Here is a 108,950-nt window from a genome sequence, read left to right as displayed (position 1 = left end):
CACTGCTGCAGCACCGCGAAGTTCGGACTGCCCGGCTGCCAATCCTTGCCCTTCTGCCAGCCATAACCGGCAAGATAGTTCGCGGTGGAGGCGAGCACGTCGGGGGCGTTGTGCAGGAGATCGCGCTTGCCATTGCCGTCGAAATCGACGGCGTATTTCATCCATGACGAAGGCATGAACTGGGTCTGGCCAAGCTCGCCGGCCCAGGCACCCTTCATGTCGGCCGGTGCGAGGTCGCCGCGCTGGACGATGCGGAGCGCATCCAACAGCTCGGCGCGAAATTGCTCGGAGCGCCGGCAGTCATAGGCCAGCGTCGCCAGCGAGCGGATGGTCGCGAACTTGCCGGTATTGACGCCGAAATCGGTCTCGAGACCCCAGATCGCGACCAGCACCTCGCCGGGCACGCCGTAGGTCTGCTCGATGCGCGACAGCACCGAGCCGTATTGCTTCATCATGTTGGAGCCGCGCGTCAGGCGCGGCGGCACCATGCGGCCGGAAAACTCCTCGAAGGTCTGGCTGAAGACCTTCTGCGAGCGGTCGCGGTTGAGCACGCTCTGATCGAGCGTCACACCGGCGAGCCCGGCGGAAATGGCCTGTTGCGAGACGCCTTTGGCCGCGGCGTCGGTTTTGAAGTCTGCAAGCCACGCGTCGAAATTGCCCGAGCCGCAGGCAACCGCGGCGAGCGCGGGCTGAGCGGATAGGATGGATGCGGTGATGGCTAAGGCTGCGAGGGCGAGACGAGAAATCGTCGGGGTCATTCGAGCAAATAAATTCCGTGAAGTGATCTGAACGGCGGGCGCAATCTCGATGGAAACCGCGGCCAAAGCAAGGCGTATGACAGTGCGCGATCCTGCCCGCTCCGGGGCAGGATCGCACGTCACGAAATCGTCAGGCGTCGTTCCGATTGCGCCAGGGGAAGAGGTTGGCGGGGAAGTCGGCGGCCGGCTTGCGTGGACGATGCGGCGGAGGCGGCACCGGACGCGCGCCCGGATCGGCGGCGATTACCTTGCGGTAGAGATGCCAGGTGGCATGGCCGAGCACGGGGACGACCACGGCAAGGCCGAGGAAGGCGGGAATCGTGCCCAGCGCCAGCAGGACGGCCACGATCAGGCCCCAGGCCGCCATCGGCACCGGGTTCTTCGCGACGACGCGCAGCGACGTCACCATGGCCTCGAACGCGCCGGCATGGCGGTCGAGCATCAGCGGGAACGACACGGCGCTGATGCAGAGCGCGGCAAGGGCGAACAGGAAGCCGGTGCCGCAGCCGACCACGATCAGCCACCAGCCTTGCCGGCTCGTGAGAACGCGCGTCAGAAAATCCGAGATCCCGGACGCGCCCTCATAGCCGAAAGCGGCGACGTAGATCGCCTGCGCGGTCGCAACCCAGGTCACGAACAGGGCCAGCAGCAGCGCGCCGAGACCGAGCATGGCGCCGAAGGAGGGCGAACGCAGCACCTCCATGGCATCCCAGGCGCTGGCCTCCTCATAGCGCTCGCGCCGGCTGGAGAGCTCGTAGAGACCGAGCGCCGCGAACGGGCCGATCAGCGCGAAGCCCGCGGCCAACGGAAACAACAACGGCAGCACTGAATAGCCCATCACCACGCGGGCGAGCACGAGGCCCAGCACAGGATAGATCACGCAGAGGATGATGGCGTGGCTCGGCACCGCCTTGAAATCGTCCCAGCCGCGCTTGAGCGCATCGTGCAGATCGGAGAGTTGGATGGTTCGGATCACCGGTCCAGCCGCTTCTGCGGTCTGGGCCACGGTGGGGACATTGCCCTGGTAGAGTGTGGCCATGGTCGCTAGCTCCCTTGCCATGCGGCCGCATCTGGCGCCAGCAAACGGCGCAAGCGGCCGCTATTCTGAGTTTCGCGATTCCCAACCAGACGCTCGAATTCCGGATGGCACGCGAACTGAATGTCGAGCGTACGCCCATTTGCGAGTCCTGTCCCTCACGCTTGGGTGAGATTCGATGCCGCAGCGCAACCTCGATGATGTCATTCGGTCGTCATTTCGCCGTAGATAAGCTGATGCTGCTTGCTGGTCCGCGGAACTTTGCGGGTGCAACGATGCAACTTGGTCTATAAGTGCCACTCAAGGCCCTCCAGCGGGTCCTTTTCGGGGAGCAGACATGAGCATTTTCGGGAAAATTATGGGCGCGATCTTCGGTAGCCAGCCAGCTTCCGCCGCGCCCGCAGGCAGCGCACCGTCGGGCAGTGCGCCCGCAGGGGCCGCGCCGAGCGGATCGGCGTCCGCGGCGACGGTGGACGTCGCCTCGATCGTCGATGCGGCGGCCGCCGCGCACAAGGGCGAGAAGCTGGAATGGCGCACCTCGATCGTCGACCTGATGAAGGCGCTCGACATCGATTCCAGCCTCGCTGCGCGCAAGGACCTGGCCAAGGAGCTCGGCTACAGCGGCGACACCAACGATTCCGCGAGCATGAACGTCTGGCTGCACAAGCAGGTGATGTCCAAGCTCGCCGCCAACGGCGGCAAGCTGCCGCCGGAGATCAAGCACTGACCGGTCGCCCGGTCGCAATCCAAGGGCCCGCGATCGCGCGGGCCCTTTTGCATTCAGGCGACGAGATCCGCATCTTCCGGATGCCTGTCGAGATAGTCGACGACGAAGCCGCAACCGGCGATCACCTTCCTGCCGTCGCGGCGGATTAATTCCAGCGCGCCCTTGACCAGCTCGGAGCCGATGCCGCGGCCGCGCAGCGCGTGCGGCGTCTCGGTGTGGGTGATGATCACTGCCGACGGGGTCAGCCGGTAATTGGCGAAGGCGATTTCGCTGCCGACATCGAGCTCGAAGCGGCTTCTGTCCTTGTTGTCCCGTACCGATGGCGCCATGCAAAATCCTTCCGACATGCTGCTTGCCTCTGATCTAGGCGCCTGAACCGGCCCTTGCCAAGGTGCGACCAAGAGTGGTTGCCGCAGGGGAGATATCCGGAAAATGCGTGTCCCGCTCAGCCTCATCGCGCTGCTCGCCGCGCTGATCTCGCCGGCGCCGGCTTCGGCGGCAGGCGGTCCGGCCTGGGAGGCTTGCGTCGGATTGACCAGCACGCCGGACCAGCGGATCAAGGCTTGCTCGACCGTGATCGAAACCAAGAGCGAGAGCGGACCCCGGCTCGCCGGCGCCTATTGCAATCGCGGTCATGGCCTCACGGAGAAGCGCGAGCTCGATGCGGCGCTGTCCGATCTCGACGAGGCGGTCAGGCTCGACCCCGGCTATGCCTGCGCCTACAACAATCGGGGCCGTGTCCACAGTTTCAAGCGCGACTATGATCGCGCCATCGCCGATTACGACCTGGCCATCAAGCTCGATCCGTCGCTGGCGCTGGCCTACTGCAATCGCGGCGAGTCGCGTTTCAACAAGGGCGACCTCGACGGCGCCTTCGCCGACTTCGACGCGGCGATCAAGCGCGACCCCAAATACGCCATGGCCTACGCCAATCGCGCGTTGGTGTATTACCGCAAGCAGGACATGGCGCACGCCATCGCCGACTACACCACGCGGATCAAGCTTGCGCCCGATCTGCTCGCCTATATCGACCGCGGCAACGTCTATCGCGACAGCGAGCAGCTTGATCGCGCCGCCGCCGATTATGGCGAGGCGATCCGTGTTGCGCCGACCGATGCGCGCGGCTGGCGCAATCGCGGCATGATCCGGCTCTATCAGGGCGACAGCAAGGGCGGCCTTTCCGACTACGACAAGGCGCTGCAATACGATCCCTCCGACGTGTTCTCGTGGAGCAACCGCGGACAAGCCAAGCTGCGGCTCGGCGACAAACAAGGCGCGATTGCCGATTTCAGGAAGGCGCTGGAATTGAAGCCTGGCCTGCCGACGGCGCAGGAGCAGCTCAGGAAGCTCGGAGCGTTGTAGCTCGCGGTCGCTTCTCGCGGCCACGGGGCTGGACTTCCACCAGGTCCTGATAGTCCGGATGCTTCAATCGGTCGCCTTGGCGAGCCTGGAATTCTCGGGCTGCGCCTGCGGCCGCAGGCATCCCTGGCAGATGACGAGGGAACGGTTGACCCTGGCGTCCTGTTCGGCCTCGATGCCGTCCTGCGCCTGCCACCATTCCTTCGAATAGGGCTGAAGCCCGGCTTGCGACCTGTTGCGCTCGGATCGCGCGACGGTCCGTGTTGATTCTGAGCCAGCGCGCGGGTGATTGGGATTGTCGCCGGCGCCATCCCAGGCATAGCGCGCAGACTTGAAGGCGGGATCGGAGGCGAGATGAGCTTGCGGGCCCACGGCACATCCGGCAAGCGCCAGCGACAACAGGAGGAGGGCGGGCGCTTTGACCATGATGCGGCACTCTGTACGCGAGAACTGACGAAGGTTGCGCCGATCATGTTTAAAATTTCCTGAACGATCGCGGCTGCGCTGACGACCAATGCCAATGCGATATCTGATCCTCCTGCTCGTCCTGTTCGCAACCGCTGCGCGCGCCGACGACGCAAAGCCGTTCAATCCTGCCGACTATCTCCCCGGCGTGCAGAAGGCTGTGCGCTACGCCAATGAGGAATGCGAGAGCCAAGGCGGCGGCGCGGTGACTTTTGCGCCGGATACGGTGCGCCGGATCGACCTGACCGGCGACGGCCGCGACGACTACCTCGTCGATTTCCGCGACACCAAATGCGGCGATCGCGAGACGACCTACTGCGGAACCGGCGGCTGCGTCATGAACATCCTGGTCACGTTGCCGGATGGCAGTGTGCAACCCGTCTTTGATGGCCGTGTCCGCAGCTACGAGATCAAGCCAAAACCAATGAAGCGGGGTGCGGCGCGCACCATCCGTTTTGATCTGCATGGAAGCTATTGCGGCGGCTTTGGCGCGCAGGCTTGCGTCAAGGAGAGGGCCATCTCGGTGGCGCCGTTCGCGTTCAAGCAGCCTTAAGGCAGGTTCGCGGCCAGTGGCCTTGCAGGGGCACTGGCTATGGCGATAAATGGGCTGCAATGAGCGGGCGGCTCGCGTGCCGTCCGCCGTCGAAGAGGAAGCCCGATGCAGCCCCTGCGCATGTCCCGCCGCGTCATGAATCTCGCTCACATGCTAACCCAGAATGCGCGGCGGCATGGGGCGCGTCCCGGTTTTGTCTGGGGCGAGAGATCCTGGACCTGGCGCGAGATCGATGCGCAGGTCTCGGCGCTGGCGGCAGCCCTCGCGGCGCGCGGCATCGCCAAGGGCGACCGTATCCTCGTCCATTCCAAGAACGGCGATGAGATGTTCTTCTCGATGTTCGCTGCGTTCCGGCTCGGCGCGGTCTGGGTACCCACCAATTTCCGACTGATGCCGGACGAGGTGACTTATCTTGCGCAGGCCTCCGGCGCGAAGGCGTTTCTGTGTCACGTCGATTTTCCCGAGCACGCCGCGGCGGTGAAGGGCGGAGCGCTGGAATTTACCTGGAGCATCGACGGTCGGGCGCCATTTGCCGAGACGTCGGTTGCGGATGCCGTCGCGTCGCGCGCCGGCACAATGGTCGAGAACGTCGCGGTCGAGCATGACGATCCCTGCTGGTTCTTCTTTACGTCGGGCACCACCGGCCGCTCCAAGGCGGCGGTGCTCACTCACGGTCAGATGGGTTTTGTCGTCACCAACCATCTCGCCGATCTCACCCCCGGCGTCACCGAAGCGGATGCCTCGCTGGTGGTGGCGCCGCTGTCGCATGGCGCCGGCGTGCATCAGCTGGTTCAGACCGCGCGCGGCGTGTGCACCGTGCTGCTGCCGACGGAGAAATTCGACATCGACGAGGCGTTCCGCCTGATCGAGGCGCATCGGGTCAGCAATCTCTTTGTGGTGCCGACCATTCTGAAGATGATGGTCGAGCATCCCGCCGCCGACAAATACGACCACTCCTCGCTGCGCCAGGTGATCTATGCGGGTGCGCCGATGTATCGCGAGGACCAGAAGGCTGCGCTGAGGAAGCTCGGCAAGGTCATCGTGCAGTATTTCGGTCTCGGCGAGGTGACCGGCAACATCACGGTGCTGCCGGCGGCGCTGCATGATCCCGAGGACGGACCGCACGCGAAGATCGGCACCTGTGGCTTCGAGCGTACCGGCATGCAGGTTTCGATCCAGGACGACGAGGGCCGCGAACTCAGCGCCAACCAGAGCGGCGAGATCTGCGTGATCGGCCCCGCGGTCCTTGCCGGCTACTACGACAATCCCGAGGCCAATGCGAAGGCGTTCCGCAACGGCTGGTTCCGCACTGGCGATCTCGGCCATTTGGACGAGGAGGGGTTCGTCTACATCACGGGACGAGCCTCCGACATGTACATCTCCGGCGGCTCCAACATCTATCCGCGCGAGATCGAGGAGAAGATCCTGACGCATCCTTGCGTCGGCGAGGTCGCGGTGCTCGGCGTGCCCGATGCGACCTGGGGCGAGGTCGGCGTTGCCGTCTGCGTCGCCCGCGAGGGCGCGAAGCCGGTGAGCGAAGCGGAGATGGCGGCATTCCTCGGCCCCAAGGTGCCGCGCTACAAGATGCCGAAGCGGTTCTTCTTCTGGGAGGCCTTGCCGAAATCCGGCTACGGCAAGATTCCCAAACGGATGGTTCGCGACGAACTCGAGGCGCGCGGGCTGCTCGATCTCGACAAGACACGGGCGGGCTGAGCGAAGGTCATGCGCAGCATCAAGCAGCCAGGCGCGCCGGTCGCCGAGCGTATCCAATGGGTGGAGGCGAGGGGGCGTCCCTTCTCCTTCACGCTTCAAGCAGGCCTGCCGCTGCTGGAAGCCGCGCGGCGCGGTTTTGCCGCGGAGGGATTTGCTGGCGGTGTGCTCAACTTCGGGCACGGCACGCTCGGGCCGTTCGGCTATGTCATGCCGGCGCTGTCGAAGACCAGCGAGAACGCCGCGTTCTATAGCGACACATTCCGGCCGGGCGGCGTGACGCGCACCAGGCTCGGCAGCATGACGCTGGGCATGCGCGATGGTGCGCCGTTCTTTCATTGCCACGGGCTGTGGACGGAGGCCGATGGCCGCGCCAGTGGCGGCCACATGCTGCCGGACGAGACTGATGTCGCCGAGCCCTTCCACGTCGAGGCCTTCGGTGTCGATGGCGCGATGTTCAGCGCCGAGCCCGATCCCGAGACCAATTTCAAGCTGTTCGGGCCGGTGGCGGCTGCGCGCACCGGCGCGCGCACGACCAGCCGGGCTTTCGCGCTGCGGTTGCGCCCCAATCAGGATTTTGCCGGCTGTCTCGAAGACTTCTGCCGCGCGCAGGGCATCGCGCGCGCCAGGATCCATGGCGGTGTTGGTTCGACCATTGGGGCGCGCTTCACCGATGGCGGCGTGACCGAGCCCTTCGCGACCGAGCTTGCGGTCACAGCCGGCACGATTGCGGCCGGCTCCTCCGGCGCGCTCGAAGCCGCGCTCGACGTCGCCCTGATCGACTACACCGGCGGCATAGCGGAGGGTCGTCTGATCCGTGGCGACAATCCCGTGCTGATGACCATGGAGCTGGCGCTCGAGGTCTTGGGCTAGTTCCGGAGAGCGATCATCAGTGGGCGCGCAGCTTGGCAATGGCCAAGTACGTGGCGTCACTGATCCCCGAACTCGATCCCTGAAACAGGTTGAGCAGAGGAGATTGACCCTGGCCGGTGCTCTGGCTGTTTCTGATGTCATACATGGCGGAGAAACGGCTCAGCAGCTTTGTAACCTTCGCGGGATCGGACAGATCCTTGACCTTCATGAATCTGTCCACGAATTTGGCCTGCTGATCGATCGGCATCGCCGCCATCGAGTCAGGCAGATCGAAAGTGGTCCTGAACACCTCTGAAAGAGCCTTGTCGGCAAGGATGTCATACGCGGACGTGATGTCCCCGGCCTTTCGCTGGAAATAGAGCGCCAGGCGGACGCCGGGATTCGCATCCCCTTGCTGCTGCTCGAGGCTTTGCTCGACATAGTTCGCTTGTGTTTCCCGAAACTGATCCCGCTTCTGCGGACCCATCATCGGAAGACGCGCGACGTTGCCTTGACTGTCGAAATTGAACGACGCCACGATTTCGGCGAAGCGAGGATCGCTTTGCGTGTTCGCCAAGCTCTTTGGATCGTTCAGATCGGAGGCGAAAATCTTCCTGAGAAATTCGGTGCTGACCTTCTTGGGATCCAGACCCTTGGCCAAAAGAATGAAATCGACCATCGGCCTGTTTGCGAGAAGATCGGAAACACTGTCGATGCCGGTGATGGCTTGCTGATATTCCGTCGCGTCCTTCGTGGCCTGTGCCCGAACTGCGGCCTGCTGCTGGGGAGTTGCCGTGCTTGCGCTCTTCACCGCTCCAATGACGTAGTCCTTCGCGGTCTGGAGGACTTCAGCCGAGTCCTGAGCCACCAAGGGGGTCGTCAGATTGCCTTTTGCGTCGAAGTTGAAGGCGCGTGCCAGCTCCAAATATCGATCGTCCTTGAGGGTATAGACGTAGCTCTTGGGGTCGTTGATATCGCTTTCGAGCACGGCCTTGACAGTCGCCGGCGAGACGTTTCGAGGGTCGAGGCCGACGGCTCCCAGGGCAAAATCATACACGCCCGGTGTCGATACGAACGCCTGGACTGAATTGATCTTGAGGATGGCAATTCGGAATTGCCTGATTGCAAAAGCTTCGTTCAACGGGCTCGCCGCCGAATAGACGGCGGACTTGCTGTCGTCGAACCTCTGCTTCGTGATCGTGACGTTTGCAGCAGTCTGCGCGGATACGCCCGACGGAAGCGACCCGTCGGAGGAAAACTCGAACGCGCCGGCCAGGTCGACGAACCCGCCAATCGTCCCTATCTGGTCGCTCAGGCTGGAAATGCTGTTCGTATATGACTCCAAATGATGCTTTTCGACCAGGATCTGGACGTTCAACTGGGTCACGTTCGCGCCCGGCTGCGATAGCTGGGTGGTGTAGTCGGCTATCCTTGAATTGGCCGCGGTGACATCCGATCGGGCTTGAGCAAGGTCGGCGTTGAGGCCACTCAGCTGAGAAGCGAAATTGGTGTTGACGTAGCTGTTTGGATCGGACGGATCGCTGCGCAAGACCTGGCTTATCGTGTCACGTGACCACTTGCTTTGATCGATCCCGTACGCCGAATAAACATAGTTGCGAAGACGGTCGTTGTTCAGGAGCTGGTCTGCACTGCTGATGTTGCCGATTTCGGCGCTGTAGTAATTGGAGTCGCTGGCAAGTGCATCGACCTCGCTCTTCCTGGTCGCCGTGTACAGACCGATCATCTCGTCGGTCTGGTTCTCCGATTGCGCAACCGGGGTTGCACTGCCATTGAAGGAAAATGCCGCGGCGAACTCGCGGTAACGCTTGTCGACCAGCTTGTTGACAAAGCTGTTTGCGTCAGCGAGGTCGCTCTCCAGCACCTTTTTCAAGAAGGCCTTGGCGTAGGCCATGTCTTCCAGGCCATATGCCTTCGTTGCATAGTGATAAAGGCGATAGTCTTTCATGAAGTCGTCGACGGACTTCACCTTGCCGATGTGGGCTTTGTAATACGCGGCCTCTCGCGCGACGTCCTGTTGCTGTTCGACCCGCGTCAGGGACTGCTTGAGATTGCGCGTGATGTAGCTGTAACTGAAATAGGTCGATACCATCGCGCACTCCTCGCGGCTTCTTACGGTCCCGGACGTCCGTCAATCATTGCGGGGTCGCGAGGTGGGGCCGGCCTCATGCCTGCCAACTGTCTCAGGACTGGGTTCTCGAGGGCGATTTCGGACCGCAATCTCAGATTCCAGTTTGCCCGCGTGACGCATGTCGGGTTTTGTTGCTGTATGTTTCTCAGATGCAGCTTTCGCGAGGGTTGCGTTCCGGATATGTCCCCACCCAGAGATCGATCAGAATGGCTCTCGTCCCGGACGGGACGCAGCGCTGAGGGGCGCTGCGCTACGTCCGGGGCACGAGAGCCCGAATTCATCTGGCATTGCGACCCACATCAGACACGCGGTTTCGCATTCTCGCGGCACATCGCGCCCGAGCTTTGCGGTAGCCATCGCCCTCAAAAATGCCGAGGGCGCAGGGAAGGCCGGGTGCCGGCTGGCACCCACGGTCCACTGTGCGAAGGTTGCGCTACAAGAGGCTGCACAGCGGCATACAGGTGAAGCCCAACACACGGCTTTCCCTGCGCAGTGGTTTTACGGCTTATGTCGTGATCTCTCCCGGGGAGCGATGCACTATTGCCCCCGTCGCCTTGCGGATGACTGATGGTGCGGACCCGGTCGGGCCGCCACATCACCGCAACACTTGGCGCACAGACCCCGGGCGCCAGGACCACACGATTTTGCCGTACGCAGGCTGCACCGGTCGTGTGCGCGCCGCCTTCGCTCACGGTTTCCCGCCCTGCAAAGCCCTTCGCGCCGACGCCGCCTGCGTCCACCACGTCCCATCCCGCGTTCGTGACGATCGCGATCCGCCCCTCGGCCCGGGTTGGGGTGGCTTTTTATACGGTAATCCGAAATACGGATAAAGAGAATTATTTTTGCTCCGTGTGATTGACCTTCCATTGGGGTTTTGCCCGCCGTCCGGCGCAAGGATTTGTGGACCTGCGAGCACCTGCCGTAACGGCGCCATGAACCGGTCTCCCCTCGGCCCCAAAATGCGCTAGGATGATCGCGGCGCGCCCCAAGTCGCGCACGACCAACGAGACGCATGAGGAAACGAGATGAGGGTGACGATTGGACGGCGCACGGTGCTGGCCGCGATGCTGACGACCGCGAGCGCGGCGGCCTTGACGGCGGCGTTTGGCCCGGCTTCGACATCGGCCTGGGCCCACGGTCCGACCCGGCAGAAGGTGCGCGAATCCATCGAGATCAGTGCTGCCCCGGCCAAGGTGTGGGCCGCGGTCGGCAATTTCCAGGACATGAGCTGGCTGCCGCCGGTCACCAAGACCGAGGGCGAGAAGGGCAACGAGATCGGCGCGACGCGGAAGCTGACGCTGACGGGAGGAGCGACCGTCGAGGAGGAGCTCTACAAGTTCGATGCCGCCGCCATGACCTATTCCTATCGGATCACCAATGTGGACGTGAAGGTGCTGCCAGTGACCAATTACTCCTCGACGTTGACGGTGACGCCGAGCGCTGACGGCAAGGCCTCGACCCTGGAATGGGCTGGCGCGTTCTACCGCGGCTTTCCCAACAACGATCCTCCGCCGGAGCTGAGCGACGAGGCCGCGGTCAAGGCGGTGAAGGGGCTGTACCAGGCGGGCCTCGAGGCACTCAAGAAGAAGATCGAGAGCGGAAGCTGACGGTGCGGGCGCTGGTCCTGGCGGCGCTCGCCGCCAGCCTTTGCCTTGCCGGCATCGCGCATGCGTCCGCCGAAGAGGCGTTCGTCACGAACCAGCTCAGCGACAATCTGATGGTCGTGGATCTCGCCACGGCACGCAGCGTCGCGACCATCCCGATCGGCGGCAAGCCCGCTGGCGTCGCCGTCAGCGCGGACGGGCGCTTTGCCTATGTGACGAGCCCGGATGCCAAGGCCGTGACCGTGGTGGACGCGGCAACGCGGCAGGTTGCGGGGCGGATCGGGGTCGGCGGCGGGCCGCTCGGCATTGCCGTCGCGCCTGATGGCCGCACCGTCTATGTCGCGGACTGGTATGCGGCGGCCGTGCGGGTGATCGACGCGGCGAGCCGCAGCGTCACGGCCAGCATCGCGGTCGGCGCCTCGCCGTCGGGCCTCGCGGTGACGCCGGATGGCAAGCTGCTACTCTCGGCCGACCGCGACGACGACAGCGTATCGGTGGTCGACACCGCGACGCGCCAGCGCAAGACGACCATCAAGGTCGGAACGCGTCCGTTCGGCGTCACCATCGATTCCGAGGGCAAGCGCGCCTACACCGCCAATGTCGGCTCCAACGACGTCTCCGCGATCGATATCGCCGCGGGTAACGAGATCGGCCGCGTGCCGGTCGGGATGCGGCCCTATGCGGTGGCGCTGGCGCAGGGCCGCGGCTTCGTCACCGACCAATATGGCGGCACTGTCAGCGTGTTCGATCTGGCGACGCTGAAGCCGATCAAGCGGATCAACGTTGGCGATTATCCCGAAGGCATTGCCGCGACCGCCGACGGCAAGCGCATCATCGTCGCCTGCTGGGAGAGCAACACGCTCGATATCATCGATGCGGTCGAGCTGAAGGTGATCGGCGAGGTCAAGACCGGCGACGGCCCGCGCGCGTTCGGGGCGTTTTTGCGAAGGACGGAGTAGGGTGGTTTCGGTGCGTAGGGCGGGTTAGCGAAGCGTAACCCGCCGTCTTTAAGTCGGGGCAGGATCGGCGGATTACGCTTCGCTAATCCGCCCTACAAAACGATGCGAGCACAACACGGGCGTGATGTCGTCGATGCGCGCGAACACATGATCTGGCGCCAGCGCCTGCAACGCCGCCGGTGCCGCATAGCCCCAACTGACCGCGCCACAAGCAATCCCAACGGTCCGCGCCGCCTCGATGTCGCGCACCTCGTCGCCGATCGCGATGACCTTGCCGGCTCCACGCCGGCGCGCCGCATGACGCGGCGAAATTTCGACGGCTTGCCGAACAACGACGCCGCGCAATCGAAATGGGCGAACAGCGCCGCGCAATCGCCGAGCTTCTCGCGCGCATTGGCCTCGCTGTCCGACGTCACCAGCGCGAGCTGTACGCCGCTCTCCGCCAGCGTCCGCAGCATCGTCTCGACGCCCGCGAACAGCGAAATCTCCGCCGCAGCCTCCGCCTTCAGCCGCCGCGCATGCCGCGCGATCGCCGGCAGCTTCCACAAAGGCACTTCGAGCCGGCTGAGGATCTCCCGCGTCGAAGCATGCCGCAGCCCCTCGACATCCTCGTCTCGTACGCGGCGAAAGCCGAAGCGATCGGCGACATCGTTGATGGTGCGCAGGAACCAAGGAAAGCTGTCGGCCAGGGTGCCGTCGAGATCGAAGATGGCGAGGGAGTAGGGCAAAGGGCGGGGTTCGCTAGCAGAAGAGATGTGGCGTGCTCTTATTCGCCTAAATGCGAGGAAAAGCCATGCGGTACGAACGGATTGAAATCAACGCGGCGATCATGGGCGACACCGGTGATCCGCTGGACGCGTGTGCTAGTCGCATTAGTATCGCGCGAGCTGGGCAGAGGATACGACGTTCGAGGTCATCGCCGAACAGTACCCGCCGCTCTCGCCCGATGATATCAGGGCGAGCCCCGCTTTTCCGGCCGATTTCAAGGGGTGACGTTGCTGCCCTGAGCGCTATTTGGTTTTTCCTGACTCGCGCATGAGTGCTCTTACGAGTCCCTCGGGAAAATCCTTCGGAAAATGCTCGCGATCGTGCATATCTTTTAGACGTGTCGCAGGTACTATAACATCCGGCCTAGCTTGCTCGGGTAACTCGGGTTCGTCGAAGTCGTAAAGAGGCAAAGAGAATTTGTAGAGATCGATCATTATTTCCGCGCCAGTAATCTCCCGTTCGGCGTCTTTGACTTGCCGTCTTCTCCATAGATTTGAGATAAATTGGAAAGCTTCGTGCTTCTTTTTGTTGGAGCGGAGCTTCCTTATGGACACATATTCAAGATACACCGCCGCGACGTGCTCCCAATGAGCGATCTCGTCAGAGGGGTGGCTATCCCTTCTGAACCCATCGAGCCAAAAATCCATCGAATGTGGATACACATCTAACAACGAAGCCCGAATTAGTCGTACTCGACCTACAAGAGCCGGCGGGAGACTCTCATGTCGAATCGGGGCGGTCTTCAATTTTGTCGTCGGAACGTCAGCGGGCGTTGCCGAATCCGCGGCTTGGTAATATGCGATGCGGCGCTGGATTCTGGTGAACAAATCCGGTCGAATAGCCTCAATGATTTTTATGGCCACCTGAAGCGGAGTTGACCCATCTGACTTAACGGCCAACTTGTCGGCCAGTGGAGGGCTGAATCGGAGAAGCTCTTGTTGGCTTACGTTGTGCCAAACAGGTAGAATGACTTTTTCGCCTGCAAGCTCGCGAGCAGTGAGGCCACGGAGCTCGTATTCGGGCCATCGCTTGGCGAGAAACGCGGGAGATAGGACGACCAAACCGAAGTTGGAGTTCGCCAGCCCTTTGTCGACGCTTCGGCTTAAGCTGTCGCCCAGGCTCAAAGCGTATTCATCGTACCACACCTTGACGCCAAATTGTTGCAAGGCCCCTGCCAAAGGCCTAACGAATTCCTCCTTATCTTCCGATGCGTGGGAAATGAACAAGTCCCACTCTAGCGAAACATCATCGGTCATTTGATGGTCCTATCTCACTCCGCTGCCTCGCTCGCCGCGCGCCGCCGCTTCGGCTTCCGCGCCTTCGCCAGCACCGGCGCCAAGAACTTGCCCGTATAGCTCCGCGGTGCCTTCGCGATGTCCTCCGGGGGGCCCCAAGCGACGATCTCGCCGCCGCCGTCGCCGCCTTCGGGGCCGAGGTCGATGACCCAGTCGGCGGTCTTGATGACTTCGAGATTGTGCTCGATGACGACGACCGTGTTGCCCTGTGCGACCAGCTCGTGCAGCACCTCCAGGAGTTTCTTGACGTCGTGGAAATGCAGGCCGGTGGTCGGCTCGTCCAGAATATAGAGCGTGCGGCCTGTGGCGCGCTTTGAGAGTTCCTTTGCGAGCTTGACGCGCTGGGCTTCGCCGCCCGAGAGCGTCGTGGCCTGCTGGCCGACATGGATGTAGTCGAGTCCGACGCGGTGCAGGGTCTGGAAAGTCTCGCGCACGCGCGGGACCGCCCTGAAGAACTCGGCGGCTTCCTCGACCGTCATGTCGAGCACGTCGGCGATGCTCTTGCCCTTGAACAGGACCTCCAGCGTCTCGCGGTTGTAGCGCTTGCCCTTGCAGACGTCGCAGGTGACGTAGACGTCGGGCAGAAAGTGCATCTCGATCTTGATGACGCCGTCGCCCTGGCAGGCCTCGCAGCGGCCGCCCTTGACGTTGAAGGAGAAGCGGCCGGGCTCGTAGCCGCGCGCCTTGGATTCGGGGAGGCCGGCGAACCATTCGCGGATCGGCGTGAAGGCGCCGGTATAGGTCGCGGGGTTGGAGCGTGGCGTGCGACCGATCGGCGACTGGTCGATGTCGATGATCTTGTCGATGTGCTCGAGGCCCTCGATGCGGTCGTGCGGTGCGGCGCCTTCGCTGGCATTGTTCAGCTTGCGGGCGATCGCCTTGTACAGCGTGTCGATCAGCAACGTCGACTTGCCGCCGCCGGAGACGCCGGTGACGCAGGTGAACAGGCCGAGCGGAATTTCGGCCGTGACGTTCTTGAGATTGTTGCCGCGCGCGTTGACCACCTTGATGGTGCGGCGATGGTTCGGCGGACGCCGTTCCGGCACCTCGACCTCGAGCTCGCCCGTGAGATATTTGCCGGTCAGCGAGTTGGGGTTGCGCATGATTTCGGCGGGCGTGCCTTCGGCGATGATGTTGCCGCCATGCATGCCGGCGCCGGGGCCGATGTCGAGCACGTGGTCGGCGAGCAGGATCGCGTCCTCGTCGTGCTCGACCACGATCACGGTGTTGCCGAGGTCACGAAGTCTCTTGAGGGTATCGAGCAGGCGCGCGTTGTCGCGCTGGTGCAGGCCGATCGAGGGCTCGTCGAGCACGTAGAGCACGCCTGTTAGCCCCGAGCCGATCTGCGAGGCCAGACGGATGCGCTGGCTCTCGCCGCCGGACAGCGTGCCGGAGGAGCGGGACAGCGTGAGGTAGTTGAGGCCGACGTCGAGCAGGAAGGTGAGGCGCTCGCGGATCTCCTTGAGGATGCGGCCGGCGATCTCGTTCTGCTGGGTGTTCAGCGCCTCCGGAACGGTCTCGAACCACGCGCCGGCGCCCTTCACCGACATCTCGGAGATGTCGCCGATATGCTTGCCGCCGATCTTGACGCAGAGCGCCTCGGGCTTGAGCCGAAAGCCGTGGCACGCCTCGCAGGGCACGTCGTGGAAATACTTCGCCAGCTCCTCGCGCGCCCACTCGCTCTCGGTCTCGCGATAGCGGCGGTTGATGTTGGTGATGACGCCTTCGAACGGCTTCTTGGTGTCGTAGGAGCGGACGCCGTCCTCGTAGGAGAACTTGATCTCGTCCTCGCCGGAGCCATGGAGGATCGCGTTCTGCGTCTTCTTGGGCAGATCCTTCCACTTGGTGGTCAGAGTGAACTTGTAGTGCTTGCCGAGCGCAGTCAGCGTCTGAATGTAATAGGGCGACGAGGACTTGGCCCAGGGCGCGATCGCGCCCTTGCCAATGGCGAGTTCCTTGTCGGGGATGACGAGGTCTTCGTCGACATGCTGCTCGACGCCGAGGCCGCCGCAGGCGGGGCAGGCGCCATAGGGATTGTTGAACGAGAACAGCCGGGGCTCGATCTCGGGAATCGTGAAGCCGGAGACCGGGCAGGCGAATTTTTCCGAGAACAGCATGCGCTCGGGTCCGCTCTTGTCGTGGATCTTTGCGGTCTTCTTTTTCTCCTCGGCAGGCGCGGCCGCAGCGGCCGGTGCGTCGGCATATTCGATGACGGCGAGGCCCTCGGCGAGCTTCAGTGCGGTCTCGAAGCTTTCGGCAAGGCGCTGGCCGATGTCGACGCGCACCACGATGCGATCGACGACGACGTCGATGTCGTGCGGGAATTTCTTGTCGAGCGTGGGCGCTTCCGCGAGTTCGTGGAAGGCGCCGTCGATCTTGACGCGCTGAAAGCCTTTCTTGAGCCATTCAGCGAGCTCTTTGCGGTACTCGCCCTTGCGGCCGCGCACGACCGGCGCGAGCAGATAGAGGCGCGAGCCCTCGGGCAGCGCCAGCACGCGATCGACCATCTGCGAGACAGTCTGGCTCTCGATCGGCAGGCCGGTGGCGGGCGAATAGGGCACGCCGACGCGCGCCCACAGCAGGCGCATATAGTCGTAGATTTCGGTCACCGTGCCGACGGTAGAGCGCGGGTTCTTCGACGTCGTCTTCTGCTCGATCGAGATCGCTGGCGACAGGCCGTCGATCTGGTCGACGTCGGGCTTCTGCATCATCTCGAGGAACTGGCGGGCATAGGCCGACAGCGATTCGACGTAGCGGCGCTGGCCCTCGGCGTAGATGGTGTCGAAGGCGAGCGAGGATTTGCCGGAGCCTGACAGCCCCGTGAACACCACCAGCTTATCGCGGGGAATCTCGACGTCGACGTTCTTGAGGTTGTGCTCGCGCGCGCCACGGATCGTTATTGCGCGCAGGTTTGATCCCGCGTTCTGTTGTTGGCGCTTCGCCTTGATCACTTCATCCATCCTGGTGGTCCTCAGGGAATCCAAAAGCGCGCGATCGCGCCAACTGAATAGGCGCGCTTCGCCCGGAACCGGGATCGGCGCCGATGGGTATGTGAGCGAACGTAGGAAGAACGGGGACGGATTTCCAGTGGCGTCTGCGAATCGTCAACCGATTGTTGGCACGCTGGCGGCATCTGGCAGGAGCAGGGCGGTGGAACTGCGCAGTAACGTGCCCGGCAAACAAAAAGGCCGGCGCGAGGCCGGCCTTTCGTAACACGATGGCGTCGATAGGAAGATCAGTACTTCGCGACGATCGGGCCCCCGAAGTGATAGTTCACGCCGACCTGCACGGTGTGAAACTCGAGCGTGCCGGTGGGCAGGGCGCCCGAGAAGTAGGTCTCGCCGCCGAGGCTGCGAAAGAGGTACTCGCCCTTGACCGACCACTGCGGAGCGAAGAACGCTTCGACGCCCGCACCGACGGTCCAGCCGGAGTGCCACTTGCTGTCGGAAACGGTCACGCCGAGCGCGCTGATGCTGAGCTTGTTGTCGATCCAGGCGTAACCACCGGTGCCGTAGAACAGGACGTTGTTGACGGCGTAGCCGATGCGGCCGCGCACGGTGCCCATCGCATCGGTCTTCGAACTGAGGGTGGTGCTGACGAGGCCGAAGCCGGGGACGGCAACGGGGCCGGTGACCGACGCGCTGACGTCAGCCCAGGCACCATCGGCCTCGATGCCGAACACGACATTGCCGGTCTGCCAGTTGTAGCCGGCCGTACCGCCGACGAAGCCGCCCTTCATCTTCGGGTCGGTCGAGGAATTTTCCCAGGCGCCGCCACCGACAACACCGAGGTAGAAGCCGGTCCAGTTGTAGACCGAAGCCATGGCCACCGGGGCCTTGGTGTAGGGACGCGCCGCCAGATCAGCGGCCGAGGCCGGGGCAGCGAGAGCGAACAAACAGGCCGAAGCCAACAAAACCTTTTTCATTTTCAACTAATCCCAGTCCCAGTTTCTGATTGTGCCTTCCAAGATAGGGAAGGGCATCGGACTCACTTGCCCAACTGAGGCCGTACTTACACCATTGAAGCCGCAAGTTGTGTCACTGGAAAGCCACAGCGGCCTGAAAATGGTGCAATTACTGACCTTTGGTTCCCCAACGGGAACAGCAATGAATAAAGGCCGGCGCGAGGCCGGCCTTGCTTTGATGGATGTCAGTTCGATCAGTACCTCGCGATCACCGGACCGCCCCAGCGATAGTTCAGGCGGACGAGGCCCATGTCGACGTCCTGCCGAATCCGGTCGCTGCCGAAGACCCCACCCGGGGGCGTTGTGAAGCCGATCGTGCGATCGCCAAGGAAAATGTGGTCGTACTCAAAGCCCAACGACCAGTTCGGGGCGAAGCCGAACTCCAGACCGGCCCCGACCGTACCACCCCAGCGAGTCTCCCGCGCCGAAGCCAGCAGCGCGCCCGCGCCGGGCGTACCTGTAGCAGCGTAGATGTCGTACTTGTCGCCGACGACGGCGGCGCCGCCCTTCACGTAGAACAGCACGTTGTTCCAGGCGTAACCGACCTGACCGGTGATGAGGCCGAAAGCGTCGATGCGGGAACGGTTGCGATCACCCGTCACCAAAGCGGTACCCGGGAAGAGGGTGCTCACATTGTCGCCCCGGAAGTCGGCCCAGTTGCCTTGGCCTTCGAGACCGAACACCCAATTGGCGGACTGCCAGCGATAGCCGATCTGGCCACCGACGGTGCCCCCCGTCGCATTGTGACAGCCTTCGCCGACCAAAACGCCGGTCGCGGGCGTGACGAAGTCCCAGCACGTGTGGCTTGAGCCACCGCCGCCGTTGATGCCGATATAGAAGCCGCTCCAATCGTAGATGGTGGCAATCGCCGGCGCGGGGGCCTTGGTGTAGGGACGCGGGGCCATATCCGCCGCGATCGCGGGAGCCGACAGGCCCATCGCCACTGCACCGATTGCACCAACAAGAAGCTTATTCATTGCCAGTCTCCCCAGGTTCGTCCGCTTCTTTCTTCCCCGAAGCGGCTGATCAGGCGCGAGGGCCCATATGAACTAAGTCCGAGGAAACCGTAGCTCTACGGGGCGGCAAAGTCCGTCTCCGAAATGCAACAAGAACGGGGCACTGCGAGTACCCATAACACACTGAATGTTAAGTTCTTTCTCTCGTTTTCAGGAACCTACAAAGGTTCCAACCGCTGCGCGCATTCCCGCACTACATTGGCCGATCGACGCCACATCGATGCGGTGGTTTCGCCAAGAACAAATCTGGAACGAACAGTAGGTCGATGCTATATGTGGGGATAACCGGAGGGGTGACGGACTGATCGTCGTCCGCAAGCGTTCGGCGAGCGTATAGGGTCGCCTCAACGGGCACGGCGGAACGCGCGGAGCGGACCGGCCTTCTTGAATTCAGTGGCATTCGGAGCGGAGAGCGGAGATGGCGGGAAGCGTCAACAAGGTCATTCTGGTTGGAAATCTCGGCAAGGATCCTGAAATCCGCCGCACCCAGGACGGGCGGCCGATCGCCAACCTGAGCGTCGCCACCTCGGAGACGTGGCGCGACAAGGCCACCGGCGAGCGCAAGGAAAAGACCGAGTGGCACCGCGTCGTGATCTTCAATGAAGGGCTCTGCAAGGTCGCCGAACAGTATCTGAAGAAGGGCGCCAAGATTTACGTCGAGGGTGCGCTCCAGACCCGCAAATGGACCGACCAGAGCGGCGTCGAGAAGTACTCGACCGAAGTCGTGCTGCAGGGCTTCAACTCGACCCTGACGATGCTGGACGGTCGTAGCGGCGGTGGGGGAGGCGGCAGCTTCGGCGACGAGCCGGGCGGCGATTTCGGCTCCTCCGGTCCGGTCAGCAGCGCACCGCGCCGTCCCGTTGCCGCTGGCGGCGGTGGCCGCAACAGCGACATGGACGACGATATCCCGTTCTGAGCGATCCCGCTCTGAGAACGCGGAGTCTCAATGCGACGCGCCGGCCGGATGGGCGGCGCTTCTCATCTCGTGTCAGAAAATCCCACTAATCGGCAGGACGGGCTCGGGATTTCCGGGCCCGCTTCATGTTTCGGGTGAGCTCGGATTGCGGCTTGGCAAGCGCGCTGACGGGGCAAGCTCGCCGCGCGATTTTCGACGCGTGATCGGCGATTTTGCAAGGTCGATACGGGGGCTGTCCAAGACACCGATCGCAAGGGCTTAAGTTGTTGGAAAAATAGGCGGAAAAAGCGCTTCCCAGATCGCCGCGAGGGTGGTTATCAGAGGCTCGATGCGCTATATGATTCCCAGATAAAACCTCACCGGATTTCCCCTTGGCTGACGACGACGACAAGCCCGGCGACCAGCCGGCGCAACCCTCGGATATTCGCCCCGTCTCCATCTTCGAGGAGATGAAGAAGTCCTATCTCGACTACGCCATGAGCGTGATCGTGGCGCGGGCGCTGCCTGACGCCCGCGACGGTCTGAAGCCGGTGCATCGCCGCATCCTGTACTCGATGAACGAGCAGGGGCACACGCCGGACAAGAAGTACGTCAAGTCCGCCCGCGTGGTCGGTGACGTCATCGGTAAATATCATCCGCATGGCGACCAGTCGATCTACGACGCCATGGTCCGGATGGCGCAGGACTTCTCCATGCGCGTGCCGCTGATCGACGGCCAAGGCAATTTCGGATCGGTCGACGGCGATCCCCCGGCTGCCTATCGTTATACCGAAGCCCGATTGACGAAGGTGGCGCTGGCTCTGCTGGCCGACATCGACAAGGACACGGTCGACTTCCAGCCGAACTACGACAACAACGAGACCGAACCGTCGGTCTTGCCGGCCAAGTTCCCCAACCTGCTCGTCAATGGCGCCGGCGGCATCGCGGTCGGCATGGCGACCAACATCCCGCCGCACAATCTGGGCGAGGTCATCGACGCCTGCGTCGCGCTGATCGACAACCCTGCGCTCACCATCGACGAGCTCATCAACATCGTGCCGGGACCGGATTTCCCGACCGGCGGCGTCATCCTCGGACGGCAAGGCATCCGCGCCGCCTATCACCTCGGCCGCGGCTCGGTCATGATGCGCGGCAAGGTCGCGATCGAGACCATCCGCAAGGAGCGCGAGGCGATCATCATCACCGAGATTCCCTACCAGGTGAACAAGGCGACGATGGTCGAGCGCATCGCCGAGCTGGTCAAGGAAAAGAAGATCGAGGGCATCGGCGACCTGCGCGATGAATCCGATCGCGACGGCTACCGCGTCGTCATCGAATTGAAGCGCGACGCCGTGCCGGATGTGGTGCTGAATCAGCTCTACAGGTTCACGCCGCTGCAGACGAGCTTCGGCGTCAACATGGTGGCGCTCGACAGCGGCCGTCCTCGGATCATGCATCTGAAGGACCTGCTGGCGATCTTCGTCGACTTCCGCGAGCGGGTCGTCACGCGGCGCACCAAGTTCCTGCTGGCCAAGGCCCGTGATCGCGCCCATATCCTGGTCGGTCTCGCCATCGCGGTCGCCAATATCGACGAGATGATCCGCGTCATCCGGACCTCGCCCGACCCGACGACCGCGCGCGACACCCTGATGTCACGCGACTGGCCCGCCCGGGACGTCGAGGACATGCTGACGCTGATCGACGATCCGCGCCACCGCATCAGCGAGAACGGCACGATCCGGCTGTCGATGGAGCAGGCGAGGGCCATTCTCGATTTGCGCCTGCAACGCCTCACCGCACTCGGCCGCGACGAAATCCGCGAGGAGCTCGACAAGCTCGCCGGCGAGATCGCCGACTATCTCGACATCCTGCGCTCGCGCGACCGCGTGCTTGAAATCATCAAGTCCGAACTCGCCGAAGTGAAGGCCGAGTTCGCCACCCCGCGCCGCACCGTCATCATCGAGCAGGAAGGCGAGGTCGAGGACGAGGACCTGATCCAGCGCGAGGACATGGTCGTCACCGTCTCTCACGCCGGCTACGTCAAGCGCGTGCCGCTGTCGGCCTATCGGGCCCAGCGCCGCGGCGGCAAGGGCCGGGCCGGCATGCAGACCCGCGACGAGGATTTTGTCAGCCGGCTGTTCGTGGCGTCCACGCATACTCCGATGCTGTTCTTCTCCTCGCGCGGCCAGGTCTATAAGATCAAGGTCTGGCGCCTGCCGATGGCCGCGCCGAATGCGCGCGGCAAGGCGCTGATCAACATCCTGCCGCTAGAGCAGGGCGAGCGCATCACCACCATCATGCCGCTGCCGGAGGACGAGTCCACCTGGGGCAATCTCGACGTGATGTTCGCCACGACAGGCGGCAACGTCCGGCGCAACAAGCTGTCCGACTTCGTCGATGTCCGCCGCTCCGGCATCATCGCGATGAAACTCGACGACAACGAAGCGATCGTCGACGTGCAGATATGCACCGAGCACGACGACGTGCTTTTGACCGGCGCCGGCGGCCAGTGCATCCGCTTCCCCGTCACCGACGTGCGCGTGTTCACCGGCCGCACCTCGATGGGCGTGCGCGGCATTGCGCTTGCCGAGGGCGACAAGGTGATCTCGCTGGCGATCCTGCGCCACGTCGAGACAACGTCCGACGAGCGCTCGGCGTATCTGAAGATGCGTCGTGCGGTCGCTGGCGAAGCTGCGGCCGAGGAGCCGGCGGCGGACGCCGAGGCCGAAGAGACCTCCGGCAGCTTCCAGCTCGCCCAGGAGCGCTACATCGAGATGTCGGCGGCCGAGCAGGTCGTGCTGACCGTCTCCGTCAACGGCTACGGCAAGCGGACCTCGTCCTACGAGTACCGCACCACGGGCCGGGGCGGCAAAGGCATCGTCGCCATGAGCGTCAACAACCGCAACGGCAATCTGGTCGCATCCTTCCCCGTGGAAGACGCTGATCAAATCATGCTGGTCACCGACAAGGGCCAGCTGATCCGCTGCCCGGTCGAAGGCATCCGCGTCGCCGGCCGCTCGACCCAGGGCGTGATCGTGTTCGACACCGCCGAGGACGAACACGTCGTCTCGGTCGAGCACATCACGGAAGAGGCCGAGAGCGGGAATGGTGCGAACGGAGACGCAAACGGGGAGTGATGCGTCACCCCCGTAGCCCGGATGGAGCACAAGCGAAATCCGGGTTTCTTGCGCCGCGCAGAGAGTCCCGGATTGCGCCTCCGCCTTCGCTCTCAGAGCTACGGCGGACAAGTCGCTCCATCCGGGCTACGAATTGCGCTAAATCTCCAGCTCCGTGCCGAACTCCACCACCTGCTTGGTCGGCACGCCGAAGAACGCGGCTGAGCGTTCGGCGTTGCGCTGCAGAAAGGCGAACATGGTTTCGCGCCAGACCCACATGCCCGGCACGTCCTCGCGCGGGATGATGGTCTCGCGGCCGACGTAATAGGTGATGTCGGAGAGGTCGATGCCGGGCAGCTTGCCGTGGCGGCAGGCCAGGGTCAGTCCTTCGTAGATCGTCGGGTTCTGCATGAAGCCGTAATGCAGGATGACGCGGGTAATGCCGGGAATGATCTCGATCACCTCGGTGCGGTCTTCGTCGGCGATGTGAGGAAGCTCCTCGATCAGCACGGTGACCAGGACGATGCGCTCGTGCAGCACGTGGTTGTGCTTGACGAACTGGGTCAGCGCCAGCGGCACGCCGCGCGGCGCCGACGCCAGGAATACGGCGGTGCCGGGGAGTCTGGCGCTGCACTTGTTGACTGCGGTCTCGATCAGATCCTCCTCGGGCTGGCGCAGCTTCGCGCGTGCCGCTTCGACGAGCTTCACGCCGCTGCGCCAGGTCAGCATCAGGAAGGCGACGAAGGCCGCGAGCATCAATGGAAACCAGCCGCCCTCGAACAGCTTGATCGAATTGGCCGAGAAGAAGATTACGTCGATTGCGAAGAAGAAGCCGTTCACGGCCACCACGAGCCATGGCGAATAGCCCCACTGGATCGCGACCAGGGCAGCGAGCAGCGTGGTGATCGCCATCAACAGCGACACCGCGATGCCGTAGGCGCCGGCCAGCGCCTCCGAGCTGCCGAAGCTCAGCACGGCGCCGAGCGTTGCGGCGGCGAGCAGCCAGTTCACCAACGGCACGTAGATCTGGCCGATCGCTGCGCTCGTGGTGTGACGGATCTGCATGCGCGGCAGGAAGCCGAGCTGGATCGACTGCTGCGTCAGCGAGAACACGCCCGAGATGATGGCCTGCGAGGCGATCACGGTCGCGACCGCCGAGAATGCGACCAGCGGATAGTGCAGGGCGTCGGGGCAGAGCTGGAAGAACGGATTTTCGATCATGGTAGGGTCGGTGATCAGCAGCGCGGCCTGACCGAAATAGTTCAGCACCAGCGCGGGCAGGCAGATCGCGAACCAGGCCAGGCGGATCGGCAGGCGGCCGAAATGCCCCATGTCGGCATACATGGCTTCGCCGCCGGTCACCGCGAGGAAGGCCGCCCCCAGGATCGCGAAGGAGACATGAAAATCCTGGTGGATCAGGAAGTCGAACGCATAGAGCGGGCTCAGCGCCGCCAGCACAGCCGGCGCCTTGACGATGCCGTGGACGCCGAGCGCTGCCAGCACGAAGAACCAGGCCAGCATCACCGGTCCGAAGATGCGGCCGATGAAGCCGGTGCCCTGCTTCTGCATCATGAACAGTCCGATCAGGATGATGACGGTCACGGGCACCACCACCGGCGCGAGCGAGGGGGCGTCGACCTTCAGACCTTCAATGGCTGACAGCACCGAGATCGCCGGCGTGATCGCGCCGTCGCCGTACAGTAGCGCGGCGCCGACGAGGCCGACGACCAGCAGATGCGCGCGCCAGGTGCCGGGCTGGGCGTTGCGCGCGTGCAGCAGCGCCAGGAGTGCGACGATGCCGCCTTCGCCGCGGTTGTCCGCGCGCAGGATCAACAGCGCATATTTCAGCGAGATGATCAGCAACAGCGCCCAGAGGATCAATGACGCAACGCCCAGAACGGCATCATTCGTCAATGTGCCGCCGTGGGCGGCGGCCTTGGCGGCTTCCTTCAGGGCATAGAGGGGGCTAGTGCCGATATCGCCATAGACCACCCCGAGGGCGCCCATGGTCATGGCAAGCGGCAGTGGATCAGGTTGATGGCCGGAGGCGACTGCGGGCGTACTGGACAATGGCGACCCCTCGATGGGATCGCGCCCGACGGGTCATTCCGGCGGACGCGAGCATCGGGCAGTCTGCGACGGGACGTCGCAAATATCCATGGGTCATCTTTGGGGTTTATCGTTGGGACTTATCGCGAGGATTCCTGACGCGAAACTGACAGATCCCGCTACGGAGTGCGGTTGGCGGTCACGAGACGAGCCTCGCGGATGTTGGCTTTGGTGCCGGCCTGGCGAAGGCACGACGCCTCGAAATTCGGCCAAGCCTGCTGCGAGCAGTCCTTGCCGACGGCACGGATATCGAGCCGGTCGCTCTTGGCGAGCGGCTGCGGCACGCTCGCCTCGACGGTCGGGGCGAAGCCGGGCAGGAGGGTGAGGGCGGCAGCAACACACGCAGAAATGGCGATCGCCGAAAGAGCTTTGATCATGACAGTCCCCTGTGATGCGGCCGCTACGCCCAGTTGTGCGGCCCGTCGTTCGTTGGCCGGATTAGTAACCATGGCCAGTTTCCGGACGTCTTCGCGAACGTGGGAAATGGTTTCGTTCTCGCCCCGTTTTGTTTCGTGGCCCCCTCAGGACGAAACAATTCGGCGCATTCCGACACAGTTTTGCGGAAAAACCGCCAGGGAACCCGACCGGCTTGCCGGGCCGGGCCGGGCGCGGTAGGACGTGGCCATGCCGCGCATTGCCTTCTATCCAGGTTCCTTCGACCCCATCACCAACGGCCATCTGGACGTGGTCCGGCACAGCGTGTCGCTGTGCGACAGGCTCGTTGTCGCGATCGGGGTCCACCCCGGCAAGAAGCCGCTGTTCTCGACCGAGGAGCGGCTCAAGATGCTCCACGACGTCTGCGGGCCGGTGGCGGCCCAGGCAGGCTGCGTGCTCGAAGCCGCGACGTTTGACGATCTGTCGGTGACCTCGGCGCGCAAGCACGGGGCGACGATCATGATCCGGGGCCTGCGCGACGGCACCGACCTTGACTACGAGATGCAACTCGCCGGCATGAACGAGGCGATGGCGCCCGAGGTGCATACGGTCTTCCTGCCGGCTTCTCCCATGGTCCGCCCGATCACCGCCACTTTGGTGCGCCAGATCGCAGCCATGGGCGGGGATGTCTCGACCTTCGTCCCGCCGCTGGTTGCGGCCCAGCTCAAGGCAAAATTCGCCTGATAACGGCGCGTTTCCTTTCTCATCTCTGATCCGGAGTTGTCATGATCCGAATTCTCGCAGTTCTTGCCGCGGTTCTGTTCGCGGTGCCGGCGTTCGCGCAAACTTTGCCGGCCGGCCTCGACAAGGCCAACGCCATCGTCATCGACTCCACGAAGGGCCGCATCGTCATCAAGCTGAGGCCGGACCTTGCGCCCCAGCACGCCGAGCGCATCAAGCAGCTCGCGCGCGAGGGTTATTACAACAACGTGCCGTTCCACCGCGTCATGGACGGCTTCATGGCGCAGACCGGCGATGGTCAGAACTTCAACGGCACCGGCGGGTCGAAATATCCGAACCTGAAGCAGGAATTCTCCAAGGTGCATTTTGCGCGCGGCATCGTCGGCATGGCCCGGCGCGGCGACAGCGTCGACACCGCCAATTCGCAGTTCTTCATCATGTTCGCCGACGGCGGCAGCCTCGACAACCAGTACACCGTGATCGGCGAGGTCGTGCAGGGCATGGACGTCGTCGACAAGCTGAAGAAGGCGCCTCCCGGATCAAGCGGCGGCACCGTCACCGACCCCGACAAGATGGTGAAGGTGCAGGTCGCTTCCGACATCAAGTAGGAGAGGCGATGGCGCGCTGCGGTGGCAAGCTCCTGTTGGTTGCCGCGGTGCTGCTGCTCGGCGTCCCCGGCGCGGTCGCCGAGGACGCACAGGTCAACACCATCCAGGACATCTTCCGGCATCTGCGCACCTGCTGGAAGCCGCCGCCCGCCGCCAAGGCCCGCCCGATCGACATCACCGTCGTCGTGAGCTTTAACCGGGCTGGAAACATTCTGGGCCATCCGAGGATTACCTATGAATCCGCGGAGGCCTCCGACGATGACCGGCTGCAATACCGGATCGCGGTGATGGAGGCATTGCAACGCTGCACGCCGATGCCATTTACCGATGCGATGGCTGGCGCCGCTGCGGGGCGTCCATTCGCGATCCAGTTTCGCAACCGCAAATCTTCACCTGACAGGACTTCACCCCCAACCCAAGAGAGACGAGCATGAGCGCCACCGAAAACACACTGATCCTCGAAACCACGCAGGGCCCCGTCACCATCGAGATGCGGCCTGATCTGGCGCCGGGCCACGTCGCGCGCATCAAGGAACTCGTGCGTGAAGGCTTCTACGACGGCATCGTGTTCCATCGCGTGATCGACGGCTTCATGGCGCAGACCGGCTGCCCGCAGGGCACCGGCACCGGGGGCTCCGGCAAGAAGCTGAAGGCCGAGTTCAACAAGGAGCCGCATGTGCGCGGCACCACCTCGATGGCGCGCGCCGCCAGCCCGGATTCCGGCGACAGCCAGTTCTTTATCGTGTTCGACGACGCCCGCTTCCTCGACAACCAGTACACGGTGTGGGGCAAGGTCACCGAGGGCATGGAGAACGTCGACAAGATCAAGCGCGGCGAGCCCGTGCAGAACCCCGACAAGATCGTCAAGGCGCGAATGGCGGCTGACGCGGAGTAGGCGTTCAACCCTCATCCTGAGGCGCGCGGAACGCGCGTCTCGAAGGATGAAGGCCCCGCTGCTGCAGCCCGGCCTTCATGGTTCGAGACGGCGCTCCGCGCCTCCTCACCATGAGGGTCTGACTGTACGGCCGTGAGCACGCGATGCGCACCGACCTCTTCGATTTCGACCTGCCCGCTGAGCACATCGCATTGCGCCCGGCGAGCCCGCGCGACTCCGCGAAGATGCTGGTTGTCGACCACGGCACGCTGCGCGACCATATCATCGCCGATCTGCCGCAATGGTTGAGGCCGGGCGACCAGCTCGTCGTCAACGACACCAAAGTGATCGCGGCGCAATTGAAAGGCCGTCGCATTGGCCGCGAGACCGAGCCGAAGATCGAGGCAACGCTGATCAAGCGCCTCGACGGTTCGCGCTGGCAGGCACTGGTGAAGCCGGCCAAGAAACTCGCAGCCGGCGACCGCATCCGCTTCGGCAATGAGGGAAAGGTCTGCTTGCTTGGCCATCTCGACGCCGAGGTCGAGGCCAAGGGCGTGGAGGGCGAGGTGACGCTGTCATTTTCGTTCCACGGCCCGACACTGGATCAAGCGATCGCCGATCTCGGCAGCCCGCCGCTGCCGCCCTACATCGCCTCGAAACGTACCCCTGACGATCAGGATCTCGCCGACTACCAGACCATGTTCGCGGCGAATGAAGGCGCCGTTGCCGCGCCGACAGCCGGCCTGCATTTTACGCCGGCGCTGGAGCAGGCGCTGCACGCGCGCGGCGTCGGGATCAATCGCGTCACGCTGCATGTCGGGGCAGGGACCTTCCTGCCGGTGAAGGTGGACGACACCGAAGGCCACAAGATGCATGCCGAGTGGGGCACGCTCTCGGCCGAGACGGCGGAGCGGCTCAACACTGCGCGCAAGAACGGCGGCCGTATCATCGCGGTTGGCACCACGTCGTTGCGTCTGCTCGAAAGCGCAGCCAGCGAGGACGGCACCATTGAGCCGTTCGCCGCCGAGACGTCGATCTTCATCACTCCCGGCTACCGCTTCCGCGCCGTCGATGTTCTGCTGACCAATTTCCATTTGCCGAAGTCGACGCTGTTCATGCTGGTGTCGGCGTTCTCCGGCCTGGAGACGATGCAGCAGGCGTATGCACACGCGATCGCGACCGGCTATCGGTTCTATTCGTATGGCGATGCGTGTCTGTTGTTTCGGGCGCACGACTAATTTTGGCGGAGTAGGGTGGGCAGAGCGAAGCGTGCCCACCATCTTTCGTGGATGCGCGAGAGAAGTGGTGGGCACGGCGCTTGCGCGCCTTTGCCCACCCTACCGCACCGTCCGTTACGCCATCACCCGCTGTGGCAACAGCTCCGCGATCTGCACCGCGTTGAGCGCAGCGCCCTTGAGCAGCTGGTCCGCTGCCACGAAGATCGAGATCGAATGCCCGGAGGGATCGCTGAGATCCTTGCGGATGCGACCGACCAGGACGTCGTCCTGGCCCGAGGCGTCGATCGGCATCGGAAAGTAGTTCTTGGCGCGGTCGTCGACGATCCTGACGCCCGGCGCTCGCGCCATGATGGCGCGGACCTGATCCTCGCTGATCGGCTTCTCGCATTCGAAGGTGATGGCCTCGCAATGAGCCCGCAGCACCGGCACGCGCACGCAGGTGACGCCGATCGCGATCTTGTCGTCCTCGAAGATCTTGCGGGTTTCGTTGATGACCTTGGTCTCTTCGTCGTTGTAGCCGGTGTCAGGGTCGATCGCCGTGTTGTGGTTGAAGAGGTTGAACGCGTAGGGATGCGGCATCACCTTCGGCGTATAAACCTGCCCGTTGAGGTTGGCGCGGGTGGACTCGACCAGCTCGTCCATTGCGGCAGCGCCGGCGCCGGAGGCCGCCTGGTAGGTCGAGATGATCACGCGCTTGATGCGGTTGCTCTGGTGGATCGGCCACAGCGGCACCAGCGCCGTGATGGCGGCGCAGTTCGGGTTGGCGATGATACCCTTGTGGTCGCGGATGCGGTTCGGGTTGATCTCGGGGATCACCAGCGGCACGTTCGGGTCCATGCGGAAGGCGGAGGAGTTGTCGACGACGACGGCACCCGCCTTGACCGCGATCGGCGCGAACTTCTTGGAGATGCTGCCGCCGGCCGAGAACAGGGCGATGTCGACGCCTTCGAAGGCGCGTTCGGTCAGCTGCTCGATGACGACGCTTTGCCCACGGAACGACACCGTCTTGCCGGCCGAGCGGGCGCTGGCCAGCGCCTTGAGCTTGCCGACGCGAAAGCCGCGCTTGTCCATGGTGGCGATGAATTCGGCGCCCACCGCACCGGTGACGCCGACAATCGCAACGACGGGATCGTTACTCACTGTGTCCTCCATTGATTTGAGAATTCAGACAACAAAAAAGCCCCGGACCAACGAGGGCGGGGCTTCGGTAGAGTGATTGCGTTCTAGTCGACGACTACACGCGCACGCCTCCCCGGGCCCCGAAGGCCGTGGTGGTTTTAGTCGCGCGTTTGGTGGTCGTGAACATGGCGGGAGCTTATGCGGGAGAGTCTTGCGCCCGTCAATGGCTTTTCGGCGGGATTGGGGCTGCCGCTATTTGGTCCGGGCGCCCGGCGGTTCGAGGATGACCTCCTTGAGGTTGTCGCCACTGATGACGACGATCGCGAAATTCAGCCGGCCGCGTTCGCGCACCAGCCCGCCGCTGATCGCTTTGCCGGAGGCCGCGCGTTCGGCGACGTGCACGGCATCCGCAAGTCGGTGCTTGATGGCACCGAGCGCTGCGAGGTTGCTGCGATCGTCGAGGTCGAGCTCGGCCAGAGGGAGGGCGGCTTCCCCGCCGACGAGCTCGCCGGTTGCGGCATTGATGGTGTGGCGCCAGATCCGGTCATTGTGCAGGGTCTTCACCCGGTAGACCGGCACGCCGGAGGCTCCGTCGAAACTCACATCCGCCGTGGTGGCACCGGCGTGGCGGGCTTCCGCAATCGCCATGGCCTGGTTGATCGAGATCGACGAGCTGCGGAAGCGCTCGATCTCGCGACTGACCGCTTGGCGATCGGCCTCGGCGTCACCATCTGTGTCGCTGTGAAGCGTGGTCGGCGTACCCGAGCTCACGATCGCCCGCGCCGGCGCGGCGAGGAGGAGTGCGGATAGGGCGAGTGCGAGCAATCCCGAGATCCGTCGTTTGGCCGTCGTCATGCTCGAACCCCTCGGCCAGCGAGTGTGCCGGATGATCGTAAAGAATTTGCGGCCGACCTTGGGCATCGGTCGGCCGCTGAGCGTCGTGACGGGCTGTCCGCCGCGGCGATCGAGGCGGTGCGGACCTCTTTGGGGCTGGTGAAAAAGCGATCCGCATCGCCCTATAATTAAACCATACCGTATCGTTTTGTTTTGGTCAACGGCACGGCCGCGGGATCCCTAGGAAAGATCGCAACCTCACGGAATTGTCAGCGCGAGGGGCGCCGCCGCTGCGTGGTCTTGGCTGCACCCTGGCTGTCGTCCGCAGATCCCAGCGCGCCTGCCAGGAACAGCTTGATCGCAGCGCGCATGCGCTTTTCCGCGACCTTCATCTCCGGCGGCGTTCCAAACGTCGCCAGGCGATGGTTGTGACCGACGACGACGTCGAGAAACACTTCCGCCGCGATGGTGGTGTCGTCGACGTCGAGCGCGCCTTGCGCCACCAGATGGTCGAAGAAGCGCGCCGTGGTGGCGACGGCCTTGAGCCAGCCTTCCTCCTTGCCGAGCTTGGCGATGTCGGGGAAGTTGATGGCCTGCGACGTCATCATGCGGCTGAAGGCGACGGCATCGGGACCGCAGGTGAATGTCAGCATCTCGCGCCCGATCTCGACCAGCCGCTGCTCGACCGAGATGTCCGAGGCGCTGCTGAGCTTCGTCTCGGCAGCCGCGGACAGCGGTGCAAGCCATCGCGCGATCTCACGCCGCAGCACGGCGGCGAACAGGCCGCGCTTGTCGCCGTAACGGGCATAGACGGTGGGCTTGCTCACTCGCGCGGCTTCCGCGACCGCATCGAGCGAGGTGGCGTCAAAGCCGCGATCCAGGAACAGGCGGGTGGCGACCTCGATCAGCCGCTGATCGCGCTCGATCGCGGCGCTTTTCGTCGGCCGGCCGCCGCGCGATTTCGGCACCTCGCGCCGCTGAGCTGCCGGTCTGGTCCTGCTCGCAGTCAATCCCATGCCAATGATTCCTGCGCAGTCGTGACATCAGTGATGCTCTATAACGCGCAGCAACGGGTGCGTCATGGCCAATCTGGCCGAATGGGCCGCATCGTCAACCGTCTCGGCACGGCCCCGTTCCTCAGCGAGCGCTCACGGAAGCGTCGAAGTCCAGGCCTGGCCCGAAGCCGCCTTCTCATATCCGTACTGATACAGCGCCCGCATATAGGCGGTGTCGAACCCTTCCGAGGGGGCCGCCGGATAATCGCGCGCGATGTAGGAGAGATGGAAGCCCAGGCGGTTGCGCCTGGCAAAATCATAGGTCGAGAAGATGATCGAGCGGGTTTGCGACTGGGTGATCGACGACAGGCTGCGTGAGGCGACGTCGATGGTGCTGTTGGAGACGAGCTCGAAATTGCGTTCGATCTTCTTGTTGACGAGGATGTAGATGTCCAGCTTCGCAGGGCCGGGCAGGCGACTGCCCTGGAAAAGCAGGGCTTCCGGCAGCGTCAGCACCGGGGCCGTCACGCCGCCGTCGACATGCATCTCCTGAAACCTGCGGCCCTCGCCTTCGGCGTCGATCATGATCGGCGGAAACACCAGCGGGATGCTGGCGGAGGCCGCCATCACGTCGCGAAACAGCTTGAGCGCCTCGGGCGTGCCGATCGTGGCGATCTTGCCCATGTCCCAGATCGCGGTGCGCTGGGTGTCGAGATCTGTCGTCACCACCAGCAACTTGCGCCCTTTGGCGTTTTCACGCGCGACCTGCGCCATGATCTCGGGCCCGACATAACGGGCGACGAGCTCGCGCAGCCGCGTGTTGCCGAACAGGCCGGATCCGAACAGCACGCGCATGATGCTGGGATCGCTCAACAGGCTCTCCGCGACGCCGCTGGTGTAGACCTCCTTCAGCGTGTCGTCATATCGCGAGCCGAGAAACGCAAAGGGTGCAATCAGGCCGCCGGTGCTCACGCCCGAGACGACCGAGAAGGTGGGACGGGTTCTGGCCGCGGTCCAGCCGTTGAGCACGCCGACGCCGTAGGCACCATCGGCGCCGCCGCCTGACAGCGCCAGGTAGGACTTGGTCGCGGTGCTGGTGTCCTTCTCGAAGCTGAATCTCGTGATGGGTTCGTCGGCGTAGCGCCGCAGGCCGTCGATATCGAGCACGCGCGATGTGCTGGCTTCAGCGGCCGTATAGGGCGTGCGGGGCAGGGAGGTGCAGGCGCCGAGCGCCAGGCTACACGTCAGGACCAGCCATCCGAACAGGCGGGCGCAGGTCTGCCTTGCCCAGCCATGCGAACTGCCGGACGTGTCAGTCGAATTTAAAGGGAAGGGCATTGTCGGTGGCTGGCGATCACGCATCTACCACCGCCGGCAACATCGCCGCGGCAGCTCATCCAGCCCCGGGGATAAAACTACACTGTATCGTTTTGTTCAACAAGCGTAGCAGGCGCAAATTTCCGTGTTCCAAATATTGGTGGCCCTGTCCCAATCCGATGCATAAGCCGGCCGATGCAGCGCCTGGGCGGGTTGATCGGTCCGCTCCGACACGCAATAAGCACCGTCATGAATCGTCCTGACACCGGTCTGCCCAATCATTTCGAACTGCTCGCCATGGATGGCGCCGCGCGCACCGGGCGCCTGACCACCCCGCACGGCGTGGTGCGCACGCCCGCCTTCATGCCGGTCGGTACCGCCGGCGCGATGAAGGGCATGCACTGGCGCGAGGTGCGTGAGGCCGGTGCCGACATCGTGCTCGGCAACACCTATCATCTGATGCTGCGTCCCGGCGCCGAGCGGATCGCAGCACTTGGCGGCTTGCAGACATTCACCGGCTGGAACGGGCCGATGCTGACGGATTCCGGCGGCTTCCAGGTGATGTCGCTGGCGGATTTGCGCAAGGTCAGCGAGCACGCCGTGACGTTCCGTTCGCATATCGACGGTGCCAAGGTCGAGCTGTCGCCGGAGCGCTCGATCGAGGTGCAGCGTTTGCTAGGCTCCGACATCGCGATGCAGATGGACGAATGCGTGCGGCTGCCCGCCGAGCGCGCCGACATCGACCGCGCAATGCAATTGTCGCTGCGCTGGGCCGAGCGAAGCAAGCGCGCCTTCGAGAGCGCGCCCGACGGCTACATGCTGTTTGGCATCGTGCAGGGCGGCGACATACCCCAGCTTCGCCATGCCAGCGCGCAAGGCCTCGTCGAGATCGGTTTCCATGGTTATGCGATTGGCGGCCTTGCCGTCGGTGAGCCGCAGGCCGTGATGCTCGCGATGATCGACGAGACAGCGCCGCTGCTGCCGAGAGAGCGGCCGCGCTATCTGATGGGCGTCGGCACGCCCGACGACATCCTCGAGGCTGTCAAGCGCGGCATCGACATGTTCGACTGCGTGATGCCGACGCGCAATGGCCGGCATGGCGTAGCCTTCACACGCTTCGGCCAGGTGAATTTGCGCAACGCGCGCCACGTCGACGATCCCCGGCCGCTCGACGAAGAGAGTACCTGGCCATCGGCGCGCACCTACGCGCGCGCCTATTTGCATCATCTCGTCAAGGCGGGCGAGACGCTGGGTGCGATGCTGCTGTCCGAGATCAATATCGCTTACTACCAGTTTCTGATGCAAGGCATCAGGGACGCGGTCGCACAGGGAACGTTCGAGGAGTTCTATCGGCGTACGCGCGAGAACTGGGCGAGGGGCGACATCGCCCCGCGCTAGGTCAGTTGCAGAGGAAACGCTGCTTGACGGAGTGCTTGGTCACGAAGCCGTAGCCGCAATTGTCGCAGGTCCAGAGATAGCTGATCACGTGTTCCGACAGATACGCAGAACCTTCGGCGGCGATCATGGAGTCGGCGCAGACGGGACAGGTCGGCAACTCACTGCAACGCGGAGCGCGGTTCGTTGCGACGGTCGACAACACTTCAGCGACTGCTGACATCGTGGTGACCTCCCAGCTTTGAGACCTAAGTCTAACATAAGCAGAATCAGTTGACGAGGTCGCAACACAAATGCGTTGGTTTTCTGATAATTATTGCTCACGCGATTTTGCGATGCAGCGTATTTAACATGTGCCGCAATCTCGCTTGCGTGTCGCCGCAGGCTGTCTCTAACTGCGCAAGAGCTGCAACAGAAGCACAATCGTCGCCACAGGGAGTTCATCATGGACGCATCGTCCACAACGGGTGCAGCGCACCAACCCGGCCGCGGCCGGATCTATGACTCGATCGTCGATGCTTTTGGCGACACGCCGATCGTGCGCTTGCGCCGGCTTCCTGGCATGCACGGCGTGAACGCGACCATTTTGGCAAAGCTTGAATATTTCAATCCCGCCGCAAGCGTGAAGGATCGCATCGGCGCGGCCATGATCATCGCCATGGAGAAGGCCGGCATCGTCAAGCCCGACACCGTGCTGATCGAACCGACCTCCGGCAATACCGGCATCGCGCTGGCCTTCGTCGCCGCGTCGCGCGGCTATAGGCTCAAGCTGGTCATGCCGGAGTCGATGTCGATCGAACGACGCAAGATGCTGGCTTTTCTGGGCGCCGAGCTGGTGCTGACACCGGCCGCACAAGGCATGAAGGGCGCCATCGCTACCGCCGAAGAGCTGTTGAAGACGACGCCGAATTCGGTGATGCCGCAGCAGTTCAAGAATCTCGCCAATCCCGAGGTGCACCGCCGCACCACCGCGGAGGAGATCTGGAATGACACCGGCGGCAACGTCGACTTCTTCGTCGCCGGCGTCGGCACCGGCGGCACCATCACCGGCGTCGGCCAGGTGCTGAAGCCGCGCAAGCCTTCGCTGCGCGTGGTCGCGGTCGAGCCGGAGGAGAGCCCGGTGCTGTCGGGTGGCCAGCATACGCCGCACAAGATCCAGGGCATCGGTGCGGGCTTCGTCCCTGACATCCTCGATCGCTCGGTGATCGACGAGATCGTGAAGATCAACTCCACGACGGCGATTGAGACCTCGCGGGCGCTGGCGCGGCACGAGGGCATTCCGGGCGGCATCTCCTCGGGCGCAGCGATCGCCGCGGCCCTCGAGATCGGCAAGCGGCCGGAAGCTGCGGGAAAAACCATCCTGGCTATAGTGCCGTCCTTCTCCGAGCGGTATCTTTCGACGGCTCTGTTTGAGGGAATCTAGGACATGGCGGATCAACCACCGAGGCGGCCGCGGACGTTGGGCGACGCCAGGACGGAGGCCGAGGCGGCGTTCAAGAAGGTGACGGCGAAGGTCGCCGCGGCGCCGCCAAAGCAGAACGTGGCGCCGGGGGTCAAGGAGCAGGTCACGCTGCGCATTGACCAGGACGTGCTGGAGCATTTCCAGGCCGGCGGCCCCGGCTGGCAGGATCGCATCAACGAGGCGCTGCGAAAGGCCGCGGGGAAGTAGGCGCCAAAGGTTTGGCTAGTCGCAACGAAAAAGCCCGGCGCGAGCCGGGCTTTTTGTTTGCGATTGGCCTCGCCTCAGCGGCGGAACATGCCGCCCATCATGCCGCCGACGACGCCGCCGACGAAGGCTGCGCCGGCGTCGCCGCCGCCGCCGCGATGCTGGGCGGGTGCGCTCTGCGCCTGGGCCGGGGCACGTCGGGCCGGCTTCGCGCTGTCGTCGCTCGCAGTGGTCGGCGCGGAGGCCACGATCTCCGACAGCAGGGCCTTGTGCTGGAGCTTGTTGAGATAGCCGCTCGATGGATAGCCACGTGCCGCCTGCCAGCGCTTGAGCACCGTACGGGTGTCCTCGCTGAACGCCCCGGTGACCTTGGTGTCGAATCCAAGTCCGGTCAGGCGGCGCTGCACGTCGCGGCGCTGCCCCTTGTCGAGGCCGATCTGGTCCTCGGTGAGCTGGCTGGCGTCGTCGGTGAAGGTGGCAGGATCGACACCGGCGTTGAGGTTGCGGGTCGTCGTCGACGGGCCGCTCTTGATTGCCGCGAGCCGCGCCAGCGCCAGTGCCTTGAACTGGCCGTTCGGGTAGGTGGAGAGGTAGGCGTTGAGCTCTTCGGGCTTGTTGCTCTCCTTGACCGACCGCCAGTATTCGAGCTCGACACCGTCCGAATTGCCGCCTGTTGCCGCGGGCACGACGCCAGCAGCCGTCGGTGCCGCATTGGCGACCTGGGTCGTCGGAGCCTGGTTGAGATAGACCGCGCCGATCAAATTGGTGTGGCCCCAGGGCAGCTGACCCTTGTGGGTCTCCTCGTTGACCTGGGCGCGGACCGACGTCATCGCCTGCTGGATCTCGATGCCAGGCTTGGTGATGTTGTCGATCAGCGCACGGGTGAACGGGCTGTTGTTGCCCTCCTGGCCGTCGAGCGCGGTCTGGCCCGGACCGGTGGCGAACGCGATCAGCGTGCCTTCGCCGGATTTCATCTCGGCAAGACCGCTCTGCACGTTGACGCTGCGGGTCGCGGAGTTCGACTTGATCTTGGCGGCGAACGGATTGTCGCGGCAGGCGTCAAGGAAGACTAGCTTGACCTTGGCGTCGCCCATGGTCTGCTCGAGCGTCAGATCGATGTTGATGGCGGCACCGAGCTTGACGTCCATCTCCGACTTGATGTCGGCATCGACAGGCAGAAGATAGTTGGAGCCGCCGACCGCGATGCCGTGACCGGCATAATAGAACACTGCGACATCGGAGCCCTGCGCCTTGCGGCCGAAGTCCAGCAGCTTCTCCGTCATCTGGTCGCGCGAGAGGTTCGAACCTTCGATCACCTCGAAGCCGACATTGCGCAGCGTTGCCGCCATCGCTTTGGCGTCGATCGGCGGGTTCGGCAACTGTGCGACGTTCTTGTAGGTGCCGTTGCCGACGACGAAAGCAACACGGCGGTCGGCCTTCGCGGCACTGACCGACAGTACCATGCACATCAGCGACGCGAGGAGGGTGAGAGTGCGCATCTGGAATCCCCAACAGAATCGAAATTGCAGGCAGCAACAGATTGGCAACGAACTTACACGAAGTGGCCGATTTGGCGCCACCAAAACGGCAGTTCGTCGCGTTCAACCCGCTGCAGTGTGGCAGAATGTGCACGATGGAATACCCTTCCAACGTGATCTAAATCACACGGCCACTTGGTTTTGTCGCACGAAGCGGCGCGAGGTTCAGCGTGCGCGGGCGGGAACCGGCGAAGCCGGCTTCAAGTTCAGGAGATTGCCGCAAAGGATCAGCGCCGCGCCGAGCACGGTCCAGGAGTCGAGCCGCTCGGAATAGAGCAGCCAGCCGACGGTGGCCGTGAGCGGAACCCGCAGAAAGTCCATCGGCACCACGATGGTCGCATCCGCGTACCGGAGCGCGCTGGCGAGGCAATAGTGCGAGAATGTGCCGCAGACCCCGATAACGAACAGCCAACCCCACAGGGAGGCCGACGGCCAGGTCCAGACATAGAGCGTCGGGAGCAGACCCACGACCATCTGCACGACGATCATCCAGAATAGGATCGACAATGCGCTCTCGGTCCGGGTCAGTGATTTCGCCAATATCATGGAGATGCTGAAGCCGATCGCGGCTCCCAGCGCGATCAGCTGGCCCGGATTGATCTCGCCGGTGGCGGGCCGCACGATCATGACCACGCCGACGATGCCGAGCACGATCGCGGCGATCTTCCAGACGGTCATACGTTCGGACAGGAATGTTGCGGCCAGCAGTGCCGTCCAGATCGGCATGGTGAATTCGATCGCGACGACCTGGCCGATCCCGATCAGCGTCAGTGCGTAGAACCAGCCGAGCTGTGCGAAATAATGCACCCCATTGCGCGCGAGATGCTGGGGCAGGCGCTTGGTCGCGACCGCCTTGAAGCCACCGGACCGGTAGATGATCGGCAGCAGAAGCGTGAACCCGATCACCGAACGCACTTCCATGATCTGAAATACATTCAGCTCGCGCGTGGTCTCGCGCCCGGCGACCGCCATGACCAGCATCAGCGACAGCCAGCCCGCCATCCACAGGGCAGCCATCGTTTTGGACGGTGTGGTGTTCATCGGCGCAGGTTTGGGAGGCGAGGGTTCTGAGGGAGGGCCGGTATCGGCGACATCGTCGCCGTTTGCAACGGCCAAATCTGCCGGTGCAGCGATGCATGGCGGCGTGCTAAGGCATCACTGAACAACGAGAAAAATCGGGAGATATTCGCTCATGCACATCTTGCAGCCGGCCGAGTGGAAAAAACCGCGCGGCTTTTCCCATGGCGTCGCGGTCGAGGGGCCGGGCCGCTGGGTGGTGCTGGCCGGGCAGACCGGCGGCGACGAGACCGGCAATTACGCGCCTGACATGGCAGCGCAGGTCGGGACCGCGCTGAAGCGGATCATCAAGCTCCTGGGCGAGGCGAGCGCCGGCCCCGAGCATATCGTCCGCCTGACCTGGTACCTGACCAGCCGCAGCGAATATGAGGCAGCCGGGTCCGGCATCGGCGCGGTCTGGAAGGAAACGCTGGGGCGCAATTTCCCGCCCTCGACCTTGCTCTACATCGGCGGCCTCGTGGACGACCGGGCCAAGGTCGAGATCGAGGTCACGGCGTTCGTGCCGGGCACATAAAAAATCGACCCGGCGAGATCGCCGGGTCGATTGTCAATCTACTTGTATCGGCTTAGCGCGACAGCGAGATGTTGGCGCCGCGGAACTGGCTATCGGCACGCATCGTGACGTTCTGCTTGTTGCCGGACGTCTTCAGCGAGATGTTGGCGTTGAAGCCGGCGGTGGAGGCGAGCAGCTCATAGTTTCCACCCGCGCCGCGGCCCGAAAGGGAGCCGCTGATATTGCGGCTGGCCTCGGACCAGCTGCCCGCGATGGCGCTGCCTTCAGCCTTTACGTTGGCGCCGAGGTTGAACTTGTAGGCGTCGCTGGCGCAGGTCAGCGACAACTCCATCGTTGGTCCGACCGGAGCGTATTTGGCCCGGCAGCGGATCCGCTCGGTCGAGCCGTCATCCAACGTGACCGTTCCCGAGCCGCTCCAGCTGCCTGCCAGCGGGGCAAACGGGCCCGACTGGGCCTTGCTCTCGGAATTGGCAATTCCGGCCGCAAACATGACGGCAGCCGCAATCAGGAGCCGCTGGCCCAGACCGCTGGTCACGATTCTTCTATTGGCGCGATGCTTCCCACCGCCCGCTGCACGGTATGCCTGCAGATGCTCCATTCCACTTCCCCGATCCGGCGTTGCCGCTGAGTTGACCGTTGGCATATGCACCATTGATCGAAACTTTCACAAGTCCCCCGCTGCCGATGGTGCCGGAAACGTTAGCGCCCGGCGCGGTGATCTTGCCGTCGGCAACCGTCAGCAAGGAGCTTGCGGTCGGCTCGCAGGAACCGCTCTTGGTGACGATGGTGACCTGCCAGTTGCCGTCATAGGGAGTCTGGGCGAAAGCGGGCGCGGCGAGGGTGAAAACTGAAGCGGCACAGAACGCCGCAATGCGAGCAAAACGCATAAAATCCGTCCTTGAATTTGTCTGATATGCTGACCCTTATTCGGGCCAAATGTGACGGAAATTTGGTGCGGTGCCAAATCGAAAATTGTTCCTGTGGGAACAATGGTTTATTTGGGTTTCCGGCTGCAATTTTCGAAGCAAAATCAACGCCCCTTCACGTTAAGGGTAAACGTCGGGACAGCGACTCAGGAAAGGAGCTTAGGAAAGGCTTGGCGCCGAGGTCGCGAACTGCTCGTCCTGAGTCTTGGACGGCAGCGCCTTGTGGACCTTGGCATAATCGATCACGTCGGCCAGCAATTTGAGCCCGAGCGGGGCGAGCGCGCGCTCCCACAGCTCCCGCGCCGTCTCGCCCTTCTTGACGAAGCACCACTCCTGGGCCGCGATGGCGCCGGCGTCCATGCGGTCGGCGAGGTGGTAGATCGTGCCGCCGGCGATCGGGTCGCCTTCCTTGATGGTCCATTCCACGGCCGCCTTGCCGCGGTGACGCGGCAGCAGCGAGGGATGATAGCCGATCCCGCCCAGCTTCGCGGCCTCGAGCGCGTCCTTGCCGATCCGGGCGTGGCTGTGCGCGGTGACGATCAGATCGGTGTCGGGGGCGATCTCGGAGGCCACCACCAGCTTGGGATTGGCCTGGACCACGACCTCGATGCCCGCCGCTTTGGCTGTCGCGGCGAGACGATCCTCGGCGTCGGCCACCACGACCCGCACGATCGAGACACCATGCTCCCGGAGCATGTTCAGGGTGGTCACGCCGAAATGGCGGGAGCCGACGAGGGTAATGCGCATGGGTGTCCGATCCGTCTCGCAACTGCGTCATCTCCCGATAACACGTCCGGACGTCCTGTCACCACCCGCACTGCGTTTGCGCCGGTTATCAACAATGCACCGAGCGAGGCTGCGCGATGAATTCCGCGATTGCGGCGTCGGCCGGTCCGGTGCTTCCATACGCGGATGGCATCGGCTCGGAGCGAACGCATGCGGAGCGCGTGGTTTGTCCTTCTCGCGGCCCTGGTCGCAACCCTTCCGGCGCGCGCCGGCGGACAGCCCTATCCGGTGGTTCCGCCTGAGGTTGGTGTGGCGCCCTTCATCGGTCCGACCTGGGACACCTATCGCTGCGCGGAAGGGCCGGTCATCAATTTCTATCACGGCGCCTATTACGGCCAGGAGCCGCCGGCGCTCTATCGCGGCTACGCGTACCGGCCGCATTACCGCTACAGCGCCTACCGCAGGCTGCCGCGCAACTATTTCTGCGTCACAGACTAGCCGTGCCACACCGCCACGGTCGGGCGGCGATTAGAGATAGGCCTGTTCCTGTGTTTCGTTTTTAACACAGAGATCCAGGATTTGCCGGTAGAACGTGGACCAACCGGGGCTGGCGACATTTCAACCCGTATCCGTTTTCGAACCCGGATTTGGCCGCTGGCATGATCGCCAGCGGCTTTTTCATGCGCGGCCATCACGAAATCATCTGACGGTAACATGATCTCAACCAGCTTGGCGTATCGACGAATCCGTCGCGGATTTGTATTGCGTACCGCGACACCGAGATCGTCCCGCCGGCGTGGGTGCGCCGTGCGGGCTTTTCGCCGGGACCGATTTCATGCCGAGCGCGATTGAGCAGATCGTCGACGTCTATGTCCGGCTGAAGAACCGGCGCGGCCTTGACGAGCTGATGATGCACAGACAGCGGCTTGCGGTCGATCTGAAGAGCAGGTCCGGCTACGACTTCAGCCTGCCGATCGGTCAGATCGACGAGGAGATCGCGATCATCGAAGCCGGCCTCAGCCGGCTCAAGTCAGGTGATATCGCTGCGACGGACGACGGTCAGTCAATTTGACGCTCAGTCGCGCCGGCCGCCGTCGATGACGGTGAACAACGGCCGTGCCTGGGTCGGCTCGACCAGCAATTCCTCCACCAGCGCGGTCGCCGCATCGACATATTTGCGCGTCGGCTTGTCGAGGGGGCGGGTGGCCTCATCGTCGAGCGCGACCTTTGCGGCCTCGACCAGCTTGCGCATTCGCGCCGCGTGGTCATCGCCCGCCGTCAGCGTCGCGCGGGCCAGCGAGCGCAGCACGAACAACTCGCCCTCGAGGCGGAGCAGACGGTCGTTGAGCCTGGTGAGGACGGCGTTGAGGTCGGCCATGGCGCGCGTTCGTTTTCGGAAGATCCATCCTGCTCTAGCGGCGATCGGTGAACGGAGTCCAAACGGCATCGGCGCAATTGGGGCGATCTCCCCTCAAGTCTCGGTCCGCGCCAGATAGTCGCGTGCAAATACAAGGTACCAGTCGAGGCAGGCGGGATTGGCCATCGCCTCCCGGTTGATGACCTTCTCGACGGGCTGGCCGAGCAGCAGCTTCTTGATCGGCAGCTCCTGCTTCTTGCCCGAGAGCGTGCGCGGGATCTCGGCGACCGCAAAAATCTCGTTGGGCAGGAAGCGGCGGGAGAGGCCTGCCTCGATCGCCTTGTTGATCCTCGCCCGCATCGCGCCGTCGAAGGCGACGCCTTCGCGCAGCACCACGAACAGCGGCATGTAGCTGTCACGGCCGAGATATTCGAGATCGACGACGAGGGAATCCAGCACCTCCGGCAAGGCCTCGATCGCGGAGTAGAGTTCGCTCGTGCCCATGCGCAGGCCATGCCGGTTGATGGTGGCATCGCTGCGGCCATAGATGATGCAGGAGCCGTCCGGGTCGACCTTGAGCCAGTCGCCATGCCGCCACACCGGCCCGCGGCCGCTGCCGTCGAAATTGTCCGGATAGGTCTCGAAATAGCTCGCGCGATAGCGCGCATCGCCCTTGTCGTTCCAGAAATAGAGCGGCATCGACGGCATCGGCTCGGTGCAGACGAGCTCGCCGACCTCGCCGATGACGGCGCGGCCCTGTTCGTCGAAGGCTTCCACGGCGGCACCCAGCAGACGGCACTGCATCGCGCCCGGCGTCTGCGGCAGTTCGCGATTTCCGCCAATGAAGGCGCCGGCGAAATCGGTGCCGCCGGAGATGTTGGCCCACCAGATATCGGCCTGCGCCTTGCTGCCGTTGATCTTCGCGAGCGCCGCGAAGCGGTCGTTGAACCAGGCTTGCGTGTCGGCGCTCAGCGGAGAGCCGGTCGAGCCGAGACATCGAAGCTGTGAGAGATCACCGGCGGCGGTGAGGTCGATCTCGGCCTTGGCGCAGTTGGCGAAGAACGCGGCGCCCGCACCGAAGAAGGTCGCTTTGGATTGCGCGACGAAGCGCCACAACGTGGTCCAGTCCGGCTTGTCCCTGGCGCCGCCGGGGCTGCCGTCGAAGATGCAGCAGGTGGTGCCGCCGAGCAGGCCGCCGATCTGGCTGTTCCACATGATCCAGCCCGTCGAAGAGTACCAGTGATAGCGCTCGCCGAACGAGTTCTCGTGGTAGGAGCAGCCGAGATCGTTGTGCAATCCCAGCAGCGCCAGCACCACGATGACGATGCCGCCATGGCCGTGCACGATCGGCTTCGGCAGACCGGTGGTGCCGCTGGAATAGACGATCCAGAGCGGATGATCGAACGGCAGCCACGCTGGCTCGAACGCGTCGATCGCGGCGCCCGTTGCTGCGACAATGTCGGAGAGCAGGGCGTCCGCCGCTGGGCGCGCGGCGGCGTCGCTGTGCAGAATGACGTGCTCGACCGTCGGCAGCGATCGCCGCAGCTCGGCGAGGACGTCTTTGCGATCGTGCCGGCGTCCGGCATAGGTGACTGCGTCGCAGGCGATCAGCACTTTCGGTTCGATCTGCTTGAAGCGGTCGATCACGGCGGGTGCGGCCATGTCGGGCGCGCACACGCTCCAGATCGCGCCGATGCTGGCGCTCGCCAGGAATGCGATGATGGTCTCGGGGATGTTGGGCAGATAGGCGGCGACCCGGTCGCCGGGCCTGATGCCTTTTTCTTTCAGATGCAGCGCGAGGGCAGCCGCCTTGCGCCGCAGCTCCGGCCAGCTCGTCTCGCAAAGCCTGCCGTCCTCGCCGGAACTGACGATCGCTGGCAGGCCGGCGGCGTCAGCCGCCTCCACATGGCGGAACACCTGCCGGGCATAGTTAACCTGGGCGCCGGAAAACCAGACCGCGCCGGGCATCTTGCGCTCGGTGATCACGGTCGCAAACGGCGTTGGCGATTGCAGATCGTAATAGTCCCAGATGCTGTGCCAGAACCCGTCGAGATCGCGCACCGACCATTGCCGCATCTCCTCGTAGCTTGCGAAGGTAAGGCCGCGCTGTTCGGCGAGCCAGGTGCGGTAAAGGGCGATCTGGGGAATGAAGGGTGAGGTCATTGCGTGTCGGCTTCAGTTGCGGGGCGCGGATGTTAACCGGTGCCGCAGAGTAGCAGAAGCCGCAGTTCGGGCAGGCAGCGTTGACGGGAGTAGCGGGTCTGGGTCCGCTGGAAGCAGTCTACCAGCCCGCTCCGGCCCAGCGTCTTCCGAACACGGGTGGCTTGGCCTTCACCGCTTCCCAGCCGAAGAAATGATGCTTGCCGGACCAGGTGTGCACCACGCCGCTGCAGATGCTGCACTTGAAGCTGCCGGAATGCGCTTCGGCGTGCTCCTCCCTTGTCGCGGTGTAGTTCATGCTGCAACCCGGGCAGGTGAATTCTTCGATCGTCCAGATGCTATTGGCCATTGCACCGAAAGTGGTTTGGGGGACCTCGACGGAAGCCTAGGTGCCCGCCTTTGCAACGGCGTAAACCGGTCGGCGGAAATCCGGTTAACCGTCGTTAGCCAAGCCGGCATCCGGTTGCCGGCCTTGCCGGCGCGCTCGCCGCGCGCGGCGCTGTCGCAAGATCAATCGCCGGTCCGGTTGCTCCGCATGTCCCGGTCGATGCGCATCTGTACGCGCCTGATGGCGAGCAACGGCAGCCTGCCTTGCACGCGCCCGCAGCGGGCCCTGTCGCCGACGGCATAGGCGTAGCGCCAATAGCCCGGTGCCGCGTTTGGCTTCAGCGAAAAGTGCACGCCGCGGTGAATGCCTGCGTGTGCGACGGGCTCTCTGGGGCGGCGTGCCATCGTCTCGGAATGCCGAATGGCCCGATGCGTTCCTAATCACCGGCTCGGGCCGGCCCCGTCGCCTTGACGCCGGGTGCGCGGCTGGCAATAACGCTGGGCCGCGCAAGTGGCGGAACCCGCGTCAATGCCGCAAGGAAAGCCGTGCCCGTGAAAAGTCTGCGTCAGCTCCTGACGGGCGAGGACATCATCCAGCTCGTGATCCGCGTCGGCCTGCTCGGCCTGCTGATCATCTGGACCTTCCTGATCATCCGCCCCTTCGTGCCGATCCTTGCCTGGAGCGGCGTGCTCGCGGTCGCGTTCTACCCGGCCTTCAGCTGGGTCGCGAAGATCCTGGGCGGCCGGCCCAAGACCGCAGCGGCGATCCTGACCCTGATCACGCTCGGCATCGTCATCGGTCCTGCGACCTGGCTCGGCATCAGCGCAGTGGACGGCGTGCGCGAGCTGGCGCACCAGCTCGGCACCGGCGACCTCGCGCTTCAGTCGGCGCCGGAGCAGCTCAAATCGTGGCCGCTCGTTGGCCCCTGGCTATTCGATTTGTGGGAGCAGGCCTACAACAACATCCGCGCGGTGCTGCGCGAGGTGGCGCCGTATCTCCAGCCGCTGGCGGGACCGTTGCTTGGGCTCGCGGGTGACGCCGGCGTCGGCACGCTCCAGTTCCTGGTCTCGGTGTTCGTGGCCGGCTTCCTGTTTCCGCACGGGCCAAGGCTGGTTGCGGCCGGCCGCGGCTTCTTGTTTCGCATCGTGCCCGAACAGAGCGAGCATTTCCTGGGGCTCGCAGGCGCAACCATCCGTGCCGTGGCGCAAGGCGTGATCGGCGTCGCGATCGTGCAGGCATTGCTCGCCGGCATCGGCTTCAAGCTTGCCGCGGTGCCGAGCGCAGGCCTGCTCGCCTTCATCGTGCTGCTGCTCTCGATCGTGCAGATCGGCGCCTTCCTGGTGCTGCTGCCGGTGATCATCTGGATATGGACCGCCAAGGACGTCACCACCGCGCTGCTGCTCACCGTGTTTCTCGTCGTCGTCGGCTTCCTCGACACCATGTTGAAGCCGCTGGTGATGGGGCGCGGCCTGACCACGCCGACCATCGTCATCTTCGTCGGCGTGATCGGCGGCACGCTTGCCCACGGCATCGTCGGCCTGTTCATCGGCCCGATCATCCTGTCGGTGGCCTGGGAGATGATGATGGCCTGGATCAGAACGGAGGATCGGGCAGAGGCGGGGTCGAGGGCGGGGACAGCGACGGGCGAGGGCTGACCGGGCGCCTCGAACGGCGGATCGGCCTGCCTGCCGGAGTCAATCAGACCTGGCGGCCTTAGCCCCGTGTGATCAAGGTCCACGGAACTTGTCTATCCGACTAGACAAGTTACCATGGGCTCGATTCTGTTCTCGATTACGGCGGACATGGCGAAGTCTTCCAAGCTGGTCGCCGCCAAGCGCGGCAAGGTATTGTTGGTCAGGCGCCGGTCGGACGGCCTGTGGATGTTCCCGGGCGGCCGCAAGCGCGCGCGCGAGTCCGACAAGGACTGCCTGCGGCGGGAGATCAAGGAAGAGCTGCCCAAGCTGAAGCTCGGCCGGATCAGCCTCTGGAAGGAAGTGACGGCCAGGAACAAGCGCTCCGGCCGCAAGATGAGCGACGCGATATTCATCGCCAAGGGCGCCAAGGGCAGGCTCGCGATCGGCGACAAGAACGAGATCGACCGCGCCGTCTGGCAGAAGCCGCGCGGCATCCGCCTGACGCCGACCTCGCGCTATATCCGCGACCGCCTGTTTCCGCGGAAGCGCGGGTGAGCTAGTCCCCGTCGTCCTCCGACGAGAGCTGTATCCGTCCGGTGTGGGCCCGCGAAAAATTGGCGCGCGGTTGCGGCGCGGACACCCTGGCCATTTCGGTTTCGCGCTGCTCCTTGCGAACCTTGCGCGCGCGCTTCATGGCCTGCTTGACCTGAGGGTTCGGCGAATCCTCCGCGAAGAACAGCACCACCTCGCAGCTCGGACATTGCCTGGAATAGCCGTCCTGCAACCGTCCCGCGCGGTCGCGGAACACGGTCTTGCAGCGCGTGCACTGAATCTGGACGAAACTCATGCGCGGTCGATCGACAATGACTGATGGAAATGGATCGTCAGGTGATCCCAAATGTCTGAAGAAAGCTTGAACGCGTCCGGGACTTCAAGCCGCTTGAAACAGCCGCCTATTGCTTGGCCGCCATCGTGTCCAGGCAATGGTTGAGGTAGACGGTGCGATCCCTGGGCAGCACCTTCTCGAGATCTGCCTTCAGCGCGCATTCGCGCTGCCGCATCTGCTCGGCCCGCCGCTTCTCGGCCGCCTCGCGATATTCGGGAGCGACCTTGTTGGGATCGACGAGGGCCTGCGAGCGGGCGGGAGCCGTCACGGCGAGGGCAATGGCGGTGATGACAATGAGCTGTTTCAAATGAGCCTCCGTAAAAGGCTCATCCTAGCGCTCGGGCGGCGAGGGCTCAAACGGCAAATTCGCCGAGACACCCGGCAGCGAAGTTGATTGCAACTACCTGAAGTTGGGACGAGGGGAGGCCGTCACTTCGGGACGTGGTCGATCTTGTGGCCGAGATGCCCGGTGTCGTGATCGCGACGCAACTGGCTTAGCGATGTCTCGTTCAGCTGGTGCAAGACCTCGCTGAGTTCAGTCGTATCCGGATAGCCGGCGGCAAAACCCTTGCCGTAGATCTTGCGCAACGTACCGACCAGCGTGTTGCCGTGCTTCTTGCTGATCGCGCCATCCTTGTCGCGGTGGCGATGATCCAGGCCCGTGTCCTTCATGGCTTTCTCCCTGAGCGGCGTCTGCGCGCCTGGAGAGAGCGTGCTCCCAAACGAGTTGATTGGCAACGGCACGGCGCGCGGCAGTTGAGCCTCGGCAAGGTGTGGAAAGATCGAAGGACGTGTGAAGCAGTTCACAAGCGATGGTCGGGATCGCTGCTACGAAGGCCTCATTGCTTCACCAATTGATATTTTGAAACGCCCCAGCGCTCCACCAGGCGCTGGGGTTTTCACGTCGATCACCGCAACGGCCAGAGCGCGCGGCGCGCGATCGGTCGGGTGCTTTCCGAATGATGCCGAAGATTGATGCCGAAGGCGGGCGGCTACGCGGCTTGCTCCTCGAACGAGGTGTAGACCTGGCCACCTGGACCAATCACCTGAACGCCCCAGCACCCGTCAGCAATAAGCTCCTTGGCCTTCTTGAGGGCGGCGGTGAGTGACAGCCGCTTGAGGCTGACGATTCCTGCCGTGTCGAAACCGCTGATTTCAAACATGCCGTTCCTCCCTGTTTTGTCGAATCCTACACTTTTTGAGCGGGTTGTCTCGCGGCTTTTGGGACAGGGGGCCGGCGCAGGAGCAGGCGGTGGCCAAAATCGCGAAAACAACCCCATGCACAGTAGCTAAGTCCCGCTGGCGCAACGCTTTCTTTTTGGCACACGGCGGTCTTGCCTCCGGCGGAGACGCCGTTGACTCGTCGGGCAAAACAGGGGTAGTTTGCCAGCTTCGGAAAATCCGCTTCGGGACGCGGCGGCTTCCCGGGATCGGGAGGAGCTCTCGCGCCGGCCTGCGTGTCATGTCTGTCGTACGCCCCCGTAGTCGGCCGGGGTGGTGGGGTCTGCGGCAGGCCGCGGTCGCTAACGTGGAATTAAGCTGAAAAGCCCACAATTTTAGACAGTTGTAGATGGGTGCTGCGTAAGGGAGCCGTCGCGAGGACGTTCCGGCGACGGCTTCCTGTTGCTCGCTCATTTGGGGTCAATGCCATGACCACGACTTTCGAAACGCAAGGCCTTGTCGAACAGCTCGACCCTGCAGCACTGGCTGCGGCCATCGCGGCCGACGAACCCGCAAGCTTGGACGCTCCAGAACCGATCAAGCGCTCCAGCCGCACGTCGGTCATGGCGCTGTCGGTGTGTGCCCTCGCCATCAACGGCGCGGCGGCGATCTACACATGGCCGTCCGGCCTGCCGTCGCTGAACCTGAGCAGCCTGGCGGATCTGCTACCGCGGCAAGAGGCTTCAGCGCCAAAGCCGGATCCGGTTGTCGCCGCCTTGAAGGACATTCAGTCGACCCAGCAGCAACACACGGCTTCGCTGCAGGAGAGCAACCAGGCACTGCAGCAAAACGCGGCTGTGCTGCAGGCGGATTCCATGGTGCTGCTTTCGCTGCGACAGAGCATCACGGACGAACGCGTCGATGTGAAGAAGGTATCTTCGCAGCTGTCCACGCTGATTGCGAAGATCGACTCGCTGCAAAATGCCATGATGTCGGACGTCACGTCCTCCGTTCGAAGAGCGCATGCGCGCTACGGACTGTCCGCAGCGATCCGCAAGCGGCTCGCCCGGCAGTCGAAATCTGTAGGTCCCGTTTCAGTTGGAGGAGCGCCGCTGAGCGTGCCTGCTACAGTTTCGGCCCCGGAGAGCTGAAGATAGGGTCAGGCAAGTCACCTGGGACCAAGTGATCTGGGACCATGTCCGCGCTCACTTGGCGGGCTCACGCGAGCGGGGCTTTTGCCCGACTTGGAATTGAAAGAATGCAGGTGACAGTGCAGTCCGGCACCGTCACCACGGATCCGAAGAAGCGATTATTAGGGGCCGCGGGCTTACCCCGAGGGGCCGTTCAATAGTAACGGCGCCGTGGACGGCGCTCGTAATAATCATCGCCGTAATAGCCTTGCCGGCCCTGTTGAAACTGCGGCGGAACCGTTCCGTTCGGGTAGCACTGGCCGTCGCGGGTATCGATATCGGCACCGTGTCCGCAAGGAACGGGGTAGTGGCCAGAGCCCCTGCCGCCACCATAGTATTGCCGTGCGGCCTGTTCTTGCGGCGGCAAGTAGCCGTTGGGGTAGCACATGCCGTCGCGGGCGCCGACGTCCCAGCCGTTGCCGCACGGCGGTGGGTGTACAGGGACGCGGTATTGAACCTGATGAACCTCACCGAGCTGTAGAGCCAGCAAGGTTGCGACGACTGCACCGATCATCGGATCTCCTCCCAATCGCAATATGCCTACGACTGAGCGGCTGAATGATCGCTGAACGGGTTCACGCCGGCGATCTTAACCTCACTCTAAGAAATCGTTGTCCGGAGGCGTCCCGTTGGATATAAAGGGAACCTTCCGCCAGCGTCAGTTGCGTCCGTGAGTCATGATTACGTACAAGCAGTACCATATCGAGCAAGTTGAGCACGGCCCCAAGCGCTGGGTTGCTCGCATCACGCGGACAGACGGCCAGAACATTCGCACCATTCTGCCGGCGACTGAGCGTCCCTACCTCGAGACGAAGCCGACAGCGTCCGCCGAGGAAGCCGAGGCGCTCGCCAAGGAAGGCATCGACTTCGGCGGCGTGGTGTAGTCCGCCGTCGCGGTCTTCTGACTTTCGTCGCGAAATTCGCCGGCGCTTCATCGGCAGCGGTGGTGCGGTGCGTGCAGCTTTGTCCGTTACCGGTGATCTGCTCGACATGGTCGTTGATTGCTACGATCAGCGGCCGCTGACATTCACGCGTACTCAGTTATGGGTACAGGCCCAAGCGCGAGATCAAGAGACCGTTCATCGAACTGTTCGAACTACGGTGGATAGCGCAACGGAAGGTGCTTTAGTTCGTCGGCCTCGCTCGCCAGCCGTTTTCCTGATGGGGAATGGTGGCAGTGATATCGACGTCTCTCACAGCGGATTGGCGCCACGCCGCCACCCCGAAGCACAGGGTCAGAGTCATAGCGGTCGCCAACAGCAGCACGGACAAAAACTGGCTCACGCGCCCCCCACAAGCAGAACATACTGAGGCAGCGAGCACGCACAGGCGATTCGGAAAATGCAGGCGCGCTGACCTGCAGGGAGTTTTCCCCAGGTTGTAAAACGGTGGATTAGCACCTTCGACCTTGCACCCGCCGCGGCTCCGGAGCCGCTATTGCGGGCCGGCGTTTCACCCGAAAACTATTGTGGCTCGGTTGGCTTGTCGCGCTCGTGGCTCTCGGCTTCGGCGGCCGCGCACGCATCCATGCCATGGCATTTGCTTAGATAGTATCGAGCGCCTGCGAAGATCGAGCAAACAATTACCACGGAAACCAACAGGAAGATCATCCACCGACGATTCAACATTCCATGACCTTCTGCACCCTCCATCCGACGCGGCTCGTTCGCCTGACCGGCCCCACCAGGCGAGGCGAGGCGAAAGCGGGATCAGCCCAAATCAGACCTTGCGCTTCGGATTCAGTCGAGCCTCACGCTCCAGCCGCTCGGACTTCAGGCGTTTCAGGTTTTCCTGAAACTCGGGCGTGGCTTGACTGTCGGCTATAGTCTGTCTCGATCCTATCGGATTGAGGGTCCTTCGTTCGGCTTCGTCCGCCACTTGTTGCGCGGCGGACCGCTTGGGTTTGATCATTTGCTTTCTGCCTTCAGTCGAGATTGACCAAGCGGGCGCCGGTCAATTCATTTTCGATTTGGCCGGTCGCGTCGAACGTTCTGGAATTCCTCGGGCCCCTTGACGAGCCGCCGCTTGCGGCTGGCCTGGTCATCCGGGCTCGCTTTGTTGTCTTTGAGCTTGTCGATTGCGCTGCCCGCCATTTCCCGAGCCCGCTCGGACGAGGCCTTGGCGGCAGACGTAACCGTGAGGGCAGGGGCGGGTTTGCCCAAGCCAATCTCGACCAGCCGACGGATGGATTCAGAACGAGCGGGAGTATCTTGCTGTCCCGACGCCCATGCGTCGATCTGAGCGACAGTCGATTCCGGCCAGCGCGTGCCGATCTGGACGCCCTGACCAGTCGCGGGGCGGCCGCGATGTTTTTTGGCACGAATCTTTTTCGCTGGTTTCATTTATTTTGGTACCAAAAAATAAAGCCAAAGGGAAGCGCGAACCTTCGATAACTGTGCCTGTTTAGCGCACTGTCATCGCATCAATCCCACGCAACATCGTGATCGCAGATTTGCAGTCAGGCGGCTCCCCGTAGAGGGAGCGCCAGTTGTACAGCAAAAGGTCGGGAAGCATTTGCCCGGACGAAGGCCTGCAAGGCCGGCGTGATCTCGCTGCTCGTGACACGCTCGGCAAGCTCATCTGCGATCTCGCTGGTGGCATCGCGAGACCGGCCCTCGATCGCGTTGAAGGCGACAATACGGACGGGATACGCGTACTGCCCGGAAAGTAGGTCGCGGATGATGGTCTCGACGTCGGTATCCTGCTCGTCGGTCTCGCGCCAGGAGCAGCCGGCGCGCGCGCCGAAGTCTTCCAGCACCAGGTAAATCTCACGGTCGAGCCGATCCAGCGGCACAATCGACGGCGCATGACGCATGACGCAACTCCTACTCAAAGAGGCAATCGCCCGGCCGTTGGATCGTTCCGGCCAAACCCCTCCAACAGAGTGAGGCTATCGGCCGTTCTGCGCGCTGATGTAAATGTTGAAGATCGACGTTCCGGCCTCGTCGGTGACCTCCAGGTGCCATTCGTGGCCCGGTTCAAGTCGACCCTGCATGTTCTTCAGAAGGTCGGCGGCAAAAACCGTGGCCTCTCGCCAGGTCGCTTTAGCGTCCGGCAGGTCTTCGCCTTCAGGGTCGGTGCTCGGTTCAACACCCCGGACGTGGAAAAAATAGCGCGGCATGCCTGAAATCCGGACGAAAGGCTCCGTGCAAAACTTGGCTCGGCAGCGAGTGCACTGTTACTTCTCCTCTGGTTCGGGATGAAGTGCAGCTTTCTCCGTCTTCATTTCCTCGATCAAGCCGGCGATGCCGTCTCTCGCGACCTTGTCAGTAATAAGAGACAACAACCGGTTATGGTGCGCGATCTTCTCGTCGATTTCATCGCATTTGCCGCACATGAAGATATCCTGCGTCATTGCAGGCAAAGCCTGAACGGCCACCTGAGATGAAAAACTTTCATTGCCGAGCTTGGTTCCCGCCGCCACGCTTGGGATGGTGGCCGGCTACGAGAGCCAGTGAATGGGTGACGGCGGTTTTACTCACGAGTGACGTGATTGAGGAGCTGCGAAACCGCAGTGATGAGCTGGGCCGTCGCGAACGGCTTCTGCAACAAGATGCTGCTTGGGACCCCTTGCGAGCCCCAATCGTCCGCCACGCCACCGGTCATGTAGACTATGGGCAACGTCGGCTCTCGTTCTCTGACCTGTCTGGCCAAGTCCCAGCCGCTGAGCCTGCCCTTGAGGTTTACATCCGCGACGAGCGCCCGGTACTCCTTCATACCGCTTCTGAAGAGAGTCAGAGCTTCCTCGGCAGACGACAGGATGTCAGTCGCGAAGCCTGCCTCCAGCAGGGCTTCCTCGACCACCGCCTGCAATGGATATTCATCCTCAACCACCAGGATGAGAGGCGGCGGCGCTGTCATGTTTACTCCGTCTCCAATGGCTGACCTACAATGTTGCCCGGCTTTCTTTCCCCAGAATGTGTCCAAAAGTGAACACAAGAGGGTGCCGAGGCCCCAGGAACTGCCGGGCCGCATGACGCGACATACATTGACATCAGGCCAACGAGACGAAGCATGGGCGCACTCTCAATCTTGGTCGTGGAGGACGTCGCGCTGATCCGTCATCCGTATGATGGTCTGCGACATGCTCGAAGAGTTGGGTCGCGAAGTCGTCGCCGAAGCAGGCACCCTGAAGGAAGCAATCGAAGTTGCGCGGGTGGCTGACTTCGATTTGGCCATTCTCGACCTGAGGCTTGGCGATGAAACGACCGAACTGGTGGCGGAGATCACTCGTGGTCGCGGCTTGCCATTTTTCTTCCTGACCAGCCACACATCCGATGGATTGTCAGTTGGCTTCCGCAATGTCCCCGATTGGAGAAGCCGGTTCTCCGCTCCGCACTCGGGAAGATGATCGAAAACTGCGCGAGATCTTGAGCGGCTAGCAGGGGTTGGCTGTGACCTTCAGGCTGCCGCCTTGCCCTTCGCCAAGCTTGCAAGGTCCTTCCAGGCCAAGGCGGTCCGCAGCCACTTCAACCGCTCGGCGGGACAGGTCGCGGCGATCGCCTTCTGCATCGCGGCGATGGCTTCTGCTTGATGGTCGAGGACTCCAGTCATCGGACCGATCATTCGCCAGAATTATTAAGACCGGCGAAAATCTACAGCCCGGAAAACTACCGGCTTGCGGCGCCGTGGAGCCTGCATCCAAGCCTTGGCCCTGTGGACTCGCCAGTCCGGCGCCATCCGCTCGCCCCGTCCTGCGGGGGGTCGCTATCATAGGTTAAGGCGCGACTCAGCAAATGCAGCCGAGGATAAACTGGCAACAGGCTGGGGACGCCGGGCGATGGCACAGTCACGCTATCCGTTGATCCGGAGGTGGACACCGGAGGAGCATCAACAACTGCTGGCGATGGCGGCGGCCGGGTGTCGACCCGACGAGATCGCGCAGGCGTTGGGCAGAACAGAACCAGCGGTGCGAGGCCGCGCCAACCTGCATAACATCCCGTTGCGACTGGTGACGCAAAAGCGGAAAGGCCCATGATCAAGGGCGTGGCCATAGCTGCTCTCGTCCTGGCGGCGAGTCTCGCGGACCAGAAATTGTCCTACGGGCGGTATACTGACCGGGTCTTGGCAATGCTGCGCGAGATCGAGCATTCATTCCGGCGATAGTCACAGAGCGACGGGGCAGCGATCACCGATGCAGGACCTTTGCCGTCCAGTCGGGCCTCATGTCCGCGGCGCGCCTGCCGCGCGCGATGCAGAGGGGGCATCGAAGCGCCGCGCGTGCTACACCGGCAACCGAACTGCCGACAGACAGTCTTATCGGAGCGCGTCGTCTCGGCGTAAGTAATTGCTTAATGTGGTGAGCGCGCTGGGGCTCGAACCCAGGACCCCGTGATTAAAAGTCACGTGCTCTACCGGCTGAGCTACGCGCTCCCATGGCCGCTGATGGCTTCAAAGAGATCGCCATCGTCTTCGGACATTTGGAAAAGCATGTCTTGCCGCCACATCGACGCAAGCGTTGCGGAAAAACCGGCTGTTTCCGGATCATGCTTTCGGCCCGCGCTGTGTAGGGGGATGGGGCGCGGAGGTCAATAGCTCGGGTGGCTGCCGAAGTTGAAGGCAACAGAGGGAATTCGCTCGCCGTTTCCAATGCTTGAGCCGAGATCTTCGACCGGAGTGGCGGGCGGCCATCCACGCCGAAGAACCCGCGACGTTCGCCGATGGGCCGGATGTCGCGTTCGGGGCCCTGTCAGTTCGCTTCCCGCCGGACCTCGCTCGGCACCGGCAATTGCTGCGGCGTGCCGGCGGGGGTCGGCAGCGCGACCGGGCGCAGGCCGATCAGTTCGGCAGTGCGGATCGCGCTGTCGCGCCAGAACTGGAACGAGTTGATGCGGCTGAGCTCGAGGATGGCGATCGCGACTGCAGCCAGGAACGGCAGGCTCTGCAGCACCAGCACGCCGGCGAAGATGTAGATCTCGGTGATCTGGCGATAGCTGTTGGAGGCCACCAGCACGCCGGCGCCGATCAGGAGCAGGGCGCCGATCACCGCCTCCCAGAACGCCTGGAACTCGATCGACATCCGGGACAGGCCACCCTTGGACGTGCGCGCGAACGCGATGTGCTCGGTGATCAGTCCTTGCGCCACCGCGCGCGACACCGTCCACTGCACGCTCATCGCGGCGATCATCGCGCCCAGCATCTGGCCGGGCTTGATCGCGACGCGCGCGCGGTACATTGACAAGAAGTGCGCGAGCGAGACGACGAAGGCGCCGATGATCGGCAGCGTCAGGATCTTGTCGGGGATGGCGATGTCGGCGAAGGCGACGATCGGCACCCAGACCAGGTTGAGCAGCGCCACGACCACGCCGAGGCTCTCGGCGCCCAACCAGTTCAGCCAGCCCAGGCCGTATTCGCGCTTCTGGTCGGGCGTCAGCCGGCTCCGTCCCGGCAGGAAATTCCGCCAGTGCTTCTTGACGATCTGGAGGCCGCCATAGGCCCAGCGGTGACGCTGCTTCTTGAAGGCCTCGTAGGTGTCGGGGAGCAGGCCCTGGCCGTAACGGTGGTTAGTGTAGTGCGTGGTCCAGCCGAGCTGCTGGATCGAAAGGCCGAGATCAGAGTCCTCGCAGATCGTGTCGGACGACCAGCCGCCGGCCATGTCCATCGCGGCACGGCGGATCAGGCACATCGTGCCGTGCACGATGATGGCGTTGGTCTCGTTGCGCTGGACCATGCCGATGTCGAAGAAGCCGGCATATTCGCCGTTCATGATGTAGTGCATGATCGACAGATCGCCGTCGCGATGTTCCTGCGGCGCCTGCACCAGGCCGACGCTGGGATCGGCGAACGCCGGCACGAGATCCTTCAGCCAGTCGGGATCGACGACGTAATCGGCATCGAGGATGCCGATGATCTCGGCGTCGACGGCGGTGCGGTCCATCGCGATGCGCAGCGCACCGGCCTTGAAGCCCTGCACCTTCTCGGCGTTGATGAACTTGAAGCGTTCACCGAGCGCGCGGCAATGATCCTGGATCGGCTGCCAGAAGGCAGGGTCCGGCGTGTTGTTGATGATGACGACGCATTCGTAGTTCGGATAGTTCAGCCGCGACAGCGCATCGAGCGTCTGCTTGAGCATCTCGACCGGCTCGAAATAGGCGGGGATGTGGATCGAGACTTTTGGGAAGTAATTCTCCGGAACGCTCTCGACCGGCTTGCCCTTTGTGAGCAGCCGCTGCGGCGGCCGGCCGAACGCGACGGCCGCGATCTCGTCGATGCGCGCCATCGCGATCAGCACGAGGGGAACAAGCAGGATCATGCCGAGCGTGAGCGCGAAGGCGGAGCCGAAGATGAAATAGTGCCCGTTCCAGAACGCGAACACCGTTGCGGCCCAGGCGCCGACGCCATTGGCGGTGGCCGACAGCAGGAACGCCTGCTTCGCCGTGGGCTGCTGCAGCCGGAGGATCGGCAGCGACAGCAGGATTCCGACCAGGAGGGCTACACCCATCAGCTTCCAATAGTCGGGATTCTCGACCGGGCCGGTCCAGGCGAATTTCGGCTCGCGGCTGGCGTTGAGGATGCCCCAGTACGGACCGACGCCGCCTTCGAAGTACTTCCAGGGCTGATCGATGGCCTCGACGATGTTGTATTCCATGCCGATGGCGTCGGCGCGGCTGACGAAGTTGCGCAAGGTCAGTGCCTGCTGGAACGGACCGGGGTCGGCGTTGCGCAAATTGTAACCCGCGCTCGGCCAGCCGAACTCGGCGATCACGATGCGCTTGCCGGGGAACAGGTTGCGCAACAGATTGTAGCGGTCGACGGCCTGATCGACCGCCTGGTCCGAGCGGAAGTTTTCCCAATAAGGCAGCACGTGGGCGGCGATGAAGTCGACGTTCGAGCCGAGGTCGGGATTGTCGCGCCAGATGTTCCAGATCTCGCCGGTCGTGACGGGCACCCGGACCGAGCCCTTGACCTTCTTGATCATCTCGATGAGGTCTTCGACCTTCTGCTCGCCGCGGTAGATCACCTCGTTGCCGACCACGACTCCGTTGACATTGCTGTTCTTGCGGGCGAGCTCGATGGCGGCCTTGATCTCGCGCTCGTTGCGATCCTTGTCCTTGTCGATCCAGGCGCCGACGGTAACCTTGAGGCCGAACTCGGCCGCGATCGGCGGCACCAGTTCCACGCCGCCGGTGGACGAATAGAGCCGGATCGCGCGCGTCATCGTCGACAGCGTCTTCAGGTCGGCGCGGATTTTCTCCACCGATGGGATGTTGTCGATGTCGGGGTGAGCCGAGCCCTCGAACGGGGCGTAGGAGACACTGGGCAGCAAGCCCTTGAAGTCGGGCGCGGGTTCCTTGTCGCGCAAGACTCCCCAGAGGCCGGCGTGGAGCGCGGACACAAGCAACAGAACGGCGGCGACAACCCGCATCGCGGCTAAACCAAAAGGGGCTGAGGGGGCAGGGAAGCGGATCCGACCCCGAGATCCGACCAAGTCCGCGGCAAATGGAGCATACCTCTGCCGCGCGATTTCACAACTGTCATCGCCTCATGACCATATGAGGGCATGCACATTTCGGAATTCGCAGCAGTGCCAATTGCCTCTATCGCCTATCGTTCCTGAACGGAGGCTGAAACAATCGCGGCTATTTCGGGGGCGTCGGTGACGGGCTTGCCGCCGGCGAGGGGCTCGCGGCCGGCTGCGGCTGCGCATTGCCCGCTGCCGGCGCGGCCGGCTGCGAGGCCGCGGCCGCCGCCTGCTGCGGCTGCGACGCCGGGTTGATCCAGCAAGCGTGCACACGGCTATCTAGGGTCTCGGCGACCTTGGGATCGATCTGGCCGCCGAAGCGGGTCAGGCAGCGGAACGCAGCCTGGATGTGGCCGCCGGGGCAGCCGAAGCGGTCGTAGAGGTCGAGATGGCGGAATGCGGTATCGAGGTCATCCCGCCACATCAGCCGCACCACGCGGCGGCCGAGCCAGACGCATTCGGGGTTGCCGGCGGGGCCGCTGATGACCTGGGCTGCTTCGGCGAATTCGTCGGTGCGGCGCTGGTTCTGGGCGGCATCCTTGGCCGCGTCGGCGGGCTGGGCTGCTGCCTTGCTCTGGTCCGGGGCGGGCGTGCCGCTCTGGGCGGAGGCCGCGCCGATACCCATCAGGATGACAAGGGAAGAAACGGCCAAGGTGGCGGCGAACTGCCGCAGGACCGCATTTCGTAACTCGAACACCCGTTGCCGCATGAATTCCCCAATATATCACTGACCGTCCGCGTCAGGACCTTCGCGGACGCGCCAGCGTGATGGCGTCCAAATGGGTCTCCAATGCGGCGGAAAAGTCCTCCCGAGTCCATGGCCTGAATCTGGAATTTTGTCCAGCAAAGTCACGATCCTAGGCCTCGGTCGAACGGCCGCAGGTAAATTCCTCAGGGGAGGGATGGATCCATAACGGAGTCACCCCCTTGGCAGACGGCGTGCTAGCAGGTAATCGACGGCCCTTCGCGGAGGACGGAACCGATTTCTCTTCGTACGCCACTGGCGCTTCTGCTCGTTTCACTGGGTGCGATCGCTGCCGTGTGGTGGTGGCTTGCCACGCCGATCTCGCTCGCGCGCGCCCCGATTGATCCCGCCGACAAGGTCCAGTGCGTCTCCTACGCGCCGTTCCGCGGCGAGCAGTCGCCGCTGAACGCATGGACCCATATCGAGGCCGACCAGATCGAGCAGGACCTGCGCCAGCTCAAGGAGATCACCGACTGCGTCCGCACCTATGCGATGGAGAACGGGCTCGACCAAGTGCCGGCGATCGCGGCCCGGATCGGGGGGCTGAAAGTGCTCCAGGGCATCTGGCTCTCCAGCAATCGCACCAAGAATTTCGAGCAGGCCGCGCTCGCCATTCGTCTTTCCAAGGATTTCCCCGGAATCATCACCAGCATCATCGTCGGCAACGAGGTGCTGCTGCGCGGCGAGATGACGACCGCGGACCTCGTCTCCATCATCCGCTCCGTGAAGGCGCAAGTCAGCGTGCCCGTCACCTATGCCGATGTCTGGGAGTTCTGGCTCAGGAATCGCGAGATCTATGACGCCGTCGACTTCGTCACGATCCACATCCTGCCCTATTGGGAGGACTTCCCGGTCAAGGCGAAGTTTGCCGCGTCCCATGTCCAACAGATCCGCGAGCGCATGGCGGTCGCATTTCCCGGCAAGGAGATATTGATCGGCGAAACCGGCTGGCCGAGCGAAGGGCGCATGCGCGAGGGGGCGCTGCCGTCGCGCACCAACCAGGCGCGCGTGGTCTCGGAGATCCTGAGTCTCGCGAAAGCGCAGAAATTCCGCGTCAATCTGATCGAGTCCTACGACCAGCCGTGGAAGCGCAAGCTGGAAGGTACCGTCGGCGGCTATTGGGGTCTCTATGATTCGGTGCGCCGGAGCCTGAAATATCCGCCCGGCCAGCCGATCAGCAACTTCCCTTACTGGAAATGGTACATGGGCGCCGGCATGGGCCTCTGCGTGCTGGTGTTCGCGGTGGCCGGCCTGACGTTGCGGCGCAGGCCTTGGACGCCGCGCTTCTCGGCCTGGCTCGGTGTGGCGATCTCGGCGACCTCGGCCGGCATCCTGCTCGGGATCGGCGCCGACAAGATGTACTACGAGAGCTACGGCATCGGCGGCTGGCTGCTCTGGGGCACGCTGCTCGCGGCCGGCATCCTGTCGCCGATCTTCTGCGCGCAGGCGATGGTGATCGGCCGCAGCCTTCCGACCTTCCTCGATCTGCTCGGTCCGCGCGAGGGCCGGAAATGGTCGAAGCTCACCGCCGTGCTGGGTCTGACGCTGGCGGTGACGGCGGTGATCGCGGCGCAGACCGCGCTCGCCTTCGTGTTCGACCCACGCTACCACGACTTCCCCTATGCCTCGCTGACGATGGCGGTGGTGCCGTTCGCGCTGTTGATGCTGAACCGGCCGCAGATCGGCCAGCGTCCAATCGCGGAGTCGGTGTTCGCCGGTGTGCTGACGCTGTCGGCGGCCTATGTGCTGTTCAACGAAGGCCGCGACAATTGGCAGTCGCTGTGGACCTGCGCGATTTATCTCTTGTTCGCGCTCACGCTGTGGCGGGCGCGGGCCGAGCAAATCCAAGAATGAACAGGCCGATCGCCAGGCCCGACAGCACGATATTGTAGAGCACGATGCCGAGGCCGGCGGCGATGATGCCGACGGTGAGCAGCACGATCGACGGCCGCATCAGGTTGAGCGTCGCCACCACCAGCGCGACGATGCCGAACACCGAATTCTTGAACAGCACGGTCGAGACCGAGCGCGCCTTGCAGACCAGGGTCTGAAGCCCGGCGTCGCAGGCGAGACCGACCTGCGAGTTTTCGATTCCGAGGTAGCGCAGATAGAGCGCATAGCCGACGCTGGCGAAGCCGACGACGATCAGGAACTGCACCTGGTAGGGCGTGAGGCGGAAGGGCTTTTTTGTCATGGCGCCAATATGGTCGGGATGGCGCGGACGGGCAACAGGGAAGGTGAATTTATGTCGATCGCGGCCAGTTAAAGGCGGCCGCGCCTGACCCGAAGATATCCAGGAACAGGCTGGGGCTGCGCAGGTTTTGAAACGGTGTGACCGCGCAACGCATGCTGCATACAAGGAGCGAGCATGGAAAAGCCAACTCAGGAGCAACTGGACGAACTCAAGCGGCTGAGCAAGCAAGCTCGGGTCGAGGATTGGTCGGAACTGGTTCAATCGAAGGATGAAGCTGACAACCGCATTCGTGACCTGAAGGAAAAAGCGCGCATCGAGTAGGTGGTTGCGTGCGCCGATGAGCTCTCAAGGGCGAGTTTGTATCGTCCGGTTCTGGTCCCTTAGCCGACGTTCGTATTTTTCGGCCAAGGCCAGCAATCGCTTCTTGATATGGGGGTCGGCCTGTTCGGCCAACTCGCGGATGAGCGCGAGGTGCTCGCGCAGAAACATCTCGTCCGCCATCTCCGCTCCGAATCATGTTCGTCGCGGATCCTGCCGTCTTATGTCGGGCGCCTTCGTATCGTTTGATACGTTGGCCGCGAGACGGTCTTCACGCCGCAGAGCGGATGCCGCGTCTATCGCCTGAAGAAGGACGACAGCGTCGATCCCGCCGACGCCGTCTCCGGCTTCGGCTGTGCGGTCGGCTGCGCCGCAGGAGCGGGCGCGGGCTCCTCGCGCTTCGACGAGCGTTTCGAGGAATAGCTGCGGCGATGCTTGTCCGGCTTGGCGGCGGGCGCGGGCGCCGGGGCGGTCTCGGCTTGCGGCACCGAGTCCTGGTTCTTGTCTGAGTTCTTCTCTTGAACTCGATCCTGAGTCTTCTCTTGCTTTTCCTGGCCGCCGCGCATCGACAAGCGCTGGCCGTCGAACACGGTGGTCTCGCAGTGGCGGTCGTTCTCGGCGAGGCCGGCGCAGAGTTTTGCCGCAGCTGCTGCGTTGATGAGCGGGCCGGCGCCGAGGCGGAGCTGCATGCCGAGGCCGGTGTTGCCTTCCTTGATCATGATGATCGGCCGCAACGCTGCGATCTCGGGATTGGATTTGGTCACCCCGCGCCACAGTGCACGCAGGCCTTCGAGCGAGTTGGCGCCACCGAGATCAATCGCAAAGCGCGTCTGCTGGACCGCGATCGCGGGAGCCTCGCTTTCGGCAGCCTCCGGCGGCTTGGCTGGTGCCGCGGCGACTTCGATCGGGGCGGGCACTGGATCGGGCTTCTTCTCGGCAGCCTTCTCAGTGGTCTTCTCAGCGGCCTCGGGCTGAACCAGTTTCGGGGCGGCCGGATCGGGCGGCGCCATGATCGATTTGGATGGGACCAACGGAAGCATCGGCAGTGCCGAATTCGTCGCCGGCGACTGCGCGACCAGCGAGGCCGCCGCTGCGCTCTGTGGCGGCGGGCTCGACGGCTCCTTTGCGGCCTCGGTGCGCGGCTTGTCGTTGGCCGGAGCTGGTGTCGAGGCGACCGGCCCGATGCCGGGCGCCGGCGGCCCGATCAAAGCCGGCGCGTCCTGCGGCTTCGCAACGGACGCCTGCGGCGGCGTTGTCGTCTGCTTGGCGATGGCGCCGGTGACGGAATCGAGCCCTTGCTCCAGCACGGTGACGCGCGAATAGAGCCGGTCGCGATCGGTGTTCAGCGTCTCGATGGCGGAGGCGAGGCGGCGGGCCTCGTTCTGGCTCTCCTTGGTCAGGATCTGGAGCCGGTCGGCCTGGCGCGCGAGATCGGCGGACGCAACCTGACCGCGCCGCCAGCCGAGCTGGGCCTGGTTGGCGAACACGGCAAGCACCACGGCGCCGACGGCCGCCACGCCCCATGAGCCCAGCCGCCACATCATGCCGCGATCGAACGAACTCTCCTCGGCCACAAGTCCGGAGAACAGCCCGCCGGTCTCCTTGGCGCCGAAGGCATCCGCCAGTGGGTCGGAATCCTTTGCCATGAACGTTAAGTGCCCAACCCCTGTCCGGCTTCCCCGAATCAATCAGGGAACATTAACAGGAAAAGCGTGTCGCACTTGAACTCCGGGCGTTTGCGGGGGTAGCAAGGCGATAGCTCATCAGGGCGGCCGTCGCCCGCTGGCGCCACTTGATTCGGCCGATTGACAGGATTTCGATGACCGCCCGTTCCAGCCTCACGATCGTGCTCGCCGCCGGCGAAGGCACGCGTATGCGCTCACACCTGCCGAAAGTGCTGCATTCGGTCGCGCATCAGAGCCTGCTCGCCCACGTGCTCGCCGCGGCGCCCAAGGGAACCGGCACCTCGCTCGCGGTCGTGATCGGACCCGACCATCAGGCGGTGGCGGACGAGGCAAAGCGCATCCGCCCCGACGCGCTCACCTTCGTGCAACAGGACCGGCTCGGCACCGCGCATGCGGTGCTGGCGGCGCGCGACGCCATTGCGCGGGGCGTGGACGATTTGCTGATTGCGTTCGGCGACACGCCGCTGATTTCGGCCGAGACCTTTGCGCGGCTGCGCGCGCCGCTCGCCAAAGGCGCCGCGATTGCGGCGCTCGGCTTCCGGGCCGCCGATCCCGCCGGCTATGGCCGCTTCATCGTCGAGGGCGACCGGCTGGTCGCGATCCGCGAGCAGGCCGATGCCAGCACCGAGGAGCGCAAGATCGACCTCTGCAATGCCGGGGTGATGGCGATCGACGGGCGCCGCGCGCTCGCGATCCTCGACAAGATCGGCAATGCGAATTCCAAGGGCGAATATTATCTGACCGACGCGGTTAGCATTGTCAGCGAAAAGGGATGGGATGCCGTGGTGATCGAAACCAGCGAGGACGAAGTGCGCGGCATCAACACCAAGGCGCAGCTCGCCGAGGCCGAAAGCGTGATGCAGGCGCGGCTGCGGAAAGTGGCGATGGAGGCCGGCGTCACGCTGATCGCGCCCGAAACCGTTTATCTCGCCGCCGATACCGTGTTCGGCAAGGACGTGACGATCGAGCCGTTCGTGGTGATCGGCCCCGGCGTTTCGATCGGCGACGGCACGGTGGTTCATTCCTTCTCGCATATCGTCGAGACCAAGCTCGGCAAGAAGGTCTCCATCGGCCCCTATGCGCGGCTGCGGCCCGGCACCTCGCTCGGCGACGGCGCGCGCATCGGCAATTTCGTGGAGACCAAGGCCGCGACGCTGGAGGCCGGCGTCAAGGTCAACCATCTCTCCTACATTGGCGACGCCACGATCGGCGCCAATTCCAACATCGGCGCCGGCACCATCACGTGCAACTACGACGGCTTCAAGAAGCACAAGACGATTATCGGGCAGGGCGCCTTCGTCGGCACCAACTCCTCGCTGGTCGCGCCGGTGACGATTGGCAACGGCGCCTATATCGGCTCGGGCTCGGTGATCACCCGCGACGTGCCTGATGACGCCATGGCGCTGGAGCGCAGCCCGCAGACCATCCGCGAAGGTGGTGCGGCGCGCTATCGCGAGATGAAGACGGGTGGCAAGAAGCTTGAAAAGAAGCCGGAGAAATGAAGCCGCTATTCGTCGTCGGCGAATTCCGAGAAGATCGCGCGCGTCAGGCGCCAGCCGCGTGGCTTGGCACGCTTTGCCGGCTCGCCGGCGACGTGCTTGATGAAGACGGGCTTGCTTTCCTTGCCGCGCTGGGGCGGCGGCCAATGCGCAAGGTGCGTGCCGGTGGTCTCACTGGCGCGCACCGCCATCGATGACAGACCTTTGCGGTTGGATGAGCCTTTCATGGCCTCTCTCCTTGGTACGCAAGGGTTGGCCAAATTTGTTGACAACAAGTTAACGCGCGCGGTTTAAGGCCCAGCCAGTTCGACGCAGGCGAGGCTCGTCGCCGTTGCTGCTGTCTCAATCAGCAATAATTATTGAGTATCTGGTTCCTTAGGAACTTCGCTAAAAACCGAGCGCGTCGTTTAGGCGATTTTTCGACGATTTGGGGGATATTGATCCGCATGTGCGGGATTGTCGGCATTCTCGGGCGCGAGCCGGTTGCAGAGCAATTGGTGGATTCGCTCAAACGTCTTGAATATCGCGGCTATGATTCCGCGGGCGTCGCCACGCTCGAGGGCAAGCATCTCGAGCGCCGCCGCGCCGAGGGCAAGCTGAAGAATCTGGAGAAGCGGCTGGAAGCCGAGCCGCTCAAGGGCTCGACCGGAATCGGTCACACCCGCTGGGCCACCCACGGCAAGCCGACCGTGAACAATGCGCACCCGCACGCGACCGAGCGTGTCGCCGTGGTTCACAACGGCATCATCGAGAATTTCCGCGAGCTGCGCGAGGAGCTCGAGAAGAAAGGCACGGTGTTCCACACCCAGACCGACACCGAGATCGTGCTGCATCTCGTCGACGATCTGCTCACGCGCGGCAACAAGCCGGTGGAAGCGGTGAAATTGACATTGGCGCGGCTGCGCGGCGCGTTCGCGCTCGGCTTCATCTTCGCCGGCGAGGACGATTTGATGATCGGCGCCCGCAACGGTCCGCCGCTCGCGATCGGCTATGGTGACGGCGAGATGTATCTCGGCTCCGACGCCATTGCGCTGGGGCCGTTCACCGACACGATCAGCTATCTCGAGGACGGCGACTGGGTCGTGCTGACCCATACGAGCGCTTCGGTCTTCGACAAGGACGGCCACGCCGTCCAGCGCGAGAAGACCAAGCACGCCGCCTCGACCTCGCTGGTCGACAAGGCCAACTATCGCCACTTCATGGCCAAGGAGATCCACGAGCAGCCTGAAGTGGTCGGCCATACGCTGGCACGCTATGTCGACATGGCGACCGAGCGGGTCTCGCTGCCGGTCAAGCTGCCGTTCGACTTCAAGAATATCCAGCGCATCAACATCACGGCCTGCGGCACTGCGAGCTACGCCGGGTTCGTCGCAAAATACTGGTTCGAGCGTTTCGCGCGCGTGCCGGTCGAAGTCGATGTCGCCTCCGAATTCCGCTACCGCGAGGCGCCCTTGCGCAAGGGCGATCTCGCCATCTTCATCTCGCAATCGGGCGAGACCGCCGACACGTTGGCCGCGCTGCGTTACGCCAAGGACCAGGGCGTGCATACGATCGCCGTCGTCAACGTGCCGACCTCGACGATCGCGCGCGAAAGCGAGACCGTGCTGCCAACGCTGGCCGGCCCAGAGATCGGCGTCGCTTCGACCAAGGCCTTCACCTGCCAGCTCATGGTGCTGGCAAATCTTGCGATCGCAGCCGGCAAGGCCCGCGGCGAACTGTCCGACGAGGACGAGACCAAGCTCGTCCACGGGCTCGTCGAGATCCCGCGTTTGATGTCGGATGCGCTCACCACCGAGCTCCAGATCGAGAAGCTCGCCCGCGAGATCGCCAAGTCGCGCGACGTGCTCTATCTCGGTCGCGGCACCAGCTTCCCGCTCGCCCTCGAAGGCGCGTTGAAGCTGAAGGAGATCTCCTACATCCACGCCGAGGGCTATGCCGCCGGCGAGCTCAAGCACGGCCCGATCGCGCTGATCGACGAAACCATGCCCGTCGTCGTCATCGCGCCCTACGACCGGGTGTTCGAAAAGACCGTCTCCAACATGCAGGAGGTCGCTGCCCGCGGCGGCAAGATCATCCTGATGACCGACGCCAAAGGCGCGGCGGAGGCGACCGTCGAATCCCTCGTCACCATCGTCATGCCTGATATGGCGGCGGCGTTCACGCCGATGGTCTATGCCGTCCCCGTTCAGCTGCTCGCCTATCATACGGCGGTGATCATGGGGACCGACGTCGACCAGCCGCGCAATCTCGCGAAATCCGTGACGGTGGAATAGGCGGAAGGGTCGGGCCGGAACGCTTCGTGGTCTTCCAAAACCTGCTAGAAGACCCTAGCTTGAACGAAGCGACCGACCTGGAACCCGAATGAACCCCCGTGACGACGCGCCTGCGCCTCTTGATCCCGTGCCGGAGCCGCATACCGGCCTGATAGGCCGCTTCCGCAATTATTTTCTCACCGGGCTCGTGGTGACGGGACCGGTTGCGATCACCTTTTATCTGGTTTGGTGGTTCGTCACCTGGGTTGATGGCGTGGTGCGGCCATTCGTGCCGCTGGCCTATCGGCCTGAAACCTACATGCCGTACGTCATCCCCGGCTGGGGGCTGATCGTCGCATTCTTCACGCTGACTCTGGTCGGCTTCCTCGCGGCCAATTTGATCGGCCGGACACTGGTCGATGTCGGCGAGACTTTCCTCGGCCGCATTCCGGCAGTGCGCGCCATCTACCGCGGCCTGAAGCAGGTGTTCGAGACCCTGTTCTCGGGCAAGGGCTCGAGCTTCCGCAAAGTCGGCCTGGTCGAGTTTCCCTCGCCGGGCATGTGGTCGATCGTGCTGATCTCGCAATCGCCGAACGAGGATGTCTCCCGCAGCCTGCCTGGTCAGGAGGAGCACGTCTCGGTGTTCCTGCCTTGCTCGCCGAACCCGACCACCGGCTTCTTCTTCTACGTTCCCAAGAGCAAGATTGTCGAGGTCGACATGAGCACCGAAGACGCCGCGACGCTGATCATGTCGGCCGGCGTGGTGCAGCCGGGCTCGGCGCCCGATTCGAAGAAGGCGGCGGCCCTCGCTGGCATGGCGAATGCCGCGCGTATTGCCAACGCCTCGGCGCTCCAGCCTCAGCCTGCGAAGGTGGAGTAGGGCCATTCCTCTGCGGGATGGCCGGCGCTCACGCTGGCGTCCCGTCCTCTGCTAGTCTCCGGTTGAACCGAGCGCGTTGCTCGAAATTCGATCTGGAGTGCACGATGTCCAAAACCATTGCGATCCTCGCGCCCGGTGCCATGGGCAGTGCCGTGGCCCGCCGTCTCGGCGAGCACGGTGCGCGCGTGCTGACGTCCTTGAAAGGGCGGAGCGAGGCGACGCGCAAACGCGCGGCGGATACCGGCATGATCGGCGCCGAGGACGACGCGATCGCGGACGCCGACATCATCCTCTCGATCGTGCCGCCGGGCGAAGCCGTGGCGCTCGCCGAGTGGCTGGCCGGGCTGATCGTCCGGCGCGAGAAGAAGCCGGTCGTGGTCGATTGCAATGCCGTCAACGTCGATACCGTGATGAGGATCGAGGAGATCATCGGCTCGGCACAGGCGCCGTTCGTCGATGCCGGCATCATCGGGTTCCCGCCCCAGCCCGGTGGCAAGAGCCCGGCCTTCTACATGTCGGGCGAGCACGCCCAGGATGTCGCCGTGCTGAAGGATTTCGGGCTCGACGTGCGGATCGTCGAAGGGCCGGTCGGCGCCGCGTCCGCGCTGAAAATGTCCTACGCCGGCATCGTCAAGGGCCTCGCCGGCATCGGCGCGGCGATGGTGGTCGCGGCAACGAAAGCGGGGGCTGCGGATGCGCTGCGCGACGAACTCGCACTCAGCCAGCCCGCGGTTCTGGCCCGGCTCGAAGTCGCGCTGCCGGACATGATTCCGAAAGCCTATCGCTGGGTTGCGGAGATGCGGGAGATTTCCGGCTTTCTCGGCCCCGATCATCCGGCGAGCCAGGTTTACGAAGGCTTTGCGCGCTGGTTCGAGCATCTCGCCGAGGACGCCAAAGGCGACGCGGCGGATACCGACCTGATGAAGGCATTCGCCGCGCGTATCGCGCGGAAGAAATTCTGATCGTCGGTCTCGCGTCACGGCCATCGATCATCTGCCGTGCACCGAATCCAGAAAACCCTGGATGTCCCGATCGCGTCTCAAGCGCACGACCGGGACGTCAGCGCCATACTGCACGCGCTCGGCCTCGATGACAGGCGCGCGCTCGGTGTCGTAGCGCCATGCCTCGCGCATCAATTTCCAATCGAACTGTTCGGGACACCCTTCGGGGAGGTCAGGCCGGGGCTTGTCGCGATCGAAGGCGGAGCGCAGGAGAATGCGCCACTGGCAGAGCCAGCGCGGGCGGTCGATGACGACCAGCGTATCGGCGCGCGCGAGCGTGAGATCGAAGGCAAGTCCCGAGAAGCTGCCGTCGACAACCCATGCGTCGCCCGCGATCGCGTCAGTGACGCGCGCCCGGAAGCTCGGTTTGTCGGACGGCTTCCAGCCCGGCCGCCAGTAGAGCACGTCGAGATGCACCACGGGCAGCCCGAGCTTTCGCCCGAGATTCCGGGAGAGGCTCGTCTTTCCGCTGCCCTGACAGCCCACGACGATGATCCGGCGCATCGTCGTAGGGTTCCATAAAGTCGGGGCCAGGGAAAGAGGAGGCTTCCCGAACGCGCTTTATTACCTGGCATGTAATTGAGCCCATCCGCAGCCTGGCTACTGTCCCGGTCATCCACCCGACAGGACGCATTCAATCAAGCCTCCTGTCGCGCGTGTGTCGGTGCATCAGGAGAGAGCTATGCAAGTCATGTTTACGAAGAAGGAGCCGCCGCAATGGCTGCTCGACATGTGGCGGGAGATCGACGACAAGACCTTTGGACGAGGTTTTGATTGTTTTGCGGAGGATGCCGTCTGCAACCTCGGCGTCGCCGATTGGAAGGGGCGCGAGGCGATCCGCGCCAACCTCAAGGCCTTCATCGACACCGGCTTCACCGCGCTGCATCACGTCACCGAATACTGGGACGCCGGCGCCCTGAAGGTGTTTCGCGGTATCGTGGACATGACACCCGATGATCCCTCGATGAAGACGGTTCATCCGACGATGACGCACTTCTTCTACATGGACGAGAGGGACGCTACCAAGGTACGGCACTGGGTCGGCGCCGTGGGACCGGTCGCCTTCGGTTGATCGCTTCGAACCTGCTACCATCGGCGGCGGTGCCTCGGATAAGCCGACGCACCGCCGCCGATGCGCGTTGACGATGCCGCACATTGACAGGAAGGATCAGTCGGCCATGAAAGCGACGGCCAGTGCCCCCAAGACGCGCGCCAGTTCCGCGGGCGCGCTGCTGCGTCAATGGCGGGACATTCGCGGCAAGACGCAGCTCGATCTGTCCTTCGACGCCGGCGTCTCGCAGAAGCACATCAGCTTCGTCGAGAGCGGCCGCAGCGTTCCGAGCCGCCAGATGCTGCTCGATCTTGCGCAAGCCCTCGACGTGCCCTTACGCGAACGCAACGAGCTGCTGCTGGCCGCCGGCTATGCGCCGACTTATTCCGATCCCGCGCTCGAGGCGCCCGCCATGACGAGCATCAACCGTGCCCTGCAACGCATGCTGCGTCAGCACGAGCCGTTTCCCGCCATCGTCATGGACCGCTACTGGAACGTGCTGATGACCAACGAGGCTGCGCCGCTAATGTTCAATTGCTTCATCGACATGTCCGCACGGCCGGCGCCACGAAACCTGCTGCATCTCATGTTCGATCCGGAGGGCATGCGCCCCTTCATCGCGAACTGGCCGCAGACCGCCCGTGGGCTGCTGGCGCGGGTGTATCGCGAGGCAGTCGGACACGTCGTTGACATCAGGACCAAGGCGCTGCTGGAGGAATTGTCGCAATACCCCGGGGTGAAGCCGGAATGGCGTGCGCCGTCGGCCTCCGATGCGATGCCGATGATCCCGCTGTCCTTCGTCAAGGACGGCGTGACGCTGGACTACTTCTCTCTGATCACGACGGTCGGAACGCCGCAGACGGTGACGGCGGAGGAACTGCGGCTCGAGTGCATGTTCCCCGCCAACGATGCGACCGAAGCGGAGCACGGCAGGTTCTTGCGCGCGCACGCCGGGTGAGAGGGCGTCGCCGCGATTCCACCCGATCGCTATGTGCCCGGCTTGACCCACACAGTCATTGCGAGCGCAGCGTAGCAATCCAGAGTCTTACCGCGGAGGGATTCTGGATTGCTTCGCTGCGCTCGCAATGACGGGGAGGAGACGGCGCGCGGCCCCTCTGTTATTGTTTCTGCGGAAGCGGTCGCTCCGCAATGGGAGTTCGAATGAGAGTACTTGTGATCGGCGCGGGAGCGCTTGGAGGCTACTACGGAGCGCGCCTGGTCCGAGCCGGCGGCGACGTGACCTTTCTGGTGCGGGCCGGGCGTGCGGAGCAATTGCGGCGGAATGGATTGCAGGTCGTGAGCCCGCATGGCGACTTCGCCGTGCAGCCGAACGTCATCCTGGCCAACGATGTCAAGCACCCCTTCGACGTCGTGCTCGTCGGGGTGAAATCCTACTCGCTCGACGATGCGATGGCCCAGTTTGCCCCGGCCGTTGGCGCCAACACGATGATTTTGCCGATCCTCAACGGCTTGAAACATGTCGACGCCCTGACTGCGCGGTTCGGCGCGAGCTGCGTCCTCGGCGGGCTCGCGAACGTCAGTGCCGGGCTCGATGCGGATGGCCGTGTCGTTCAGTTCATGGCCAATCAGACCATCGTCTTCGGCGAGATCGGGGGGTCGTTGAGCGAGCGTGTGCTCGCCCTGGAGACGCTGCTGCATGTGCCCGGTATCGACGTGCGCGCCAGCGAAGCGATCATGCAGGACATGTGGGAGAAATTCGTCCAGCTCTCGACGCTCGCCGGCATCACCTGCCTGATGCGTGCAAGCATCGGAGACATTCTGGCGGTGCCGAACGGCGAGCAATCCATCTTCCGGCTGTTTGCCGAATGCTGCGCCGTCGCGACGGCCTCGGGTTTTGAGCCGCGAGCGCCTTTCATCGAGTTTGACCGGAAGCTGTTCACGACCCCGGACTCCCCGCTCAAGGCCTCGATGTTGCGTGATATCGAGCGCGGCTCGATCACCGAGGCGGAGCACATCCTCGGCGATATGGCCAACCGGGCGCGTGCACTCGGCATCGACACGCCGCTGCTGGATCTCGCCCGCGCGCATGTGGCGGCCTATGAGATTGGGCGGCAACGAGCGGCCGGCTAACCCGCTCCGATCAGCGGGATCGCTTCATCCCGCTCATACAGATACAGCAGGCATCGCAACGCCTCGCCGCGCTCGCCCTTCAGCTTTGGATCGTCCTTCAGGATGCGCAGCGCCTCGTCGCGGGCCTGCGTGATGAGCTGACCGTGCACCTCCGAGCGGGCGATGCGGTAGCCGGGCAAGCCGCTCTGGCGCACGCCGAGCACATCGCCTTCGCCGCGCAGTTTCAGATCTTCCTCGGCGATGCGAAAGCCGTCGGTGGTCTCGCGGATCACCTTCAGCCGCGCCTTCGACATCTCGCCGAGCGGCTCGGAGTAGAGCAGCAGACAGGTTGAGGCCTCCGAGCCGCGCCCGATGCGGCCGCGCAATTGATGAAGCTGGGCGAGGCCAAAACGTTCGGCGTTCTCGATCACCATGATGGTCGCCGCCGGCACGTCGACACCGACTTCGACCACGGTGGTCGCGACCAGCAGCCCGATCTCGTGGGCGGCGAACTGGCCCATGACGCGGTCCTTCTCGGTGCCCTTCATCTGGCCGTGGACGAGGCCGACGCGGTCGCCGAAACGCTTCTGCAGGGTTTCGAAGCGCTTGGTCGCATTGGTCAGGTGCTCGGTACCCTCGGCCTCGGATTCCTCGACCAGCGGGCAGATCCAGTAGACCAGCTTGCCGGATTCGAGCGCGCGGCCGATGCTATCGGTGACCTCGCCGAGGCGGCTCATCGATATGGTGCGAGTTTCGATCGGCTGGCGGCCGGCCGGCTTCTCCCTGAGCTCGCTGATGTCCATGTCGCCGAAATAGGTCAGCACCAGCGTGCGCGGAATCGGCGTGGCGCTCAGCACCAGCACGTCGACGGCCTCGCCCTTTGACGTCAGCGCCAGCCGCTCGCGCACGCCAAATCGATGCTGCTCGTCGACGACGGCGAGGGCGAGATCGCTGAAGATCACGTCGTCCTGGATCAACGCATGGGTGCCGACGAGCAGGTCGATCTCGCCGGCTTCGAGTTGTGCCAGCAGGTCCCGCCGCTCCTTGCCCTTTTCGCGGCCGGTGAGGATCGCGACCCGCATGCCCGCGCGCTCGGCGAGCGGCGCGATGGTCTTGATGTGCTGACGGGCCAAAATTTCGGTCGGCGCCATCAGCGCCGCCTGCTTGCCAACCTCGGTGACGGCAGCAGCGGCCAGCAGGGCGACTACGGTCTTGCCGGAGCCGACGTCGCCCTGGAGCAGGCGCAGCATGCGCACCGGTTGTTGCAGATCGTCGGCGATGGCCGCGGCGGCATCGCGTTGGGAGATTGTCAGCGCATAGGGCAGGGCATCGATGATCTTGTTGCGGAGGTGTCCGTCGCCGGCGTTGCGCACACCGGCCGGGCGGCGCAATTGCGCGCGAATCAGAGCTAGGGCGAGTTGCCCGGCCAGGAGTTCGTCGAAGGCGAGCCGCGACCAGAACGGCTGGTCGGGCAGAATGTCGGTGAGCTCGACCGGCTGATGCACGCGGTTGAGCGCCTCGGTGATCGGCGGGAAGCCGCAGCGGCGCAGCACCTCCGGGCTGATCCATTCCGGCAGCGCCGGCAGCTTTTGCAGTGCCTGCGCGACCGCGCGGCGCAGCGAGCCGAGCGCAAGGCCTTCGGTCAAGGGATAGACGGGATCGATGCCGGAGAGTTTTGAAATCGCCTCCTCGTCCAGCACCCGGTCGGGATGCACGATCTGCGGGATGCCGTCGTACATCTGCAGCGTGCCGGAGACGAAGCGCTTCTCGCCGATCGGCAGCAGCTTCTCGACATAGCCGGGTTTTGCGCGGAAGAACGTCAGCACGACATCGCCGGTATCGTCGCTGGCGTAGACGAGGTAGGGCGCACGCGCATTGCGCGGCGGGGGCGGGCGGTGGCGGTCGACGGTGACCTCCAGCGTCACCATGGTTCCCTGCACGGCATCGCGGATCTTCGGCCGCGCGCGGCGGTCGATGACCTGGCTCGGCAAATGCAGCAACAGATCGACCAGCCGCGGCGTCTCATTGCGGCTGAGCAGATATTGCAGCAGCTTGTCCTGCTTCGGACCGACGCCGGGCAGGCTGGTCACGGGGGCAAACAGCGGATTGAGCAGGCTGGGGCGCATCAGGCGAACCTAGGATCGTTTTCGCTGGTCATGCCCGGCTTTATGCCCGGCATCCACGTGTTTTTTCGTGTCCCTGCGGCGGCGGCGGGCCATGACAAATCGAGGGCTGACAGGGCCCGCCCGAGTGGCTATATCACCCCGGCCCGGCACGTCCGGGCTTTTGGCGTTTGACTGGAATTGAGACATGACGGGAACGACACGATCGAGCAACGGGCTGGACGACCGCCGCAAGCGGCTTCTGTTCCGCTGCTGGCACCGCGGCACGCGCGAGATGGACCTGATCCTCGGCCGCTTCGCGGATGCCGAGATCGGCAATCTGTCCGATGACGAGCTGACGCAGCTCGAGACCCTGCTCGAAGAGGCCGATCCCGACCTCTATGCCGCCATCACGGGGGACAAGGTGCTTGCCGCCGACGTCATCGGCCCGCTGTTTGCGCGCATCAAGGCGTTTCCGATCGCGGACCGCGACGTATGAAGCAGGGGATGAAATCGCCGGCCGAGCTGCTCACGCCCGGCCGCGCGCTCACGCTTGCCAATGTCGCCGAGGGTGCCGAGGGCCTCGTCGTTTCCGATCTCGCGCGCGCCATCGCGGCGCGGCCGAAGAAGCCGGCTGTCAGCCTCGCGGTGATCTGCCGCGACGGCCCGCGGATGCAGCAGCTCGAACGCGCGCTGCAATTCTTCGCGCCCGATTTGCCCGTGCTGACATTTCCGGCCTGGGATTGCCAACCCTATGACCGCGTCTCGCCGCATGGCGGCGTCCTCGCGCAGCGGCTGACGACGCTGGCCCGGCTGGCGTCCCTGACCGGCAGCGACAAGCCCCTGATCGTGCTGACCACGGTGAACGCCGCGGTGCAGCGCGTGCCGGCACGCGACCTCGTTGCGGCGCAGGCGCTGTCGGTCGCGCCCGGCAACGTCGTGCCGATGGACACCATCGTCGCCTGGCTCGAACACAACGGCTACAACCGCTCCTCGACCGTGCGCGAGCCCGGCGAATACGCGGTGCGCGGCGGCATTCTGGACCTGTTTCCGGCCGGCCTGGAACAGCCCGTCCGCTTCGACTTCTTCGGCGACAGCCTGGAATCGATCCGCACCTTCGATGCCGAGACCCAGCGCACGCTGCTCGACATGCGCGCGCTCGATCTCGTGCCGATCTCCGAATTCCAGCTCGTCACCGACACCATCCGCCGCTTTCGCATGGGCTATGTCGCCGAGTTCGGCGCGCCCGAGCGCGACGATGCACTCTACGAAGCCGTCAGCGAGGGCCGCCGTCATCCCGGCATGGAGCACTGGCTGCCGCTGTTCCAGGACCGGATGGACACGCTGTTCGACTATCTGCAAGGAGCAGCCGTCGCGATCGAGCCGCAGGCCGAGGATGCCATCCGCGAGCGCTTCAAGCAGATCCTCGATTATTACCAGGCGCGCCGCGACGCGATGGAGCATCCGGGCGGCGGCGCCATCTACAAGCCGCTGCCGCCTGAGAGGCTCTATTTGACTGAGGAGGAGTGGGGCAAGCGCGAGAGCGGGATGCCGCTGGTGCGGCTGACGCAGTTTTCGGTGCCTGCCGATGGTACCAGCGTAGTCGACGCCGGCGCACGCAAAGGCCGCGACTTCGCGCCGGAGCGCAACGATAACAAGGTCAACGTCTTCGAAGCCGTCGTCGCACATGTGCATGGGCTGCTGACAAGCCGCAAGAAGGTGGTCATCGCGCTCTGGACCGAGGGCTCGCGCGACCGCATGACCTCGATGTTGCGCGATCACAAGCTCACGCCCGTGACCAGCGTCAACAGTTGGCGCACGGTGCAGGCGACCCCGCGCAACGAGACCATGCTCGCCGTGCTCGGCCTGGAAAGCGGTTTCGAGACCGACGAGATCGCTGTCATCAGCGAGCAGGATATCCTTGGCGATCGGCTGGTCCGGCCGCGCAAGGCGAGCCGCAAGCTCGACAATTTCATCTCGGAGGTGACGAGCCTCGCCGCCGGCGACATCGTGGTCCACGTCGATCACGGCATCGGCCGCTTCATCGGCCTGCAGACCCTCGACGTCGCCGGCGCGCCGCATGACTGCCTCGAGCTGCACTATGCCGCCGAGACCAAGCTGTTCCTGCCGGTCGAGAACATCGAGCTGCTGTCGCGCTACGGCTCCGACCAGACCTCGGTCGAACTCGATCGTCTCGGCGGCTCGGGCTGGCAGACCCGCAAGGCCAAGCTCAAGAACCGCATCCGCGAGATCGCGGGCGAGCTGATCAAGATCGCCGCCGAGCGCCACCTCCACGAGGCGCCGAAGCTGCCGGTGCAGCCGGGCCTTTACGACGAGTTCTGCGCGCGCTTCCCCTATGACGAGACTGAGGATCAGCTTGGCGCGATCGAGTCCACGCTGAAGGACCTCGAGCTTGGCCGTCCCATGGACCGGCTGATCTGTGGCGACGTCGGCTTCGGCAAGACCGAGGTGGCGCTGCGCGCCGCATTCGCGGTGGCGCTGGAAGGCAAGCAGGTCGCGGTCGTGGTGCCGACCACGCTGCTCGCCCGCCAGCACCACAAGACGTTCACCGACCGTTTCAAGGGTTTCCCGGTCCAGGTGGCGCAGGCCTCGCGCCTGGTTCCGGCCAAGCAGCTCAATCTGGTCAAGAAGGGCCTCACCGACGGCTCGGTCGATATCGTCGTCGGCACCCATGCGCTGCTCAGCAAGTCGATCAAGTTCCGCGACCTCGGCCTGCTGATCGTGGACGAGGAGCAGCATTTCGGCGTCACCCACAAGGAGCGGCTGAAGCAGCTCCGCGCCGAGGTGCACGTGCTGACACTGTCGGCCACGCCGATCCCGCGCACGCTCCAGCTCGCGCTCACCGGCGTGCGCGAGCTCTCGATCATCGCATCGCCCCCGGTCGACCGTCTCGCGGTCCGCACCTTCGTCGCTCCGCACGATCCCCTGATGATCCGCGAGGCGCTGCTGCGCGAGCGCTATCGCGGCGGCCAGGCGTTCTACGTGGTGCCGCGCATCGACGACCTCGCCGAGGTCAAGGACTTCCTCGACAAGAACGTGCCGGAGATGAAGGTCGCGGTCGCGCACGGGCAGATGCCGCCCGCCGTGATCGAGGACATCATGACCGCGTTCTACGACGGCAAGTTCGACATCCTGCTGTCGACCACGATCGTGGAATCCGGCCTCGACATTCCCAACGCCAACACGCTGATCGTGCATCGCGCCGACATGTTCGGCCTCGCCCAGCTCTATCAGCTCCGCGGCCGCGTCGGCCGTTCCAAGCTGCGGGCCTATGCGCTGTTCACGCTGCCGGCGCAGCAGAAGATCACGGCGCAGGCCGAGCGCCGGCTCACCGTGCTGCAATCGCTGGAGACGCTGGGCGCGGGCTTCCAGCTCGCTTCGCACGACCTCGATATCCGCGGCGCCGGCAACATCCTGGGCGAGCAGCAGTCCGGCCACATCAAGGAGGTCGGCTTCGAGCTCTACCAGTCGATGCTGGAGGAGGCGATCGTCAACCTCAAGGCCGGCGTGTCCGAGCCCGCCGCCGACCGCTGGTCGCCGACGATTACCATCGGCATGCCCGTGCTGATTCCGGAGGACTATGTCGGCGATCTCTCGGTGCGGCTGTCGTTGTACCGACGGCTCGCCGACCTCGATAGCGAGGAGGAGATCGAGAACTTCGGCGCCGAGATGCGCGATCGTTTCGGCGTGCTGCCGGACGAGGTGCGCTATTTGTTCAAGGTCGCCGCGATCAAGGCGTTCTGCCGTCAGGCCAATGTCGGCAAGATCGATGCCGGTCCGAAGGGCGCCGTGATCGCCTTCCGTGATAATTCATTCGCCCATCCCGACCGCCTGGTGTCGTTCATCCGCAGCCACGGCCAGGCCGCGAAGGTGCGGCCCGACATGAAGGTGGTGTTCCTGCAGGATTGGGAGACTCCGGAGGAGCGTCTGGCCGGCACCACCGAGATCATGCGCCAGCTGGCCCAGCTCGCGCAGAGCAAGAAGGCGGCGTAGAAGTTTGCGGAGGCGGCGCGGTGCGAAAGGACGCGCCGCACCCGGATCCCGGAACAGCGACATATGATCACTTGCGGAATGATCGAACAGTTGCTACCTTCAATCTATCGAGTTTCGGCCGAACGACTTGGCCTCGCCGCTGAAAAGCGCGCCTGACTGACGACCCTCCCTCCAGATCTCGACGACACCCACCGCGCTTCTGAGCGCGGCTAAACGTTTATCTATCTTAAAGGACGATCCCCATGACGACGGGAACTGTGAAGTGGTTTAACAGCCAAAAGGGCTTCGGATTCATTCAGCCGGACGAAGGCAGCCAGGATGTCTTCGTTCATATCAGCGCCGTTGAACGCGCCGGCATGAATACCCTCAACGAAGGGCAGAAGGTTTCTTTTGAAATCGTTGCAGATCGCCGGACCGGCAAGTCTGCGGCTGAAGATCTGCGCGCCGCATAGGCTGCCGCAATCTCATTGACGTTGCTTTGACCACGGATGTACTGGCAGAGCTTCGGATCTTTGGACCCGCGACCGTTTACCGGCCGCGGGTTTTTTGCGCCGGCTGCCGCCCGTCGCGAATGAGAATGCGAATGGTGTTTCGCTTAAAGATTCCACATAAGAGCAGTCGAGTCCGACGGCAGCGAGCGCTGGCGGATGATTACGACGCTGCCCGCGACGCATCGGCCGACAGCCGCCCAAGCAGCGACCGTGCCGTATCCGACGGCGACAGCGAATCCACCGAGACGACGGGATCGCTGCGCATCTCGTGCTTGCCGTTCGAGGTATGCCGCATCACCGCGGAGAGGCGGCGGGCGATCATGTGCGCGGTGCGGAAGTCGGTCTCGGCGAACACGACGATGACCGACCCGTCCTTTTGCGCCACGCCGAAATCCATCTGCCGCATCAGGCGGCTGAGAATACGCGCGGCATCGAGCTGGGCGCGGGAATTGCCGGGGTCGAAGGCGAAGCGCGCGACCGAGAGGCCGCCACCGCGGGCCAGTGTCTGCTCGACCGCCTTGGCAAAATCGCGTGCAAAGGCTTCCACCGTGAGCAGGCCGCTACGCGGGTCGAGCCAGCCGCCGGCATCGATCGAGCGCAGGGTGCGGCTCAGCTGGGCTTCCATCGCGTGCTGGCGGATCAGGGGCAGCGCGTTGGCGGCGACCTTGGTCGGCTCGCCCGGGATCAGTTCGAGATTGGGCAGGTCGTAAGTCTGCGTGAGCTGATGCGCAGTGACGATCACGGGCAGGCTGCGGAAGCGGGTGTCCTCGGCGAGCACCGTGAGGAAGGCATCGGTCACGCGGGGGGTAAAACCTTCGGCGAGCACGACGCCGTCGAGGTCGCGGGTGTTGAGATGCTTGGCCGCCGCCTCGATCGACAGTGCCCCAATGACGCCGACGCGCTCGCCGAGCGCGACGGAAAGCGCGGGGTAAGCCGCGCCGCGACCGATCAGAAGCACCGTGGCATCGCGAACGGGATCAGCCTCCGGCAGCGCGACTTTCACCTCGGGCAGCCGGCGCAGCACGGTGGCATGGAGCGTGCGAATCCGTAGTGCGGCGCGAAGCCGCGCGATCAGGCGTTCGGAATGGCCGGCGCGCGAGGAAGAGAAGGGCAGGGCGTTGTGCGGGAGTGCGCCTGCCGCATCCAGCGCCACGAAGGGAAGGTAGGGCGATTGCTCCGCGATCTTTCTGGCGAGCAGCGCCAGATGCGGCTCGTGCCCGGCATCCATCGCGGCGAGAACCACGGCCGGCTGTACCTCTTCGACCGCGCGCACCGCGCCGGCCCAGGCGGTGTCGATCACGGGGAAGAATCGCGCCTCGTCCAGCGCCGCGATGAAGGCCGGCCGCTCGCCATTGGACACAAACAGGATCGGGCCGGCCTGGGACATCGAGAGACTCTGATCACGCAACAGGTGCCGCGCAATCTAGTCCGGCCGCCTTAATGCAGCGTCAATGGAACGGTCGAAACTACGCTTAGACCGGCCCGGAACGGTCGCGAAAAGCTTCGACCATCAGAGGGTTAAGCCCGAGTTCGCTGAGCGCCTCGCGGGCGCGGGCATTGTCCTGGGCCCGGCCCGCGAGCCGGTGACCGGAGAGCCGGTCGGGCAGCGCGGTCAGCAAGGCGCCCTGGCCGAGCCGGCGCGCCCATTCCTGGAGGTCGTTGGACAGGAAGCGGTAGCCGCCGACGGCCATGATCCCGGAGGGCGGCGCGGTGATGCAGATCGCGCCGCTGGGACGATCGAGCCGCGCGGCATAGCCGGTGTCGACATAGTCGCGTGGCGGCTGCGCGATCAGGCTGTCGCCGACCGGCGGCGGCGGGGCGTAGGCCGCGATCGGCACCATCGGGCCGCGCAGCCCGAGCGTGCCCTTCGGCGTCAGCAGAATCTCGCCGGCGATCGACGAACCCGACTGCTCGCGCGGCGCGCCGTGCGGTCCCGGCATCACTGGCACCGGCATGCCGTCCGCGCCACGCCGGGCGCCGAACAATCCGGCCTCGCCGAACAGATAGACGTCCGTGAACGGCGCATGCGGCGCGATCCATGCCTCGCTCGCCGCCACCTGCTCGGGGGCACGCCACAGGCCGATGACGTTGCGCAAGGTCGGCATTCGCGCCGCAAGATCGGAATCGCCCAGCCGCTGGGCAAATTGCGCCGGCGCGATCAGCACGTCGCATTCGTGCGCGTTGATCTGCTGCTCCAGCACGTCGTTCTCGAACGGATGATGCAGCACCAGCGTGCCGCCGCACAGCAGCCACACCGCGAGCGAGGAGGCGAGTCCCGCGAACGACATCGGCGTGAACGCCGCCATCACGGTCGCGCCCTGCCTGATGTCGGCTTCCAGCGACATCGCGAGCCCACCGGCGATCAGGCTGAAATGCGGCCGTGGCACCGGACGAAAGCCTTCCGCGGTGACGTCGAAGGAGATCATCGCCGCCTTGCGGCCATCCTGAATCACGGCGCGCGCGGTGCCGGGCGGACGGGCCAGCACGTCGTCGAGCGAGGCCATACCTTCGGGCAGGTTGGTGCCGAAGCCGCAGACATGGCGGATGGAGAAGGCTTCCGCGGCCGCGTGCATCGCGAGATCGGAATAGCTGACGCCGTCGACCGTGCTCATGGTGACGATGGCGCGCGCCGCGGTGCGGTTGAGAGCGGCGGTCAGTTCGGCATGGCGCCAGAGCAGTGGCAGCACGGCGACGACGAGGCCGGCGCGATGGGCGGCGAGCACGGTGAGCACGAACTCGACCGTGTTCGGCAGCTGGATCGCGATGACGGAATTGGCCGGCAGGCCCGATTCGACGAAATAGGCCGACAGCGCCTCGATGGCCGTGTCAGCCTCGGCATAGCTCATCCGCCGCGGCTGGTGCCCGGTCACGCGGAACTTGTTCAGGGGGTCGAGCAGAGCGGTCGCGTGCGGCTGCCGCATCAGCGTGCGCTGAAACAGCGTGTCGAGCGTCGGCGATACGGCTGGCTGGTTCACGGCGTCACTTTGCTTGATGAGCTTGCGGCGGCCCCCTCGACCACCAGGTCTCCGGCAAATAGCCGGACAGCGAGGTGGCCTCTGGCCGTTCTATCCGATTCCAGCGCGCGATCCATTGCTCCGATACGTTAAACAGGGGGATTGTGTAGAAACCGGAGATCAAAGCGCGATCGAGCGCCCGCACTGCGGATACGAAATCCGTATGTTCACGGGCTTCCAGCAGTGCGGCGATCATCGCATCGACCGCGGGATCCCGGGCGCCCATGTAGTTGCGGGTGCCCGGATTGTCGGCGGCAGCGCTCCCCCAGTAGAAATATTGCTCGTTGCCGGGCGACAGCGACTGGTCCCAGCGGTTCTGGATCATGTCGAATTCGTAGGCGAGCCGGCGCTGGTCGAATTGCACGGGATCGACCGATCGCACGCTCGGCTCGATGCCGGCACGCTTGAGGTCGCGCTGGAACGCCAGCGCGACGCGTTCCTGGTCGCGGGTCGTGACCAAAATCTCGAAGGTGAAGGGCGCCTTGGTCGCGCGGTTGCGCAGCACGGTGCCGTCGAGATCGTAGCCGGCTTCCGACAACAGCTTCAGGGCTGCGCGGAGCGTGGCCCGGTCGCGGCCCGAACCGTCGGTCACCGGCAGGCGGTAGCTGCCGTCCAGGATGTCAGGCGGGATCTGCGCGGCGAACGGCTTGAGCAGCTCGCGCTCGCGCGCATCGGCGCGAAGGCCATACGCTGACAGATCCGAGCCGGCAAAATAGCCGGCGACGCGCGAGTAGAGGTTGAAGAAGTAGTTGCGGTTGACCAGCTCGAAATCGAACAGCAGCGTCAAGGCCTGGCGCACGCGGATGTCGGCGAAGATGGAACGCCGCGTGTTGAACACCAGAAATTCGGAAGGTTGCGGCACGCCCGGCTTGAAGGTGTCGCGGATCACGTCGCCATTCTTCGCCGCGGGAAAGTCGTAGCCGTCGTGCCAGCGCAGCGGCTCGTGCTCGATGCGGAAATCATAGAGGCCGCGCTTGAAAGCTTCGAACTGGCCGTTGGCCTCGCGAAAATAGTCGAGCCTGATCTCGTCGAAATTGTAGAGCCCGCGATTGATTGGGAGGTCGCGGCCCCAATAGTCGGGATTGCGGGTCAGCGTCACGCTGGCGCCGGGCCTCACCGCGGTGACGCGATAGGGGCCGGAGCCGACCGGGCCTGTCAGCGTCGTTTCCTCGAAAGCCGCGACGTCGACCGCGTGTTTCGGCAGGATCGGCATCAGGCCGAGGATCAGCGGCAGTTCGCGGTCATTGGCTCCCGCAAGGTCGAAGCGGACGGTGAGGGGATCCAGCGCCTCGGCCCTTGCGACCTTGCCGTAATATTGCCGGTGATTGGGGCGGCCGTGGTCGCGCAGCAACTGCCAGGAGAACAGCACGTCCTCGGCGCGGACTGGCTTGCCGTCGGAGAAGCGGGCGCGGGGATCGATGTGGAACGTGACAAAGCTGCGCTCGTCATGGGTCTCGACCGATCTGGCGAGCAGGCCGTAGAGCGTAAACGGCTCGTCATTGCCGCGCGCGAGCAGGCTCTCGACCACGTAGTTCCGGACCGGCTGCACGGCCAGTCCCTTGACGATGAAGGGATTGAGGCTGTCGAAGGTGCCGAGAACGCCCCAGGTCAGCCGGCCGCCTTTGGGGGCTTCAGGATTGACGTAAGGCATGTGGGTGAAATCGGCAGGCATCGCCGGCTTGCCGTGCATGGCGATGGCGTGGGCTTCCGCGGCCCTTGCGCCGCTTGCCGGGAGCCCCAAGGCGAAAGCCAGGATGCAGAGGCGGACGCAAAGACCCTCAGGGCGGCCCTCGAGAAGGCGCTGGAACATGAACATCTGCACACGTTGATTCGAGGACTGCGGGCCTGAATCCTATCACAGGGATTTTCCCGGGGGCGCACGCCGGCGCGCGGCCAAAGACGCTTGTCGGCATTGATCTTTTCGTCGGCCACGTTAAGAAGGCACGCAATCGCGCACGAGCGCCGAGCCGTCACTTATCCGCCTCATTTGACGGGGAGAGAGCCGCGCCCAACGCGGCCAGGTTCGGTGCGTCGAAGCGGTTCGGGCACTTCCCGTTCAGAAAGGGTTTTCCGCAATGAATTTCCGTTACTTGGCCGCGTCCGTCCGGCCGCGCGGGCGACTTCTCGCCTTGTTGACGGCGACAGCGTTGGCCGTCCCGTTTGCCGCCGAGGCTCAGGCTCCCGCGCCAGCTCCGGGCGCGCCCGCGCCCAAGGCGGCTCCGCCGAAGGCGGCTCCGAAGGCTGCCCCCAAGGCGCCGGCGCCGGCCGCTCAGGCACCCGCCCAGCCGGCTCCCGCCCAAGGCGCTCCGGCTCAGCAGGGCGCGGCTCAGCCCGCGGATCAGCAGATTCAGCTGATCTATGCCCCCTGGACCAAGTTCTGCCTCAAGGGCCAGGACGCCAATGCCAAGCAGGTCTGCTTCACCGGCAAGGACGGCCGTATCGAGTCGGGCCAGCCGGTCATCGCGGCCGTCATCATCGAGCCGGAAGGCGAGCCGAAGAAGATCCTGCGTGTGACGCTGCCGCTCGGCATGCAGCTGGTGCACGGCACCCGCATCATCGTGGACAACAATGCGCCGTTGCAGAGCCCGTACGTGATCTGCTTCCAGAACGGCTGCATGTCCGACTACGAGGCCACGCCCGAGTTCATCAACAGCATGAAGAAGGGCCAGAACCTCGTTGTTCAGGCGATCAATGCCAACGGTGCGCCGCTGACGCTGCCGCTGCCGCTCGCCGGCGAATTCCAGAAGGCCTATGACGGTCCGCCGACCGACCCGAAGGTGTTCGAGGAAACCCAGAGGAAGCTGCAGGAAGAGCTCCAGAAGAAGGCTGAAGAGCTGCAGAAGAAGCAGCAGCAAGCGCCTGGCGCCCCTCCGGCTGGACAGAAGTAATCGGGACCCGATCCCGGACATGAAAAAGGCGCTCGGTTCGAGCGCCTTTTTTGCTGGCCAGTTGATGGCTGCGAACTCAGTTCAGCGACGGATTGCGCGGGCGGTAACCGCCGGTCTTGTCCTTGACGAAGATCTCGGCGACCTGGGAATGCCGGACCGGTTCGCCGGAATCGTCCGGCACTAGGTTCTGTTCGGAGACGTAGGCGACGTATTCCGACTCCGCGTTCTCCGCGAGCAGGTGATAGAACGGCTGGTCCTTGTGGGGCCGCACCTCCTCGGGGATCGACAGCCACCACTCCTCGGTGTTGTTGAATTCCGGATCGATGTCGAAGATCACGCCCCGGAACGAGAAGATCCGGTGGCGCACGACCTGTCCGATCTGGAATTTGGCGGTCCGCGCTTTAATCATTCCCCGTCGATAGACCAGGATTGTGGCCGATGCTAGTGCCCTGATCTGGAATTAACCCGCGGGTGCGGGGCAGATAGCCCCCAAATCTTCAGAAAACACTTTATCAATGGTCGATATCCTCAATCTAGCTCTACCTTATTTCGGCTTGATCTTCGTTGGATTCGCTTGCGGCAAGGTCAAATCCCTGCCGGAATCGGGCCTCGCCTGGATGAACTTCTTCCTGCTCTATGTGTCGCTCCCGGCGTTGCTGTTTGCGATCATGTCGAAGACGCCGTTCTCCGAATTGAACAACCCGCCATTCCTGGTCGCGACCACGCTGTCGACCGTTGCGGCGTTCACACTCGCGCTGGTCGTCGGCAAGGTTCTCGGAGGGCTGACATTGCGCGAGGCGACGCTCGCCGGGCTCTCCGGTGGCTACGGAAACATCGGTTACATGGGACCCGGGCTGGCGCTCGCCGTGCTCGGGCCCAAGGCCTCGGCGCCCACTGCGCTGATCTTCTGCTGTGACAGCATCTTCCTGTTCACCATCGTGCCGCTGCTGATCGAGCTTTCCGACCGCGATCATCCCTCGATCGTGCATGCCTTCGGCGTCGTGCTGAAGCAGATCGTGCTCAACCCGCTGATCATGTCGGCCTGTTTTGGCGCGGCCTTCGCATCGCTGCATATTGAGATGCCTGTCGCGCTCGATCGCACCATCACATTCCTCCAGAACGCAGCCGCCCCGACCGCACTGTTCGTGCTCGGCGTCACCGTCGCACTCCGCCCGTTCGATCGGGTCCCGTGGGAAGTGCCGGGCGTGATCGCGGTCAAGCTCCTGATCCACCCGCTCGCAGCGTTCGGCCTGATGCTGGCGTTCGGCCCGTTCGCGCAGCCCTGGGCGGCGACCGCCGTGCTGATGGCCTCGCTGCCGCCGGCGTTGAACGTGTTCGTCATCGCCCGGCAGAACGACGCCTGGATCGAGTCCGCCTCCGTCGCGGTGCTGCTCGGGACGTTTGCGTCCGTGGTCACCCTGACCAGCGTGATGTGGGCGATCCAGACGGGCCGGCTGGCGTTTCCTTGAGCGGTCGTTACTTCCGCCAGGTTGGCGTCAGCCCCTCGCGCATCGCAAAACGCCGGAGCGGACCGATGGCGCCGAGCAGGTGCATGCCGACCGCGCGGACCGGCTGGAGCGGCAGGAAATCGTTGAGCAGCGAGCGGTTGGCGATGTCGATCGCAAAGGTCCGGCTCAGGATGTCGGGACGCCGGGCCCGGTCGTAACGCTTGAGCACGTCTGCTGCGCCAGGATCCTGACCGGACGCGATGGCCTCGCCCGCAAGCCGCGCAATGTCGGCGGCATCGCGGAGGCCGAGATTGAGGCCTTGGGCGCCGATCGGCGGAACCACATGGGCGGCTTCGCCGACCAGCGCGATGCGATCGCGGCCGAAGGATTTGGGACGTTCGATCGCCAGCGGAAACAGATGGCGGCCCGGCTCGACCGTCATGCGTCCGAGGATTGAATGCGACTGCTTCTCGATCGCGGCGGACAATTCCTCGTCGCTCAATCCGCGAAGCCGTTCGGCCTCCGCAGGCGCCGAGACCCAGACGACGCTGGAGCGATCGCCGGGCAGGGGCACGAACACGCAAGGACCGTGCGGCGTGTGGAACTCGGTCGAGACGCTGCGATGGGGCCGCGCGTGGCCGACGTTGAAAGTCAGCGCCGTCTGGGTCAGCTCGCGCCGCGTCACCGCGATGCCGGAGGCTTCGCGACAAAGCGAATGCCGGCCGTCGGCCCCGACCACGAGGCGGGCCGAGAGAAATTGCGCAGCCGCCGTGCGGATCGCGACGTGATCGGCTTCGATGACGACAGTTTCGGCCTCGTCGTCGAAACGGACGAGACCGGGCAGTTCGGCCGCGCGCGCTTCCAGCGCCAGCATCAGCGAGCGGTTGTCGATGTTGTAGCCGAAGGCATCGCGGCCGATTTCATGGCAGGAGAACCGGACCTCAGGCGCGCGGAAGAGCCGGCCGGTGTCGTCGACGAGCCGCATGATTTCGAGCGCGGCCGCCTTGTCCTTGCAGCGGGGCCAGACATCGAGGCTCTCCAGCAGATCGACGGAGGCACCGAGCAGCGCCGTGGTGCGATTGTCGGCATAGGGCACGCGACGCGCCACCAGCGCGGTCCGTGCGCCCGCCTGCGCCAGTGCGATGGCCGCGCTAAGTCCCGCCGGTCCGCCGCCGATCACGGCCGCGTCAAAGAGTGTCGATGCATCTGTCATGGAACGACATTGGACACGCCCCGCGGCAAATTCAAGCCCAGTCATATTGCCCTGATTTTATGACGAATTGTGCGACCGGGCGTCGCAATGGCTTATGTGCAAACCGGCGTCATTCTGATAGCAGAAGCCATGGACAGCCAAGAGGATTCCCTGAAGCCCAGGCCCGCGATCCGCGCCGCTGCCTTCTCGGTGCACATCTTCACCGCGTTCGGTGCGGCGATCGCGCTGCTGGCGATGCTTGAGGCCGTGCGCGAGCACTGGGCGGCGATGTTTCAATGGCTGGGCGTCGCCCTCATCATCGACGCGATCGACGGGCCAATCGCGCGCCGGCTCAACGTCAAGGACGTGCAGCCGAACTGGTCGGGCGACGTGCTCGATCTCGTGGTCGATTTCGTCACCTACGTCTTCGTTCCGGCCTATGCGATCGTGGCCAGCGGCTTGCTGCTGCCGGTCGCAGCACCCTTGCTCGGCGTCGCCATCATCGTCACCAGCGCATTATATTTCGCCGATCTGCGCATGAAGGCGGACGACAATCATTTCCGCGGTTTTCCGGCGCTGTGGAATGCGGCGGCGTTCTATCTGTTCCTGCTGCACTGGCCGCCGCTGCTGTCGACGCTGTTGGTCGCAAGCCTGGTGGTGCTGACCTTCGTGCCGTTCCACGTGCTGCATCCGGTGCGCGTCGTGCGCCTGCGCTGGCTGACGATGTCGCTGATCGCCATCTGGGCTCTGCTTTCCTTCTACACGCTGCAGATGGACTTCCGCGTCGGCACCGGCGTGACTGTCGTGCTCTGCGCGATCGCACTCTGGATCAGCTTCAGCGACGCATTAATACGGCTGACAAGATCCTTCGCATGATGCACCTGTTGACCAGCCCAGAAGCCTGGGCCGCGCTCCTCACTTTGACCGCGCTCGAGATCGTGCTCGGCATCGACAACGTCATCTTCCTGTCGGTGATCGTCTCGCGCATTCCCGAGAAGCAGGCGCACCGCGCCCGCCAGATCGGGCTCGCACTGGCGCTGGTCTTCCGCATCATCCTGCTCAGCCTGCTGGTCTGGCTGATCGGCCTGACCGCGCCGGTGTTTTCGTTTTCGGGCTACGGCTTCTCGTGGCGCGACCTCATCCTGATCTGCGGCGGCCTGTTCCTGATCGCGAAGGCGACGCACGAGATCCATGGTGAGGTCGAAGCCGATGACGGCGAAGGCGACGCGAAGTCCCCTCGTAGCGCTTTCTTCTGGGTCATCGTCCAGATCGTGATCATCGACATCGTGTTCTCGCTGGACTCGATCATCACGGCGATCGGCATGGCGCAGGACATCGAGATCATGATCGCGGCCGTCGTGATCGCCTGTCTCATCATGTACATTTCGGCCGGACCGGTGTCGCGATTCGTCGCGGAGCATCCGACCACGAAAATGCTGGCGCTGGCCTTCCTGGTGCTGATCGGCGTCGCGTTGGTTGCGGACGGATTCCAATTCCACATCCCGCGCGGCTACATCTATTTCGCGATTGCGTTCTCGGCGGCGGTCGAGTTCTTCAATGTGCTGGCCAAGCGCAACCGCAGGAACACCCGCAAAAAACCGTCGGTCTAGGCGTTCCAGCCGGCGTCGAGTTGACAAGGCGGGCGCGATGTCTTTCGCTGGCCCCGCGAGAAGAGGAGGTCAGGCGATGACCAAAGCCGTCCGTGTGCACAAGGTCGGAGGCCCCGAAGCCCTGGTCTATGAGAGCGTCGATGTTCCGGCGCCCGGACCCGGCGAGGTGCGCATCCTCCAGCATGCCGTCGGCCTGAACTTCATCGACGTCTATTACCGCACCGGCCTCTACAAGGCGCCGGGGCTGCCCTTCATCGCCGGCAACGAGGCCTCGGGCGAGGTTCTCGCAGTCGGGCCGGGCGTGACGAATTTCCATCCGGGCGACCGCGTCGCCTACTACCACAATCTCGGCGCCTATACCGGGGAGCGCAACATCCCCTGGGAGCGGCTGGTCAAGCTGCCCGACCACATCACCCACGAGCAGGGCGCCGTGCTGATGCTGAAGGGGCTGACGGTCTGGTATCTCCTGCACAAGACCTTCAAGGTCGAACCGCATCATCGCGTGCTGATCCATGCCGCGGCCGGCGGCATCGGCCTGCTCGCCTGCCAATGGGCGAGGGCAATGGGCGCCCACGTCATCGGCACCGTCGGCTCGCGCGAGAAGGCTGCGCTTGCCGAGGCCAATGGCTGCGACCACGTCATCCTCTACAACGAGGAAGACTTCGTTGCGCGCGTCAAACAGATCAGCCGCAACGAGGGTTGCGATGTGGTCTATGACGGCGTCGGCAAGGCGACGTTCCCGGGCTCGCTGTCCTGCCTCAAGCCGCGCGGGATGTTCGTCTCGTTCGGCAATGCCTCGGGCCCGGTGCCGCCGTTCTCGATCGCCGAGCTCAACACGCACGGCTCGCTGTTTGCGACTCGGCCCAAGCTCAACGACTATATCGGCACCCGCAAGGAGTTGCTGGAAGGCGCCGACACGCTGTTCGCTGCCGTCATCAACGGCAAGCTGCACGTGCCGATCAACCATGCCTACGCGCTCAAGGACGCCGCCAAGGCGCATATCGATCTCGAAAGCCGCAAGACCACGGGCGCGTCGATCTTGAAGCCGTAACTCAGGTCATTGCGAGCGAAGCGAAGCAATCCAGAATCTTTCCGTTGAGGCAGTCTGGATTGCTTCGTCGCTGCGCTTCTCGCAATGACGAGCTTAGGCCACCCGCCGTGCCGCGCCGGCCCTGGTCAAGATCCCGTCGAGACAATCGATCATCTCGGCGATCTCGGCCCTCGTGACGTTGAGCGCGGGCATGAAGCGCAGCGTGTCGACCTGCGGTGCGTTGAGGAGCACGCCGGCCTCGAACGCCTGCGCGACGATGCCGGGCGCGATCGGCAGCTTGAGGTCGAGCGCGAGCAGGAGCCCGCGGCCACGCACTTCGCCGAGCCCGTGCCGCGCCGAGACCTTCTGCAATTCGCTTTCGAGCAGCAGCCCGGTTTCGGTCGCCGTCTTCAGGAAGTCCGGCTTGCTGACCTCGTCGAGCACCGCAAGCCCCGCCGCGCACATGATCGGGTTGCCGTTGAACGTGCCGCCCTGGTCGCCGTGCTCGAAGCAGGCCGCGCGTTCGGTCGCGAGCAGGGCTGCGAGCGGCACGCCGCCGCCGATGCCCTTGCCGAGCGTCATGATGTCGGGCGCGATGCCGGTGTGCTCGTAGTGGAAGAGCTTGCCGGTCCGGCCCATGCCGGTCTGAATCTCGTCGAAGATCAAGAGGAGGCCGTGCGCGTCGGTGAGGGCACGCAATTCCTGCAAGAACTGATCGGACGCCGGCCACACGCCTGATTCACCCTGGATCGGCTCGAGCATCACAGCGACGGTGTTGTCGTTGATCAGCTTTTCGACCGACGCGATGTCGTTGAGCTTCGCCTTCTTGAAGCCGGCGACCTTCGGCTCGAACAGCGGTTCAAAGGCCTTCTTGCCCGAGGCCGACATCGTCGCCAGCGTGCGGCCGTGAAAGCCACCTTCGAAGCTGATGATCTCGAACGCGCCACCTCTATGGATGCTGCCATATTTGCGCGCGAGCTTGATCGCGCCCTCATTGGCTTCCGCACCCGAGTTGGCAAAGAACACCTGATCGAACGCGCTTTTTGCGACAAGTGCCTGCGCGAGCTTCAGGCTCGGCTCGTTGTAGAAGGCCGGGCTCGGCGTCAGCAGCCGCTTGGCCTGCGCGGCAAGCGCGTCGGCGATCGCGGGCGGGGAGTGGCCGAGGCAGTTGACGGCCCAGCCCTGCACGAAATCGAGATAGCGCTTGCGGCTGTCGTCCCAGAGGTAGGAGCCGGCGCCGCGGACGAACACGGCCTTGGGCCGAGCGGTGATGTCCATCAACGCGTCGTACGGATGGGTGGCGTTGGTCATGTCGAACTCCTCTGGAGGCGGGTGGAAAGGGCGCGCGAAAAGCAAAAAGGCCGCACCTTGCGGGTGCGGCCTTTTCGAAAACTTACGCTGAATTCAGTGGTTCAGCGGCGTCGTCGGACATGGCGCACCCTCTCATCGTCGCGGAAGCGACGGCGGAGCATTTCGGTGCGCTGATGGGTCCGAGCGTTGATCATGGGGCGCGGCAATACATGCGAATGGCGGGGCTTGTCAAGCGGGCGCTTTCCAAGACACACGCGCAGTGTGCATGGGCAGGTGAAAGATGCGCGCCTGGAAACCATTACGTCTCTAGCGCGTTTGTGATCACAGGACGCGAATTGGTTCGAACCGAACGCATGACGGTTCGGACCAAGAGGGGCGGGACCAACCAGATAGTTTTAAGCCTTGTCCGAGACGCCTTATCCGATCGACCTCGAGAGCATTCGCGGCGCGTTTCCGCCGGGTATCGAGGCGCCGCCGCTGTTGCTGGACTTCGCCGGCTGGCTGAAAGGACGGCCCTGGGGCAGCGTCGGCTGCTTCTCGCTGCAAGGCCAGTTTTCCGATCAGGCGCCGATTGTCGACGGCAGTCCGTTGCGCGACAGGTTTTCGCTGTTCATGCGGCTGCCGGATGGCTCTGCGGTTGGCGGCTGGTATGGCGCGGGTCTCGACCGCGACAATCCGCCGATCGTGGGGCTTGGCTCCGAGGGCGATTACGAGCTGCTGGCGCCCAGTCTCGACGGCCTGCTCGCAAAACTGACGTCGCAACAATTCGACAAGGCTTGGAGCGATCTGAAGCCGCACGACGAGGTCGAATGCCAGACGGTCGAGCTCGCGGAGTGGCTCACCGGACGGCTGAGCGGGGAGATGGTGGCGCCCGATGACGATCCGTCGGAGCTGCCCGACTTTCGCGGCTTCATGGAAAAATGGAGCCGGGATCGCGAAGACTATTGGGCCAATCATCGCTTGATGGCCGAACTCGGCTGGCGCCTCGCCGCGCATCTGCCGAAGGGCAAGAAGCCCTGGGACAAGACGAGCTTCGAGATCGCGATCGTCGGCAGGCAATACCAGGCGCGCGTCCGGTCGCGCGGACCGCAACCGTTCGAGGAAGCCGGCGCGATCGAATCCCTGCTGCGCGATCTGCGCGAGGAGATGCGGAAGGCGCAGCCCGAGCTCGGGCTGTGGTACGCGATGAAATTCGGGCTCTATGCCGATGGCCGTGTGATGCCGAACTTCGAATACGATGTGCGCCCGACCATCGACGGCGAGCCTGCGAAGCTGTCGGAGGCGCAAGCCGATCTCGCCCGCGCGCCGCGGCCGGAGCGCTGGGTGCCGAAATGGCTCGCGGGATCCTGAAGCTCGGAGTGCCGCGACGCTGCCGCCCAGCCGGCGCGCCGAAATCTTTGCACCTTCGATCCCCCTTGACTTAGAGCGCGCTCGAAGGGGTATCTGTACGTGCGTCAGTACGAGAACGGGCACACATGAAGATCGGCGACCTCGCAAAACGGACCGGCCTGTCGACGCACACGCTGCGTTACTATGAGCGCATCGGGCTGCTTCCATACGCCGACCGGGATCGCTCCGGCCAGCGCGACTTTGACGCATCGATCCTCACCTGGATCGCATTCCTTGGGCGGCTCAAGACCACGGGAATGCCGATCCGGGACATGTTGCGTTACGCGGCGCTTCGGGATGAAGGCGACGCTACCGGCACAAGCCGGCGGCAGATTCTGGAAGTCCACCGGGAACAGGTACGCACGCAGATTGCCGAGCTCCAGGAATGCCTGCTCGTCCTTGATACCAAGATCGCCGGCTATGCCAGCGACGAACAGAGGACGAAGGAAAATGACGCACGCCCAAACACAAGACGAAAGCCGCTTCGATCGCGGCCAGCGGGCCCTGTCACGCATTGACGGCAGAGCTGGTGAAGCGGTCGTCGCTTCACTCGCCGACATCGCTCCGGATTTCGCACGATACGTGATCGAGTTTCCGTTCGGCGACATTTACTGCCGCCCGGACCTTGGCCTGCGCGATCGAGAGATCGCGACCATCGCCGCGCTGACGGCGCTCGGAAATGCCGCGCCTCAGCTCAAAGTCCATCTCGAGGCAGGTCTGAACGTCGGGCTCTCTCGCGACGAGATCGTGGAGATCATCATGCAGATGGCCGTCTATGCGGGCTTCCCGGCGGCGCTGAACGGGCTGTTCGCAGCCAAGGAAGTGTTCGCCGCACGCGACGAACAGCAGGCGTCGGGAGAAGCGAACGGCGGGCGTGATGTTGCCGTAGCTTAGCGACGGCTCGCGACCTCTCCCGCTTGCGGGAGAGCTTGCAGCGAGATCGTGGCTGCACCGGCCGTGACAGCCGAAGATCAGAATCCCGTGACGCTGCCGTGCAGGTCGTATTGGTCGGCGCGCTCGATCTTCGCGGTGACGATCTCGCCAACGCGCAAGGGGCGGCGGCTCGACAGGTAGACGGCGCCGTCGATCTCCGGCGCATCGGCCTTGGAGCGGCCTTTCGAGACGGTCGGGCCGACCTCGTCGATGATGATCTGCTGGCGGGTGCCGACCTTGCGCTTCAGCCTGCGCGCAGAGATCTTCTGCTGGCGCGCCATCAGCGCATTATAGCGCTCCTGCTTGATCTCTTCCGGCACGGGGTTCTCGATCGCGTTCGCGGTCGCGCCGGCGACGGGCTCGTATTTGAAGCAGCCGAGCCGATCGATCTCGGCTTCGTCCAGCCAGTCGAGCAGATAGGCGAAGTCGGCATCGGTTTCGCCGGGAAAGCCGACGATGAAGGTCGAGCGCAAAGCAAGATCGGGACATTGCTCGCGCCAGCGCTTGATGCGCGCCAGCGTCTTGTCCTGCGCGGCCGGGCGCTTCATCGCCTTCAACACCTCGGGGCTCGCATGCTGGAACGGGATGTCGAGATAGGGCAGCACCTTGCCCTCGTTCATCAGCGCGATGACCTCGTCGACATGCGGGTAGGGGTAGACATATTGCAGCCGCACCCAGGCGCCGAGCTCGCCGAGCTCGCGCGCAAGGTCGATGAACTTGGCGCGGACCTGGCGATCCTTCCACGGGCTTTCGGCGTATTTGAGATCGACGCCGTAGGCCGAGGTGTCTTGCGAGATCACCAGCAGCTCCTTGACGCCGGCAGCGACCAGGCGCTCGGCCTCGCGCAGCACGTCGTTGGCCGGACGTGAGACGAGGTCGCCACGCAGTTTTGGAATGATGCAGAAGGTGCAGCGGTTGTTGCAGCCTTCGGAGATTTTCAAATAGGCGTAGTGCCGCGGCGTCAGCTTGATGCCCTGCGGCGGCACCAGATCGAGATGCGGATTGTGGGCGGGCGGCAGCGCGCGATGCACGGCGTCCAGCACGCTCTCATATTGCTGCGGGCCGGTGATCGAGAGCACGCCGGGATAGGCCTGCTCGATCTGCTCGGGTTCCGCGCCCATGCAACCGGTCACGATCACCTTGCCGTTCTCGGCCATGGCCTCGCCGATCGCCGAGAGCGATTCCTGCTTGGCGCTGTCGAGGAAGCCGCAGGTGTTGACGATGACGATGTCGGCCCCGTCATGCTTGCGGGCGAGCTCGTAGCCCTCGGCGCGCAGGCGCGTGATGATGCGCTCGGAATCCACCAAAGCCTTGGGGCACCCGAGCGACACGAAGCTGACCTTGGGCGCAGCCGTCTGATCCATATCCAAATCTGCCTGATTGACAGGGTTGAGCTAGTCCCAATTGCCCATAATTACAACCCTTTGCATGGCCTGCGGGCATGCTATGGATGAATCACTGGTGGTGAGTGAGCAATGAGCGCCGAACAGTCGCCCAAAATCGTGATCGTCGACGAAAGCCCGATCCGGGCTGCGATCCTCGAGGAAGGGTTGCGGGAGGCCGGATTCACGCAGATCGTCCATATCCGCGAGATGCAGAGCCTGCTCGCCCGTATTTATGCGGTCGATCCCGACATCATCCTGATCGATCTGGAAAACCCCAGCCGCGACGTGCTGGAAGCGATGTTCCAGGTCAGCCGCGCCGTGAAGCGGCCGATCGCGATGTTCGTCGACCAGAGCGATTCATCCTCGATCCAGGCGTCGGTCGAGGCGGGGGTCTCCGCCTATATCGTCGACGGGCTGAGGAAGGAGCGCATCAAGCCGATCCTCGACCTCTGCGTGTCGCGCTTCAATGCCTTCGCAAAACTCCAGGAGGAACTGGAGCGCACCAAGTCGCAGCTCGAGGATCGCAAGGTCATCGAGAAGGCCAAGGGCATCCTGATGAAGGTGAAAGGCCTCACCGAGGACGAGGCCTATGTGCTGCTGCGCTCCACTGCGATGCGCGAGAAGAAGAAAATCGGCGAGATCGCCCAGTCGATCATCACCGCGTCGGAGATGCTGAAATGACCGCTCCCCTCCGCATCGGGTTCATTCCGCTGGTCGATGCCGCAGCGCTGATCGTTGCCGTCGACAAGGGATTTGCCGCGGCCGAAGGGCTCGAGGTCGAACTGGTCCGCGAGGTCTCCTGGTCCAACGTCCGCGACAAGCTCAATATCGGCTTGTTCGACGCCGCGCATCTGCTTGCGCCCGTCGCGATTGCGTCTTCGCTTGGTCTCGGCCACGTCAAGGTGCCGATCGCGGCGCCTTTCAATCTCGGCATCAACGGCAATGCGATCACGGTCTCGCCGGCGCTTCATGCCGCGCTGATGGAGGAGATCGACGGCGACCGCTTCGATCCGCTCGCCACGGCAAAAGCGTTGGCGCGCGTGGTCGCCAAACGGCGCAAGGCGGGGGCCGACCCGTTGACCTTCGGCATGACCTTCCCGTTCTCGACCCACAATTATCAATTGCGATTCTGGATGGCGGCGGCCGGCGTCGATCCCGAGGAGGACGTGCGGCTGGTGGTGCTGCCGCCGCCCTATATGGTCGACAGTCTGGCCAATGGACATGTCGATGCGTTCTGCGTCGGCGCGCCCTGGAATTCGATCGCGGTCGATCTCGGCATCGGCCACATCCTGCATTTCGTCTCCGACATCCTGGCCCATGCGGCGGAAAAGGTGCTGGCGCTCCGCCAGGTCTGGGCCGACAAGAATCCGGACGTGGTCGCCAGCCTAGTGCGCGCGGCGGTGAAAGCCGCCGAGTTCATCGAGCATCCGGAAAACCGCACAGAAGCGGCGCGAATCCTGGCGCAGCCGGAGCGGATCGGCGTCGATGCCGAAGTCATCCAGCGCACCCTCACTGGACGCCTCAAGATTTCGCCGGACGGCACCTTTCGCGAGAGCGGCAGCTACCTTCTGGTGGGACGCGAGGAAGCAGGGCGCCCCGATCCGGTCCAGGCTGCTTGGCTCTATGCGCAGATGGTGCGCTGGGGGCAGACGACGCTGACGCCCGACGGGGTCAAGACGGCCATGGCCGTGTTCAGGCCCGATCTCTACGACGGCGCCCTCGGCCGCCGGCCGCCCGCCCAGGCCCCCGCGGCATTCGGCGCATTCGCCGGCCCCGCTTTCGATCCCGGCAATATTCGGGGGCATCTTGAAGCCTTCGAGGTGGGCCGCTGGAGGGCGTGATTCGGGTCTGCATCGTTTCTGAGCGCTGGAGATCCGAGTCTAAATTTTAGGCCGACTGCTCGAATTTCATAAGAGTTCCAGAGGCCAGAGTTCCCACGGGCGCCCTTAACCGCCTGATACCTCACACATTTTCATTTCGCCGAAGCTGGCACGCAACTTGAATGTTGCAGTGCGGCCAGCCTGTCACAGATGCCTGCTGAGCCAAGTCCCCAGCAACGAAGCTGATCGGACCGTTGGGCGCACAGCCGGCTATCGAGCCAGCCGAGCTCCTCGCGGGTCGTGCACTTTCCGTCGATACCACCCCGGTGGCCGCAGGAGCTTCGTTACTGACCATGAAAATCGACACCGTCTCAGTCGACTTTACCGACGACCAGAAACGCTACCTCGAAGGCTTCACGACCGGTCTGCAGATCAGTCGCGTCGGTCGCGGACTCGGCGGCGGCGCCGGCGAGGCGAACGCGGAGCCGACCGGTCCCGATGCCGTGCACATCAAGGCGCAGGACAAGGTCATCGCCGCGGGCAAGAAGCTCGCCGACCAGGAGAAGGTCAAGCGCGACGAGCATCCCTTCGACGCGTATCCGCGTCTTCGTCAGCAGGCGCTCGACAATACGCCGCCGAGCCCGGCGGACAACTTCCGCTGGCGCTATTACGGCATCTTCTACGTCGCGCCGACGCAGGACTCCTACATGTGCCGTCTGCGCATTCCGAACGGCATCATGAAGCACTGGCAGCTGTCCGGCCTTGCCGATCTCACCGATGAAACGTGCGGGCCTTATAGCCACGTCACGACGCGCGCCAACCTGCAGCTTCGCGAGATCCCGCCGAAGAACGCCGTAAAGCTGATCGAGGGCATTCAGGACCTCGGCCTGTGCTCGCGCGGCTCCGGCGCCGACAACATCCGCAACGTGACGGGAACGCCGACGGCGGGCATCGATCCGCAGGAGCTGATCGACACGCGCCCTTATGCGCGCGAGTGGCACTACCACATCCTGAATGATCGCTCACTGTATGGCCTGCCGCGCAAGTTCAACGTCGCCTTCGACGGTGCCGGCAGGATCGCCGTGCTCGAAGAGACCAACGACATCGCTTTCACGGCGTATGAGGTGAAGGACGGCTTCGGCGTCGAGCCCGGGATCTGGTTCCGCCTCGGCCTCGGCGGCATCACCGGTCACAAGGATTTCGCAAGGTACTCCGGCATCATCGTCAAGCCGGAGCAGGCGACCGCTGTTGCCGACGCCATCGTGCGCGTCTTCATCGAGCACGGCGACCGCACCAACCGCAACAAGGCGCGGCTGAAATACGTGCTCGACGCCATGGGCCATGATGGCTTTATCAAGCTGGTCGAGGAACGGCTGAAGACGCCGTTCGCGCGCGTGCCGGAAGAGGCGTTTGCGCCACGGCCGGCCGCGGACCGCATGGCGCATATCGGCGTGCACAGGCAGAAGCAGGACGGCCTGAACTGGATCGGCGTGTCGCTGACGCTCGGCAAGATCAGCTGCGATCAGATGAGGGGCCTCGCCAAGGTGGCGCGGGACCTCGGCGACGGCGAGATCCGTCTGACCGTCTGGCAGAACCTGCTGATATCAGGGGTGCGTGACGAGAATGTCGAGCTTGCCATTGCGGCGATCAAGCAGATCGGGCTCGCGGTCGAGGCGTCGCATATCCGCGCCGGCCTGATCGCCTGCACTGGCAATGCCGGTTGCCGCTTTGCCGCCTCCAACACCAAGCGCCACGCTGCCGAGATCGGCGACTGGTGCGAGCCGCGCGTCGAGATGGACAAGCCGGTCAACATCCACGTTACCGGCTGCCACCATTCCTGTGCCCAGCATTACATCAGCGACATCGGCCTGATCGGGGCGCGCGTGCCTGTCAACGAGGAGGACACGGTGGAGGGTTATCATCTCTTCACCGGCGGCGGGTTCGGTCCTGACGCCGACGTCGGGCAGGAGGTCTACCACGACCTCAAGGCGGAGGACGCGCCGAAGACGGTCGAAGGACTGCTCAAGGCCTATATCGCCCATCGCTCCGCTCCCGACGAAACCTTCCTGTCCTTTGCGCGTCGCCACGACGGCGAGACGCTGCGCAAGCTTGCCGATGCCGAGGTGTCCTCATGAACCAGATCAGCCCTCCGCCCAAACTCGACATCATTCCCACGAGCGCTCCGTTCTCCGACGCGCAACGCTCCTGGCTGAACGGCTTCTTTGCCGGGTTGCTGTCGCCTGAGGCGGCCACGCCGCTGTCGGCCGAGCAGGGCGCCGCTGTCATGCAGGCCGGTGACGGTGACGACGGTGAAGCGCCGTGGCACGACCAGACCATGCCGATCGCCGATCGGATGAAGCTCGCCGAAGGCCGTCCCGTACGGCGCAAGATGATGGCGGCGATGGCGCAGCAGGATTGCGGGCAATGCGGCTACAATTGCCACGACTATTCGGAGGCCATCGCGAGCCGCAGTGAAGCGCGGCTCAACCTCTGCGTCCCCGGCGGAAAGGAAACCGCGCGGATGCTGAAGTCGCTGCATGAAGAGCTGGACAAGGCGCCAGGGGCCAAGGCGTCCGACAAGGTCGACGCGGTGGCGGCCCCCGCCGTGACCGTGACGATCGCCGAGCCCGGCCGCTCGCGCGACAACCCCGTGGCGGCGACCTTCCTGTCGCGCCGTCTTCTCAACAAGGGAAAGTCGGAGAAGGAAACCTATCACGTCGAGTTCGACCTTTCCGACAGCAAGCTCGACTATGTCGTCGGTGACAGTTTTGGCGTGTTCGCGCGCAACGAGCTCGGTCTCGTCGACCAGGTCATCGCCTTGCTCGGCGCCTCCCACACCACCAAGGTCAATGGCAAGACGCTGCGCGAGGTGCTGATCGACGACGTCTCGCTGTCGCCGGCGCCCGACACGCTGTTCGAGCTGCTCTCCTTCATCACCGGCGGCGCGCAGCGCGAGAGGGCGCGGGCGCTGGCGCAGGGCGAGGACCCCGATGGCGATGCCGCCACGCTCGACGTGATGGCGGCGCTGCAGAAGTTTTCGGGCACGCGGCCGCATCCCGAAGCCTTCGTCGAGGCGCTGGAGCCGCTGCAGCCGCGGCTCTACTCGATCTCGTCCTCGCACAATGCGACGCCCGGAAAGCTGTCGCTGACGGTCGATTCCGTGCGTTACGTGATTGGCAAGCGCAAGCGCATCGGCGTCGCCTCGACCTTCCTCGGCGAGCGCATCGCCGAGGGCGACAAGCTCAAGGTCTATGTGCAGAAGGCGCACAATTTCGGCCTGCCGCAGGATCCGAAGACGCCGATCATCATGATCGGCCCCGGCACCGGCATTGCGCCGTTTCGCGCCTTCCTGTTCGACCGCAAGGCGACCGGTGCGCCCGGCAAGAACTGGCTGTTCTTCGGCCATCAGCGCAGCGATTGCGACTTCTTCTACCAGGAGGAGCTCAACGCGATGAAGACCTCGGGCCTGCTCACGCGCATGTCGCTGGCCTGGTCGCGCGACGGCGAGAAGAAGTTCTACGTGCAGGACCGCATGCGCGAGGTCGGCCGCGAGCTGTGGACGTGGCTCGCCGAGGGGGCGCATCTCTACATCTGCGGCGATGCCAAGCGCATGGCCAAGGACGTCGAACGTGCACTGGTCGATATCGTCGCCCAGTTCGGGGCGCGTTCGACTGACGAAGCCGTCAGTTTTGTCGCCGAACTCAAGAAGACCGGCCGCTTCCAGGCTGACGTCTACTAGCTGTCATCCTGCCGTCATCCGGGCCGGTTCCAACTGGCTCGGATTTGAACGAATAAGATTCTCGGAACTCGGGGGTGGGGAGAATTTGCTCCTGCAATGCAGGGTTTTTAGAGAACCCGCATCGCTATTTCCGCGGGTCTCTTGCCCGCCACCCCCGTTGATCCCTCATAATCCCGCAAATGGGGCGTTGGAGATCGACCATGCGCGAACTATCGGCGGAAGCCAGGCTGCACTTCTACGCGCGCTCGCTCTCGCGGCGGACCGGTGCGAGCGTGCATCATGCCGCGATGTACAGCGCCTTCGCGGTCATCGCCGCCATCGTGTTCGGCACGCTGTCGGTGCACCCGTTCTAACGAGTCTTCGCAGCTCTCGTAGGGTGGGCAAAGGCGCGCTTGCGCCGTGCCCACCCTCTCAGCAGGCAGGACGGATTTTGGTGGGGACGCTTCGCTTTGCCCACCCTACGGCACCGAGCGAGCCTCACACCCCGCGCTTGAACGGCGCGACCTCGATCCCAGCGTCCTTCAAGGCTTGCCGCAGACCGCGCGCGATGTCGACGGCGCCGGGCGTATCGCCGTGGATGCAGACCGTGTCGGTGCGCATCTTGATGACCTTGCCCGTGACCGAGACCACCGCGCCGTCCTGCACCATGCGCACCACGCGGTCGGCGATCGCCTTGGCGTCATGCAGCACCGCACCGGGCTTCTTGCGCGAGACGAGATTGCCGTCGTCTTCATAGGCGCGGTCGGCGAACACCTCGTGCACGATCGGTAGATTGGCGGCTTCGCCAGCCTTCACCAGCTTCGAATTGGCGAGCACGACGAATATTAGGCTCGGATCGACCGCCTTGATGCCGGCGGCGATCGCCTTCGCGGTCATGTCATCCTCGCAGGCGACGTTGGAGAGCGCACCATGCGCCTTCACATGCGTCACCTTGTGGCCGGCCGCCGTCGCGATCGCCTGCAACGCGCCGATCTGGTAGGCGACGAGATTCTCGATCTCGGAGGCCTTCAGGCCCGCGATCGGATGGCGGCCGAAGCCGTGCAGGTCGCGATAGCCGGGATGCGCGCCGACGGAGACGCCGCGCGCTTTCGCCAGCTCGACCGTCCGGCGCATGATATCGGGGTCGCCGGCGTGGAAGCCGCAGGCGACGTTGACCGAGCTCGCCAGCTCGATCATGGCGGCATCGTTGCCCATCTCCCACGCGCCAAAACCTTCGCCGAGATCGCAATTGAGATCGATCGTCTTCATGGGGTGCTCTCCGTCTCTGGTCGTCTTGTCGTTTACGGCTCGTCCGCAACCTGCCAGGTCCCGGCGTCGACGGCACTGACAGCATAGCCCGCGACATTGGCATCGCTGAGCGCTTCGATGTTGAGCGCGACGGTGTCGGCGGAGCGCAGGCGATCGGGCAGGTTACGGATCAGCTGCGCAAATTTCCTTGCCTCATCCTGCGCCTCGGCCATGCTGACCGCCTTGAAGCGGAACGCCGTTCCTGCCGAGGTCTGCGCGAGACGGCCGACATCGGCCGTGATCACGGTCGCGATCTTCGGATAGCCGCCGGAGGTGCCGCGATCCATCATCAGCGCGATCGGCGCGCCGTTGCCGGGCACCTGGATGCTGCCGTTGACCGTTCCGTCGGAGACGATGTTGTGGCCATGCAGATGCTTGATCGCGGGGCCTTCCAGCCGGTAGCCCATGCGGTCGGAGGTCGCCGAGATCTTCCACTCGCTGTCGAGGAATAGGGCCTTGTTGGCGTCGTCGAACTCGTCGTCCTGCGGTCCCAGCAGGACGCGGATCGGACCGTTCGATGGCTTCGGCAATTCGATGCGCAGTTCCGTTGCACCGCTTGCGGCATCGACGGTGAACTCGTCGCCGGCCTGCAGCGGGCGCGGGTAGGGGCTGCCGAGCCCGGCACGGGCGTTGACCGCGAGACTGCCGAACACCGGCTCGCCCTTGATCCCGCCTTCGATCGCCAGATAAGTGAACGCGCCGCCGCGGGCAAAGCCCAGCGTCAGCGTCTCGCCGTCCTTCAACGTCACCGATGTGTCCATGACGACCGGACTTCCCGCGACGTCCGCATTGCGCGGCGCGCCTGAAACCGCGACGCGCACGGCACCGTCGCGCGCGGTGAAGGCGGCGCCGAACGGGCCGACCTCGACAACGGCTGCGAATGCTTCGTTGCCGATAAGCGTGTTCGCCGCCGCGAGCGACATGCGGTCCATCGCTCCGCTGACCGTCAGGCCATAGCGTTGCGCGCCATGGCGTCCGCCGTCCTGGACCGAGCTTGCCGGCCCGATGCTGGCGATCACGAGCCGGCTCATGCGACCACCTGCTCGGCAATGATCTCGCCGGCCTCGGCGGCGCGGTCCTGTTCCTCGAACGTCTTGTCGTCGATGGCGAAAAACGTCACGCGATCGCCGGGTTCGGTGAGGAAGGTCGGATTGCGGTGGAGCTGATAGGTCCGTACCGGTGTGCGGCCGAGCAGGTGCCAGCCGCTCGGCGCTGCCAGGCACTGGATTCCGGCCTGGATGCCGCCGATCGAGATCGTGCCGGCAGGCGTCAGCAGCCGCGGATTCTGCCGCCGCGACATCTGCAGGGATTTGTCGAGGCCGCTGAGATAGGACCAGCCCGGTGTAAAGCCGATCATGGCAACCTTGTAGTCGCCGGCGACGTGGCGCGCGACGATGTCGCCGGGTGTGGTGTTCAGCGCCTTCGCGACGTCCTCGAGGTCGATGCCGTGCTCGCCGCCATAGGCGACGGGAATACGCCAGCGGCGCGCCTTAGTGGCTGGCGGCAGCGGCTGGCTGGCGAGCGCGAGCAGCTTTTCGCCAAGTGCGTCGAAGTCGATCTTGCCGGGATCGTAATGCACCAGCAGCGAGCGATAGGTCGGCACGGACTCGGTGATGGCATCGATCGAGCTTGCTGCGAGCGCCTTGTCGAGCGCCAGCACGCGCTGGTTGGCGTCGTCGTCGATGGTACGGCTGAACTCGACCGTGACGGCGCTGTCGCCACTGGGCAGAAGGCGGGGCGGGGGAAGCGTCGCGGACATGGGCTGTCGAAATCGGGCTTCTGGAGATACGCGGGCTCGGCCTTGAGCTCCGCTCGTTCCTGCTTCGCGTAAATGCGCCCGCAAGTCCAATAAATTAATGCAGGGGGAGGCGATAAAGCCTTGTTATCGCGACGCATAACTGCGCTGCGGCCCTGCATGGTTGGTATCCTCTTGGCCCTTGACGCAAGGCCCGCACCCCGCAAGATGCGCGCGTTCTTTCCCGCCCATCCGGAGCTCGTCTGTTTCCATGTCGCTGTCCCCCGAAGCCCGCAAGACCCTCGCCGGCATCACCACTGCCACCATCACCACGGTCCTGCTGAAGAAGGGCCTGCGCAACATCTGGATGCGCGGCGCGCGTCCGCTGCGCCCGGGTCTGCCGCGCCTGGTGGGACCGGCCTTCACGCTGCGCTTCGTGCCCGCGCGGGAGGATCTGGCGACGCCGGAATCCTGGTCGTCGCCGATCTCGACCCGCACCGCGATCGAGGCGATGCCGGAGGGCTGCATCGCCGTGGTCGACGCGATGGGCATCACCGACGCCGGCATCTTCGGCGACATCCTGTGCGCGCGCATGATGAAGCGCGGCGTCACCGCACTCGTCACCGACGGTGTCGTGCGTGACGTCGAGGGCGTGCTCGGCACCAACTTGCCGGTCTGGTGCGACGGCTATGCCGCGCCGCCGTCGGTTGCCGGCCTGACCTTCGTCGGCTGGGGCGAGCCGATCGGCTGCGGCGGCGTTGCGGTGTTCCCGAGCGACATCGTTGTCGCCGACCAGGACGGCTGCGTGCTGATCCCGCAGGCGATGCTCGAGCACGTGCTCAATGAGGGCGTCGAGCAGGAGCGGATGGAAGCCTGGATCGTCAACGAGGTGAACAACGGCGCGGTGCTTCCGGGCCTCTATCCCATGAACGCCGAGACCAAGGCGCGCTACGCCGCAAGCAAGAAGTAATCGGGAAGGAAACGAGGTAAATCCAATGGAGATCACTGTAGCAGGCACGCGGCCGACACGCCGTGCGCCCGGGGAACACTTCACCGGCACCGTGTGGCAGGACCCCGTGATCATGGCGCCCGCGCCGGCGCGGCTGAACTGCTCGCGCGTCTCGTTCGAGCCGGGCGCGCGCACCAACTGGCATCACCATCCGCTCGGACAGACGCTCTATGTGATTTCGGGGGTTGGCCGGGTCCAGACCAAGGGCGGCCCTGTCATCGAAATCCGTCCCGGCGACACCGTCTGGATTCCACCGGGCGAGCTGCACTGGCACGGCGGGTCGCCGACCAACGGCATGACCCACATCGCCATGCAGGAAGCGCTCGACGGTGTGTTCTCGACCTGGTTGGATCCGGTGACCGACGCGGAATACGGCTCGGCGGTCGGCTAGTTTGCGTGACCCGGCTTTGCGCAGCGACGCTTTGCGTCGCTGTTCGTCCGGGACACGGCACCCTACATCCGCTCCGCCGTCCACGTGCCCGTGCACATGCTGCCGCGCCAGGTGCCGGAGCCCGAGGTGCCGCTGAGCCGGCCGAAGCCGACGGCGCGCTTGATGCCGGTGCTCAAGGTGACATTGATGCTGCCGGCATCCGCAACGCGGCCTGACGCCGTCACCATGGCGTTGCTCGAGGCGATCTGACCGTTGTTGATGCCGATCGCGACGGTCGAGCCGTTACCGCAGGTCTCGCTCGACGACGAGATGCGGACATTCCATGCGCCGTCGAAAGTGCTGGCGCTGGCCTGCGCGGCCGGCAATGCGATGACAATGATGGTGGCGAAGAGAGCCTTGCGAAATCCGTTCATGACACGCCCCTAGGGTTGATCATGCGGGGATCGTGTCACGGACGCGGAGCCGGCGATGTGAGGGCTGTCACGCGGGCGACGGCTCTGTGATGTCGCGCACGTCGCAATCGATTTGGCGGCAAAAGCAAAGGGGACCCGCGCTGCGGGTCTCCTTGTGTCGGTCAGAGTGTCGCCCCGAGGTCAGTTCACACGCGTCCAGGTCTGGCCGCCGCAGAACATGCCGCCGAAGGCGCAGCCCTGCACGCGCAGGCGATCGGTGCCCTTCAGCGCGATGGTTGAATCGTAGGTCGAGCCGGAGTTCGGATCGAGGATGCGACCGGACCATTTCTGGTCCTTGTTCTGATCCTTGCCGGGCTTCATGTTGATCAGAACCTGCTCGCCGTTCTGGTTCGATTTCGAATCGACCGAGTAGCCGCAGAGATTGCTGCCGCATTGCTCGATCCGAACCTTGCCTTCCTTCTCCTCGGTGAGCCAGACGCCGAGCGGTGAATTGAGGTCGCGCGTGGGCGCGGTTGCGGGAGCCGGCGGCGCGACGGCGGCCGACTGAACGGGGACAGGCGCAGGCGCCGGGTGGGGAGGCGGAGACGGCGCCAGCGGCGCAGTTGCAACCGTCGGGGCAGGCGGTGGAGGCGGTGCGGGCGGTACTGCGGCCACCGTCGGGGCAGCACTCGGGGCCGGCTGAGGCGGCGGCACAAGCGCGTCTTCGGCCGGAGCGTTGTTCGCAGTGGTGGCCGGAGGCGCTGGCGGGGCAGGAGGCGCGACGGCCACTGGGGCTTGGACGGGAGCTTGGGCAGGTGCCTGCTCCGCAGCCGGAGCCGCCGTGACAGGTGGCGGGGCCGGATTGGTCGGCGGCTGCGGGTCAGCTTTGGCTTGTTGCGGTGCCTGCGGGTCCGCTTTTGGAGCCCCCTTGGCATCGTTCTTGGCCTTCTTCGCCTTGCCCTGGCCGGTGTTGTCGTAGACGCCGGGGATTTGCACCGTGCCGCGGTCGGGATCGATGCGGATGGTACGCCCGCCATAGTCGAAGGTGTACTGCGCCTGCGCAGCGGTGCTCGCCAAAAGGAATGCGGCCGTGGCCAACAGCTTCCTCATTTCGCATCTCCTGAAACAGGTGGTCCCCGCACCGACGCTTACGCCCCGGTTCGATCGCAAAAAGTGATCTAGATCACTGTCACCGTATGAGTCGTGCTTTCTGCGTTTCGGGTTCAATAACACCGGAGCCGGTCCAAAGTTTGGCCGGGGCAAGCGACAGGAGGACGCGGTCCTAGTCGAACCAGGCGGCGTAGATCTTCTTGTAGCTGCCGTCCTGCATGGAAATGTGCAGCCATTGGTCGACGAACGCCTTCAGCGCCATGTCGCGCTGGAGCCAATAGGCCTTCTCGGAGAAGTCGAACGGCTTGTCGGGATGCACCGCGCAGAGCACGCCTTGATGCTGCTTCTGCTGGTAGCGCGTCTCGGAGGCATCCGTCATCATCAGGTCTGCATTGCCCTTGGCGATCTCGTCGAAGATCACTGTATTGTCCGGGAAGACGGTGAGGTCGGCATCCTTGATGTTGGCACGCGCGAAGCGCTCGTTGGTGCCGCCGGGATTGACGATCACGCGGGTGCCCTTCTTGTCGATGTCGGTGATGCTCTGGTATTTGCCGACGTCGGCACAGCGCGCGATCGGCGTCTTGCCCTCGCGCATGATCGGCGTGGAGAAGAAGCCCTTCTTCTGCCGGTCGAGCGTGACCGAGACCCCGCCCATCGCGATGTCGAACTGATCGGCTTCGAAATCCTTCATCAGCTTCGGCCAGGCTGTCGGCACGAATTCGACCTTGACGCCGAGCGCCTTGCCGAGCGCCTCCGCCATGTCGACATCGAAGCCGTTGAACTGCTGCGTCGTCTTGTCGAGATAGGTGAAGGGCTTGTAGTCGCCGGTCATTCCGACGCGCAAAGTGCCGCGCTTGACGATCTCGTCGAGGCGGGACGGCGCCGCCTGCTGTGCCTGCGCCGAAAGGTTTGCCAGCAGCACCACGGCCAAAGTCGCCAGAATTCGAATGGTCATTCGAACGATCATCTCTTTTCCACCCATGCCCAAGCTGTCATTGTGCAGCTCTCGAGGGTTGGATTTAGACCAGATGCCCGTGGCTGGCGAGGCGGAAGTGAAGGGAATTTTGAAGTGACGATCTCGATGTATGACGCCTCGGTCGGCGTCTTCGTGCCCTACTTGGGCAACCTGTCCGCACTGCTCGACAAGGGCGTTGCCTATGCCGAAGCCCGGAAGTTCAATCCGGCCGTCCTGCTCGGCATGCGCATCGCGCCCGACATGTACGATCTGGCGCAACAGATCGGCGAGGCCTGCCGCCATGCCACGGTTGCCGCGGCCTTGCTGGCCGAGCGCGAGCCGGTGACGCTGCCGGTGCTGGAGCACGACATGGCCGGACTGCAGGCCCGCATCGCGACGTCAATCGAGTTCATCGAAAGCCTGCCGCGCGCGGAGATCAATGCTGCGGCGGAACGGAACGTCTTCTTCAGGCTGAAGAACGGGACCGAGTTGCCCTTCACCGGGCGGACGCTGCTGCTGACCTTCAGCATGCCGCAGTTCTTCTTTCACGTCACGACCGCCTACGACCTGTTGCGGCACGCAGGCGTCGAGCTCGTGAAGAACGATTATCTCGGACGACGATAAGCCGAACCGGCGTCCACTTCGCGCGAAAACGCGCTAGGCTTCGCCCTTGCGCTCGTAATCGGCGAGCGAGCTGCGGCCGGCGATCTCGCTGCGCAGCTCTTCGAAGCGCCGATGGGCCTCGTCCTCATGCGCGTCGACGAAATGCACCGCGGCTTCGCCGGTCATCGGGCCGCTGACCACGGGCACCGACTGCTCGCCGATGGTCTCGTGGACGTAGAACTGGCCGTCATCGCCGCGATGGACCGTCCATTTCAGACGGATCGCCACCATCGGCCCGGGGCCGACCTTGCTGTAGCCGTCGGCATCGGTGTGCTCCGGCACCAGCGGCTGCTCCTCGACCACCGGATGCTCATCGACCACAGGGTGCTCGTCGGCGACCCCATGCTCACCGGCAACCACCATTTCGGTCACGGTGACGGTCTCGGTCTCGCGCACGGTCTCGGTCTCGCGCACGACGAGAACGGGTTCAGGATGCTCCAGGATGCTGGCGATGGTCGCCAATGCGTGGTCGGTCGGGTCGATCTCTGACAAGGGTCCATCCTCCAGCTCGACGCGGCCGGCAAGTCTGTCCCACTGCCGCCGCGGCCGGACCTATTACGCGGGTTTGATTAAGGCTGAGTGAGGGCTCGATCTGCACCAAAATGGGACTCATTCTGGCGTTCCGAAGGCGGGGGGCGGCGGCCCGCCCTTGAGATAGCTCAGCCCAGGACATCCTGATTGATGATGTTCTGCCGGATCGGATCGCCGTCCAGCACACTCAGGATGTTGCGCGCAGTCTGCTCGCTCATCCGGCTCACCGCCTCGACCGTGACGCCGGCGACATGGGGGGCCATGATGACGTTGGGCAGCGCGAACAGCGCGTTGCTGACCGGCGGCGGCTCGACCTCGAAGACGTCGATGCCGGCACCGGCGAGCTTGCCCGAGACCAATG

Annotated in this window: 112 protein-coding genes, 1 tRNA gene and 1 pseudogene (2 of these 114 cut by a window edge); 53 read left to right on the top strand and 61 right to left on the bottom strand. The window is 64.2% G+C overall.

Annotation, left to right across the window (positions count from 1 at the left end):
* Positions 1-758 carry the 5' portion of a lytic murein transglycosylase gene (locus N551_RS0111245; RefSeq protein WP_027567068.1) on the bottom strand. It extends 67 nt beyond the left edge of the window, so the window shows 758 of its 825 coding nt (coding positions 1-758); the start codon lies at positions 756-758; the stop codon falls past the left edge of the window.
* A 130-nt stretch (positions 759-888) separates the two neighbouring features.
* Positions 889-1,797, bottom strand: coding sequence for a DUF2189 domain-containing protein (locus N551_RS0111240; protein WP_027567067.1), 909 nt, complete (start codon positions 1,795-1,797; stop codon positions 889-891).
* Positions 1,798-2,131: 334 nt separating this feature from the next.
* Between N551_RS0111240 and N551_RS0111235 the strand changes: the two genes are divergently transcribed.
* The gene (locus N551_RS0111235; protein ID WP_027567066.1) at positions 2,132-2,521 is read left to right on the top strand and encodes a DUF3597 domain-containing protein; all 390 of its coding nucleotides are present in this window, start codon (positions 2,132-2,134) and stop codon (positions 2,519-2,521) included.
* Positions 2,522-2,574: 53 nt separating this feature from the next.
* On the opposite strand, the gene N551_RS0111230 is transcribed toward N551_RS0111235, so the two are convergent.
* A complete protein-coding gene (locus N551_RS0111230) occupies positions 2,575-2,850 on the bottom strand; it encodes a GNAT family N-acetyltransferase (RefSeq protein WP_027567065.1) in 276 nt (91 codons plus the stop codon).
* A gap of 103 nt (positions 2,851-2,953) precedes the next feature.
* On the opposite strand from N551_RS0111230, the gene N551_RS0111225 reads away from it, so the two are divergent.
* Positions 2,954-3,883 (top strand): tetratricopeptide repeat protein, encoded by a 930-nt coding sequence (locus N551_RS0111225; protein WP_027567064.1) that lies wholly within the window; start codon positions 2,954-2,956, stop codon positions 3,881-3,883.
* A gap of 63 nt (positions 3,884-3,946) precedes the next feature.
* Here the strand turns inward: N551_RS0111225 and N551_RS38730 are convergent, their stop codons facing one another.
* Complete coding sequence (locus tag N551_RS38730) at positions 3,947-4,306, bottom strand: hypothetical protein (protein WP_027567063.1); 360 nt, start codon at positions 4,304-4,306, stop codon at positions 3,947-3,949.
* Between the two features lie 94 nt (positions 4,307-4,400).
* Here N551_RS38730 and N551_RS0111215 point away from each other — a divergent pair, with 94 nt between their 5' ends.
* The 3 genes from N551_RS0111215 to N551_RS0111205 all read left to right on the top strand — a co-directional run bounded on the left by N551_RS0111215 (position 4,401) and on the right by N551_RS0111205 (position 7,481).
* Positions 4,401-4,898 carry a hypothetical protein gene (locus N551_RS0111215; RefSeq protein ID WP_027567062.1) on the top strand — a complete coding sequence of 166 codons (498 nt, stop codon included), beginning with the start codon at positions 4,401-4,403 and terminating at the stop codon, positions 4,896-4,898.
* 105 nt (positions 4,899-5,003) lie between these two features.
* The gene (locus N551_RS0111210; RefSeq protein WP_027567061.1) at positions 5,004-6,611 is read left to right on the top strand and encodes an acyl-CoA synthetase; all 1,608 of its coding nucleotides are present in this window, start codon (positions 5,004-5,006) and stop codon (positions 6,609-6,611) included.
* Between the two features lie 9 nt (positions 6,612-6,620).
* Entirely contained in the window at positions 6,621-7,481 is an 861-nt protein-coding gene (locus N551_RS0111205) for a PCC domain-containing protein (protein ID WP_027567060.1), read from the top strand.
* A 16-nt stretch (positions 7,482-7,497) separates the two neighbouring features.
* On the opposite strand, the gene N551_RS0111200 is transcribed toward N551_RS0111205, so the two are convergent.
* On the bottom strand, positions 7,498-9,570 hold the full coding sequence (locus N551_RS0111200) for a DUF1217 domain-containing protein (RefSeq protein WP_027567059.1): 2,073 nt from the start codon (positions 9,568-9,570) through the stop codon (positions 7,498-7,500).
* A 1,064-nt stretch (positions 9,571-10,634) separates the two neighbouring features.
* Between N551_RS0111200 and N551_RS0111195 the strand changes: the two genes are divergently transcribed.
* Together N551_RS0111195 and N551_RS0111190 are read left to right on the top strand one after the other, a co-directional pair.
* Positions 10,635-11,216 (top strand): SRPBCC family protein, encoded by a 582-nt coding sequence (locus N551_RS0111195; RefSeq protein WP_027567058.1) that lies wholly within the window; start codon positions 10,635-10,637, stop codon positions 11,214-11,216.
* Between the two features lie 2 nt (positions 11,217-11,218).
* Positions 11,219-12,172, top strand: coding sequence for a cytochrome D1 domain-containing protein (locus N551_RS0111190; protein WP_027567057.1), 954 nt, complete (start codon positions 11,219-11,221; stop codon positions 12,170-12,172).
* A 72-nt stretch (positions 12,173-12,244) separates the two neighbouring features.
* Here N551_RS0111190 and N551_RS35335 read toward each other — a convergent pair.
* The 5 genes and pseudogenes from N551_RS35335 to N551_RS0111165 all read right to left on the bottom strand — a co-directional run bounded on the left by N551_RS35335 (position 12,245) and on the right by N551_RS0111165 (position 19,176).
* Positions 12,245-12,900 (bottom strand): annotated as a pseudogene (locus N551_RS35335) (HAD-IA family hydrolase).
* Positions 12,901-13,182: 282 nt separating this feature from the next.
* Positions 13,183-14,196, bottom strand: a complete 1,014-nt coding sequence (locus N551_RS36540; protein WP_051462688.1) for a toll/interleukin-1 receptor domain-containing protein — start codon at positions 14,194-14,196, stop codon at positions 13,183-13,185.
* Positions 14,197-14,210: 14 nt separating this feature from the next.
* Positions 14,211-17,195: an excinuclease ABC subunit UvrA gene (gene uvrA / locus N551_RS0111175; protein ID WP_027567056.1), complete on the bottom strand. Its 2,985-nt coding sequence runs from the start codon at positions 17,193-17,195 to the stop codon at positions 14,211-14,213.
* Between the two features lie 275 nt (positions 17,196-17,470).
* Complete coding sequence (locus N551_RS0111170) at positions 17,471-18,160, bottom strand: outer membrane protein (protein ID WP_027567055.1); 690 nt, start codon at positions 18,158-18,160, stop codon at positions 17,471-17,473.
* Positions 18,161-18,393: 233 nt separating this feature from the next.
* Positions 18,394-19,176, bottom strand: a complete 783-nt coding sequence (locus tag N551_RS0111165) for an outer membrane protein (protein ID WP_027567054.1) — start codon at positions 19,174-19,176, stop codon at positions 18,394-18,396.
* A gap of 457 nt (positions 19,177-19,633) precedes the next feature.
* Between N551_RS0111165 and N551_RS0111160 the strand changes: the two genes are divergently transcribed.
* On the top strand, positions 19,634-20,131 hold the full coding sequence (locus N551_RS0111160; protein ID WP_007590726.1) for a single-stranded DNA-binding protein: 498 nt from the start codon (positions 19,634-19,636) through the stop codon (positions 20,129-20,131).
* 371 nt (positions 20,132-20,502) lie between these two features.
* A complete protein-coding gene (gyrA, locus tag N551_RS0111155) occupies positions 20,503-23,247 on the top strand; it encodes a DNA gyrase subunit A (protein WP_027567053.1) in 2,745 nt (914 codons plus the stop codon).
* Positions 23,248-23,385: 138 nt separating this feature from the next.
* Here gyrA and N551_RS0111150 read toward each other — a convergent pair whose 3' ends face one another.
* Together N551_RS0111150 and N551_RS0111145 are read right to left on the bottom strand one after the other, a co-directional pair.
* Complete coding sequence (locus tag N551_RS0111150; protein WP_027567052.1) at positions 23,386-25,239, bottom strand: potassium transporter Kup; 1,854 nt, start codon at positions 25,237-25,239, stop codon at positions 23,386-23,388.
* A gap of 215 nt (positions 25,240-25,454) precedes the next feature.
* The gene (locus N551_RS0111145) at positions 25,455-25,712 is read right to left on the bottom strand and encodes a hypothetical protein (RefSeq protein ID WP_027567051.1); all 258 of its coding nucleotides are present in this window, start codon (positions 25,710-25,712) and stop codon (positions 25,455-25,457) included.
* A 247-nt stretch (positions 25,713-25,959) separates the two neighbouring features.
* On the opposite strand from N551_RS0111145, the gene coaD reads away from it, so the two are divergent.
* The 5 genes from coaD (at position 25,960) to queA (ending at position 29,171) form a co-directional block, all read left to right on the top strand.
* Positions 25,960-26,454 (top strand): pantetheine-phosphate adenylyltransferase, encoded by a 495-nt coding sequence (gene coaD, locus N551_RS0111140; protein WP_027567050.1) that lies wholly within the window; start codon positions 25,960-25,962, stop codon positions 26,452-26,454.
* Positions 26,455-26,495: 41 nt separating this feature from the next.
* The gene (locus N551_RS0111135; RefSeq protein ID WP_027567049.1) at positions 26,496-27,059 is read left to right on the top strand and encodes a peptidylprolyl isomerase; all 564 of its coding nucleotides are present in this window, start codon (positions 26,496-26,498) and stop codon (positions 27,057-27,059) included.
* An 8-nt stretch (positions 27,060-27,067) separates the two neighbouring features.
* On the top strand, positions 27,068-27,493 hold the full coding sequence (locus tag N551_RS0111130; protein WP_027567048.1) for a hypothetical protein: 426 nt from the start codon (positions 27,068-27,070) through the stop codon (positions 27,491-27,493).
* The gene (locus tag N551_RS0111125; protein WP_007590736.1) at positions 27,490-27,954 is read left to right on the top strand and encodes a peptidylprolyl isomerase; all 465 of its coding nucleotides are present in this window, start codon (positions 27,490-27,492) and stop codon (positions 27,952-27,954) included. The genes N551_RS0111130 and N551_RS0111125 overlap by 4 nt, the downstream gene beginning before the upstream one ends.
* A gap of 143 nt (positions 27,955-28,097) precedes the next feature.
* A complete protein-coding gene (gene queA / locus N551_RS0111120; protein ID WP_027567047.1) occupies positions 28,098-29,171 on the top strand; it encodes a tRNA preQ1(34) S-adenosylmethionine ribosyltransferase-isomerase QueA in 1,074 nt (357 codons plus the stop codon).
* Positions 29,172-29,285: 114 nt separating this feature from the next.
* Here queA and N551_RS0111115 read toward each other — a convergent pair whose 3' ends face one another.
* The 4 genes from N551_RS0111115 to N551_RS0111100 all read right to left on the bottom strand — a co-directional run bounded on the left by N551_RS0111115 (position 29,286) and on the right by N551_RS0111100 (position 33,457).
* On the bottom strand, positions 29,286-30,323 hold the full coding sequence (locus tag N551_RS0111115; RefSeq protein ID WP_027567046.1) for an aspartate-semialdehyde dehydrogenase: 1,038 nt from the start codon (positions 30,321-30,323) through the stop codon (positions 29,286-29,288).
* 219 nt (positions 30,324-30,542) lie between these two features.
* On the bottom strand, positions 30,543-31,145 hold the full coding sequence (locus tag N551_RS0111110) for a PepSY domain-containing protein (protein WP_027567045.1): 603 nt from the start codon (positions 31,143-31,145) through the stop codon (positions 30,543-30,545).
* A 248-nt stretch (positions 31,146-31,393) separates the two neighbouring features.
* Complete coding sequence (locus N551_RS0111105) at positions 31,394-32,140, bottom strand: TetR/AcrR family transcriptional regulator (protein ID WP_027567044.1); 747 nt, start codon at positions 32,138-32,140, stop codon at positions 31,394-31,396.
* Positions 32,141-32,272: 132 nt separating this feature from the next.
* Complete coding sequence (locus N551_RS0111100) at positions 32,273-33,457, bottom strand: patatin-like phospholipase family protein (RefSeq protein ID WP_245287757.1); 1,185 nt, start codon at positions 33,455-33,457, stop codon at positions 32,273-32,275.
* A gap of 228 nt (positions 33,458-33,685) precedes the next feature.
* Between N551_RS0111100 and tgt the strand changes: the two genes are divergently transcribed.
* The gene (tgt, locus tag N551_RS0111095; protein WP_027567042.1) at positions 33,686-34,834 is read left to right on the top strand and encodes a tRNA guanosine(34) transglycosylase Tgt; all 1,149 of its coding nucleotides are present in this window, start codon (positions 33,686-33,688) and stop codon (positions 34,832-34,834) included.
* 1 nt (position 34,835) lies between these two features.
* Here the strand turns inward: tgt and N551_RS0111090 are convergent, their stop codons facing one another.
* Complete coding sequence (locus N551_RS0111090; RefSeq protein WP_027567041.1) at positions 34,836-35,054, bottom strand: hypothetical protein; 219 nt, start codon at positions 35,052-35,054, stop codon at positions 34,836-34,838.
* Positions 35,055-35,276: 222 nt separating this feature from the next.
* On the opposite strand from N551_RS0111090, the gene cysK reads away from it, so the two are divergent.
* Positions 35,277-36,254 carry a cysteine synthase A gene (gene cysK / locus N551_RS0111085; protein WP_027567040.1) on the top strand — a complete coding sequence of 326 codons (978 nt, stop codon included), beginning with the start codon at positions 35,277-35,279 and terminating at the stop codon, positions 36,252-36,254.
* 3 nt (positions 36,255-36,257) lie between these two features.
* The gene (locus tag N551_RS0111080) at positions 36,258-36,500 is read left to right on the top strand and encodes a BrnA antitoxin family protein (protein ID WP_027518078.1); all 243 of its coding nucleotides are present in this window, start codon (positions 36,258-36,260) and stop codon (positions 36,498-36,500) included.
* Positions 36,501-36,574: 74 nt separating this feature from the next.
* On the opposite strand, the gene N551_RS0111075 is transcribed toward N551_RS0111080, so the two are convergent.
* Positions 36,575-37,996 (bottom strand): caspase family protein, encoded by a 1,422-nt coding sequence (locus N551_RS0111075; RefSeq protein WP_027567039.1) that lies wholly within the window; start codon positions 37,994-37,996, stop codon positions 36,575-36,577.
* A 204-nt stretch (positions 37,997-38,200) separates the two neighbouring features.
* Positions 38,201-39,076 (bottom strand): DMT family transporter, encoded by an 876-nt coding sequence (locus tag N551_RS0111070; RefSeq protein ID WP_027567038.1) that lies wholly within the window; start codon positions 39,074-39,076, stop codon positions 38,201-38,203.
* Between the two features lie 151 nt (positions 39,077-39,227).
* Between N551_RS0111070 and N551_RS0111065 the strand changes: the two genes are divergently transcribed.
* Positions 39,228-39,626 (top strand): RidA family protein, encoded by a 399-nt coding sequence (locus N551_RS0111065; RefSeq protein WP_027567037.1) that lies wholly within the window; start codon positions 39,228-39,230, stop codon positions 39,624-39,626.
* 52 nt (positions 39,627-39,678) lie between these two features.
* On the opposite strand, the gene N551_RS0111060 is transcribed toward N551_RS0111065, so the two are convergent.
* The 3 genes from N551_RS0111060 to N551_RS0111050 all read right to left on the bottom strand — a co-directional run bounded on the left by N551_RS0111060 (position 39,679) and on the right by N551_RS0111050 (position 41,299).
* Positions 39,679-40,224: a hypothetical protein gene (locus N551_RS0111060; protein ID WP_027567036.1), complete on the bottom strand. Its 546-nt coding sequence runs from the start codon at positions 40,222-40,224 to the stop codon at positions 39,679-39,681.
* Positions 40,169-40,513: a hypothetical protein gene (locus N551_RS36910; RefSeq protein WP_007590760.1), complete on the bottom strand. Its 345-nt coding sequence runs from the start codon at positions 40,511-40,513 to the stop codon at positions 40,169-40,171. The genes N551_RS0111060 and N551_RS36910 overlap by 56 nt, the downstream gene beginning before the upstream one ends.
* A 198-nt stretch (positions 40,514-40,711) precedes the next feature.
* Positions 40,712-41,299, bottom strand: coding sequence for a formyltransferase family protein (locus N551_RS0111050; protein WP_027567035.1), 588 nt, complete (start codon positions 41,297-41,299; stop codon positions 40,712-40,714).
* Positions 41,300-41,488: 189 nt separating this feature from the next.
* Here N551_RS0111050 and N551_RS0111045 point away from each other — a divergent pair, with 189 nt between their 5' ends.
* Together N551_RS0111045 and N551_RS0111040 are read left to right on the top strand one after the other, a co-directional pair.
* Positions 41,489-41,776, top strand: coding sequence for a hypothetical protein (locus N551_RS0111045; protein WP_027567034.1), 288 nt, complete (start codon positions 41,489-41,491; stop codon positions 41,774-41,776).
* Between the two features lie 337 nt (positions 41,777-42,113).
* Positions 42,114-42,350, top strand: a complete 237-nt coding sequence (locus tag N551_RS0111040) for a hypothetical protein (RefSeq protein WP_027567033.1) — start codon at positions 42,114-42,116, stop codon at positions 42,348-42,350.
* A 3-nt stretch (positions 42,351-42,353) separates the two neighbouring features.
* Here N551_RS0111040 and N551_RS0111035 read toward each other — a convergent pair whose 3' ends face one another.
* From N551_RS0111035 to N551_RS0111025, 3 genes are all read right to left on the bottom strand, one after another.
* Positions 42,354-42,656, bottom strand: a complete 303-nt coding sequence (locus tag N551_RS0111035; protein WP_027518070.1) for a hypothetical protein — start codon at positions 42,654-42,656, stop codon at positions 42,354-42,356.
* 93 nt (positions 42,657-42,749) lie between these two features.
* A complete protein-coding gene (locus N551_RS0111030; protein WP_027567032.1) occupies positions 42,750-44,798 on the bottom strand; it encodes an acetoacetate--CoA ligase in 2,049 nt (682 codons plus the stop codon).
* Between the two features lie 118 nt (positions 44,799-44,916).
* Positions 44,917-45,144, bottom strand: a complete 228-nt coding sequence (locus tag N551_RS0111025; RefSeq protein ID WP_027567031.1) for a hypothetical protein — start codon at positions 45,142-45,144, stop codon at positions 44,917-44,919.
* Between the two features lie 524 nt (positions 45,145-45,668).
* On the opposite strand from N551_RS0111025, the gene N551_RS0111015 reads away from it, so the two are divergent.
* Together N551_RS0111015 and N551_RS0111010 are read left to right on the top strand one after the other, a co-directional pair.
* Entirely contained in the window at positions 45,669-46,778 is a 1,110-nt protein-coding gene (locus N551_RS0111015; protein ID WP_027567029.1) for an AI-2E family transporter, read from the top strand.
* A 114-nt stretch (positions 46,779-46,892) separates the two neighbouring features.
* Positions 46,893-47,312, top strand: a complete 420-nt coding sequence (locus N551_RS0111010; RefSeq protein WP_035961255.1) for an NUDIX hydrolase — start codon at positions 46,893-46,895, stop codon at positions 47,310-47,312.
* 1 nt (position 47,313) lies between these two features.
* Here the strand turns inward: N551_RS0111010 and N551_RS0111005 are convergent, their stop codons facing one another.
* The 4 genes from N551_RS0111005 to N551_RS38725 form a co-directional block, all read right to left on the bottom strand.
* Positions 47,314-47,604: a hypothetical protein gene (locus tag N551_RS0111005; RefSeq protein ID WP_027567028.1), complete on the bottom strand. Its 291-nt coding sequence runs from the start codon at positions 47,602-47,604 to the stop codon at positions 47,314-47,316.
* 106 nt (positions 47,605-47,710) lie between these two features.
* Positions 47,711-47,950, bottom strand: a complete 240-nt coding sequence (locus N551_RS0111000) for a hypothetical protein (protein WP_027567027.1) — start codon at positions 47,948-47,950, stop codon at positions 47,711-47,713.
* A 122-nt stretch (positions 47,951-48,072) separates the two neighbouring features.
* Entirely contained in the window at positions 48,073-48,315 is a 243-nt protein-coding gene (locus N551_RS0110995; RefSeq protein ID WP_007590794.1) for a hypothetical protein, read from the bottom strand.
* A 320-nt stretch (positions 48,316-48,635) separates the two neighbouring features.
* Entirely contained in the window at positions 48,636-48,806 is a 171-nt protein-coding gene (locus N551_RS38725) for a hypothetical protein (RefSeq protein ID WP_007590796.1), read from the bottom strand.
* Positions 48,807-49,292: 486 nt separating this feature from the next.
* Here N551_RS38725 and N551_RS0110985 point away from each other — a divergent pair, with 486 nt between their 5' ends.
* On the top strand, positions 49,293-49,955 hold the full coding sequence (locus tag N551_RS0110985; RefSeq protein WP_027567026.1) for a hypothetical protein: 663 nt from the start codon (positions 49,293-49,295) through the stop codon (positions 49,953-49,955).
* A gap of 193 nt (positions 49,956-50,148) precedes the next feature.
* Here N551_RS0110985 and N551_RS37870 read toward each other — a convergent pair whose 3' ends face one another.
* Positions 50,149-50,508 (bottom strand): hypothetical protein, encoded by a 360-nt coding sequence (locus N551_RS37870; protein WP_155809614.1) that lies wholly within the window; start codon positions 50,506-50,508, stop codon positions 50,149-50,151.
* A gap of 163 nt (positions 50,509-50,671) precedes the next feature.
* Here N551_RS37870 and N551_RS0110975 point away from each other — a divergent pair, with 163 nt between their 5' ends.
* Positions 50,672-50,878, top strand: coding sequence for a hypothetical protein (locus N551_RS0110975; RefSeq protein ID WP_027567024.1), 207 nt, complete (start codon positions 50,672-50,674; stop codon positions 50,876-50,878).
* A gap of 835 nt (positions 50,879-51,713) precedes the next feature.
* On the opposite strand, the gene N551_RS0110970 is transcribed toward N551_RS0110975, so the two are convergent.
* The 6 genes from N551_RS0110970 to N551_RS0110945 all read right to left on the bottom strand — a co-directional run bounded on the left by N551_RS0110970 (position 51,714) and on the right by N551_RS0110945 (position 53,855).
* Positions 51,714-51,905 carry a hypothetical protein gene (locus N551_RS0110970; RefSeq protein ID WP_027567023.1) on the bottom strand — a complete coding sequence of 64 codons (192 nt, stop codon included), beginning with the start codon at positions 51,903-51,905 and terminating at the stop codon, positions 51,714-51,716.
* Positions 51,906-51,952: 47 nt separating this feature from the next.
* Complete coding sequence (locus N551_RS35325) at positions 51,953-52,336, bottom strand: hypothetical protein (protein ID WP_035961253.1); 384 nt, start codon at positions 52,334-52,336, stop codon at positions 51,953-51,955.
* A 116-nt stretch (positions 52,337-52,452) separates the two neighbouring features.
* Positions 52,453-52,809 carry a hypothetical protein gene (locus N551_RS0110960; RefSeq protein ID WP_027567022.1) on the bottom strand — a complete coding sequence of 119 codons (357 nt, stop codon included), beginning with the start codon at positions 52,807-52,809 and terminating at the stop codon, positions 52,453-52,455.
* Positions 52,810-52,884: 75 nt separating this feature from the next.
* On the bottom strand, positions 52,885-53,115 hold the full coding sequence (locus N551_RS0110955; RefSeq protein WP_027567021.1) for a hypothetical protein: 231 nt from the start codon (positions 53,113-53,115) through the stop codon (positions 52,885-52,887).
* 57 nt (positions 53,116-53,172) lie between these two features.
* Positions 53,173-53,418 carry a hypothetical protein gene (locus N551_RS37865; protein WP_155809613.1) on the bottom strand — a complete coding sequence of 82 codons (246 nt, stop codon included), beginning with the start codon at positions 53,416-53,418 and terminating at the stop codon, positions 53,173-53,175.
* A gap of 50 nt (positions 53,419-53,468) precedes the next feature.
* Complete coding sequence (locus N551_RS0110945) at positions 53,469-53,855, bottom strand: response regulator (RefSeq protein WP_027567020.1); 387 nt, start codon at positions 53,853-53,855, stop codon at positions 53,469-53,471.
* Between the two features lie 223 nt (positions 53,856-54,078).
* Between N551_RS0110945 and N551_RS35320 the strand changes: the two genes are divergently transcribed.
* Positions 54,079-54,345 carry a response regulator gene (locus N551_RS35320; protein ID WP_197031128.1) on the top strand — a complete coding sequence of 89 codons (267 nt, stop codon included), beginning with the start codon at positions 54,079-54,081 and terminating at the stop codon, positions 54,343-54,345.
* Between the two features lie 50 nt (positions 54,346-54,395).
* Here N551_RS35320 and N551_RS37860 read toward each other — a convergent pair whose 3' ends face one another.
* From N551_RS37860 to N551_RS0110915, 4 genes are all read right to left on the bottom strand, one after another.
* The gene (locus N551_RS37860) at positions 54,396-54,548 is read right to left on the bottom strand and encodes a hypothetical protein (protein WP_155809612.1); all 153 of its coding nucleotides are present in this window, start codon (positions 54,546-54,548) and stop codon (positions 54,396-54,398) included.
* 743 nt (positions 54,549-55,291) lie between these two features.
* Positions 55,292-55,367: transfer RNA gene (locus N551_RS0110925), tRNA-Lys, on the bottom strand.
* Between the two features lie 316 nt (positions 55,368-55,683).
* A complete protein-coding gene (locus N551_RS0110920) occupies positions 55,684-58,359 on the bottom strand; it encodes a glycosyltransferase (RefSeq protein WP_027567019.1) in 2,676 nt (891 codons plus the stop codon).
* 214 nt (positions 58,360-58,573) lie between these two features.
* Entirely contained in the window at positions 58,574-59,164 is a 591-nt protein-coding gene (locus tag N551_RS0110915; protein ID WP_027567018.1) for a hypothetical protein, read from the bottom strand.
* A 330-nt stretch (positions 59,165-59,494) separates the two neighbouring features.
* On the opposite strand from N551_RS0110915, the gene N551_RS0110910 reads away from it, so the two are divergent.
* Positions 59,495-61,054 carry a beta-1,6-glucan synthase gene (locus tag N551_RS0110910; protein WP_035961251.1) on the top strand — a complete coding sequence of 520 codons (1,560 nt, stop codon included), beginning with the start codon at positions 59,495-59,497 and terminating at the stop codon, positions 61,052-61,054.
* On the opposite strand, the gene N551_RS0110905 is transcribed toward N551_RS0110910, so the two are convergent.
* Complete coding sequence (locus N551_RS0110905; protein WP_027567016.1) at positions 61,014-61,394, bottom strand: hypothetical protein; 381 nt, start codon at positions 61,392-61,394, stop codon at positions 61,014-61,016. The genes N551_RS0110910 and N551_RS0110905 overlap by 41 nt on opposite strands.
* A 174-nt stretch (positions 61,395-61,568) precedes the next feature.
* Here N551_RS0110905 and N551_RS37855 point away from each other — a divergent pair, with 174 nt between their 5' ends.
* Entirely contained in the window at positions 61,569-61,715 is a 147-nt protein-coding gene (locus N551_RS37855) for a hypothetical protein (RefSeq protein WP_155809610.1), read from the top strand.
* A 24-nt stretch (positions 61,716-61,739) separates the two neighbouring features.
* Here the strand turns inward: N551_RS37855 and N551_RS38720 are convergent, their stop codons facing one another.
* Together N551_RS38720 and N551_RS0110890 are read right to left on the bottom strand one after the other, a co-directional pair.
* Positions 61,740-61,895: a hypothetical protein gene (locus tag N551_RS38720; RefSeq protein ID WP_197031127.1), complete on the bottom strand. Its 156-nt coding sequence runs from the start codon at positions 61,893-61,895 to the stop codon at positions 61,740-61,742.
* A gap of 113 nt (positions 61,896-62,008) precedes the next feature.
* A complete protein-coding gene (locus N551_RS0110890; RefSeq protein ID WP_027567015.1) occupies positions 62,009-63,358 on the bottom strand; it encodes a hypothetical protein in 1,350 nt (449 codons plus the stop codon).
* Positions 63,359-63,531: 173 nt separating this feature from the next.
* On the opposite strand from N551_RS0110890, the gene glmU reads away from it, so the two are divergent.
* The gene (glmU, locus tag N551_RS0110885) at positions 63,532-64,899 is read left to right on the top strand and encodes a bifunctional UDP-N-acetylglucosamine diphosphorylase/glucosamine-1-phosphate N-acetyltransferase GlmU (RefSeq protein ID WP_027567014.1); all 1,368 of its coding nucleotides are present in this window, start codon (positions 63,532-63,534) and stop codon (positions 64,897-64,899) included.
* Positions 64,900-64,904: 5 nt separating this feature from the next.
* Here the strand turns inward: glmU and N551_RS0110880 are convergent, their stop codons facing one another.
* Complete coding sequence (locus tag N551_RS0110880; protein ID WP_018457943.1) at positions 64,905-65,123, bottom strand: hypothetical protein; 219 nt, start codon at positions 65,121-65,123, stop codon at positions 64,905-64,907.
* A 219-nt stretch (positions 65,124-65,342) separates the two neighbouring features.
* Between N551_RS0110880 and glmS the strand changes: the two genes are divergently transcribed.
* The 3 genes from glmS (at position 65,343) to N551_RS0110865 (ending at position 68,990) form a co-directional block, all read left to right on the top strand.
* The gene (glmS, locus tag N551_RS0110875) at positions 65,343-67,169 is read left to right on the top strand and encodes a glutamine--fructose-6-phosphate transaminase (isomerizing) (protein WP_027567013.1); all 1,827 of its coding nucleotides are present in this window, start codon (positions 65,343-65,345) and stop codon (positions 67,167-67,169) included.
* 88 nt (positions 67,170-67,257) lie between these two features.
* The gene (locus tag N551_RS0110870; RefSeq protein WP_027567012.1) at positions 67,258-68,028 is read left to right on the top strand and encodes a DUF502 domain-containing protein; all 771 of its coding nucleotides are present in this window, start codon (positions 67,258-67,260) and stop codon (positions 68,026-68,028) included.
* Between the two features lie 104 nt (positions 68,029-68,132).
* Positions 68,133-68,990: an NAD(P)-dependent oxidoreductase gene (locus N551_RS0110865; RefSeq protein ID WP_027567011.1), complete on the top strand. Its 858-nt coding sequence runs from the start codon at positions 68,133-68,135 to the stop codon at positions 68,988-68,990.
* Between the two features lie 27 nt (positions 68,991-69,017).
* Here the strand turns inward: N551_RS0110865 and N551_RS0110860 are convergent, their stop codons facing one another.
* Positions 69,018-69,533, bottom strand: coding sequence for an ATPase AAA (locus N551_RS0110860; RefSeq protein ID WP_027567010.1), 516 nt, complete (start codon positions 69,531-69,533; stop codon positions 69,018-69,020).
* Positions 69,534-69,711: 178 nt separating this feature from the next.
* On the opposite strand from N551_RS0110860, the gene N551_RS0110855 reads away from it, so the two are divergent.
* From N551_RS0110855 to panE, 3 genes are all read left to right on the top strand, one after another.
* A complete protein-coding gene (locus N551_RS0110855) occupies positions 69,712-70,101 on the top strand; it encodes a nuclear transport factor 2 family protein (protein WP_027567009.1) in 390 nt (129 codons plus the stop codon).
* A 106-nt stretch (positions 70,102-70,207) separates the two neighbouring features.
* Positions 70,208-71,038: a helix-turn-helix domain-containing protein gene (locus tag N551_RS0110850; RefSeq protein ID WP_027567008.1), complete on the top strand. Its 831-nt coding sequence runs from the start codon at positions 70,208-70,210 to the stop codon at positions 71,036-71,038.
* Positions 71,039-71,241: 203 nt separating this feature from the next.
* Positions 71,242-72,171 (top strand): 2-dehydropantoate 2-reductase, encoded by a 930-nt coding sequence (gene panE, locus N551_RS0110845; RefSeq protein ID WP_027567007.1) that lies wholly within the window; start codon positions 71,242-71,244, stop codon positions 72,169-72,171.
* On the opposite strand, the gene recG is transcribed toward panE, so the two are convergent.
* Positions 72,168-74,276 (bottom strand): ATP-dependent DNA helicase RecG, encoded by a 2,109-nt coding sequence (gene recG / locus N551_RS0110840; RefSeq protein WP_027567006.1) that lies wholly within the window; start codon positions 74,274-74,276, stop codon positions 72,168-72,170. The two genes, panE and recG, sit on opposite strands and share 4 nt — an antisense overlap.
* Before the next feature lie 184 nt (positions 74,277-74,460).
* Here recG and N551_RS0110835 point away from each other — a divergent pair, with 184 nt between their 5' ends.
* From N551_RS0110835 to N551_RS0110825, 3 genes are all read left to right on the top strand, one after another.
* Positions 74,461-74,751 carry a succinate dehydrogenase assembly factor 2 gene (locus N551_RS0110835; protein WP_027567005.1) on the top strand — a complete coding sequence of 97 codons (291 nt, stop codon included), beginning with the start codon at positions 74,461-74,463 and terminating at the stop codon, positions 74,749-74,751.
* Positions 74,748-78,266, top strand: a complete 3,519-nt coding sequence (gene mfd / locus N551_RS0110830; RefSeq protein WP_027567004.1) for a transcription-repair coupling factor — start codon at positions 74,748-74,750, stop codon at positions 78,264-78,266. Before N551_RS0110835 ends, mfd begins: the two co-directional genes overlap by 4 nt.
* Before the next feature lie 242 nt (positions 78,267-78,508).
* Entirely contained in the window at positions 78,509-78,718 is a 210-nt protein-coding gene (locus N551_RS0110825; RefSeq protein WP_007610535.1) for a cold-shock protein, read from the top strand.
* 199 nt (positions 78,719-78,917) lie between these two features.
* Here N551_RS0110825 and N551_RS0110820 read toward each other — a convergent pair whose 3' ends face one another.
* The 3 genes from N551_RS0110820 to N551_RS0110810 all read right to left on the bottom strand — a co-directional run bounded on the left by N551_RS0110820 (position 78,918) and on the right by N551_RS0110810 (position 83,587).
* The gene (locus N551_RS0110820; protein ID WP_027567003.1) at positions 78,918-80,144 is read right to left on the bottom strand and encodes a hypothetical protein; all 1,227 of its coding nucleotides are present in this window, start codon (positions 80,142-80,144) and stop codon (positions 78,918-78,920) included.
* 85 nt (positions 80,145-80,229) lie between these two features.
* Positions 80,230-81,732, bottom strand: coding sequence for a class I adenylate-forming enzyme family protein (locus N551_RS0110815; RefSeq protein WP_027567002.1), 1,503 nt, complete (start codon positions 81,730-81,732; stop codon positions 80,230-80,232).
* A gap of 4 nt (positions 81,733-81,736) precedes the next feature.
* Positions 81,737-83,587 carry an extracellular solute-binding protein gene (locus tag N551_RS0110810; RefSeq protein WP_027567001.1) on the bottom strand — a complete coding sequence of 617 codons (1,851 nt, stop codon included), beginning with the start codon at positions 83,585-83,587 and terminating at the stop codon, positions 81,737-81,739.
* Between the two features lie 259 nt (positions 83,588-83,846).
* Here N551_RS0110810 and N551_RS0110805 point away from each other — a divergent pair, with 259 nt between their 5' ends.
* Positions 83,847-84,659 carry an invasion associated locus B family protein gene (locus tag N551_RS0110805; RefSeq protein ID WP_027567000.1) on the top strand — a complete coding sequence of 271 codons (813 nt, stop codon included), beginning with the start codon at positions 83,847-83,849 and terminating at the stop codon, positions 84,657-84,659.
* A gap of 76 nt (positions 84,660-84,735) precedes the next feature.
* Here the strand turns inward: N551_RS0110805 and hspQ are convergent, their stop codons facing one another.
* Positions 84,736-85,068, bottom strand: a complete 333-nt coding sequence (gene hspQ / locus N551_RS0110800) for a heat shock protein HspQ (RefSeq protein WP_027518019.1) — start codon at positions 85,066-85,068, stop codon at positions 84,736-84,738.
* A 106-nt stretch (positions 85,069-85,174) separates the two neighbouring features.
* Here hspQ and N551_RS0110795 point away from each other — a divergent pair, with 106 nt between their 5' ends.
* Positions 85,175-86,128 carry an AEC family transporter gene (locus N551_RS0110795; RefSeq protein WP_027566999.1) on the top strand — a complete coding sequence of 318 codons (954 nt, stop codon included), beginning with the start codon at positions 85,175-85,177 and terminating at the stop codon, positions 86,126-86,128.
* A gap of 7 nt (positions 86,129-86,135) precedes the next feature.
* On the opposite strand, the gene N551_RS0110790 is transcribed toward N551_RS0110795, so the two are convergent.
* Positions 86,136-87,320: a UbiH/UbiF family hydroxylase gene (locus N551_RS0110790; RefSeq protein WP_027566998.1), complete on the bottom strand. Its 1,185-nt coding sequence runs from the start codon at positions 87,318-87,320 to the stop codon at positions 86,136-86,138.
* An 87-nt stretch (positions 87,321-87,407) separates the two neighbouring features.
* Between N551_RS0110790 and pcsA the strand changes: the two genes are divergently transcribed.
* The 3 genes from pcsA (at position 87,408) to N551_RS0110775 (ending at position 89,960) form a co-directional block, all read left to right on the top strand.
* A complete protein-coding gene (gene pcsA, locus N551_RS0110785) occupies positions 87,408-88,175 on the top strand; it encodes a phosphatidylcholine synthase (protein ID WP_027566997.1) in 768 nt (255 codons plus the stop codon).
* Positions 88,172-88,909 (top strand): TerC family protein, encoded by a 738-nt coding sequence (locus N551_RS0110780; protein WP_027566996.1) that lies wholly within the window; start codon positions 88,172-88,174, stop codon positions 88,907-88,909. Before pcsA ends, N551_RS0110780 begins: the two co-directional genes overlap by 4 nt.
* Positions 88,910-88,985: 76 nt before the next feature.
* Entirely contained in the window at positions 88,986-89,960 is a 975-nt protein-coding gene (locus N551_RS0110775; RefSeq protein WP_027566995.1) for a quinone oxidoreductase, read from the top strand.
* Between the two features lie 93 nt (positions 89,961-90,053).
* Here the strand turns inward: N551_RS0110775 and N551_RS0110770 are convergent, their stop codons facing one another.
* The gene (locus N551_RS0110770; protein WP_027566994.1) at positions 90,054-91,250 is read right to left on the bottom strand and encodes an acetylornithine transaminase; all 1,197 of its coding nucleotides are present in this window, start codon (positions 91,248-91,250) and stop codon (positions 90,054-90,056) included.
* Between the two features lie 402 nt (positions 91,251-91,652).
* Between N551_RS0110770 and N551_RS0110765 the strand changes: the two genes are divergently transcribed.
* The 3 genes from N551_RS0110765 to N551_RS0110755 all read left to right on the top strand — a co-directional run bounded on the left by N551_RS0110765 (position 91,653) and on the right by N551_RS0110755 (position 93,533).
* Positions 91,653-92,600, top strand: coding sequence for a hypothetical protein (locus N551_RS0110765; protein ID WP_027566993.1), 948 nt, complete (start codon positions 91,653-91,655; stop codon positions 92,598-92,600).
* Between the two features lie 125 nt (positions 92,601-92,725).
* Positions 92,726-93,157, top strand: a complete 432-nt coding sequence (locus tag N551_RS0110760; RefSeq protein WP_027566992.1) for a MerR family transcriptional regulator — start codon at positions 92,726-92,728, stop codon at positions 93,155-93,157.
* Entirely contained in the window at positions 93,090-93,533 is a 444-nt protein-coding gene (locus N551_RS0110755) for a carboxymuconolactone decarboxylase family protein (protein WP_027566991.1), read from the top strand. Before N551_RS0110760 ends, N551_RS0110755 begins: the two co-directional genes overlap by 68 nt.
* A 77-nt stretch (positions 93,534-93,610) precedes the next feature.
* Here N551_RS0110755 and rimO read toward each other — a convergent pair whose 3' ends face one another.
* Positions 93,611-94,936 carry a 30S ribosomal protein S12 methylthiotransferase RimO gene (gene rimO, locus N551_RS0110750; protein ID WP_027566990.1) on the bottom strand — a complete coding sequence of 442 codons (1,326 nt, stop codon included), beginning with the start codon at positions 94,934-94,936 and terminating at the stop codon, positions 93,611-93,613.
* Between the two features lie 111 nt (positions 94,937-95,047).
* On the opposite strand from rimO, the gene N551_RS0110745 reads away from it, so the two are divergent.
* From N551_RS0110745 to N551_RS37850, 5 genes are all read left to right on the top strand, one after another.
* Complete coding sequence (locus N551_RS0110745; protein WP_007590901.1) at positions 95,048-95,638, top strand: ANTAR domain-containing response regulator; 591 nt, start codon at positions 95,048-95,050, stop codon at positions 95,636-95,638.
* Positions 95,635-96,798, top strand: a complete 1,164-nt coding sequence (locus N551_RS0110740; RefSeq protein WP_027566989.1) for a CmpA/NrtA family ABC transporter substrate-binding protein — start codon at positions 95,635-95,637, stop codon at positions 96,796-96,798. The genes N551_RS0110745 and N551_RS0110740 overlap by 4 nt, the downstream gene beginning before the upstream one ends.
* Before the next feature lie 332 nt (positions 96,799-97,130).
* Complete coding sequence (locus N551_RS0110735; RefSeq protein ID WP_027566988.1) at positions 97,131-98,912, top strand: NirA family protein; 1,782 nt, start codon at positions 97,131-97,133, stop codon at positions 98,910-98,912.
* The gene (locus N551_RS0110730; RefSeq protein WP_027566987.1) at positions 98,909-100,516 is read left to right on the top strand and encodes a sulfite reductase subunit alpha; all 1,608 of its coding nucleotides are present in this window, start codon (positions 98,909-98,911) and stop codon (positions 100,514-100,516) included. The genes N551_RS0110735 and N551_RS0110730 overlap by 4 nt, the downstream gene beginning before the upstream one ends.
* Before the next feature lie 200 nt (positions 100,517-100,716).
* Positions 100,717-100,869 carry a hypothetical protein gene (locus tag N551_RS37850; RefSeq protein WP_007590908.1) on the top strand — a complete coding sequence of 51 codons (153 nt, stop codon included), beginning with the start codon at positions 100,717-100,719 and terminating at the stop codon, positions 100,867-100,869.
* A 124-nt stretch (positions 100,870-100,993) separates the two neighbouring features.
* Here N551_RS37850 and N551_RS0110720 read toward each other — a convergent pair whose 3' ends face one another.
* The 3 genes from N551_RS0110720 to pxpB are packed head-to-tail and all read right to left on the bottom strand — an operon-like array spanning position 100,994 to position 103,562.
* Positions 100,994-101,764: a LamB/YcsF family protein gene (locus N551_RS0110720; RefSeq protein ID WP_027566986.1), complete on the bottom strand. Its 771-nt coding sequence runs from the start codon at positions 101,762-101,764 to the stop codon at positions 100,994-100,996.
* A gap of 32 nt (positions 101,765-101,796) precedes the next feature.
* A complete protein-coding gene (locus N551_RS0110715; RefSeq protein WP_027566985.1) occupies positions 101,797-102,834 on the bottom strand; it encodes a biotin-dependent carboxyltransferase family protein in 1,038 nt (345 codons plus the stop codon).
* Entirely contained in the window at positions 102,831-103,562 is a 732-nt protein-coding gene (gene pxpB / locus N551_RS0110710; protein ID WP_027566984.1) for a 5-oxoprolinase subunit PxpB, read from the bottom strand. The genes N551_RS0110715 and pxpB overlap by 4 nt, the downstream gene beginning before the upstream one ends.
* Before the next feature lie 247 nt (positions 103,563-103,809).
* Between pxpB and N551_RS0110705 the strand changes: the two genes are divergently transcribed.
* Together N551_RS0110705 and N551_RS0110700 are read left to right on the top strand one after the other, a co-directional pair.
* Positions 103,810-104,508 carry a ribonuclease activity regulator RraA gene (locus tag N551_RS0110705; protein ID WP_027566983.1) on the top strand — a complete coding sequence of 233 codons (699 nt, stop codon included), beginning with the start codon at positions 103,810-103,812 and terminating at the stop codon, positions 104,506-104,508.
* Between the two features lie 25 nt (positions 104,509-104,533).
* Positions 104,534-104,938, top strand: a complete 405-nt coding sequence (locus tag N551_RS0110700; protein ID WP_027566982.1) for a cupin domain-containing protein — start codon at positions 104,534-104,536, stop codon at positions 104,936-104,938.
* A gap of 62 nt (positions 104,939-105,000) precedes the next feature.
* On the opposite strand, the gene N551_RS0110695 is transcribed toward N551_RS0110700, so the two are convergent.
* From N551_RS0110695 to N551_RS0110685, 3 genes are all read right to left on the bottom strand, one after another.
* A complete protein-coding gene (locus N551_RS0110695) occupies positions 105,001-105,351 on the bottom strand; it encodes a hypothetical protein (protein ID WP_027566981.1) in 351 nt (116 codons plus the stop codon).
* A gap of 180 nt (positions 105,352-105,531) precedes the next feature.
* On the bottom strand, positions 105,532-106,440 hold the full coding sequence (locus N551_RS0110690; RefSeq protein WP_027566980.1) for a DUF2147 domain-containing protein: 909 nt from the start codon (positions 106,438-106,440) through the stop codon (positions 105,532-105,534).
* Positions 106,441-106,612: 172 nt separating this feature from the next.
* A complete protein-coding gene (locus N551_RS0110685; protein ID WP_027566979.1) occupies positions 106,613-107,395 on the bottom strand; it encodes a transporter substrate-binding domain-containing protein in 783 nt (260 codons plus the stop codon).
* Positions 107,396-107,521: 126 nt separating this feature from the next.
* Between N551_RS0110685 and N551_RS0110675 the strand changes: the two genes are divergently transcribed.
* Positions 107,522-108,019 (top strand): DUF1993 family protein, encoded by a 498-nt coding sequence (locus N551_RS0110675; RefSeq protein WP_027566978.1) that lies wholly within the window; start codon positions 107,522-107,524, stop codon positions 108,017-108,019.
* Between the two features lie 33 nt (positions 108,020-108,052).
* Here N551_RS0110675 and N551_RS38715 read toward each other — a convergent pair whose 3' ends face one another.
* On the bottom strand, positions 108,053-108,550 hold the full coding sequence (locus N551_RS38715) for a hypothetical protein (protein WP_027566977.1): 498 nt from the start codon (positions 108,548-108,550) through the stop codon (positions 108,053-108,055).
* Between the two features lie 167 nt (positions 108,551-108,717).
* On the bottom strand, positions 108,718-108,950 hold the 3' portion of the coding sequence (locus tag N551_RS0110665) for a hydroxyacid dehydrogenase (RefSeq protein WP_027566976.1). The gene runs 757 nt beyond the window's last position; only the last 233 of its 990 coding nucleotides appear in the window; its start codon lies off the right edge, out of view; its stop codon occupies positions 108,718-108,720.

The organism is Bradyrhizobium sp. URHA0013, from assembly GCF_000518345.1.
Lineage (GTDB): Bacteria > Pseudomonadota > Alphaproteobacteria > Rhizobiales > Xanthobacteraceae > Bradyrhizobium.
This window is presented reverse-complemented; position numbering and strand designations above follow the sequence as displayed.

What these genes read in the sequence shown, in the direction of transcription:
- N551_RS0111205 (WP_027567060.1), top strand. Translation starts at nt 6,621, where the DNA reads ATGCGCAGCATCAAGCAGCCAGGCGCGCCGGTCGCCGAGCGTATCCAA.
- N551_RS0111045 (WP_027567034.1), top strand. Translation starts at nt 41,489, where the DNA reads ATGCGGAGCGCGTGGTTTGTCCTTCTCGCGGCCCTGGTCGCAACCCTT.
- N551_RS0111100 (WP_245287757.1), bottom strand. Translation starts at nt 33,457, where the DNA reads ATGCCCTTCCCTTTAAATTCGACTGACACGTCCGGCAGTTCGCATGGC.
- N551_RS0111210 (WP_027567061.1), top strand. Translation starts at nt 5,004, where the DNA reads ATGCAGCCCCTGCGCATGTCCCGCCGCGTCATGAATCTCGCTCACATG.
- N551_RS0110700 (WP_027566982.1), top strand. Translation starts at nt 104,534, where the DNA reads ATGGAGATCACTGTAGCAGGCACGCGGCCGACACGCCGTGCGCCCGGG.
- N551_RS0110805 (WP_027567000.1), top strand. Translation starts at nt 83,847, where the DNA reads ATGAATTTCCGTTACTTGGCCGCGTCCGTCCGGCCGCGCGGGCGACTT.
- N551_RS0110915 (WP_027567018.1), bottom strand. Translation starts at nt 59,164, where the DNA reads ATGCGGCAACGGGTGTTCGAGTTACGAAATGCGGTCCTGCGGCAGTTC.
- N551_RS0111145 (WP_027567051.1), bottom strand. Translation starts at nt 25,712, where the DNA reads ATGATCAAAGCTCTTTCGGCGATCGCCATTTCTGCGTGTGTTGCTGCC.
- N551_RS0110795 (WP_027566999.1), top strand. Translation starts at nt 85,175, where the DNA reads ATGGTCGATATCCTCAATCTAGCTCTACCTTATTTCGGCTTGATCTTC.
- N551_RS0110780 (WP_027566996.1), top strand. Translation starts at nt 88,172, where the DNA reads ATGATGCACCTGTTGACCAGCCCAGAAGCCTGGGCCGCGCTCCTCACT.
- N551_RS0111025 (WP_027567031.1), bottom strand. Translation starts at nt 45,144, where the DNA reads ATGGCCAATAGCATCTGGACGATCGAAGAATTCACCTGCCCGGGTTGC.
- N551_RS0110740 (WP_027566989.1), top strand. Translation starts at nt 95,635, where the DNA reads ATGACCGCTCCCCTCCGCATCGGGTTCATTCCGCTGGTCGATGCCGCA.
- N551_RS0111225 (WP_027567064.1), top strand. Translation starts at nt 2,954, where the DNA reads ATGCGTGTCCCGCTCAGCCTCATCGCGCTGCTCGCCGCGCTGATCTCG.
- N551_RS0111160 (WP_007590726.1), top strand. Translation starts at nt 19,634, where the DNA reads ATGGCGGGAAGCGTCAACAAGGTCATTCTGGTTGGAAATCTCGGCAAG.
- N551_RS0111010 (WP_035961255.1), top strand. Translation starts at nt 46,893, where the DNA reads ATGGGCTCGATTCTGTTCTCGATTACGGCGGACATGGCGAAGTCTTCC.
- N551_RS37850 (WP_007590908.1), top strand. Translation starts at nt 100,717, where the DNA reads ATGCGCGAACTATCGGCGGAAGCCAGGCTGCACTTCTACGCGCGCTCG.
- N551_RS0110835 (WP_027567005.1), top strand. Translation starts at nt 74,461, where the DNA reads ATGACGGGAACGACACGATCGAGCAACGGGCTGGACGACCGCCGCAAG.
- uvrA (WP_027567056.1), bottom strand. Translation starts at nt 17,195, where the DNA reads ATGGATGAAGTGATCAAGGCGAAGCGCCAACAACAGAACGCGGGATCA.
- N551_RS0110855 (WP_027567009.1), top strand. Translation starts at nt 69,712, where the DNA reads ATGCAAGTCATGTTTACGAAGAAGGAGCCGCCGCAATGGCTGCTCGAC.
- hspQ (WP_027518019.1), bottom strand. Translation starts at nt 85,068, where the DNA reads ATGATTAAAGCGCGGACCGCCAAATTCCAGATCGGACAGGTCGTGCGC.
- queA (WP_027567047.1), top strand. Translation starts at nt 28,098, where the DNA reads ATGCGCACCGACCTCTTCGATTTCGACCTGCCCGCTGAGCACATCGCA.
- panE (WP_027567007.1), top strand. Translation starts at nt 71,242, where the DNA reads ATGAGAGTACTTGTGATCGGCGCGGGAGCGCTTGGAGGCTACTACGGA.
- N551_RS0110880 (WP_018457943.1), bottom strand. Translation starts at nt 65,123, where the DNA reads ATGAAAGGCTCATCCAACCGCAAAGGTCTGTCATCGATGGCGGTGCGC.
- N551_RS0110730 (WP_027566987.1), top strand. Translation starts at nt 98,909, where the DNA reads ATGAACCAGATCAGCCCTCCGCCCAAACTCGACATCATTCCCACGAGC.
- N551_RS0110690 (WP_027566980.1), bottom strand. Translation starts at nt 106,440, where the DNA reads ATGAGGAAGCTGTTGGCCACGGCCGCATTCCTTTTGGCGAGCACCGCT.
- N551_RS0110955 (WP_027567021.1), bottom strand. Translation starts at nt 53,115, where the DNA reads ATGCCGCGCTATTTTTTCCACGTCCGGGGTGTTGAACCGAGCACCGAC.
- N551_RS35325 (WP_035961253.1), bottom strand. Translation starts at nt 52,336, where the DNA reads ATGAAACCAGCGAAAAAGATTCGTGCCAAAAAACATCGCGGCCGCCCC.
- N551_RS0110760 (WP_027566992.1), top strand. Translation starts at nt 92,726, where the DNA reads ATGAAGATCGGCGACCTCGCAAAACGGACCGGCCTGTCGACGCACACG.
- N551_RS0110715 (WP_027566985.1), bottom strand. Translation starts at nt 102,834, where the DNA reads ATGAGCCGGCTCGTGATCGCCAGCATCGGGCCGGCAAGCTCGGTCCAG.
- N551_RS0110685 (WP_027566979.1), bottom strand. Translation starts at nt 107,395, where the DNA reads ATGACCATTCGAATTCTGGCGACTTTGGCCGTGGTGCTGCTGGCAAAC.
- N551_RS0111065 (WP_027567037.1), top strand. Translation starts at nt 39,228, where the DNA reads ATGCACATCTTGCAGCCGGCCGAGTGGAAAAAACCGCGCGGCTTTTCC.
- N551_RS0110850 (WP_027567008.1), top strand. Translation starts at nt 70,208, where the DNA reads ATGAAAGCGACGGCCAGTGCCCCCAAGACGCGCGCCAGTTCCGCGGGC.
- N551_RS0111070 (WP_027567038.1), bottom strand. Translation starts at nt 39,076, where the DNA reads ATGAACACCACACCGTCCAAAACGATGGCTGCCCTGTGGATGGCGGGC.
- N551_RS0110985 (WP_027567026.1), top strand. Translation starts at nt 49,293, where the DNA reads ATGACCACGACTTTCGAAACGCAAGGCCTTGTCGAACAGCTCGACCCT.
- N551_RS0110975 (WP_027567024.1), top strand. Translation starts at nt 50,672, where the DNA reads ATGATTACGTACAAGCAGTACCATATCGAGCAAGTTGAGCACGGCCCC.
- N551_RS0111195 (WP_027567058.1), top strand. Translation starts at nt 10,635, where the DNA reads ATGAGGGTGACGATTGGACGGCGCACGGTGCTGGCCGCGATGCTGACG.
- N551_RS0110705 (WP_027566983.1), top strand. Translation starts at nt 103,810, where the DNA reads ATGTCGCTGTCCCCCGAAGCCCGCAAGACCCTCGCCGGCATCACCACT.
- N551_RS0110960 (WP_027567022.1), bottom strand. Translation starts at nt 52,809, where the DNA reads ATGCGTCATGCGCCGTCGATTGTGCCGCTGGATCGGCTCGACCGTGAG.
- N551_RS37860 (WP_155809612.1), bottom strand. Translation starts at nt 54,548, where the DNA reads ATGACTGGAGTCCTCGACCATCAAGCAGAAGCCATCGCCGCGATGCAG.
- N551_RS0111165 (WP_027567054.1), bottom strand. Translation starts at nt 19,176, where the DNA reads ATGAATAAGCTTCTTGTTGGTGCAATCGGTGCAGTGGCGATGGGCCTG.
- coaD (WP_027567050.1), top strand. Translation starts at nt 25,960, where the DNA reads ATGCCGCGCATTGCCTTCTATCCAGGTTCCTTCGACCCCATCACCAAC.
- N551_RS0111115 (WP_027567046.1), bottom strand. Translation starts at nt 30,323, where the DNA reads ATGGAGGACACAGTGAGTAACGATCCCGTCGTTGCGATTGTCGGCGTC.
- N551_RS0111170 (WP_027567055.1), bottom strand. Translation starts at nt 18,160, where the DNA reads ATGAAAAAGGTTTTGTTGGCTTCGGCCTGTTTGTTCGCTCTCGCTGCC.
- N551_RS38720 (WP_197031127.1), bottom strand. Translation starts at nt 61,895, where the DNA reads ATGGCGGACGAGATGTTTCTGCGCGAGCACCTCGCGCTCATCCGCGAG.
- N551_RS0110820 (WP_027567003.1), bottom strand. Translation starts at nt 80,144, where the DNA reads ATGTCCCAGGCCGGCCCGATCCTGTTTGTGTCCAATGGCGAGCGGCCG.
- N551_RS0111110 (WP_027567045.1), bottom strand. Translation starts at nt 31,145, where the DNA reads ATGACGACGGCCAAACGACGGATCTCGGGATTGCTCGCACTCGCCCTA.
- N551_RS0111240 (WP_027567067.1), bottom strand. Translation starts at nt 1,797, where the DNA reads ATGGCCACACTCTACCAGGGCAATGTCCCCACCGTGGCCCAGACCGCA.
- N551_RS38730 (WP_027567063.1), bottom strand. Translation starts at nt 4,306, where the DNA reads ATGGTCAAAGCGCCCGCCCTCCTCCTGTTGTCGCTGGCGCTTGCCGGA.
- N551_RS0111105 (WP_027567044.1), bottom strand. Translation starts at nt 32,140, where the DNA reads ATGGGATTGACTGCGAGCAGGACCAGACCGGCAGCTCAGCGGCGCGAG.
- N551_RS0110865 (WP_027567011.1), top strand. Translation starts at nt 68,133, where the DNA reads ATGTCCAAAACCATTGCGATCCTCGCGCCCGGTGCCATGGGCAGTGCC.
- N551_RS0110735 (WP_027566988.1), top strand. Translation starts at nt 97,131, where the DNA reads ATGAAAATCGACACCGTCTCAGTCGACTTTACCGACGACCAGAAACGC.
- N551_RS0111150 (WP_027567052.1), bottom strand. Translation starts at nt 25,239, where the DNA reads ATGACCATGGGCGCCCTCGGGGTGGTCTATGGCGATATCGGCACTAGC.
- N551_RS0110755 (WP_027566991.1), top strand. Translation starts at nt 93,090, where the DNA reads ATGACGCACGCCCAAACACAAGACGAAAGCCGCTTCGATCGCGGCCAG.
- N551_RS0111235 (WP_027567066.1), top strand. Translation starts at nt 2,132, where the DNA reads ATGAGCATTTTCGGGAAAATTATGGGCGCGATCTTCGGTAGCCAGCCA.
- N551_RS0111200 (WP_027567059.1), bottom strand. Translation starts at nt 9,570, where the DNA reads ATGGTATCGACCTATTTCAGTTACAGCTACATCACGCGCAATCTCAAG.
- N551_RS0110720 (WP_027566986.1), bottom strand. Translation starts at nt 101,764, where the DNA reads ATGAAGACGATCGATCTCAATTGCGATCTCGGCGAAGGTTTTGGCGCG.
- pxpB (WP_027566984.1), bottom strand. Translation starts at nt 103,562, where the DNA reads ATGTCCGCGACGCTTCCCCCGCCCCGCCTTCTGCCCAGTGGCGACAGC.
- N551_RS0110945 (WP_027567020.1), bottom strand. Translation starts at nt 53,855, where the DNA reads ATGACAGCGCCGCCGCCTCTCATCCTGGTGGTTGAGGATGAATATCCA.
- N551_RS0111230 (WP_027567065.1), bottom strand. Translation starts at nt 2,850, where the DNA reads ATGGCGCCATCGGTACGGGACAACAAGGACAGAAGCCGCTTCGAGCTC.
- N551_RS0111040 (WP_027567033.1), top strand. Translation starts at nt 42,114, where the DNA reads ATGCCGAGCGCGATTGAGCAGATCGTCGACGTCTATGTCCGGCTGAAG.
- N551_RS0110920 (WP_027567019.1), bottom strand. Translation starts at nt 58,359, where the DNA reads ATGCGGGTTGTCGCCGCCGTTCTGTTGCTTGTGTCCGCGCTCCACGCC.
- N551_RS0110775 (WP_027566995.1), top strand. Translation starts at nt 88,986, where the DNA reads ATGACCAAAGCCGTCCGTGTGCACAAGGTCGGAGGCCCCGAAGCCCTG.
- N551_RS0111075 (WP_027567039.1), bottom strand. Translation starts at nt 37,996, where the DNA reads ATGCGCACTCTCACCCTCCTCGCGTCGCTGATGTGCATGGTACTGTCG.
- rimO (WP_027566990.1), bottom strand. Translation starts at nt 94,936, where the DNA reads ATGGATCAGACGGCTGCGCCCAAGGTCAGCTTCGTGTCGCTCGGGTGC.
- N551_RS37855 (WP_155809610.1), top strand. Translation starts at nt 61,569, where the DNA reads ATGGAAAAGCCAACTCAGGAGCAACTGGACGAACTCAAGCGGCTGAGC.
- N551_RS0111005 (WP_027567028.1), bottom strand. Translation starts at nt 47,604, where the DNA reads ATGAGTTTCGTCCAGATTCAGTGCACGCGCTGCAAGACCGTGTTCCGC.
- N551_RS0110905 (WP_027567016.1), bottom strand. Translation starts at nt 61,394, where the DNA reads ATGACAAAAAAGCCCTTCCGCCTCACGCCCTACCAGGTGCAGTTCCTG.
- N551_RS0110970 (WP_027567023.1), bottom strand. Translation starts at nt 51,905, where the DNA reads ATGATCAAACCCAAGCGGTCCGCCGCGCAACAAGTGGCGGACGAAGCC.
- N551_RS0110810 (WP_027567001.1), bottom strand. Translation starts at nt 83,587, where the DNA reads ATGTTCATGTTCCAGCGCCTTCTCGAGGGCCGCCCTGAGGGTCTTTGC.
- N551_RS0111030 (WP_027567032.1), bottom strand. Translation starts at nt 44,798, where the DNA reads ATGACCTCACCCTTCATTCCCCAGATCGCCCTTTACCGCACCTGGCTC.
- glmS (WP_027567013.1), top strand. Translation starts at nt 65,343, where the DNA reads ATGTGCGGGATTGTCGGCATTCTCGGGCGCGAGCCGGTTGCAGAGCAA.
- N551_RS36540 (WP_051462688.1), bottom strand. Translation starts at nt 14,196, where the DNA reads ATGACCGATGATGTTTCGCTAGAGTGGGACTTGTTCATTTCCCACGCA.
- N551_RS0111035 (WP_027518070.1), bottom strand. Translation starts at nt 42,656, where the DNA reads ATGGCCGACCTCAACGCCGTCCTCACCAGGCTCAACGACCGTCTGCTC.
- N551_RS0111125 (WP_007590736.1), top strand. Translation starts at nt 27,490, where the DNA reads ATGAGCGCCACCGAAAACACACTGATCCTCGAAACCACGCAGGGCCCC.
- N551_RS36910 (WP_007590760.1), bottom strand. Translation starts at nt 40,513, where the DNA reads ATGCGTTTTGCTCGCATTGCGGCGTTCTGTGCCGCTTCAGTTTTCACC.
- mfd (WP_027567004.1), top strand. Translation starts at nt 74,748, where the DNA reads ATGAAGCAGGGGATGAAATCGCCGGCCGAGCTGCTCACGCCCGGCCGC.
- N551_RS0110825 (WP_007610535.1), top strand. Translation starts at nt 78,509, where the DNA reads ATGACGACGGGAACTGTGAAGTGGTTTAACAGCCAAAAGGGCTTCGGA.
- N551_RS0110790 (WP_027566998.1), bottom strand. Translation starts at nt 87,320, where the DNA reads ATGACAGATGCATCGACACTCTTTGACGCGGCCGTGATCGGCGGCGGA.
- N551_RS35320 (WP_197031128.1), top strand. Translation starts at nt 54,079, where the DNA reads ATGCTCGAAGAGTTGGGTCGCGAAGTCGTCGCCGAAGCAGGCACCCTG.
- N551_RS0111135 (WP_027567049.1), top strand. Translation starts at nt 26,496, where the DNA reads ATGATCCGAATTCTCGCAGTTCTTGCCGCGGTTCTGTTCGCGGTGCCG.
- glmU (WP_027567014.1), top strand. Translation starts at nt 63,532, where the DNA reads ATGACCGCCCGTTCCAGCCTCACGATCGTGCTCGCCGCCGGCGAAGGC.
- N551_RS0111130 (WP_027567048.1), top strand. Translation starts at nt 27,068, where the DNA reads ATGGCGCGCTGCGGTGGCAAGCTCCTGTTGGTTGCCGCGGTGCTGCTG.
- N551_RS0111060 (WP_027567036.1), bottom strand. Translation starts at nt 40,224, where the DNA reads ATGGAGCATCTGCAGGCATACCGTGCAGCGGGCGGTGGGAAGCATCGC.
- N551_RS0110995 (WP_007590794.1), bottom strand. Translation starts at nt 48,315, where the DNA reads ATGAAGGACACGGGCCTGGATCATCGCCACCGCGACAAGGATGGCGCG.
- tgt (WP_027567042.1), top strand. Translation starts at nt 33,686, where the DNA reads ATGAATCGTCCTGACACCGGTCTGCCCAATCATTTCGAACTGCTCGCC.
- N551_RS0110860 (WP_027567010.1), bottom strand. Translation starts at nt 69,533, where the DNA reads ATGCGCCGGATCATCGTCGTGGGCTGTCAGGGCAGCGGAAAGACGAGC.
- recG (WP_027567006.1), bottom strand. Translation starts at nt 74,276, where the DNA reads ATGCGCCCCAGCCTGCTCAATCCGCTGTTTGCCCCCGTGACCAGCCTG.
- cysK (WP_027567040.1), top strand. Translation starts at nt 35,277, where the DNA reads ATGGACGCATCGTCCACAACGGGTGCAGCGCACCAACCCGGCCGCGGC.
- N551_RS37870 (WP_155809614.1), bottom strand. Translation starts at nt 50,508, where the DNA reads ATGATCGGTGCAGTCGTCGCAACCTTGCTGGCTCTACAGCTCGGTGAG.
- N551_RS0111090 (WP_027567041.1), bottom strand. Translation starts at nt 35,054, where the DNA reads ATGTCAGCAGTCGCTGAAGTGTTGTCGACCGTCGCAACGAACCGCGCT.
- N551_RS38725 (WP_007590796.1), bottom strand. Translation starts at nt 48,806, where the DNA reads ATGTTTGAAATCAGCGGTTTCGACACGGCAGGAATCGTCAGCCTCAAG.
- N551_RS0110675 (WP_027566978.1), top strand. Translation starts at nt 107,522, where the DNA reads ATGTATGACGCCTCGGTCGGCGTCTTCGTGCCCTACTTGGGCAACCTG.
- N551_RS0110770 (WP_027566994.1), bottom strand. Translation starts at nt 91,250, where the DNA reads ATGACCAACGCCACCCATCCGTACGACGCGTTGATGGACATCACCGCT.
- N551_RS0111215 (WP_027567062.1), top strand. Translation starts at nt 4,401, where the DNA reads ATGCGATATCTGATCCTCCTGCTCGTCCTGTTCGCAACCGCTGCGCGC.
- N551_RS0111080 (WP_027518078.1), top strand. Translation starts at nt 36,258, where the DNA reads ATGGCGGATCAACCACCGAGGCGGCCGCGGACGTTGGGCGACGCCAGG.
- N551_RS0111050 (WP_027567035.1), bottom strand. Translation starts at nt 41,299, where the DNA reads ATGCGCATTACCCTCGTCGGCTCCCGCCATTTCGGCGTGACCACCCTG.
- N551_RS0110745 (WP_007590901.1), top strand. Translation starts at nt 95,048, where the DNA reads ATGAGCGCCGAACAGTCGCCCAAAATCGTGATCGTCGACGAAAGCCCG.
- pcsA (WP_027566997.1), top strand. Translation starts at nt 87,408, where the DNA reads ATGGCTTATGTGCAAACCGGCGTCATTCTGATAGCAGAAGCCATGGAC.
- N551_RS0110890 (WP_027567015.1), bottom strand. Translation starts at nt 63,358, where the DNA reads ATGGCAAAGGATTCCGACCCACTGGCGGATGCCTTCGGCGCCAAGGAG.
- N551_RS0110695 (WP_027566981.1), bottom strand. Translation starts at nt 105,351, where the DNA reads ATGAACGGATTTCGCAAGGCTCTCTTCGCCACCATCATTGTCATCGCA.
- N551_RS0110870 (WP_027567012.1), top strand. Translation starts at nt 67,258, where the DNA reads ATGAACCCCCGTGACGACGCGCCTGCGCCTCTTGATCCCGTGCCGGAG.